Raw genomic sequence first — 115,343 nt, 5'->3', positions numbered from 1 at the left:
GGTGCCGGATGCGGCCGAGATCATGACTTCACCGCCCCGAACGACAGCCCCCGCACGAGATACCGCTGAATCGTGAGCGCCAGCAGCAGCGGCGGGATCACCGACACGAGCGCGGCGGCGGCCGTCAGGTTGTACTTGGGCCGGTCGCCGCCGAGGAACGACAGCGCGCCCACGGTCACGGTCTGCGCCTCGGACGAGGTCAGGATCAGCGGGAAGACGAAGTTGTTCCACGCGAAGATGAAGGCCAGCAGGGACACCGCGGCGATCCCCGGCTTCACCAGCGGCAGCGCGACCCGGAAGAACGCCTGCTTGCGGGTGTAGCCGTCGAGCAGCGCCGCCTGTTCCAGCTCCGGTGACAGATCGGCGAAGTACGAGCGCATGATCCACACGATCAGCGGCAGCGTGACCAGTTGCAGGACCCAGATCATGCCGAGATAGGTGTCGAAGAGACCGAGCTGCTGGTAGAGCACGAACAGCGGGATGATCACGGTCAGTTCGGGCGCGAAGCGGAACGACAGCAGCGTGAACATCAGATTCTCCGAGCCGCGGAACCGCCAGCGCGCGGCGGCGTACGCGGCGGGCAGCCCGATCACCAGGGAGAGCCCGACCGCCCCCAGCGACACCACCAGGGAGTTGAGGAAGAACCGCACGAACGGCACGCCCTCGTCCTCGCCCGCGCCGAGCACCGTGCGGTAGGAGTCCAGGGTCGGGGTGAACGAGAAGTAGGTGCTGAACAGCTCGTTCGCCGGCTTCAGCGAGAGGATCACCATCCACACGACGGGGAACAGCGCGAAGAGGAAGTAGAGGATCAGCGCGCCGTCGGCGGCGATCCCCAACACCCGCCGCTTCACGGCCCCCTTCGGCCTCGCCGCCGTCTGACGTGACGTCACTTCGGCACCTCCGCAGCCCGGTTCTGGACCCGGCCCAGATAGCGCACCAGCACCATCGCCGCCAGATAGACCACCGCCCACAGCACGATCATGTAGCTCAGCCCGAACGAGTAGCGCTGGAAGCGGATCGCCTCCAGATACGCGCGGATCTGGAGCACCACCGTGGAGTCGCCGGGGCCGCCCTCCGTCAGGGCGTAGATGATGTCGAAGACCTTCAGCGAGTCCATGAACCGGAAGATCACGGCGACCAGGACGTACGGCCACAGCATCGGCATCGTCAGCTTGCGGAAGGTGAACCACCAGCCCGCGCCGTCGACCGCCGCCGCCTCGAAGGGCGACGTGGGCAGCGAACGCAGCCCCGCCAGCGCCAGGATCGCGACGAACGGGGTGTAGACCCACACGTCCACGGCGATCGAGGAGAGCAGCGCGCCCGTCGGGGTGTCCGTCCACTGCACCCCGCCCAGACCGAACGGCCGCAGCAGGTGGTTGACGACCCCGACCGACGGCTGGAGCATCAGCTTCCAGATGATCGCGGCGATCACGGGCGCGATCATCAGCGGCAGGATGAGGACCTTCTCCAGCACCCGGCCGACCAGGGTCGAGCGGTGCAGGAGCAGCGCCACGGCGACGCCGAGCACCGTCTCGACGGCGGCGGCGCCGACCGCGTACAGCACCGTCACCCACGCCGAGTCCCAGAAGGAGGAGTCGGTGAAGATCCGCCGGTAGTTCTCCAGGCCCGTGAAGTCCGGCTGCGGCTTGCTCGCCGCGAAGTCGAACACCGTGTAGTACAGGCCGAGTCCGAAGGGATAGAGGATCCCGCCGGTCAGCAGCAGGGCGGGCACGATGAGCAGATACGGCCGCAGGGAGCGCCGCCACCGCGGAACGCTCCTCTCCGCGCCGGGGTCCGCGGGCGGGGGAGCGCCCGCGGCCGGGCCGGAGCCCGCCCCCGGATCCGCGGCCGACGCCTTGTCAGGGGCGCCGGCCACGGCCGCGTCGTCGGACGAGGCCGCCCCGTGATCGGCCTCCGTCGACGAGGACATGGGGCGTCACCCGACCTTCGAGGCCAGATCGTCCGCCAGGCCGTTCAGCACCGGCCCCGCGCTCTTGCCCCCGTAGATCTCCTGGAGCGCCGACGCCCAGCTCGTGGTCGCGTCGAAGAACTGCTCCTGCGGGGTGAACTGGATCCGCGTCTGGTCCTGGACGGCCTCGAACGTCTCGATGAAGCCGGGGAGTTCACTCATCTTGTCCCGGTACGCCGGGTCGTCACTCACCGACTTGCGCACCGGATCGATGTGGTTGTACTCGATCGCGCCCTTGCGCAGGTGCTCCTTGCCGGTGGCCCACTGGAGGAACAGCCAGGCGGCGCTCTTCTTCTTGCTCTTGGCGTTCATGCCGAGCGACCAGATCCACATGTTGGTCGCGAGCGACCCGTCCGGTCCCTTGGGTCCCGGATGGAACGCGATCTTCCCCGCGGCGGGCGAGGCGCCCTTCACCGCCTGGAAGTACGCGGCGGTGTCCGCGTCGAAGAGCATGCCCGCCTTCTTCGCGCCCAGGTCGCTCGAACACTGGTACCAGGTGTACGAGGTCCACGAGGGCGGCCCGCCCTTCTTGACCATGTCCGCCCAGTCACGGGTGAACGTGATGGCCTCGGGGGAGTTCATCGCGGGCTTCAGGCTCTCCCCGTCGACCGTGAAGTCCTTCAGCTTGTAGCGGGAGAACATCGTCATGAAGCCGGGATGGATCGTCGCCCAGCTCCGCGAGCCGCGCACCGCGACCCCGTACATCCCGTCGAAACCGGCCCCCGGCGCCTTGCGCTTGATGGTCCCCGCGAGTTCACGCAGCTCGTCGAAGGACTCGGCGGGCCGCAGCCCCAGCTTGTCGAAGACCTCCGTGTTGTACGCGACGACGTTGGCCTCCCAGCCCCACGGCAGCGCGTACTGCCCGCCCTGCCCCAGCGGCGTACCGGCCTTCAGGGACCACTGGGTGCCTTCGAGGAGACTCGGCAGGAAGTCGTCCTGGTCCCATTCGGCGCCGGTGGCCGACTCGTTGCGCATCCACGGGCCGAGGTCCTCCAGCCAGCCCGGCGGGCCGTACTGCCACACCATGTAGGCGCCGAGCATGAAGATGTCGTACGACGCCCGGCCGCTGGAGAGGTCGACGGTCAGCTTGTCGAAGTAGTTGTCCTCGGGGAACACGTCGTACTCGACCTTGATGCCGGTCTTCGCGGTGAACGCCTTCAGGTCGGCGATCAGCGCGTCCGTGTACGGGTGCTTGTTGAGCAGCGCCTTGACGGTGGTGCCCTTGTGCCGCTGCCAGTCGAAGGACCCGGTGACGTCGTCGGCCGCCGACCCGTCGCTCTTGCTGTCACCGCCGCCGAAACCTGCCCCACAGGCGCTCAGCAACGGGACGGATGACGCCGCCGCCGTGAGCGCGAGGAACCGCCGCCGGTCGTGCCCGAGCTGCCCGTGCATGTCCATCCGTGACCTCCACGGTCCGGCAGGAGACGTAGTTCCCACGTTCCCACCCGTAGATAACGCGTTCCTTCGAGTGGTTAACAGAGCTTGGAACACCGGTAGTTGCGCGTCAATCCCTCGCGCATCGCAAAATCTCGGTGCAGAGTGAGAACTTCACAGAGGGAGCCGATATGTGGATGGGTATCGATCTCGGTACACAGAGCGTCCGTGCGGTGCTCGTCGGGGACGACGGGACCGTGCTCGGCAGCGGTGCGGCCCCACTCGGCGGCAGACGCGACGGGGTACGCCACGAGCAGTCGCCGGACGACTGGTGGGAGGCGGCGCGCACGGCGATCGGCGAGGCCCTGAAGTCCGCGCCCGACGGCGGGTCACCCCCCGTCCGCGCGCTCGCCGTGTGCGGCACCTCCGGCACGGTCCTGCTCACCGACCGCGCGGGCCGCCCGCTCACGCCCGGCCTGATGTACGACGACGGGCGCGCCACGGCCGAGGCGGCGCTGGCGCGGGTGCAGCCGACGTGGGCGCTGCCGAAGGCGATGTGGCTGCTGAAGGAACAGCCGTCGACGGCGGGCGTACACCTCACCCACCAGCCGGATTTCATCGTCTCCCGCCTGGTCGGCCGCCGTACGGCCACGGACTCCAGCCACGCCCTGAAGACGGGTTACGACCTGGCGACGGACACCTGGCCGCACGAGAAGCTGCGCGCCCTGGGTCTGGACCCCGGCCTCTTCCCGGAGGTCGTACGGCCCGGCGCGCGGCTCGGCGAGGTCGGCGCCGACGGCGAGAGCGCCACCGGCATCCCCGCCGGCACCCCCGTGATCGCCGGAATGACCGACGGCTGCGCGGCCCAGATCGCCTCGGGCTCACTGGGCGTCGGGTCCTGGAACTCCGTCCTCGGCACCACACTCGTCCTCAAGGGCGTCACCGCCGCACCCGTCCACGACAGCACCGGCGTCGTCTACAACCACCGTGCCCCGGACGGCGGTTGGCTGCCCGGCGGCGCCTCCGGTGTCGGCGCCGGCGCGCTGGGCAGAGCCTTCCCCGGCGCGGACCCGGCGCGCCTCGACCAACTCGCCGCGAGCCACGAACCGTCGTCCGCCCTCGCCTACCCGCTGGTCTCGCGGGGCGAGCGGTTCCCCTTCCTCGCCCCCGACGCCACGCCCCTCCTGCTCGGCGAACCCCGCTCCGACGCCGACCACTGGGCTGCGCTCCTCCAGGGCGTCGGCCTCACCGAACGGCTCTGCCTGGACTATCTGGACCACCTCGGCGCCCCGCAGGACGGCCGGCTGACCTTCACCGGCGGCGCCTCGCGGAGCGCGTACTGGAACCAGCTGCGTACCGACATCCTCGGCCGCGGCGTGCACATCCCCCGGCACAGCGAACCGGCGCTCGGGATGGCGGTGCTCGCCGCGTACGGCGCGGGCGCCGCCCCCACCCTCGCGGACGCGGCCGAGCGGATGGTCGGTCTCAGCCATGTCCTGCGCCCAGACCCGGCGCGGACCGCGCGCTTCCTCCAGCCGTATCTGACCATGGTGGACGAACTGGAACGGCGCGGCTGGCTCCCCGCCCCGGTCGCCGCGCACGCGCGCGCCCGCGCCGACGACCTGGAGGTCTCGTGAGTACGACCCTGCTGCTGGCCCGCCACGGACAGACGCTCTGGCACGCCGAGAACCGCTACGCGGGAGTGAGCGACATCGGCCTCACCGACGAGGGGCGCGCCCAGGCGGTCCGGCTGGGGTGGTGGGCGGGACGCCAGGCGGCGGCGGGCGCCGGCATCGACGCCGTGTGGACGTCGACGGTGCCGCGCGCGATCGTCACGGCCGAGCCCGCCTGCCGGGCACTGGACCTCGTACCGACACGCGAACACGACCTGCGTGAATGCGACTTCGGGGTGGTGGAGGGCCGCACGCTCGCCGAGTTCGAGGCGGTGGACCCGACGGCGGCGGCGGCCTTCCGCGCCGACCCGGTGGTCAACCCCTTCCCGGCCGCGGAGGATCCCCGCTCGGCCGCGACCCGCGGCACGGACGCCCTGCGCCGGATCGCCTCGGCGCACGAGGGCGGCCGGGTACTTGTCGTCGCCCACAACACCCTGCTGCGGCTGGTGCTCTGCGAACTCCTGTCGATCCCGCTGAGCGAGTACCGCCGGGTGTTCCCGGGCCTGCGGAACGCGGCGGTGACCGAACTCCGCCTGACCGGCAAGGACACGGCACTGCTGTCGCTGAACGTGCCGTCCGGAACATAGCTCTAAGTGACGAGTTGATCGCTTTGGGTAGGATTCTCGGGTGATCTCCAAGGGGCGACATCAAGATGGGGACGTCGCGGCGGCCCTCGACCGCGCGAAGAGGGCCGGATGCAATGTGGTGCCGGACAAGAACGGTCATCGGTGGGGATGGGTGGTGTGCTGTTCTTGCGGGGTGCGCCACATCGTGTCCGGCACTCCCAAGAACCCTGGCAATGAGGCGAAGCGCATCGACCGCTTCGTCAGCGAACATCAGCACTGAAAGGAGCGCTCCGTGTCCGACTGGAGTTTCGTTCTCCGCCTCAATCAGCCTCTCACGCCTGAGCAGGCCGATGCTTTCGACCACTGTGATGCCTTCGCCGACGGATCCGTCTCGTACACCCTCGGTCCTGAGGATCCCCACCGATACGCGCACCATCCGGACCCCGCCAAACTGAGCGAACTTATCTGCGATGTCGAGGCTCCCTCGCTCTTGGACGCCATCGCCCAGGTGGCACGGAACATTCGGCTCATCCCTGGCCTGCACGCCACCGGCGTCCGCTTTGACGACGCGGTGACCGTTGCGGAGGCCGCGCAGCGCTCCGGCCGCAGCGTCCAGTCGCTGGCGGGACTCTCCCGAGGGCAGCAGGTACCCATCGGATTCCCGGATCCGGGATCCGATACGGAGGGAACGGTGTTCTACTCCTGGCGCGAGATCGCGGAGTTCCTTCGGAGCATCGGCGACGCCGTCCCCGAGACACCCCGCGAACTCGCTGTCGCGGACCAGGTGCTGCGCCTCGCCCACGAACTCGAAAGTCTTGAAGTGTCGCCCGGCATCCTGCGTGCTTTGGGCCTGCCGACTGCCTGAGAGGCCGCTGCTGTGGCTGGTGCTGAACGTGCCGCGCCACGCGTAGCCCTATGTGATGAACCGGGTGTTTCCGCTCCTGGGCAATGCGCGGCTGACTACGCTCGGGACGGGCCGCCCCGGCCCTGTCGCCGCAGGGGCTGGGGTCACCACAGGTGACAGCGGCGCTGGACGCGGTGTACGGGACGAAGGGCCAACTGCCACAACTGTGGGTGCTGGCCAGGGAGGAAGCGTTCGGGGATCGGTACCAGCGGTTCATGAAGCTGGAGCGGGAGGCGACGGTCCAGTACCAGTACGTGTGCAGCGTCATTCCCGGCCTGCTTCAGACGGAGGCTACGCCGAGGAGAGCCTGGCCAAGGGCCGCCCACGCGATGATGTGGAACCGGCCGAGCAGGTCGCGGCGCGGATGAGTCGTCAGGACATCCTGGAGGGCGACGACGCCCCTCACTTCAAGGCGTTGCTCGACGAGGCCGTGTTCCGCCGCGCGGCGGTGGATCCGAAGGTGTGGACGGACCAGTTGGAGGGGCTGCTCGAAGCGGGGCGGCGCTCTCGCGCCACCATCCAAGTGGTGCCGTTCTCCGCGGGGTTGCACGATCTGCTGGGTGGCTCGCTGACCGTCCTCTGGCTCGCGAACGGGAAGTCCGTGGCCTACCGGGAAGGTTCGAAGTCCGGTGAGTTGGTCGAGGAACCGGAGAAGGTCGAAGCGCTGCGCCTGTCCTACGATCTGCTACGAGACAAGACGCTCTTTCCGGAGAGCTCCGCAGATTTCATCAGGCAACTGATTGAGGAGATCCCGCGATGCGATCCGTCCGCCCCGACCTGACCCAGGCCGCTTGGCGTAAGTCGTCGTACAGCAATTTGGACGGCGGCCAGTGCTTCGAGGTGTCCGACGGCTTCCCCGGCGTCGTCCCCGTCCGCGATTCGAAGGCCCCGGCCGGTCCGGCGCTCGTCTTCCCCGCCTACGCGTGGCAGGCGTTCGTCCAGACGCTCCGCTGACCCCCGCTGCCACACGACGGTCCCGGCGCTTCCGCGCCGGGGCCGTCGTCATGCGTGCTCGTTGGGCGTTGTCGGGACTGTGCGGGCCGCGGTGGCGCTCCGTACGGGCCCGCAGCCCTCTCGCCCCGAACCCGCGCTCGGCCGACGCGCGTTCACCAACCGTCGTGTTGGCCTCATATCTCCTGTTCCGTAGAGCGATCGCTCCACGGATTTCAGGCCGCCGGCCCAGTCCCGCGCGCACGCCGCTGCCGTACGGCACCGACAGTCGCCAGCCCCAGCGTCAGCAGACCCGTCGCCAGCAACTGGTCACGCGTCTCCGGCTGACCGAGCATCAGGACGAAAATTGTTGCCATGCCCGCCAGCGCCACCCATGTGAGCACCGGGTACAGCCACATCCGCACCACCAGCGTCGAAGGCGCCTCGCGCTCCGTCTGGCGGCGCAGCACCAGTTGGGAGACCGCGATGAACGCCCAGACGACGAGGATCACCGCGCCCGTCATGTTCAGCAGCCAGGCGAAGATGTCGTCCGGACGCCAGTAACTGAGCAGTACGCAGAGGAAACCGAAGACCGACGAGGCGAGCACCGCGTTGCGCGGGACGCCGGACGACACCCTGCCCAGCACCTTCGGGCCCTGGCCGCGCGCCACCAGCGAGCGGGCCATGCGGGAGGCGCCGTAGATATTGGCGTTCATTGCCGACAGCAGCGCCACCAGCACGACCACGTTCATGATCTGGCCCGCACCCGAGATGTCGAGACGGTCGAGCATGGCGACGTACGGGCCGGAGCCCTTCTCGACGATCTTTGGGTCGTCCCACGGCACCAGCGTGACGATGACCGCCATCGAGCCGACGTAGAAGAGCGCGATACGCCACATCGCCGTCCGCACGGCCTTCGCGACACCCCGGACCGGATCCTCCGACTCGGCCGCCGCGATGGTGACCGTCTCCAGACCGCCGTACGCGAAGACCGAGGCCAGCAGACCGATCACCAGACCCTCGGAACCGTTCGGCAGGAAACCGCCGTCGCCGGTCAGGTTGGCGGTGCCCGGCGCGTCGGTGTCCGGCAGGACACCGAGGATCGCGAGCACACCGAGCACCAGGAACAGCGCGATCGCGCCCACCTTGAGCGAGGCGAACCAGAACTCGAACTCACCGAAGTTCTTCACGGCCGCGAGATTCGTGCCCAGGAAGACCAGCATGAACAGCGCCACCCAGGCCCACTCCGGGGTCCCGGGCAGCCAGCCGGAGACGATCTGCGCCGCGCCGATCCCCTCAAGTCCCACCGCCACGCAGAGCAGGACCCAGAAGGCCCAGCCCGCGGTGAAGCCGGCCCACGGTCCGATCGCCCGTTCGGCGTGGACGGAGAACGAACCGGACGCCGGGTTGGCCGCCGACATCTCGCCGAGCATGCGCATCACGAGCATGACGAGCAGTCCGGAGGCGCCGTACGCGACGACGATCGACGGACCGGCGGCGGCGATGCCCGCGCCCGAGCCGACGAACAGCCCGGCGCCGATCACGCCGCCGAGCGCGATCATCGACAGATGGCGCTGCTTGAGCCCGTGCGTGAGAGCGGAGTCGGCAGCGGGAGCGGTGGAGGTGCCGGGGCTCTCGGGGGCGGGGGGAGTCGCGGGCGCGTCGGCGGGGGTCCGAGGCGTGGGGGGTGACATGGGGATGCCCTGTTCGGTAGCGGATACGGGGAGGGGCCACAGTCTGGCCGCGCGTACCGCCTACCCGTAACCCGGTCCCGCTATACGGACACCGGGCTCACCCAAGGTGAAGAGGCACCCACCGACCGGTTCGGGCCGCCCTTTGGTGGGAAGTTACAGTCTGCTCGACTGCCGCCCCGCCACGCGAAACGATCTCCGTCGGGACCACACGACCCTCACCTGAGCGAATTCCGTGACGAGCGTCACGCCCATCGGCCGCATGGAGCGCCCCAGTTGTCGGAAGTCCACCATAAGCCGGGCCGCCGTCTTGTGCTCGGTCACCCGTGTCCGGGCCCGTACGGGTGGGCTACCGTCAGCCTGTTCCCCTGCCCACACGTCTGCCCTCACCTCGCGGAGTCCCGATGAGCACTGCTGCCGCCACCACCCGAACCGGAGCGGTCCTCGCCGATCTCCTCCCCGCCGCCCGGCACCGGTACGCCGTCGACACCGCGCTCGTACTCGGCGGCGCGGCGCTCACCGGCATCGCCGCGCAGATCGCCGTCCCGGTCCCCGGCTCCCCGGTCCCGGTCACCGGCCAGACCTTCGCCGCGCTGCTCGTCGGCACCGCGCTCGGCGCCCGCCGCGGCTTCCTCGCGCTCGCCGTCTACACCCTCGTCGGCATGGCCGGCATGCCGTGGTTCTCCGAGGGCTCCTCGGGCCCTGGCGGCGCCTCCTTCGGTTACGTACTCGGGATGCTGCTCGCCGCCACGGTCGTGGGCTCGCTCGCCCGGCGCGGCGGCGACCGCTCCGTCCCGCGCACCGCCGGGACGATGGTGGCCGGCTCCCTCATCATCTACGCGGTCGGCGTGCCGTATCTCGCGGTCGCCGCCGACCTGTCGCTGAGCGCGGCCCTGGCCGCCGGACTCACCCCCTTCCTGATCGGCGACGCCCTCAAGGCCGCGCTGGCGATGGGCCTGCTGCCCATCTCCTGGAAGCTCATCGGCCGCCAGGACTGACGCCGGATCCGGCCGATTCGGCGGGACGGATGTTGTAGTTGCGACGGAACAGGTTCGCCGGGTCGTAGTGGGCCTTGAGCCCGGTGAGCCGGCGCGCCGTCCCCGCGTCGTACAGGCCCTTGGTCCTGGCGCCGTCGGCGAAGACGAAGTTGAGCGAACGGCCCACGGTCACCGGGGCCAGCCGGTCGAAGAACCTCCCGTACAACTCCCGGACCGCCGGCAGATCCGGACCGGCCAGCGGTGAGAGGCCCCGGATCAGGAACGCCGCGTCGCGGTACGGGACGGCGTTGGGCACCTCCGGCCGACTCGCCAGCGCCCCGCCCAGCGGGTTGAGCTGGACGATGCACATCACCGGCGCGTCCGGACCCGTCAGCTCCAGCAGCTCCGTCAGCGTCCGCGCGTCCAGCCCGGACAGCATCGCGCTGTCCCCCCAGTACGCGTGCGGGAAATCCGGATCGCTGTGGATCGTGGCCGAGTCCGTGTACGGCATCTCCCGCAGCGAGTCCGTGATCGCCGGCCCGATCGCCCGCAGCGGCGCCACCAGCCGCTCGCCCTCCGCCTCGTCGCCGGTGAACGCGACCCGGATCGAGAGGGTGTAGCGGCCCCGCAGGAACGGCGGCAGTTGCTCCATGTCGGGGTACACCATCACGGCGAGGGACGACGTCAGTGTCTCGGGCACGGTGCCCCACCAGTCCAGATACGTGGCGACGACGTCGTCGCGCAGCTCACCGTCGAAGAGCAGCGCCCCGCCGTACAGCCGCGCCACCGGCACCAGATCCATCTCGAGCGCCGTCACCACACCGAAGTTGTGGCCGCCGCCCAGCAGCGCCCAGAACAGATCCGGGTCGCTGTCCGGGGTCACCTGCCGCAGCCGCGCGTCGGCGGTGACCACGTCCAGGGCGCGCACATGGTCCGCGGCGTAGCCGAACTCCCTTGCCAGCAGGCCCAGTCCACCGCCCAGGGTGTACGAGACGGCGCCGACGACCGGCGACGAACCGTTCAGCGGCGCGAGCCCGTGCGGACCGGCGGCCTCGATCACCTGCCGCCAGCGCACCCCCGCCTCGACCGTGGCCGTGCGCGCCCCGGGATCGATCCGTACGCCGTCCATCCGCCGCGTCGTGATCAGCAGCCCGCCCTCGGTCGCCGCCGGCACACCGTGGCCGGTGGCCTGCACGCCGACGGGCAGTCCGTGCGCGGCCGCGTGCGCGACGGCCGTCCGCACGTCGTCGACGCCGGTGGCCCCGACGATCACATCGGGGCGCGGGGAGAAACCGAGCTGGAAACCGGACAACTCCTCGTCGTAGCCGGGGTCCCCGGGCCGGAAGACATGGCGCAGCGCGGCGAGTGAGGAGTCGGGCAGGCCGGTCGGGTCGGACATGGGTCTCCATCCACAGGTGTATCCACTCGTACATACGCGCCGCCGGGCGCGTCCGGACGCGGACAGCCTCACGCCGATACCTGACATCCGCCGTCATGTATGGGTACGGCACTGCCGACCCCGGAGCGCTCCGCACCGCCCCCGACGTGCCACACTTCGCCCATGCGCGTGTATCTCGGCTCCGACCATGCCGGCTTCGAACTCAAGAACCACCTCGTCGAATGGCTCACGGCCCACGGCCACGAGCCCGTCGACTGCGGCCCGCACATCTACGACGCCCAGGACGACTATCCGCCCTTCTGCCTCCGCGCCGCGGAGAGGACAGCGGCCGACCCGGAGTCCCTCGGCATCGTGATCGGCGGCTCCGGCAACGGCGAGCAGATGGCCGCGAACAAGGTGAAGGGCGTGCGCGCCGCGCTCGTGTGGAACGAGCAGACCGCCGCGCTCAGCCGCGAGCACAACAACGCGAACGTGATCTCCGTCGGCGGCCGGATGCACACCCAGGACGAGTCGACCAAGTTCGTGGAGATCTTCCTCGCCACCGCGTACACGGGGGAGGAGCGCCACGCGCGCCGCATCGAGATGCTCGCGACGTACGAGAAGACCGGTGAGGTGCCGCCGATCCCGGCGCACCACCCGAAGCAGGACTGAACCCGGCCCGCAAACAGCGAACGGTGCCGCCGGGCGCGGGCCCGGCGGCACCGCCATGTCACCCTCCACGCACCGAGGAGACCCCGTGCCCGAGGGGCATACGATCCACCGCCTCGCCCAGGACCTCAACCACCGCTTCGCCGCGGAACCGGTCCGCGTCGCCAGCCCCCAGGGCCGGTTCACCGAGAGCGCCGCGCTCCTCGACGGCCAGGTGACGGACGGCGCGAGCGCCCACGGGAAGCATCTCTTCGCCGGCTTCGGCGACAGCGGCTGGATCCATGTCCACCTCGGCCTGTTCGGGAAGGTCGCACTCGGCGACACCCCCGCCCCGCCGCCCACCGACACCGTCCGGCTGCGGCTGCTCAGCGACACGTCGTACATGGAGCTGCGCGGCCCCACCACCTGCGCGCTGATCACCGAACCGGAGAAGCAGGCGATACACGACCGGCTCGGACCCGACCCGCTGCGCCCGCCGGACGCGCCGGGCAACGACCCGGAGCGCGCGTGGGCGCGGATCTCCCGCTCCCGTACCACCGTCGCCGCCCTGCTCATGGACCAGAAGATCATCGCGGGCGTCGGCAACGTCTACCGGGCCGAGATCCTCTTCCGGCACGGCATCGACCCCTACCGCCCGGGCCGTGAACTCACCCGCGCCGAGTGGGACGCGATCTGGGCGGACCTCGTCGCGCTGATGCGCGAGGGCGTACGGCACAACCGCATCGACACCGTACGGCCCGAGCACCTGCCCGAGGCGATGGGCCGCGCGCCGCGTGTGGACGACCACGGCGGCGAGGTGTACGTCTACCGTCGCGCGACGATGCCGTGCCACCTGTGCGGCAGCGAGATCCGCACGGCACCACTCGCCGCCCGCAACCTCTTCTGGTGCCCGGGCTGCCAGCGGGCCTAGGCCCTGTCCGGCGGATCTTCGGGGGCCCGGCGCCTCGCCGCGTCGCCGGAGTCGGTCGCGTACGGCCGGACGTCCACAAGCCCGGTCCTCCACCCGGCGACGCACCGCCCCGCGGGCGGACGGCGCTGGTCTCCGGACACGCCCTCGGGCCTGCCGAAGGCGGCGGCGTTCCCGGATCCGGACCGGTCCGACCCACGGGCCCAGTCGCCGCCGGTAGGCGTACCGCCCCCGGCTCCCCGTCCTCAGAAGCCGTGCGGGAGCCACGGCGCCACCGGCGAGGCGAAGGCGATCGACGCCTCCGTCAGCGCGCCGGGGCGCAGTTCGCGTACGAGACCTGCCCGCGCCAGCGCGGCCGGCGAGGTGTCGCCCAGATACATCGTGGCCAACTCCCGTACGGAGAGCGACAGATCAGCCGCGTCCGCCGTCCGCTCGCAGGACGCGCCCTTCTCGTCACCGGTCAGCCGCCAACGGCCCTCGTTCCAGGGGCAGAAGGCGTCGTCCACCTCGAACACCACGTCCACCGGCGCCTGATAGCCCCGCGCCGCGAGCGCCGCGCCCACCTCCACCAGCCGTACGTGGAGCGAGTCCCGCACCCCGATGCCGGCCCGGCGGACGTCGGACACCAGGAACTGGATCGGGTCGTCCACGGGCAGGTTCGACGCGCTCACCGTCGACGTCAGATCGATCTCGGAGAGGAAGCGCCACAGGGTGGCGTATGTCACGGGGTCCAGCGCCCCGACCTGATCGACCACGACAGTGCCCTTCGGGCCCGCCGAATCCCAGGTGGGCTTGATGCGGTAGAGCACGTAACCCACCGTCTCGGCGCCCTCGCCCTCACCGCGCCGCGCGAGCACGCACTGGAGCGCGGACGCGCCCTCGCGCGCCTCCGGCGGGTCGATCAGCAGCTTCCGGTCCCAGCCGGGCCGGCGCTCCAGCATTCCGGGGCGGCTCGCGACCAGGCGCGCGTACACCGACTCGATCGGCTCGCGCGCGTCGTCGGGCGCGACATAGCGCAGCCGTGGCCCGCCGTCGCCGCCGTCGCCCGGGGCGGTCGGCACCTTCACCGAGACGCGCGACGTGTCGATCTCCGCTCTCAACTGCCGGGCACCGACGCCGTATCCGAACCGGCCGTAGATCTCCGGCTCCGAGGCGGTCAGCAGCGCGACCGACTGGCCCCACCCACGGACGTCGTCCAACTGCCGCCGCATCATGGAGGTGAGGATCCCGCGCCGACGGTGCGTCGCCGCGACGCTCACCATCGTGACGCCGGCGGCGGACACCACGCCGCCGCCGGGCACCGAGAGCCCGAAGGTGTAGGCCCCCGCGGTCCCCACGCACTCGTCGCCGTCCCAGACCCCGATGGAGCGATCGCGCTCCGTCACGGAGCGCCACATCTCGCGCTGCTCGGGGGAGCTGACGAGCGCCCCGCCGAAAGCTCTCTCCAACGTCCCGAACCAGCGGTCCCAGTCGGAGGCTTCGAGTACTCGCAAGTCTGTGGTCATATGCCATCAGTACCAGGGAGTAGGCGGTCGAGGCGACCCGATATCGAACGCAATGTCACAGGGGTCCCCTGCACGGCGGGCCGACTGATGGATAGGGTCCAACCACAATGACCGGTGGAGCGAAGGCGGATTCGTACACGGCCCGGATGCGCAAGTCGCTGCACCGGGCACGCAATGCCGTGCGCAAATCCGGTGTCGACTACTTCAGGGGCGACGGCTCGGACTGGATCGCACTCGTCGGACTGATGCTGACCGTCCCGGGAATCGCCTTCGCCACCATGGCGATCCCCGTCTGGTTCGCGCCTTCCGCGCTGGTCCTGCCGATCGTCGCCGGGGGACTGCTGCTGCGGCCCTCCAGCCTGCTCAGCCTGTACGCGGTCGCCGCCACCGCCCTGATCGTCGAATCGCTCGTCCTCGGCCCGTACGACCAGGGGCCGGCCACGGTGACGCCGGGCACCGTCCTGGTGGTGGCGGCCTGCGGGCTCTTCGGACTTCTCATAGCCCAGTTCAGGGCCCGCGTCGGGGTGCCGTGGCGGCGCGGCGGCACGATGCTCTTCGACCTGCGCGAACGCATCCGCGTCCAGAGCGCGCTGCCGCCGCTGCCGAAGGGCTGGCACCGCGAGATGGCGCTGCGGCCGGCGGGCGGCCAGTCCTTCTCCGGCGACTTCGTCGTCGCGGCCCGCACCAACGGGGGGCGCACGCTCGAAGTCGTCCTGACGGACGTCTCCGGCAAGGGCATGGACGCGGGCTCCCGCGCGCTGCTGCTGTCCGGCGCGTTCGGCGGGCTCCTCGGCTCGCTCCCGCCCCACGACTTCCTGCCGGCCGCCAACGGCTATCTGCTCCGCCAGGACTGGGACGAGGGCTTCGCGACCTCCATCCACCTCGTCCTGGACCTCGAATCCGGCGAGTACGAACTGCTCTCCGCGGGCCATCTGCCCGCGCTCCAACTCCACGCGGGCAGCGGCCGCTGGGAGGAGATGGCGGGCGAGGGCCCGCTCCTCGGCGTCTACGACCGCGCGGAGTTCGACCCGGTGAAGGGGTCCCTGCTGCCGGGCGACGTGCTGATGCTGTTCACGGACGGCCTGGTCGAGGCGTCGGGCCGCGATCTGAGCGAGGGCATCGACCGCCTCTCGGGCGAGGCCGACCGCTATGTCGCGGCGGGCTTCGAGGGAGCGGCCTGGCACCTGATCGAGGCGGTGGCCAAACACGTGAACGACGACAGGGCGCTGCTGCTGATCTGCCGCGAGGGCTAGGTCCTGTCCGGCGGATCTTCGGGGGCCCGGGACGCCTGGCACGGCACCTCGCCGCGTTGTCGCATCATCCAAGTACGTCCAGTACGAGCATGATCCTCCGCCTTGCGATGTACCGCACCAGACGCCCCGGGCTGATCCCCGAAGATCCGCCGGACAGGACCTAGGCCCCGTCCGGGTGATCTCTGCCGGGCCCGAACGTTCGGTGTGCGTTCCGGGGGCGGTTCGCGGGGACGGCTGAGGGCCGGTACCTGTCGGCACCGGCCCCCCCGCCCCCCCCGTCACGTCACGCGTCAGGCGCCCGACGCCTTGGCGAGTGTCAGTTCATCGCCCGACGTGTCGTCGCCGGACGGAGAACCACCGTCGCCGCCACTCCCGTCATCGCCGCCGCGTCCGCCGCCCGGCAGCACCCGTGCCAGCCAGTGCGACTTGGCCGCCGCCAGGGGGCCGAGGACCGCGAGGATCAGGACGTAACCCGCGATGAACGGGGCCAGACGCGCGTCCAGCGCCGCGCCCGCCGCCATCGTCGCGAGGATCAGGGCGAACTCGCCTCGTGCGACCAGCGTCGTCGCGACGTTCGCCGCGGGACCTGACCCGAAGTGGTAGATACGGGCGGCCACCAGCCCGGCCACGATGTTCATCGTCAGCGTCAGGGCGACCGCGGCCAGGACCGGCCACAGCACCGCGGGCAGGTCGCCCGGATTGATGGACAGCCCGAAGGCGAAGAAGAAGATCGCGCCGAACGCGTCCCGCAGCGGATGCACGAGCGTGCGGATCCGGTCACCGGAGGTCGTACTGCCCAGCATCAGACCGACCATGAACGCACCGATCGCGTCCGCGACGCCGAACCACTCGGAGACCCCGGCCATGAAGACCGCCGCGCCCAGGAAGGAGATGACGAGCAGTTCGTCGTCCTTCGTATTGATGAGGCGGCCGATGACCTTCTTGCCGAAGCGCGCGGCGAGCGCCAGCAGCAGCAGGAACCCGAACGCCTTCCCGCCGTCGGCGAGCGCGGACGACAGACTGTCGGCGCCGGACAGGATCGGCTGGAGCGCGGCCAGGTAGAGCGCCAGGAAGATGTCCTCGACGACGATGATCCCGAGGATCGGCTTCGTCTCGGGATTCCCGATACGGCCCAGGTCGACCAGGATCTTCGTGACGATCGCTGACGAGGAGATACCGAGCACACCGGCGAGGACCAGCGCCTCGGAGGTGCCCCAGCCCAGTGCGAAACCGAAGCCGAGCCCGGCGCCCACGTTCAGCGCCAGATAGGCGCCGCCGGCGAGGGCCATCTTGCGGCCGCCCGCCTTGAGATCGTCCAGATGGAATTCGAGGCCGAGGTAGAAGAGCAGCAGTACGAGGCCGAGGGCCGAGAGCATCTCCAGCTCGTGCGGGTCGGAGACGAGCACGATGCCGGGTGTGTGCGGGCCGAGCAGGATTCCGGCCAGGATGAACAGCGGGATCGTCGGCAGCTCGATCCGGCTGCCGAGACGGGCGAGGAGAGCGGCAGCAAGGAAGGCGCCGCCCATGGCTATGAGCGTGTCTGCGTGTCCGATGGGACCGTTCCTCCATCAAGTCAAAGGCGCGTCAAGGAAGCGTCAGTAATTAGTTTACCAAACGATTTACCCTGCAAGTTTTGACCTACCTATGGAGTCCGCCACATGACGTATCTCAGCCTGGCCGAAGTGGAGTTGATCGCCCGCGAGGCGCACGCCGGCCAGACCGACAAGGCCGGCCGGCCGTACGCGGAGCACCTTCAGGCGGTCGCCGACGGAGTCAGGGCGCGGGGCGGCTCGGACGAGCAGATCGCGGCCGCGTGGCTGCACGACTCCGTCGAGGACGACGCGCTGTCCCGTGAATGGCTCGACGCCGCGGCGCTGCCGCCATCGGTCAAGGAGATGGTCCTGGCGGTGACGAAGGTCAGGGGCGAGGACACCGCCACGTACACCCGCCGGATCCTCGACACCCCGGGCGCGCCGCTCGTCAAGGAGTCGGACCTGGCGCACAACGCGGATCCGGGCCGCCTCGCCGTACTGGACGAGGCGACCCGGATCAGGCTCACCGAGAAGTACGCGGAGGTACGGCGGCTACTTGGTCTGCCCCGCCCGTGACGCCGGGTCGCGTGCGGAATCCCGCGCCGGGTCCCGCCTGAACGCCCACTTCATCTCCGGCTCCGTCGCGAAGCGGAAGAGACGGCGTACCGGCGGGGTGCACAGCAGCGTCATCGCGACGCCCGCGAGCAGTGTGAGGAAGACGCGCCCGGCCGGCTCGGTCAGCCAGACGTTCGTGTCGAAGATCCCGCTGTACACCGCGCCCTTGACCAGGAAGCCGTGCAGCAGATAGCCGCAGATCGTGCCCGCGCCGAGCGCCGTGAACCACATCTTGCGGCGCGGCACCCAGGCCAGGAACGCGGCCGTCAGCACCACCGAACTGCCGAACAGCGCGAAGGTCATCACGACGCCGATCCACCACGGCGCCCCCTGATCCTGCGCCGCGCTGTTGTGGTAGAACCACGCGTTCTCCATCCGGACGGCCGCCCAGTACGCGAAGACGAGCGCACCCGCGAAGACCGGCACGGCCAGCAGCCTGACCTCACGCCGGCGGACCAGTTGGAAGTGCTCGGGCTTGAGGATGAGCCCCAGCACGAAGAGCGGCAGGAACTGCAGTACGCGCTGGAGGTTGAGGTCCTCACCGATGTTCGGCGTGAAGGAGGCGAGCGCGGCGATACCGAGGGCGACCGGCAGGGGATGGCGCAGCGACAGCCAGATCGGGGTGGTCAGCCGCCAGACGAACAGCGCGGCCAGGAACCAGGTGAGATACCAGGGGTCGAGCAGACTGATCGGGTGGCCGGGGTCGTTCGTGACCCGCTTGAAGAGCGAGTACGCCACCTCGAAGACGATGTACGGGACGGCGATCCCCGTCAGCAGACGTCTGATCTGGTGTGGGCGGCCGGTGTAACTTCGGGAGAAGTAGCCGGAGATGATGATGAAGGCCGGCATGTGGAACGAGTAGACGACCATGTAGAGCGCCTTGGTCGCCCGGCTGCCGTCCATCACCGGCTCCCAGGCGTGGCCGATGGCCACCAGCACGATGGCCAGGTACTTCGCGTTGTCGAAGAACGCGTCTCGCTTCGTGGACGTCTTGGCCGTGGGGGGCGTCGACTTCGCGGAATCCTGAGGGGTCCGTACAGGGGTTTCGGCCACAGCGGCCGATGCGGTCTGCGCTGTTGGGGGGACGGGATCCAACTCCCGCGTGCGGGGGAGCTGGGCCCTCTCATATCCGTGCGGAGCGTGGGACATCTGATTAAGCCTAGCTCCGCACAATGCGATGAGTAAAACCTCCTGCGTAAGTGGGGTGTTCGGCACCGAAAGAGTCGCCCACCGGTAGATATGCCCCCGTTAATCCCCCTTAAATGGGGCATATCATCAGGGTTTTGGCCTCGATGTGACTCCGAGTGAATTCGATGGGTGAGGTGCCCGGGGGTCGCCTCGCGATTTCCTGTGAAGGAGCTGTGCGCGCCAGGGAAATGATCGCGCCGCATTATCGAATTGGCGTCCGCATTTATCCGCCCGCCTCGGGCGGATCCGGCCGCCCACCGGGCGCACCCGCCGGTCGATTGGCGTGATCCTTACGTCGATGATTCGTCACGGACCAACACCTGGGGGGAGGTTGGTGGCACGATGGAGGCAGCGGGATGAGTGCGAGGCCGTGAGCTCCCGCGGCCGGCAAGGCGGACCGACCGAGGGTGTGATCAGTTGTGGCCATTTCACTGTCTGTGGTGCTGCTGTTGGCGATCGTTCTCGTGGTTCTGATCCGCGGCGGCTCCCTGAAGGGCGGCCCCGCCGTGGTTGCGATCCTGTTCGGCTTCTTCCTGGCGTCCACGGACATGGCGCCGTCGGTGAACAGGTTCATGGACTCGATAGCCGACACGATCAACCAGATCAACTTCTAGCGACCCGGCCGGACTTGACCCCATGCACGCGTTGGGCTTCGTCTTCGTCACCCTGCCGTGCCTGGCGATCCTCAGCTTCACGGCCTTCGCGGCCTGCCGCGCCCAGCGTCCCAAGGTGTTCAAGACACTGGCTCATGTGTTCCTGGCCTTCGGCCTGATCTGCGGTCTCACCCCGGTGGGCGTCATGGCCTGGATCGCCGTGATCGCCTGACGGCCACGCCGTGGCCGGGACCATCCGGCAACGCGTCAGGGCCAGTGCCGGAGAATCGCTCTCCGACCTGGCCCTGAGTCGTGTGGAGCGGGCGACGGGAATCGAACCCGCGTAGCTAGTTTGGAAGACTAGGGCTCTACCATTGAGCTACGCCCGCACGCGCCGCAGGTCACAGGGACCGTGGCACGGGAAACATCGTAGCGGGTCGGTGGGCCTCGGCGCACACCGCTTCCCCCTCGTCGCCGCTCCACTTAATACGTCCGACGTACCGGTCGCGGGCATGTACCCTACGTGTCGCACCGACGGGGTGTGGCGCAGCTTGGTAGCGCGTCCGCTTTGGGAGCGGAAGGTCGTCGGTTCGAATCCGGCCACCCCGACCATCTGTACACGCGACTGTTCGTGATCGCGTTGTGGGCGTCATCCTGCTTGCGGCTACTATGCAAGCTGCGTGCCCGTGTGTCTGAAGAGACCGTGAAGAACCGGGCCGAATCCGCTGGTCCGCCGGAGTCACGGCGGGCGTAGCAGAACCCCAGAATCAGCCACCAAGGAGACCGAACCGTGAAGAGCGCCGTGGAGACCCTGAACCCGACCCGGGTTCGGCTCACTGTCGAGGTGCCCTTCGAGGAGCTCAAGGACAGCCTCGACGCGGCGTACAAGAAGATCAACGAGCAGGTCACGGTGAAGGGCTTCCGTAAGGGCAAGATCCCGGCCCGCGTCATCGACCAGCGGTTCGGCCGTGGAGCTGTGCTGGAGGAGGCCGTCAACGACGCCCTTCCGAAGTTCTACACGGAGGCCGTCAACGAGGGTGAGCTCAATGTCCTCGGGCAGCCCGAGGTCGACATCAAGGAGCTGAAGGACGGCGAGCTGCTGTCCTTCACCGCCGAGGTCGACATCCGTCCCGTCATCGAGATCCCGGACTACTCCGGTATCGAGGTCACCGTCGACGCGGTCGACGTGTCCGACGAGGACGTCGACAAGTCCGTCGACGAGCTGCGTGAGCGCTTCGCCTCCACCAACCCCGTGGAGCGCGCCGCCGCCGAGGGCGACGTCGTGACGATCGACCTGGAGGCCAAGGTCGACGGCGAGGTCCTGGAGGACGGCGTCGCGAGCGACGTGCAGTACACCATCGGCTCCGGCGAGCTGCTCGAAGGCATCGACGAGGCCGTGACCGGCCTGGAGGCCGGTGGCGAGGCCACCTTCACCTCCCAGCTCAAGGGCGGCACCGCCGAGGGCAAGGACGCCGAGGTCTCCGTCAAGGTCACCCAGGTCGCCTCCCGCGAGCTGCCCGACCTGGACGACGAGTTCGCGCAGATGGCGAGCGAGTTCGACACCCTCGACGAGCTGAAGGCGGACAGCCGCAAGCGCCTCGGCAGCATGAAGCAGTACGACCAGGCCACCCAGGCCCAGGAGCGCGTCCTCGACGAGCTGCTGAAGCTGGCCGAGGTGCCGATCCCCGAGAAGCTCCTCGAGGACGAGATCAAGACCCGCAAGCACAACCTGGAGCACCACCAGCTCGGTCAGATGGGCCTCGACCTTCCGAAGTACCTGGAGATCCAGGGCAAGACGGAGGAGGAGTTCGACGAGGAGACCAAGGAGCAGGCGGTCAAGGGCATCAAGACCCAGTTCATCCTCGACGAGCTGGTCAACAAGGAGAAGCTGAACGTGAACCAGGAGGAGCTCACCGAGCACCTCATGCGTCGCGCGCAGTCCTCCGGCATGTCGCCCGACCAGTTCGCCCAGGCCGTCGTCGAAGGCGGCCAGGTGCCGATGCTCGTCGGCGAGGTCGCCCGCGGCAAGGCGCTCGCCGTGGTGGTCGAGGCCGCCAAGGTGCTCGACACCAACGGTGAGGTCGTCGACCTCGAGGACGACGAGGAGGAGGACACGACCGCCGAGACGGTCGAGGCGTCCTCCGACGAGGCCGACGCCCCCGCGGAAGCCGCGGCGGACGAGAAGGCCGACGACAAGGCCGAGGCGAAGAACGAGGGCTGAGCGCCCCCGCTCGACGGATCTCCGGGCCCCGGGACGCGACTCGCGCCCGGGGCCCGCTCCCGTAGGGGGTGTCGTCTGGGTCAGGCCGGGCCCTGCGACGACCCAACTACCTTGCGCTGCCAGCGAACAGTCCAGGAAGCGGGATGGCGCCCGCCGACCAGCGCGTTAGGGTCCATGAATACGAGGGCTGGGGTCTACCCCCGTCCCCCGGAACGAAAGACGCTGAGACGGCCGGAGCCGTCAGAGACGAGCAGGTGGATACGTGACGAATCTGATGCCTTACGCCGCCGGTGAGCCGTCCCTCGGTGGTGGCCTCGGCGACCAGGTCTACAGCCGACTGCTCGGTGAGCGGATCATCTTCCTCGGCCAGCAGGTCGACGACGACATCGCCAACAAGATCACCGCGCAGCTCCTTCTCCTCGCGGCAGAGCCCGAGAAGGACATCTACCTCTACATCAACAGCCCCGGTGGTTCCGTCACGGCGGGCATGGCGGTCTACGACACCATGCAGTACATCCCGAACGACGTGGTGACCATCGGTATGGGCATGGCGGCCTCCATGGGCCAGTTCCTGCTGACCGGCGGCACCGCCGGCAAGCGCTTCGCGCTGCCCAACACCGACATCCTCATGCACCAGGGCTCCGCGGGCCTCGGCGGCACCGCCTCCGACATCAAGATCCAGGCCGAGCAGCTGCTCCGTACGAAGAAGCGCATGGCCGAGATCACCGCGCGCCACACGGGCCAGACCGAGGAGACCATCATCCGCGACGGTGACCGCGACCGCTGGTTCACCGCCGAGGAAGCCGTGTCCTACGGCATCATCGACGAGATCATCTCCGCTGCTTCGGGTGTTCCGGGCGGCGGCGGCACCGGCGCCTGAGGGCGAGAGTCACGCCCCGGACCGGCCACGTCAGCCCATCGAACGCCACCAGGATGGTGAACACCCATATGAACAACTACCCCGGCGCCTCTGCGAGCGGCCTCTACACCGGCCCTCAGGTGGACAACCGCTATGTCGTCCCGCGCTTCGTGGAGCGCACGTCGCAGGGCGTGCGCGAGTACGACCCGTACGCGAAGCTGTTCGAGGAGCGCGTCATCTTCCTCGGTGTCCAGATCGACGACGCGTCGGCCAACGACGTCATGGCGCAGCTCCTGTGCCTGGAGTCCATGGACCCCGACCGTGACATCTCGATCTACATCAACAGCCCCGGCGGCTCGATGACGGCCCTCACGGCCATCTACGACACGATGCAGTTCGTGAAGCCGGACATCCAGACGGTCTGCATGGGACAGGCCGCCTCCGCGGCGGCGGTCCTGCTCGCGGCCGGCACGGCGGGCAAGCGCCTGGCCCTGCCGAACGCGCGCGTCCTGATCCACCAGCCGTCCAGCCAGACCGGCCGCGAGCAGCTCTCCGACCTGGAGATCGCGGCCAACGAGATCCTGCGCATGCGCGCGCAGCTCGAGGACATGCTGGCCAAGCACTCCACGACGCCGATCGAGAAGGTCCGCGACGACATCGAGCGTGACAAGATCCTGACCGCCGAGGACGCTCTGGCGTACGGTCTGGTCGACCAGATCGTCTCGACCCGTAAGACCACGGCGGCGGCAGCGGCCTGACCCGTCCGGTGCCCTTGGCGCGGCCCTCGTGGTCGCACACACACCTGAACCGCGCCAAGGGGGGCCCGAACGGGGGGCCAGGCAAGGTACCGTCGGGTATGAGGCACAGGAGCCGCTGAACCAGGCTGCTCCCAGGCGAAGGGGAAGCACCTCGTGGCACGCATCGGTGATGGCGGCGACTTGCTCAAGTGCTCGTTCTGCGGGAAGAGCCAGAAGCAGGTGAAGAAGCTCATCGCAGGTCCCGGGGTCTATATCTGCGACGAGTGCATCGACCTCTGCAATGAGATCATCGAGGAGGAGCTCGCCGAGACCTCCGAGGTGCGGTGGGAGGAACTGCCCAAGCCGCGGGAGATCTACGAGTTCCTCGAGGGGTACGTCGTCGGGCAGGCGCCCGCGAAGAAGGCCCTCTCGGTAGCGGTGTACAACCACTACAAGCGCGTGCAGGCCGGCGAGAACGGCGGAGCCGGCAGCCGTGACGACGCGATCGAGCTCGCGAAGTCCAACATCCTGCTGCTGGGCCCCACGGGCTCCGGCAAGACGCTCCTTGCCCAGACGCTGGCCCGGATGCTGAACGTACCGTTCGCGATCGCGGACGCGACGGCGCTGACGGAGGCCGGCTATGTCGGCGAGGACGTCGAGAACATTCTGCTGAAGCTGATCCAGGCGGCCGACTACGACGTCAAGAAGGCCGAGACCGGGATCATCTACATCGACGAGATCGACAAGGTCGCCCGCAAGAGCGAGAACCCGTCGATCACCCGCGATGTCTCCGGCGAGGGCGTCCAGCAGGCCCTGCTGAAGATCCTGGAGGGCACGACGGCCTCGGTCCCGCCGCAGGGCGGCCGTAAGCACCCGCACCAGGAGTTCATCCAGATCGACACGACGAACGTGCTGTTCATCGTGGGCGGCGCCTTCGCGGGCCTGGAGAAGATCATCGAGTCACGGGCCGGCGCCAAGGGCATCGGCTTCGGCGCGACGATCCGCTCCAAGCGCGAGATCGAGGAGAGCGACCAGTTCCAGGAGGTCATGCCGGAGGACCTGGTGAAGTTCGGGATGATCCCCGAGTTCATCGGCCGGCTGCCGGTCCTGACCTCGGTGCACAACCTGGACCGCGAGGCGCTCCTCAAGATCCTGGTCGAGCCGCGCAACGCGCTGGTGAAGCAGTACCAGCGCCTCTTCGAACTCGACGGCGTGGAGCTGGACTTCGACCTCCCGGCGCTCGAAGCCATCGCCGACCAGGCGATCCTGCGCGGCACGGGCGCGCGCGGTCTGCGCGCGATCCTCGAAGAGGTCCTCCAGTCGGTGATGTACGAGGTCCCGTCCCGCAAGGACGTGGCCCGTGTGGTCATCACGGCGGACGTCGTCCGCAACAACGTGAACCCGACGCTGGTCCCGCGCGAGCCGCGGATCGTGAAGAACGACGGCCGCCACGAGAAGTCGGCGTAGCGGCGCTCGCATACGAAGAGGGGCGCCCCGACCGGTTCGACCGGCCGGGGCGCCCCTTGTCGTTTCGGACGGGTCCGTCAGAGCTTGACGCGAACGTCCTTGCGCAGCTTGGCGGTCGTGGCCGCGGCCTCTTCGAGCGAGCCGCCCTTGCCGGCCATCGCCGACGCCATGTCCACCGGCATCGCGAAGCCCAGCGTGCTGTAGTCACCCCAGATGCAGACGGAGAACTTCATCTCCTTGGGGCCCGCGGACGCGTCCGCGTTCTTCAGCGACATCTCCTGGCACTTGAGAACCGCGCCGTCCAGGCCCTCCGGCTCGAACGCCTTCGGGCTCCCGACGAGCGCGGGCACGTCGCTGCCGCTGTCCTTCTCGGACTCCGACTTCAGGTAGCCGAACATGCCGTCGACGGCCTTCTCCGGGTCCTCGATCTCGCCCCAGACACCGGCGAACGGCAGGATCTTCGCGCCGAACGGGTTCTCCTCGACGGATCCCGACTCGTACTGGGCGCTCACGTCCTTGGGGTTCTTGACACCCCACTTCTGTGCGTCCTTCAGGTCGTCCTTGCTCATGCCGCCGCTGTCCGAGCCGTCGGAGCTCTCGCTCTTCTTGTACTCGCCGCCGATCACCGTCGCGGGCGTTGTCAGCTTGTGCGGACCGTCGTCGGCGACATCGCTGCTGCCTCCGCCCACCAGGAAGTACGCCCCACCACCGATCACCGCGAGTGCCACGACCACCGAGCCTATGATCAGGCCCGTCTTCTTCTTCGGCTGGCCACCCTGCGGCGGCGGGAACCCGGGGGCTCCGCCGTACGGAGGCTGCTGCGGCTGGCCGTACGGGCCCGGCTGCTGGGGCTGGCCGTAGCCCTGCTGGGGGACTCCCTGCGGCGCCTGCTGCGGGTAGCCGTACCCCGGCTGCTCACCCTGCGGCGGCTGCTGCGGGTACCCGTAGCCGGGCTGGCCCTGCGGCGGCTGCTGTCCGTACGGTCCGGGCTGGCCCTGCGGCTGCTGCCCACCGTACGGGCCCGGCTGGTTGTAACTCATGTGCTCTGTCCCCTCCAGATATTTATGCGTTCCCGACATCCTGACTGAAGGACCGGGGACATGGACCATCGGGGGGCGCACCGTTACCGAACTATCCCGTTTCAGTGCGGAGCTGTGACGGCTCTAAACTGTCCAGCGTGACCGAGAACTCTCAAGCGCAGCCCGCAGCCAACCCTGAACTGCCGACCCAGTACGCGCCGGCCGAGGTGGAGGGGAAGCTGTACGAGCGCTGGGTAGAACGCGGCTACTTCGAGGCTGACGAGAAGAGTGGCAAGCCCCCGTACACGATCGTCATCCCGCCGCCGAACGTCACCGGCAGCCTGCACCTCGGGCACGCCTTCGAGCACACGATCATCGACGCCCTGACGCGCCGTAAGCGCATGCAGGGCTACGAGACGCTGTGGCAGCCCGGCATGGACCACGCCGGTATCGCCACGCAGAACGTCGTCGAGCGCGAGCTGGCCAAGGAGGGCAAGTCCCGGCACGACCTGGGGCGTGAGGCGTTCGTCGAGCGCGTCTGGCAGTGGAAGGAAGAGTCCGGCGGCCAGATCTCCGGGCAGATGCGGCGCCTCGGCGACGGCGTCGCCTGGTCCCGTGAGCGGTTCACGATGGACGACGGGCTGTCCGACGCCGTCCAGACCATCTTCAAGCGGCTCTTCGACGACGGGCTGATCTACCGCGCCGAGCGCATCATCAACTGGTGCCCGCGCTGTCTCACCGCCATCTCCGACATCGAGGTCGAGTACCAGGACGACGACGGCGAGTTGGTCTCCATCAAGTACGGGGACGGGGACGAGACGCTCGTCGTCGCCACCACCCGCGCCGAGACGATGCTGGGTGACACCGCCGTCGCCGTCCACCCGGACGACGAGCGTTACGCGCACCTGGTCGGCAGGCGGATCAAACTGCCGCTGACCGACCGCACGATCCCGGTCGTCGCGGACACGCACGTCGACCCCGAGTTCGGCACGGGCGCCGTCAAGGTCACGCCCGCGCACGACCCGAACGACTTCGAGATCGGCCGTCGCCACGACCTGCCGAACGTCACGGTCATGGACGAGCGGGCCGTGATCACGACCCCCGGCCCCTTCCAGGGACTCGACCGCTACGAGGCCCGCTCCGCCATCGTCGCCGCGCTCCGCGCGGACGGCCGGATCGTCGCCGAGAAGCGGCCGTACGTCCACTCCGTGGGCCACTGCTCGCGCTGCAAGACGACCGTCGAGCCCCGCCTCTCGCTCCAGTGGTGGGTCAAGGTCGAAACGCTCGCCAAGGAGGCCGGCGACGCCGTCCGCGACGGCCGCGTCACGATCCACCCCAAGGAGATGGAGTCCCGCTACTTCGCGTGGATCGACAACCTCAACGACTGGAACATCTCACGGCAGTTGTGGTGGGGCCACCGGATCCCGGTCTGGCACGGCCCGAACGGTGAGACCGTCTGTGTCGGCCCGAACGACGAGCCGCCGACCGGTGAGGGCTGGCACCAGGACACGGACGTCCTGGACACCTGGTTCTCGTCCGGGCTGTGGCCGTTCTCCACGCTCGGCTGGCCCGAACAGACCCCGAGCCTGGAGAAGTTCTATCCGAACTCGGTCCTGGTCACGGGATACGACATCCTCTTCTTCTGGGTCGCCCGGATGATGATGTTCGGTCTGTACGCGATGGACGGCACACCGCCGTTCCACACGATCGCGCTGCACGGCATGGTCCGCGACCAGTTCGGCAAGAAGATGTCGAAGTCCTTCGGCAACGCGGTCGATCCGCTGGACTGGATGGACAAGTACGGCGCCGACGCGGTCCGCTTCACGCTCGCGCGGGGTGCCAACCCCGGTGTCGACGTGCCCATCGGCGAGGACTGGGTCCAGGGCTCACGCAACTTCGCCAACAAGATCTGGAACGCGACGCGTTTCGCGATGATGAACGGCGCGACGGTCGAGGGCCCGCTGCCCGACGCCTCGGAGATGTCCGCCACGGACCGCTGGATCCTCTCGCGGCTGAACGAGACCGTCGCCCAGGTCGACGCCCTCTACGAGGACTACCAGTTCGCGAAGCTCAGCGACGCCCTCTTCCACTTCGCGTGGGACGAGGTCTTCGACTGGTACGTCGAGCTGTCCAAGACGACGTTCTTCGCGGGCGGCGAGCAGGCGAAGGTCTCCGGGCGCGTCCTCGGCGAGGTCCTGGACGTCACCCTGCGTCTGCTGCACCCGATCGTGCCCTTCGTCACCGAGACGCTGTGGACGACGCTGACCGGCAAGGAGTCGGTGGTCGTCGCCGACTGGCCGGCCGACTCCGGCTTCCGCGACCAGGCCGCCGAGCGTGAGATCGAGCACCTCCAGCAGGTCGTCACCGAGGTCCGCCGGTTCCGCGCCGACCAGGGCCTCCAGTCGGGACAGAAGGTCCCGGGGCGGCTCGACCTGTCCGCCACGCCGCTCGCCGCGCACGAGGCGGCCATCCGGCAGGTGCTGCGTCTCCAGGCGGCGGGCGACGACTTCCACGCCACCGCGACCCTGCCGGTCGCGGGTGCGACGGTCGCGCTCGACCTGTCCGGCACGATCGACGTCGCGGCGGAGCGCAAGCGGCTGACGAAGGACCGGGACGCCGCCGAGAAGGAGAAGCAGCAGGCCGTGGCCAAGCTCGGCAACGAGGCGTTCCTGGCGAAGGCACCGGACAACGTGGTCGACAAGATCCGCGGCCGGCTGTCCAAGGCGGACGCGGACATCGAGCGGATCACGGCGCAGCTCGCGGCTCTCCCGGAGAGCTGAGACCGGGGCCCGTACCGGTCGACGGGGCGGGGCGGCGAACGTGTCGTACCCGCTCCGTAGACTGGTCGTGTGAGCGAGCAGCAGCCCGACCAGCCAGACCAGCCCGGCGAGTACGACGACGATTTCGACGACATCGTCCACGCCGAGACAACCCGCGACCCCGACCTCGCCGTCATCGAGGCCGGGAGCCGTACGCTGCGCACCCAGGCGGGCCCCCCGCAGGGTGACGGCGTCCCGGCCCGGCCCACCGACCCGGAGGTCGACAGGGCGCTGCGCGCCGTCGAGCAGGAGCTGGCCGGCCGCTGGGGCGAGACGAAGCTCGAGCCGTCGGTCAGGCGCATCGAGGCACTGATGGACGTGCTCGGTGACCCCCAGCGGGCGTATCCCTCGATCCACCTCACCGGCACCAACGGCAAGACGTCCACGGCCCGCATGATCGAGGCGCTGCTCGGCGCGTTCGATCTGCGCACCGGCCGCTACACCAGCCCGCACGTCTCCTCGGTCACCGAGCGGATCAGTCTCGACGGCGAACCGATCTCCCCGGAGCGGTTCATCGAGACGTACGAGGACATCAAGCCGTACGTCGACATGGTGGACGGCGCGCAGGAGTACCGGCTCTCGTTCTTCGAGGTGCTCACCGGCATGGCGTACGCGGCCTTCGCGGACGCGCCGGTGGACGCCGCGGTGGTCGAGGTGGGCATGGGCGGCACCTGGGACGCGACGAACGTGATCGACGCCACCGTCGCCGTCGTCACCCCCATCGACCTGGACCACACCGACCGGCTCGGCTCCACGCCGGGCGAGATCGCCGTGGAGAAGGCCGGGATCATCAAGCAGGGCGCGACGGTCGTCCTGGCGCAGCAGCCGGTGGACGCGGCGCAGGTGATGCTGAAGAAGGCCGTCGACGTGGACGCGACGGTGGCGCGCGAGGGCATGGAGTTCGGCATCGTCTCCCGCGAGGTGGCGGTCGGCGGGCAGATGCTGACGCTGCGCGGCCTCGGTGGTGAGTACGAGCAGATCTTCCTCCCGCTGCACGGCGCCCATCAGGCGCACAACGCGGTGGTGGCGCTGGCGGCGGTCGAGGCGTTCTTCGGGGTCGGCGCCGAACACGCCCGCCCCATGGACCTGGAAACGGTGCGCGCGGCGTTCGCCTCCGTGGTCTCGCCGGGCCGTCTGGAGGTCGTACGGCGCTCGCCGACGGTCGTCCTGGACGCGGCGCACAATCCGGCGGGGGCGCGGGCCGCCGCCGCGGCGGTCGGTGAGGCGTTCGGCTTCAGCAGACTGATCGGGGTGGTCGGCGCGAGCGCGGGCAAGGACGTCCGCGGGCTGCTCGAAGCCCTGGAGCCGGTCTTCGCGGAGATCGTCGTCACGGAGAACTCGAGCGACCGGGCGATGAGCGCGGACGAACTGGCGGCCGTGGCCGTCGAGCTGTTCGGCGACGACCGCGTACAGGTCGAGCCCCGGCTCGACGACGCGCTGGAGGCGGCGATCACGCTCGCCGAGGAGGACGACGAGTACGCGGGCGCCGGGGTGCTGGTGACCGGTTCGGTGATCACGGTCGGCGAGGCCCGGCTGCTTCTGGGAAAGGGCTGATTCCGCATGCGTACGCTCTGCGCGTCGACGCTGATCGGTGAGTTCTTCGTGATCGGCTTCGCCGGGCTCGTCGCCATGAAGTCGGACGACCTCTCGATGACGACCGTGTGGACGGTCTGCGGTGTCGCGATGCTGCTGTCCCTGCTGCTGTGCGGCATGATCACCAGGCCGGGCGGGGTCCAGCTCGGCTGGGCGTTCCAGATCGCGCTGATCGCGGGCGGTTTCGTGGTGCCGGCGATGTTCTTCCTGGGAGTGCTCTTCGGCGCGCTGTGGTGGGCCTCGGTCCACTTCGGGCGCAAGATCGACGCGGCGAAGGCGCGATGGGCCGAGCAGGCCGGTGCGCAGGCGTCGGCGGACACGCCCTAAGCCCCCGCCCCTACCTGTACCGGGTACGGCACGGCCCGCGCGCACCTGTAGCCTCACACCACTTCACCCGTTTGCCCGCAGCGAATGCCCGCAAGGAGCCGCACACCATGACCCAGCGCACTCTCGTCCTCCTCAAGCCGGACGCCGTCCGCCGCGCTTTGGTGGGAGAGATCATCGGCCGTATCGAGCGCAAGGCCGGCTGGAGCATCACCGCGCTGGAGCTGCGTACGCTCGACGACAGCACGCTGGAGCAGCACTACGGCGAGCACAAGGGCCGCCCCTTCTACGAGCCGCTGATCGAGTTCATGGCGTCGGGCCCGGTCGTCGCGCTGGTCGTCGAGGGCGAGCGCGTCATCGAGGGCGTACGCGCCCTGGCGGGCCCCACTGACCCGATCGCCGCGGCGCCGGGGTCCATTCGGGGGGACTTCGGGACGATTGTCCGGGAGAACCTGATCCACGCGTCGGACTCCGAGGAGTCCGCCATTCGGGAACTGAAACTTTTCTTTCCCGAGCACTGAAAGACACCCCTTAAGCTGGTCTTTCCTGACCACACGTCAGCCATACAGCGCTGAGCGCGCCTGCGGCGACCGACGGAATTCGGCCACCCCCGGCATATGCGGAGCCAGATCGGGAACGCATGGCTTCGACACATCGTCACCTTTATAAGAGGTGGATCTACCGCGCCGCGTCAGTACGGGCGGCACTACGATGGAAGCCTCCTCGCCACAGCATCCACCTCGCCATCCTGAAAAGCCGTCAATGCTCGATTTGGGAAGGCCAGACGCATCCTCATGGGGAACAAGATGTCGTTCATCGGCCGTGACATGGCTGTCGACCTCGGGACCGCCAACACGCTGGTGTACGTCAGGGGTCGAGGGATCGTGCTCAACGAGCCGTCCGTCGTCGCCATCAACACCAACACGGGCGGCATTCTCGCGGTCGGCGCCGAAGCGAAGAAGATGATCGGCCGGACACCGGGCAACATCGTTGCCGTCCGGCCACTGAAGGACGGCGTGATCGCCGACTTCGAGATCACCGAACGCATGTTGCGCTACTTCATTCTCAAGATCCACAAGCGTCGCTATCTGGCCCGTCCGCGGGTCGTCGTCTGTGTGCCCTCGGGCATCACGGGAGTCGAGCGACGCGCCGTCATCGAGGCGTCCACCCAGGCGGGCGCCCGTCAGGTGCACATCATCGAAGAGCCCATGGCCGCCGCCATCGGCTCGGGACTCCCCGTCCACGAGGCGACCGGCAACATGGTCGTGGACATCGGCGGCGGCACCACCGAGGTCGCGGTGATCTCGCTCGGCGGGATCGTCACCGCCCAGTCGATCCGGGTCGCCGGTGACGAGCTGGACAACGCGATCATCCAGCACATCAAGAAGGAGTACTCGCTCCTCCTCGGCGAGCGGACCGCCGAACAGATCAAGATCACCATCGGTTCGGCCTACGACCTCGACAAGGACGAACACACCGAGATCCGCGGCCGCGACCTGGTGTCGGGGCTGCCGAAGACCGTCGTCATCTCGGCCGCCGAGGTCCGCAAGGCCATCGAGGAGCCGGTCAACGCCATCGTCGACGCCGTGAAGACCACGCTCGACAAGTGTCCGCCGGAGCTCTCCGGCGACGTGATGGACCGCGGCATCGTCCTCACCGGCGGCGGCGCCCTGCTGCGCGGCCTCGACGAGCGGCTGCGCCGTGAGACCGGCATGCCCATCCACATCGCCGAGGACCCGCTCGATTCGGTGGCTCTCGGCTCCGGCAAGTGCGTCGAGGAGTTCGAGGCACTCCAGCAGGTGCTGGACGCCTCACCGCGCAGGTGACCGACCGCCGCCCGGCCTGATCCGCGGATCATGAGGCAGATCATGCAGCAGATCACGAAAAGGGTGAATATCCCCCGGGCCCCAACAGGCCCGGGGGACACCCCATATGGAACGCTGACGTCCCCGCCGGTGGATCGTTGATATACAGACAAGACCAATCCGATGCGCCAATTGCGACGAATCCCTTCCGGGGGATTCCCGCGATTCGCGTGAAATTTTCCGACGAGGCATTCCAACGAGGAAGGCACGGCCGCCGCACGTGAGGGACACACGAGAGAGCCGGCTGCTCCTGGTGCTGCTGATCGCCATCGCGTTCGCACTGATCACGGTGGATATCCGCGGGGGAGAGGCGTCACCCGTCGACGGTGCCCGACAGGCCGCGGCCACGGTCTTCGGACCCGTGCAGAACGGTGTCGCGAAAGCCGTCGACCCGGTCGGCAACGCCATCGGGGCCGTACGGGACTCCGGTGGGCGGCACGACCGCGTGACCCTCCTGGAGCGGGAGAACGCGGCGCTCAAGCAGCGGCTCGGCAGCGACGACCGCAACCGGAGCCGGGTCAAGGAGCTGGACAAGCTCCTCAAGACCGCGGGCGCGGGCCAGTACGGCATAAAGGCCGCCGAGGTCATCGCCATCGGAGCGGCCCAGGGCTTCTCCTGGACCGTGACCATCGACGCGGGCGCCAACGACGGCCTCAAGCGCGACATGACCGTACTGAACGGGGACGGGCTCGTCGGCCGCGTCACCACCGTGGGACCGAACACCGCGACCGTACTGCTCGCCAACGACCCGGACTTCACGGTCGGCACCCGGATGGAGAAGTCCGACGAACTGGGCTTCGCCACCGGCCAGGGCGACCAGCCGCTCAACGTCCAACTCCTCAACGGCAAGGCCAAGGTGAAGAACGGCGACCGGCTGGTCACGTTCGGCTCCAGCAAGGACCGGCCGTTCGTACCCGGAGTGCCGGTCGGCCAGGTCGTACGCGTCGACCCCGCCGGCGGTGACCTCACGCGCGACATCTTCGTCCGCCCGTACGTCGGCTTCAGCAAGCTCGACATCGTCGGCGTCGTCGTCCAGGCACCCCGCGAGGACCCGCGCGACATGGTCCTGCCGAAGAAGCCCGCCAAGCCCAAGCCCACACCGACCGTCACCGTCACGGTGACCCCGTCGCCAGGCGGCCAGGCCGCCCCGGGCGACGGCCAGGTCAACGAGCAGGAGTAGAGCTGATCCCCATGCGCTTCAACCGGACGCTGCTCTCCATCACCCTGGTCGTGGTCGCGCTGGTCGTCCAGGTGTCCGTACTCGCCCGCCTCCAACTCCCCGGAGCCGTACCCGATCTGCTGCTCCTCGTCGTCGTCGCGCTCGCCCTCGTCTACGGGCACACCAGCGGCGCGGTCATCGGCTTCGGCGCCGGGCTCCTCGCCGACCTCGCCCCGCCCGCCGACCACGCCGCCGGCCGGTACGCGCTGGTGCTCTGTCTGATCGGTTATCTCGCCGGACTCGCCAAGCCCGACAATGGCCAACTGCGCACGGCGCTGGGCCCGATGGTCGTGGTGGTCGGCGCGGCCGTCACCACCACCCTGCTGTACGCGGGAGTCGGCGCTCTCGTCGGCGACACCGCCGCACGCCACGTAGGCCTGGCCAACCTGGTCGTCACGGCGGCCATCTACGACCTGCTGCTCGCCCCGTTCACCGTGCCGCTGATCATGGCCCTGGCCAGACGCGCCGAGAACGATCCGCTCGCCGAGAAGTCGAGCGGTGGCAGCGACGTCGCCTCCGGCTGGCTGTCGGCGGGGACCGGACTGAAGATCGGGAACCAGCGCGGTGGACTGCGGATGAAGACGGCCCGCTCCCGCGCGGCACGGGCCGGACGGATCAAGGGGGTCAAACGACTGTGAGCAACATTCCGGAGACCGGACGGACGCCGCGGGTCCAGATCCGGCTCGTCGTCATCCAGGTCCTGGTCTTCTCGCTCCTGCTCACGCTCGGCGGACGGCTCTGGTACCTCCAGGTCCGCAACGGCGCGGAGTACACGGACGAGGCCAAGAACAACCATGTGCAGCAGGTCGTCCAGCCCGCGGTCCGGGGCTCGATCCTCGACTCGCAGGGTGTGCCGCTCGCCGACAACGAGACCCGTCTCGTCGTCTCCGCCAGCCGCACCGAGCTGATGAAGATGAAGGACGGCGGGGAAGCCGTCCTCACGCGCCTCTCCGACGTCCTCGGCATGAAGCCCAAGGACGTCCACGACAAGGTCAGGCTCTGCGACAACGAGACGCCGCAGCCCTGCTGGAACGGTTCGCCCTACCAGCCGATCCCCGTCACCGACGAGGCCACCACCCAGCAGGCGCTTCAGATCCGCGAGCGCGCCGAGGACTTCCCCGGCATCACCGCCGAACCGACCGCCGTGCGCCGCTACGCCGCGCCCGCCAAGGCCAACACCGCCCAGGTGCTCGGTTATCTCTCGCCGGTCACCGACGAGGAGATCACCAAGGCGCAGGACACCGACTCGCCGTTCCTCCGCTCCGACCAGGTCGGCCGCTCCGGCCTGGAGCGCACGTACGACAAATACCTGCGCGGTGACGCGGGCGTCACCCGCTACGAGGTCGACAACCTCGGCCGGGTCATCGGCCAGGCCAAGAGCGACCAGGCGGAGCCGGGCTCCAACATCATCACCTCCATCGACGCGCGCGTGCAGGCTGTTGCCGAGTACGAGCTCAACGAGGCGATGAAGGCGGCGCGCAAGGAGATGGACCGCAACACCAACGAGAACTACAAGGCCGACGCCGGGGCCGTGGTCGTCCTGGAGTCCAAGACCGGCCGCGTCGTCTCGATGGCCTCCCAGCCGACGTACGACCCCAACGCCTGGGTCGGCGGGATCTCCGCGAAGGACTACTCCAAGCTCACCAGCAAGAAGTCCAACTTCCCGCTGCTGAACCGGGGGATCCAGTCGCAGGCCGCCCCCGGCTCGATCTTCAAGGTCATCTCGTCGACCGCGGCGGTCAAGGCCGGATACGACTTCAACGGCAGCTACCCGTGCCCCAGTTCGTACTCCATCGGCAACCAGGTCTTCAAGAACTTCGAGTCCCAGGGCTACGGCAGCATCGACCTCGGCCGCGCCCTGGAGGTCTCCTGCGACACCGTCTTCTACGGGCTCGCGCACAAGGAGTGGCAGAAGGACGGCGGCAACAAGCCCAGGAAGGGCGCCAACGACTGGTTCTACAAGACCGCCAAGCAGTTCGGTCTCGCCAAGGAGACCGGTATCGACCTCCCCAACGAGACCGCGGGCCGGATCCCGGACCGCAAGTGGAAGCAGGACTTCTGGGAGGCCAACAAGGTCGGCTGGTGCAAGCAGGGCAAGAAGGGCGGCACGTACGTCGAGCAACTCGCGTACGAGGGCTGCCTCGAAGGCAACCGGATGCGCGCCGGTGACGCGGTCAACTACTCGATCGGCCAGGGCGACACGCTCGTCACCCCGATCCAGATGGCCACGATCTACTCGGCGATCGCCAACGGCGGCACGATGTACACCCCGAGCGTCGGCAAGGCGATCGTCAGCCCCGACGGCAAGAGCGTCGAGGAGATCAAGCCCCAGTCGCACGGCAAGCTGCCGGTCGACAGAAAGCTGCGCGACCAGCTGAACAAGGCCCTCGCGGGAGTGGCGACGACGGGTTCGGCCGCCTGGCGGTTCGGCGGCTGGCCGCAGGACAAGATCCCGATGCACGCCAAGACGGGTACGGCCGAGGTCTACGGCAAGCAGACGACCTCCTGGTTCGCCTCGTACACCGAGGACTACACGATCGTCATGACGATCTCCCAGGGTGGTACGGGCTCCGGAGCCTCGGGCCCCGCCGTGCGCAAGATCTACGAGGCGATGTACGGCCTCGACACGAAGGGCGGGCAGAACCTCAAGAAGGCCCTGCTGCCCGAGCCGCGAAAGTCGCTGCCCAAGATCGAGCCCGACGGCTCGATCGACGCGCCGCCCGTCAAGCCGTATGTGCCGGACAAGACGCCGCTGGACGGCAACGAGCTCGCACCGGCCGGTGACAACACCGGACAGGTGCCGCAGGCACCCGGCGACGCGGGCCAGGCACCCGACGCGGGCCAGGCACCGGACAACGCCGGGCAGGCACCGGACAACGCCGGGCAGGCCCCGGACGATCCGGGCCAGGCACCGAACGACAACGGACCACTCGCGGGCCCACCCGCGCGGAGGGACTGACCCATGGCCGGCACAGGCGGCTTCTCCGTCTCCGGATACGGTCCCGAGCGCGGGCTCTGGGCGACGCTCGCCGCCCGTGACTCGATGGCGCGCAGGCTGGACTGGCCGCTGATGTTCTCCGCGGTCGCGCTCTCGGCGGTCGGGTCGGTGCTGGTCTGGTCGGCGACCCGGAACCGTACGGATCTCAACCAGGGCGATCCGTACCACTTCTTCTTCCGCCACATACTGAACACCGGTATCGGGCTGGCCCTGATGATCGGCACGATCTGGCTCGGTCACCGCACCCTGCGCGGCGCGGTGCCCGTCCTCTACGGCATCTCCGTCGTGCTCGTGCTGCTGGTCCTCACCCCGCTCGGCGCCACCATCAACGGCGCGCACGCCTGGATCGTGCTCGGCGGCGGCTTCACCCTCCAGCCCTCGGAGTTCGTGAAGATCACGATCATCCTGGGCATGGCGATGCTGCTCGCGGCCAGAGTCGACGCGGGTGATCAGGTCCATCCGGACCATCGGACGGTCGCCAAGTCCCTGGGCCTGGCGGTCGTCCCGATCGTGATCGTCATGATGATGCCGGACCTCGGCTCGGTCATGGTCATGGCGGTGATCGTGCTCGGCGTCCTGCTCTCCTCCGGGGCGTCCAACCGGTGGATCTTCGGGCTCGTCGGCGCCGGTGTCGTGGGCGCCGTCGCGGTCGCCGCGCTCGGGGTGCTCGACGAGTACCAGATCAACCGCTTCGCCGCCTTCGCCAACCCGGAACTCGACCCGGCGGGCGTCGGCTACAACACCAACCAGGCGCGGATCGCGATCGGTTCGGGCGGGCTCACCGGCACCGGACTCTTCAAGGGCTCCCAGACCACCGGTCAGTTCGTCCCCGAGCAGCAGACCGACTTCGTCTTCACCGTCGCGGGCGAGGAACTGGGCTTCCTCGGCGCCGGGCTGATCCTGCTGCTGCTCGGCGTGGTGCTGTGGCGCGCCTGCCGGATCGCCCGTGAGACGACGGAGCTGTACGGGACGATCGTGGCGGCCGGGATCATCGCCTGGTTCGCCTTCCAGTCCTTCGAGAACGTCGGGATGACGCTCGGGATCATGCCCGTGGCGGGGCTGCCACTGCCGTTCGTCTCCTACGGAGGCACGTCGATGTTCGCGGTCTGGATCGCGGTCGGACTGCTCCAGTCGATCAGGGTGCAGCGGCCGATGTCGGCGTGATCCGCCCGTTCGGCGTCGCGGGGGCTGCCACTCGGCGGCCCCTGCGACTACGTTTGTGAAGATGGCGGACACGAAGCGCGAGATCGAACGCAAGTACGAACTCCCGGTACGGCCGGAGGGCGGCGACAACTCGCGGCCCGGTGGCCCTTCCCCACTGCCCGACCTCACCAAGGTCCGCTCGGTCTCGGCCGTCACGGCGCGCGGCGTCACCGAACTGGACGCCGTCTACCACGACACACCGGACCTCCGGCTGACCGCCGACTCCCTCACGCTGCGCCGCCGGACCGGCGGCGCCGACGAGGGCTGGCATCTCAAGTTCCCCGTCGGCGACGGCGTCCGTGACGAGATCCAGGCCCCGCTCTCCGACACCCTCCCGGGCGAACTCGCGGCGCTGGTGCGCTCACGGGTCCGGGGCGCGGCGTTGACCCCCGTCGTACGGCTGCGGACCTCCCGCGACACCAGCCTGCTGGTCGACGAGGCGGGCCGGACACTCGCCGAGGTGGCCGTCGACACCGTCCGCGCCGAACGCCGGCCGGCCGGGAGCGGGACCGGGACCGGAACCGCCGAGTGGACCGAGATCGAGGTCGAGCTGGCCGACGGCGGCGACCCGGCGCTGCTCGACGCCGTGGAGAAGGTGCTCCGCAAGGCGGGAGTGCGTCCGGCGTCCGCCAAGTCCAAGCTCGCCAGGGCCCTCGCCGAGACGGCGCCCGCCACGAAGGGGGCCGGGCCCGGGAAGCGCGCCGGGGCCGCCTCGAAGGGCGCGCCGGTCACCGCCGGGGACCATGTGCTGGCCTATCTGCGCGAGCAGGCCGACGCGATCGTCTCCTACGACCCCGCCGTCCGCCGCGACCTGCCCGACTCGGTGCACCAACTGCGCGTCGCCACACGCCGGATGCGGTCCCTGTTCCGTACGTACAAGAAGGTGCTCGACCGCGACGCCACCCGGCCCATCGGCGCCGAGCTGAAGTGGCTCGCCGGGGAGCTGGGCGTCGACCGGGACCAGGAGGTCCTCGCCGAGCGGCTCACGGCCGGCATCGAAGCGCACGACACGACCCTGCTGCTCGGGCCCGTGCACGCCCGGCTCCGGATCTGGGACGCGGCGGGCCGTACCGACGCGCGGACCAGGACCCTCGCCGTCCTCGACAGCGCTCGCTATCTGCGCCTGCTGGACTCGGTGGCGGCGCTGCTCGCCGATCCTCCCCTGCTGGACGGCGCCGGCCGGAAACCGGCCAAGGTGCTGCCCCGGGCGATCGTCAAGGACTACGACCGCCTTGCGGGCCGCGTCGAGCACGCGCTGGGACTCGCGCCGGGCGAGGAGCGCGACCTGGCGCTGCACGACGCTCGCAAGGCCGCCAAGCGTGCCCGTTACGCCGCCGACGCGGCCGAGCCCGCCCTCGGGAAGTCCGCGAAGCGCTTCTCGAAGCGGATGAAGGCCGTGCAGACCGTGCTCGGCGACCACCAGGACAGCGTGGTGGCCCGCGACGCCCTGCGCGATCTCGCGGTCCAGGCCCACGCGGCCGGCGAGTCCGCCTTCACCTGGGGGCTGCTGTACGGCGAGGAGGAGTCGCGGGCGGCGGACCGCGAGCGCGAACTCCCGCGAATCTGGCGGAAGTCGGCGAAGCGGAAGCTGCGGACGGCGCTGGCCGGCTGAGCGCGGGCGTACGCCCGGCGAGAGGCACCGTTCGCGCGGTGAAGGGCGGGTGGCCGTCGGGGTAGCCTGGATGGTCACCCCGTCAGCCCACGAAAGTCGCCGTGATGTCTGCTGTTGAATCGGTCTTCCCACAGCTCGAAGCTCTGCTCCCGCATGTGCAGAAGCCGATCCAATACGTCGGCGGTGAACTCAACTCCACCGTCAAGGACTGGGACGAGTGCGACGTCCGCTGGGCGCTGATGTACCCGGACGCGTACGAGGTCGGGCTGCCCAACCAGGGCGTCATGATCCTCTACGAGGTGCTCAACGAGCGCGAGGGCGTCCTCGCGGAGCGCACGTACAGCGTCTGGCCCGACCTCGAGGCGCTGATGCGCGAGCACCGGGTCCCGCAGTTCACGGTGGACGCGCACCGCCCCGTCTCGGCCTTCGACGTCTTCGGGCTCTCCTTCTCCACCGAACTCGGCTACACCAACATGCTCACGGCCCTCGACCTGGCCGGGATCCCGCTCAACGCGGCGGACCGCACCGTCGACCACCCGATCGTGCTCGCGGGCGGTCACGCGGCGTTCAACCCCGAGCCGATCGCCGAGTTCATCGACTGCGCCGTCATCGGCGACGGCGAGCAGGCCGTCCTGAAGATCACCGAGATCGTCCGGGCCTGGAAGGCCGAGGGCAGGACCGGTGGCCGCGAGGAACTGCTGCTGCGGCTCGCGAAGACCGGCGGGGTGTACGTCCCCGGCTTCTACGACGTGGAGTACCTGCCGGACGGCCGTATCGCCCGCACCGTCCCCAACCGCTCCGGCGTCCCGTGGCGGATCTCCAAGCACACCGTCATGGACCTGGACGAGTGGCCGTACCCGAAGCAGCCGCTCGTACCGCTGGCCGAGACCGTGCACGAGCGGATGTCCGTCGAGATCTTCCGCGGCTGCACGCGTGGCTGCCGCTTCTGCCAGGCCGGCATGATCACGCGGCCCGTCCGGGAGCGCAGCATCACCGGCATCGGCGAGATGGTCGAGAAGGGGCTCAAGGCGACCGGCTTCGAGGAGGTCGGCCTGCTGTCGCTGTCCTCCGCCGACCACAGTGAGATCGCCGATGTCGCCAAGGGCCTCGCCGACCGGTACGAGGAGGAGAAGATCGGCCTCTCCCTCCCGTCCACCCGCGTCGACGCCTTCAACGTCGACCTCGCCAACGAGCTGACGCGCAACGGCCGGCGCTCCGGTCTCACCTTCGCCCCCGAGGGCGGCTCCGAGCGGCTGCGCAAGGTCATCAACAAGATGGTCTCCGAGGACGACCTGATCCGTACGGTCTCCACCGCGTACGGCAACGGCTGGCGCCAGGTGAAGCTCTACTTCATGTGCGGGCTGCCGACGGAGACCGACGACGACGTCCTCCAGATCGGCGACATGGCCGTCAAGGTCATCGCCGAGGGCCGCAAGGTCTCCGGCCAGAACGACATCCGCTGCACCGTCTCCATCGGCGGGTTCGTGCCCAAGCCGCACACCCCGTTCCAGTGGGCGCCGCAGCTGAGCGTCGAGGAGACCGACGCGCGCCTGCTGAAGCTCCGCGACAAGATCCGCGCGGACAAGAAGTACGGCCGCTCGATCGGCTTCCGCTACCACGACGGCAAGCCCGGCATCGTCGAGGGCCTGCTCTCGCGCGGCGACCGCCGGGTGGGCGCGGTCATCCGCGCGGTCTACGAGGACGGCGGCCGGTTCGACGGCTGGCGTGAGCACTTCAGCTACGACCGCTGGATGGCGAGCGCGGAGAAGACGCTGCCGGAGTTCGGCCTGGACGTCGACTGGTACACCACGCGTGAGCGCACGTACGAGGAGGTCCTGCCCTGGGACCATCTGGACTCCGGTCTCGACAAGGACTGGCTCTGGGAGGACTGGCAGGACGCCCTCGACGAGACCGAGGTCGAGGACTGCCGCTGGACACCGTGCTTCGACTGCGGCGTCTGCCCGCAGCTGGACCTCGACATCCAGATCGGCCCGACGGGCAAGAAGCTGCTGCCGCTGACGGTCGTGAAGTAGGGCTCCGAAGCGAGGCGCGGCGGGGGTGCCCGGTCTCGAATCGGGCACGAACGCCGTCCCGTTGGCGGATCCGGGATCCGGGCGGGCGCCGGGGGCGTCATGTGGGGCATGGATCTGGACAAGAGGCCGGCCCCGCCGGCACCCGAGCGGTACGAGCCGGGCGACGGCTGTCTGACCACCGCCATCCGGATTCCGGTGCGGATCGTCGTCCTGGTCCTCGTCGTTCCGGTGCGCCTGGTGTGGGACCTGCTCGCCGCCGGGGCGCGGGCGCTGCACCGCTCCGTGTTCCGGCCGTTCGGACGGGGCATCGCCTTCGTCTGCTCGTGGGTGTACGAGACGCTGCTCGCCCCGCTCGGGCGTGCGCTGGGCGTTGCGCTGGGGTGGCTGGGCAAGGCGTTGTTCGTGTGGCCGTGGGTGGCGCTGTGGCGGTACGTGCTGGTGCCGGTGGCGTACTACGGGCTCCTGGTACCGCTGGTGTGGCTGTACGCGAGCGTCCTCACCCCGATCGGTCACGGCATCGCCTTCGTCTGCTCCTGGGTGTACGAGACGTTGCTCACGCCGACCGGACATGTGCTGGGCGTGGCGCTGGGGTGGCTGGGCAAGGCGTTGTTCGTGTGGCAGTGGGTGGCGCTGTGGCGCTATGTGCTGGTGCCGGTGGTGCACTACGGGCTCGTGGTGCCGGTGGTGTGGCTGTACCGACAGGTGCTCACCCCGATCGGCCACGGCACTCTCTGGTCGCTCACCTGGCTCGGCAGAGGCATCGCACTGATCGCCGTCGGTATCTGGACGGCGCTCGTATGGCTCGTCGTCACCCTGCTGATCACCCCGCTCGGCTGGTTCCACCGCGCGGTCCTCAGCCCGGTCGGCCGGGAGATCGCCGCCGCCTTCGGCGTCGCCTGGCGGATCGCCGGACAGATCTCCCGGGCCGTGGGCCGGGCGCTGAAATGGCTGGCCTGGATTCTGATCGGGCAGCCGGTGAGCTGGTTCTACCGCTCCGTCTGCACCCCGGTCGGCCACGTCCTGCGCGACAGCGTCTGGGCTCCGGCCAGGAAGGCCGCCGTCGAGGCCGGCGGGGCCGTCCGGAGCGCGCTGCGCTCCGCCGGGGAAACGGTCCGGCAGGCCCGCCGCGACGCGTGGCGCGCCCTGGTCGGCGCTCCCCGCCCGGCCGAGCCTGTGGCGGCGCCGGTCGACGGGGCGCGTACGCTGGGTAGTACAACAACCGTCCCCGGCGCGGTACCCGCACCCGAGATCTCCCTGCGCAAGCAGGTGTGAGCCGGGTTTCCGGGGCCGACCGCCCGGTCGGCCGCGCGTTTTCGAGGGTGTGCGCCACCACGCGCACCCCGCACCGAGGAGAAGAACCACTGGGCAAGCGACAGCCCGAAGGCCCACCGCCCGCGCCGGCGGTGCAGCGCATCCGACTGCGTTACACCAAGCGTGGCCGCCTCCGGTTCACCAGCCACCGCGATTTCCAGCGCGCCTTCGAGCGGGCACTGCGCCGCGCCGACGTCCCCATGGCGTACTCGGCCGGCTTCACGCCGCACCCGAAGGTGAGTTACGCCAATGCCGCACCCACCGGCACGGGCAGCGAGGCCGAGTACCTGGAGATCGCCCTCGCGGCGCCACGCGACCCGGACACACTGCGCGAGCTGCTCGACGAGTCGCTGCCCACCGGGCTCGACATCATCGACGCCGTCGAGGTCCGTACATCGGGACTCGCCGACCGGCTGACCGCCTCGGAGTGGGAGCTGCGGCTCGACGGGGTGGAACACGAAGAGGCCGAGCGCGCCGTGGCCGCCTTCCTCGCCGCGGAGGTGGTGGAGGTCGAACGGCGCGCGAAGAACGGCATGCGGACCTTCGACGCCCGGGAAGCCGTCGTCGACCTGCGGACGCTTCCTCCACAGGCCGATAGGCCGCGGGGCGAGCGCTGTGCGATACTGCGGCTGGTTGTTCGGCACGTGACACCCGCCGTACGACCCGACGACGTCCTTTCCGGTCTCCGAGCTGTGGCCGACCTGGCGCCGCCGGTCCCCGCAGCGGTGACCAGGCTGGCGCAGGGGCTCTTCGACGAGGAGTCCGGAACGGTGACCGACCCGCTCGCGCCCGACCGCGAGGCAGTCACGGCAGGCCTGTCCATGGCCGCCGGACCCGCCGCCGCGAAGGCGCCGGAAGGTGCAGGTTCCGCGTAGGGACGGTTGTTGTAGCGCTGCCCTCGAAACCGCCTCGGGAGCCACCTGGGCCGGGCGGCGCGCTGACCACGAAGACTTTCGCCAGGCCGTACGCACAAACGCGTACGTACGGAACCGGCGACCCAGACATAACAGCTCCTGTGCGGCGCCCGCGCCCCGGACGGCGGCATTCGCGCACTGGCGCGGGCCGCGGCCGGACCGGATCAAGGCGTGGCGCCCGGGAGCGTGACGGGAGAACCGCCCGCATGTCCCAGAACGAGCCCGGTACGAACCGGGAGACCGAAGAAGAACTGAGCAGCCCCAGCGACACGCTGCCGCCGCGCCGCAGGCGCCGCGCCGCGTCGCGCCCGGCGGGGCCGCCGTCCGCGGCGGCCGAGGCCGCCGACGTGACGCAGGACGCCGCCTCCGAGCCTTCCGCCGAGCCGGTGGCCGAGGAGGCCGCTCCGCCGCGTGCGCGCCGTCGTGCCACCCGTAAGGCCACCGCTCCCGTGGAGATCGTGGCCGAGCCCGCACCCGAGGTCGCCGCGGCCGAGACGCTCGCCGAGCCGGCGGCCGAGGAAGCCGCTCCGCCGCGTGCCCGGCGCCGCGCCACCCGTAAGGTCGCCGCGCCCGCCGAGACGGTCGCCGAACCGGTCGTCGAGCCCGTGGTCGAGCCCGCCGCTCCCGCGGCCGTCGCCGCCCCGGAGCCCGCGGCCGAGCCCGTCGCCGACGAGGCCGCTCCGCCGCGTGCGCGCCGTCGTGCCACCCGTAAGGTCGCCGCGCCCGCCGAGAGCGTGCCGGAGCCGGTCGTCGAGACCGCTACCGAGCCCGTCGCCGAGCCGGTGGCCGAGGAGGCCGCGCCCCCGCGCGCCCGCCGCCGGGCGACCCGGAAGGTGACCGCACCGGCCACCACCCCCGCCACCGCCGATGCGGACGAGGACAGCGGGACCACGCAGGGCGAGACGCTGCCCGCGACCGCAGTCACGCAGATCACCGCCGACGAGGAGCGGGTCGAGGCCGCCGAGAAGGCCGCGACCCGTGGCCGTACGCGCCGCAGGGCGGGCTCGCAGGAGCCCACCACCGAGCCGAAGGCAGAGTCGAGGACGGAGCCGAAGGCCGAGCCCAAGGCCGAGTCGAAGTCCGAGCCCAGGAGCAGGAAGGCCGAGCAGCGCAACGGCTCCGGCCCTGCCGCCGCGAAGGACAGCGAGACCGAAGCGCCCGAGCGGTCGCGTCGGCGCGCCAACCGGCCCGCCGTCGCCGTCTTCCAGGCGCCCGTCTTCGCCGAGCCGATGTTCCAGACCCCCGAGTCGGCCGCCGCGATGGCCGCCGCCGGTGATGTCGAGGACGACGAGGATCTGGACGTCGAGGACGAGACGACGGCCGAGGCCGCGCCCGCCCCCGAGCCCGCGGGTCGCCGCCGGCGCCGTCGCCGCGGTGAGTCCGCCGAGGCGGCCGAGCCCGCGCCCGCACCGGCCCCCGCCGAGCGGGACGCCGACGACGAGGCCGACACCGAGCAGTCCGCCGAGGGCGACGAGTCCGATGCGGACGAGTCCGACGACTACGACCGTCCGTCGCGCCGTCGCCGCAGGGGCGGCCGTCGCCGTCGCCGCGGCGAGTTGGCCGAGGCCGACGAGCAGTCGGACGAGCAGTCCGACGACGCGCCCGAGGAGCGGAGCCGGGAGCGCGGCAAGAAGCAGGTGTCGCAGGACGGTGGCGACGCCGACGGCGACACCGCTGTCGAAGGCGACTCCGACGAGCAGGACGACGACGACTCCGCCGGCCAGTCGGGCGGTGGAAGCAGCAGCAGCCGTCGGCGCCGCCGCAGGCGCCGTCGCAGCGGTGACGGTGGCTCCGACACCGAGAACAACGGCGTGGACGACCCGGAGCGTACGGTCGTCAAGGTCCGCGAGCCGCGTGAACGCCGTGCGAAGGACACCGAGCCCGGCACCGGCGTGGACGAGGTCCAGTCCATCAAGGGCTCGACCCGTCTCGAGGCGAAGAAGCAGCGCCGCCGCGAGGGACGCGAGCAGGGCCGCCGCCGCGTGCCGATCATCACCGAGGCGGAGTTCCTGGCGCGCCGCGAGGCCGTCGAGCGTGTGATGGTCGTGCGGCAGAGCGGCGAGCGCACCCAGATCGGTGTCCTCGAGGACGACGTGCTCGTCGAGCACTACGTCAACAAGGAGCAGGCCACCAGCTACGTCGGCAACGTCTACCTGGGCAAGGTGCAGAACGTACTGCCGTCCATGGAGGCCGCCTTCGTGGACATCGGCAAGGGACGCAACGCCGTCCTGTACGCCGGTGAGGTCAACTTCGAGGCGCTGGGCATGGCCAACGGCCCGCGCCGTATCGAGACCGCGCTCAAGTCCGGCCAGTCGGTCCTCGTCCAGGTGACGAAGGACCCGATCGGCCACAAGGGCGCGCGTCTCACCAGCCAGGTCTCGCTCCCCGGTCGTTACCTCGTGTACGTCCCCGAGGGTTCGATGACCGGTATCAGCCGCAAGCTCCCGGACACCGAGCGGGCGCGGCTGAAGACCATCCTGAAGAAGATCGTCCCCGAGGACGCGGGCGTCATCGTCCGTACGGCCGCCGAGGGCGCGAGCGAGGACGAGCTGCGCCGCGACGTCGAGCGCCTCCAGTCGCAGTGGGAGGACATCCAGAAGAAGGCGAAGAGCGGCAACGCCCCGACCCTTCTCTACGGTGAGCCGGACATGACCGTCCGGGTCGTGCGCGACATCTTCAACGAGGACTTCACCAAGGTCATCGTCAGCGGTGACGAGGCGTGGCAGACCATCCACGGTTATGTGGCGCACGTGGCGCCCGACCTGTCCGACCGGCTGAACCGCTGGACGAGCGAGGTCGACGTCTTCGCCTCGTACCGGATCGACGAGCAGCTGATGAAGGCGCTGGACCGCAAGGTCTGGCTGCCGAGCGGTGGCTCGCTGGTGATCGACAAGACCGAGGCCATGATCGTGGTCGACGTCAACACCGGGAAGTTCACCGGTCAGGGCGGCAACCTCGAGGAGACCGTCACCAGGAACAACCTGGAGGCGGCCGAGGAGATCGTGCGTCAGCTGCGGCTGCGCGACCTCGGCGGCATCGTCGTCATCGACTTCATCGACATGGTCCTCGAATCGAACCGGGATCTGGTGCTGCGGCGACTGCTGGAGTGCCTGGGCCGGGACCGTACGAAGCATCAGGTCGCCGAAGTGACGTCGCTGGGCCTGGTCCAGATGACCCGTAAGCGGGTCGGCCAGGGTCTGCTGGAGTCGTTCTCCGAGACCTGTGTCCACTGCAACGGGCGTGGCGTGATCGTCCACATGGAGCAGCCGACCAGCTCCGGCGGTGGCGGTGGCGGCGGTAACGGCAAGCGCGCGAAGAAGCGCCGCGGCGGGTCCGGCACGGACCACGACCACAGCCATGACCACGAGACGGTCGACGGCCAGATGGACTCCGAGACCGAGTCCGAGGCCGAGGTGGCCGCGGAGGTCGCCGCCCCGGTGGCGCTGCCCGCGCCGGAGTTCGTGCCCGACGAGGAGCTGTACAGCAGCGTCGCGGAGGCCGAGACGGCCGCCCGCGGCGGGCGTTCGCGCCGCCGGGCCTCGCGCAAGGCGTCGGCTCCGGCCGGTTCGCCGCGTTCGGCGGAGCCGGAGCAGAAGGTCCGGGCCGACGAGCGGGCGGAGGTGCCCGTCCCGGTCGCCTCGTCCGTGCCGGTGGCCGAGCCCGAGGAAGTCGTGGAGGAGGCGGCCCCGCAGGGCCGTACCCGCCGCCGGGCCACCCGTAAGGCGTCGGCTCCGGCCGGTTCGCCGAAGGCGGCCGGGTCCGACGAGGTCTCCGAGCAGGCCGAGGTCGTCGTCGAGCAGTCGGCGGCGCCCGTCGCGGCGGAGCCGGAGGCCGTACCGGCCGAGCCCGCCGGCGAGACGCCGTCCGACACGCCCGAGGCGGCACCGCCGCGGGCGCGCCGCAGGGCGACCCGTAAGGCGTCTGCCCCGGCCGGTTCGCCGGCGGGTGGCGAGGAGGCTGCGGTCCTCGTGGTGGATTCGGCGCCGGAGTCGGTGTCGAGCTCCGCGGAATCGGCCGAATCCGAGGGACACGCCGAAGGCTCCGACGGCGACGACAATGCGGAATCTTCTGCTCCGGCCAAGAAGACGGCTCGAAAGACCGCCAAGAAGGCCACGGCGAAGAAGGCGGCGACGAAGAAGACGGCCGCCAAGAAGACCGCTGCGAAGAAGACCACAACCAAGAAGGCGGCCACGAAGTCCGCGGCCAAGAAGACATCGGCGGCCGAGCAGCAGACGGCCCCGACCGTGTCGGTCCCCACGGATGGCTGAGCTGTTGAGCTGAACGTTTGGTGACAGCCGGTTGAACGGCCCGTGCCCGTCCCTGGGAATCCAGTGACGGGCACGGGCTCTTTTGTTTCGGAATTGATGCGATTGGCGGTTAACAGGGCCGAAATTCGGTCGGAAATCCCTGATAATGTGACTGGCGGTCCCCGCCGTCGACAGTCTCCGCCCGGAACCTGCGGTCGGAGACCGGCCCGTCCAGGGACAGCGGTCCCACATTCCTCGGCAGGGCGTCGGCCAATCGCGCCGTAGGAGTACACGCGGCCTCGTGAGACGCCCGCTGCACTCCTGGCCTCTGCCACAGAGAGCTTTCGCGGTGTTCAAGGAGGACGACGTCCATGTCGAGCAGTGAAGTGCAGCCCATCCCCGCTGCCCGCCCGGTCATCGGGGAAGAGGAGATCGAGGCCGCCGTACGCGTACTGCGCACCGGCCGGGTCGTTCAGGGCCCCGAGGTGGCCGCGTTCGAAGAAGGCTTCGCCGAGCTCGTCGCCGGCCGCCACTGCGTGGCTGTGAACTCCGGCACTTCGGCGCTCCATCTCCTGCTGCTCGCCCTCGGCATCGGCCCGGGCGACGAGGTGATCGTGCCGTCGTTCTCGTTCGCCGCGTCGGCCAACGCCGTCCGCCTCGTCGGCGCCGACGTCGTCTTCGCCGACATCGAGCCCGGCAACTTCGGTCTCGACCCGGCGGCCGTCGAGGCCGCGATCACCCCGCGCACCGCCGCGATCATGCCGGTACACCTCTACGGCAACCCGGCGTCGATGGACAAGCTGATGCCCATCGCCGACAAGCACAAGCTCGCCGTCGTGGAGGACGCCTGCCAGGCGCACGCCGCGTCGCTGAACGGCACACCGGTCGGCGCCTTCGGCTCCGGCGGCACCTTCAGCTTCTACCCGACGAAGAACATGCACTCCCTCGAAGGTGGCATGATCTCCACCGGTGACGCCGAGGTCGCCCGCACCCTGCGCCTGCTGCGCAACCAGGGCATGGAGCAGCGGTACGCGAACGAGATCGTCGGCGCCAACATGCGCCTCACCGACGTGGCCGCGGCCATCGGCCGGGTGCAGCTCACCAAGCTCCCCGGCTGGACCGAGCAGCGCCGCGCCAACGCCGCGTACCTGAACGAGCACATCACCGCGCCCGGTGTGGTGACGCCGCCGGTCGCCGAAGGCGCGTACCACGTCTACCACCAGTACACCGTCCGGATCACCGGTGACCGCGACGCCGCGATGGCGAAGCTCACCGAGGCCGGCGTCGGCAACGCCGTGTACTACCCGACACCCATCCACCGGCTGCGGCCGTTCTGGGAGCCGGACCAGAAGGCCGGCCGGAACTGGGATCTGCCGGAGACCGAGCGGGCGGCCGCCGAGGTCGTCTCGCTCCCGGTGCACCCCTCGCTGTCCGAGTCGGACCTGGAGCGAATCGTTTCCGCCGTGAATGAGCTGGGAGAGAACCTGTGACCACCGGGGGACTGCGCGCCGGCCTGATCGGCCTGGGCTCGATGGGGCGCCACCACGCACGCGTACTCGCCGGTCTCGACGGCGTCACGCTCGTCGGTGTCGTCGACCCGCTCGGCGACAAGAACGGACTGGCGCAGGGCGCGCCCGTCCTCGCCACCGTCGAGGAACTGCTCGCGATCGGCGTCGACTACGCCGTCATCGCCTGCCCGACCGCCCTGCACGAGGAGGTCGGCCTCCAGCTCGCCGAGGCCGGGGTCGGCGCGCTCATCGAGAAGCCGCTGGCCGACACCGTCGACGGCGCGCGCCGTCTGGTCGAGGCCTTCGAATCGCGCGACCTCGTCGCGGGCGTCGGCCACATCGAGCGCTGCAACCCGGCGCTGCGCAGCCTGCGCACCCGGCTGGAGGCCGGTGAACTCGGCGACGTGTACCAGGTGGTGACGCGCCGTCAGGGACCGTTCCCGCACCGGATCGCCGATGTCGGCGTGGTCAAGGACCTCGCCACCCACGACATCGACCTGACCGGCTGGGTGACCGGTCAGACGTACACCTCGATCTCCGCCCACACGGTCTCCAAGAGCGGTCGTCCGCACGAGGACATGGTGTCCGCCGTGGGCCGGCTCTCCGACGGCACGATGGTCAACCACCTGGTGAACTGGCTGAGCCCGCTCAAGGAGCGCTTCACCTCCGTCACCGGCGAGCGCGGCTGCTTCATCGCCGACACGCTGACCGCCGACCTGACCTTCTACTCCAACGCGGCGGTGACCACCGAGTGGGAGGCGCTGCGCGCGTTCCGTGGTGTGGCCGAGGGCGACATGATCCGCTACGCCATCCCCAAGCGCGAGCCGCTGCTGGTGGAGCACGAGCTGTTCCGCGACGCCGTACTCGGTGAGTCGCACGACATCTGCACACTGCGGCAAGGTCTGCGCACGGTCGAGGTGGCAGCGTCCCTGCTGGAGTCGGCCGCGAACGGCACGACCGTGCGGCTCGACTCGGAGTACAGCCCCGGCTGAGACCTCGGCGCCGTCGGTTTTCTCCCACCGGCCCCCGCCGCTTCTCCCGACGCCGATACCGGCGGGGCGGGGACCGAGGGGCCGCACCGGACCTCAGGTCCGCACCAGCTTCCTCAAGTGACCGGTTCAGAAAGGCAGTTGATGGATACGCAGAGCGTCGGTGGTGACATGACCGGCAAGGGGCGCGTCGTCATGCTCGTCGACAACAAGGTCGACGGGGACTCGCGGGTGCAGAAGGCCGCCGAGTCCGCGGCGGCGGCCGGCTGGGACGTCACCCTGCTCGGGCTGGTCCGTACCGGCAAGGGCCGCAGCTGGAAGCTCGGCGACGCGGAGGTACGGCTGCTGCCGCTGAAGGCCCCGCTCGCCAAGCGCCACGCCGAACGTCACCGCTCCCTGCTGCGCCGCCCGCTCGCCTACCCGCCCGGCCCGGTCGCCGCGTACCGGCGGCAGTGGGCCAAGGCGTGGCGGGCGGACGTCGCGACGCGCCGGGCCGCGCTCAAGGTGGCACCGAAGGCGGTCGGTACCCCGCTGTTCCGCCGCGTCGAAGGCGTCCGTCTCACCGTGGCGGGCCCGGTCTCCAACATCGTGCAGCGCTGGGTGGGCCTGCGCTCACGGCACAGCACGGCGGCCCAGCAGGCCGGCCGCCGGCTGCGCGGTCCGCTGGACCGGCTGTTCACCGCGACCTGGACCGCCGTCAAGGGCAGGCGTGCCTGGCGCAGACTCGAACCCGCCCTGTGGGACTACGAGTTGACGTACGGCCCGGAGATCGACGCGCTCCAGCCCGACCTCATCCACGCCAACGACTTCCGCATGCTCGGCGTCGGCGCGCGGGCCACGGTCCGCGCCAGGGCGGCGGGCCGGTCGGTCAAGCTGGTCTGGGACGCGCACGAGTTCCTGCCCGGGGTACGCCCCTGGGAGGACAACGCCCACTGGATCCCGGGCAACACGGCGCACGAGAGCGAGTACGCGCCGTACGCCGACGCGGTGGTCACGGTCTCGGAAGGGCTGTCCGACCTGCTGATCGAGCGGCACGGGCTGACGGAGCGGCCGACGGTCGTCCTGAACGCGCCGGACCGCCCGGCCGACGCCGAGGCGCACGCGATCACCCGCGTCACCGTGGACGCCGACGGCGAGCCGGAGCCGACGCCGGACCTGCGTGAGCTGTGCGGCATCGGCCCCGACGTCCCGCTGATCGTCTACAGCGGCTCGCCCGGACCGCAGCGCGGCCTCGGCGACCTGGTCGAGACGCTGCCGAAGCTCGACGGCGTCCACATCGCGTTCGTGGTGCCCAACCCCACGTCCGCCTACATGGAGACCCTGCTGGCGCGCGCCGCGGAGCTGGGCGCGGGCGACCGTCTGCACACGGTGCCGTACGTGCCGCACTGGCAGGTCGTGCGCTTCCTGTCGGCCGCGGACGCGGGCTGCATCCCGATCCACCACTGGCCGAACCACGAGATCGCGCTGATCACCAAGTTCTTCGAGTACTCGCACGCGCGGCTGCCGCTGGTGGTCAGCGACGTGAAAACGATGTCGGAGGTCACCCGGTCCACCGGCCAGGGCGAGGTCTTCACCGCCGAGGACACCGACGACCTGGCCCGCGCGATCAAGCAGGTCCTCGCCGACCCGGAACCGTACCGGGCGGTCTACGACAAGCCGGGGCTGCTGGACGCGTGGACGTGGGAAGCGCAGGCCGAAGTGCTCGACGAGCTGTACTCGACGCTGGTCACGGACCGGAAGAAGTCGGAGCCCAGACCATGACGACGACCACTCCCGATGTCACGGTCGTGGTGGCCGTGTACAACACGATGCCCTACCTGACCCAGTGCCTGAACTCGCTCGTCGGCCAGTCCATCGGCCTGGAGCGGCTCCAGGTCGTGGCTGTCGACGACGGCTCGACGGATGACAGCGGCGCCGAGCTCGACCGGTTCGCCAAGGAGTACCCGGACACCGTCAAGGTGATCCACCAGGAGAACAGCGGCGGCCCGGCGGCGCCGAGCAACCGCGCCCTGGAGATCGCCACCGGCCGTTTCGTCTACTTCGTCGGCTCCGACGACTACCTCGGCGAAGAGGCCCTGGAGCGCATGGTCGCCTGCGCCGACAAGCACGGGTCGGACGTGGTGATCGGCAAGATGGTCGGCACCAACGGCCGCTACGTGCGCCAGGCGATGTACAAGAAGGACGATCCCGACGTCAGTCTGTACGGCTCCGACCTGCCGTTCACCCTCGCCAACACCAAGCTCTTCCGGCGTGAGCTGGTGGAGAAGTACAAGCTCCGCTTCCCCGAGGACCTGCCGGTCGGCAGCGACCAGCCGTTCACCATCGAGGCGTGTGTCCGGGCCGGCCGGATCTCCGTCCTCGGCGACTACACGTACTACTACGCGGTCAAGCGCGGCGACGCGAGCAACATCACCTACCGGGCCGACCATCTGGCCAGGCTGCGCTGCACCACCCGCATCATGCGGCACGCGGCCGGTCTGATCGAGGCGGGCCCCAAGCGCGACGCCGTCCTCAAGCGGCACTTCACCTGGGAGCTGGCCAAGCTCGTCCAGGACGACTTCCCGACGCTCGCCCCCGCGACACAGCGCGAGCTGTGCGCAGGGATCGCCGAACTCGCCGACGACTATCTGACGGACGAGCTGCGTGACTCGCTCGACGTCAAACGACGGGTACGGATAATGCTGGCCCAGCGTGGCGCTGTGGCCGAACTCACCAAGGCCATCGCCGACGAGACCGAGCACGGCGCGCCGCCGTTCCTGCTCGACGACGGGCGGGCGTTCGCCGCCTACCCCGGTCTGCGCGACCCGATCGTCCAACTGCCCGACCGTGGCTACGAGTTGGTGGGAGAGGCCGTTCCCGGCCGGCTCGCCAACGGCACCCGGCTGATCTCCGCCGGGTGGGAGCGGACCGGCGACACGCTGTTCGCGGTGTTCGTCGTACGGATCGGTGTCACCGGACAGACCGGCTCGGCCGTGATCCGGCTGGCCCGTACCGCGATGCCGAACAGCGCGGACAAGGCGGCGGCCCGCCGACTGCCTGCCGGGCACCAACTCCCCGACGCGGTCGGCGAGTTCACCCGTGTGCCGGAGCCCGACGGCGGTGGCGGCACCATCCTGACCGCCAGGATCCCGCTCACTGCGGCCCGGATCAAGGCGGGCGCCCGCGTCTACGTCGACGTCGCCGGATCGACCTACGAGATCCCGATCCGTACCCGGGGTCTGCCGATGCCGCTGGCCCGCCGGTGGGGCGACACCGTCCCCTACCGGGCGTCGGCCAATGTGAATCCCAAGGGGCGACTGGTGATCACCACGGCTCCGCTGTGGGAGCCGACACCGTCCTTCCGCGCGCGGGTACGAAGCCTGCTGCCCCGGTTCAAGAGGAAAGTAATCCGATGAATATCTGTGTAGTCGCGCTCGGCAAGATCGGTCTGCCGCTCGCCGTGCAGTTCGCCGCCAAGGGCCACCGCGTCTTCGGCGCCGACGTCAACGAGAAGGTCGTCGAGCTGGTCAACGCCGGTACGGAGCCCTTCCCCGGCGAGCACGACCTCGACGTCAAGCTCAAGCGATGCGTCGACGCCGGGCTGCTGACGGCCACGACCGACACCGCCGCCGCCGTCGCGCAGGCCGACGCCGTCGTGGTCGTCGTCCCGCTCTTCGTGGACGCCGAGGGCGTGCCGGACTTCGGCTGGATGGACTCGGCGACGAAGGCGATCGCCAAGGGCCTCAAGCCCGGCACCCTCGTCAGCTACGAGACCACCCTGCCCGTCGGCACCACCCGCACCCGCTGGGCACCGATGCTCCAGGAGGGCTCCGGGCTCACCCCCGGCGAGGACTTCCACCTCGTCTTCTCGCCCGAACGCGTCCTGACCGGCCGGGTCTTCGCGGACCTGCGCCGCTACCCCAAGCTCGTCGGCGGCATCGACGAGGCGTCGGCCAAGCACGGCGTCGACTTCTACGAGGCCGTACTCGACTTCGACGTACGCGAGGACCTGCCGCGCGAGAACGGCGTGTGGGACCTCGGCACCGCCGAGGCCTCCGAGCTGGCGAAGCTCGCCGAGACCACGTACCGCGACGTCAACATCGGCCTGGCCAACCAGTTCGCGCGCTTCGCCGACCAGAACGACATCGACGTCAAGAAGGTCATCGAGGCCTGCAACAGCCAGCCGTACAGCCACATCCACCAGCCCGGCATCGCCGTCGGCGGCCACTGCATCCCGATCTACCCGCGGATGTACCTGTGGAACGACCCGGCTGCGACCGTCGTGCGCTCGGCGCGCGAGGCGAACGCGGCGATGCCCGAGTACGCGGTTGACCTGCTGGCCGCGGCGTACGGCGACCTCACCGGCGTGAACGTGCTCGTGCTCGGCGCGGCCTACCGCGGCGGCGTGAAGGAAACGGCGTTCTCCGGTGTCTTCCCGACCGTCGACGCGCTGCGGGCGCGCGGCGCCGTGCCGTACGTCTCCGACCCGATGTACACCTCCGAGGAGCTGACCGCGCACGGTCTGCCGCCGCACGAGGGCGAGAAGGTCACGGCGGCGGTGCTCCAGGCGGACCACGCCGAGTACCGCGACCTGAAGCCGGCCGACCTGCCGGACGTCACGGTGCTCGTCGACGGCCGTCGTACCACCGACCCGGACGCCTGGCGTGGCGTCCGCCGCGTCGTCATCGGCGGCTGAGCGGTGAGCAGAGGAACGAGTCAGATGCCAGAGCGTCGCCCCGGACGAGTCGTGATGCTCGTCGACAACACCATCGACGGTGACTCACGGGTCCAGAAGCACGCACGGTCGATGGCGGACGAGGGGTGGGAGGTCCACCTCATAGGCCGCGCGCCGGCGACCGGCGCGGACAGCTACGAACTCGGTGGCGCCCAGATCCACCGGCTGATGCTCCGGCGCTTGCCTCCGCGCAAGTCGCTGCGCCGCCGGGTCACGGGCATCCGCTACCCGCTGGCGTACGAGAACCAGGACAAGGCGCTCCTCAAGAGCCGCCGTATCAAGGTCGACTGGGCGGAACTGGAGGTGCGCGCCGGAGGCGCCGCCGCCCGTACCGGTATCGCCAAGGCGCCCAGCACCAAGCAACTGCCGCTCATCGCGGCGCGGTTGGCGGGCAAGGTCCGGCGCAGCACGATCCAGGCCAGGACCCGCCAGACGAAGGCGGCGGCAGCCGCCTGGGGTGACAAGAACGGTGCGCTGGAGGGCCTGGAGACGGCCTTCTGGGGCGCCACGATGGGGGACAGGGCGTGGCGGCGGCTGGATCCGCTGCCGCTGCGCTACGAGCTCAGCTACCGCGACAAGATCGAGGAGCTCCAGCCCGACCTCATCCACGCGCACGACTACCGCATGATCGGTGTAGCGGCGCGCGCGGGCGTGCGCGCCCGCGCGGCGGGCCGTGACGTACGGGTCGTCTACGACGCGCACGAGTTCGTGCCGGGACTCGCGCAGGCCATCCCCTCGAAGAAGTGGCTCGCCTCGCAGGTCGCCTACGAGCGCGAGCACATCCCCTACGTCGACGCGGTGGTCACCGTGTCGCCGGCACTGGCGGAGATGCTCCAGACCTCGCACGGTCTGACCGAGCTGCCGGTCGTCACCCTCAACGCGCCGCCGAAACTGGTACCCGGCGAGGACGAGTCCTCGGACTGGACCACGGAGGACGGCGCCAGGGACGTACGCGAGGCGTGCGGGCTCGGGCCGGACACCCCGCTCGCCGTGTACTGCGGCGGGGCGGCGCCGCAGCGCTGTCTGCACACGATCGTGGAGTCGCTGGCGTTCTCGGACGACCTGCACGCCGCCTTCATGATCAACAACCTGGACGGCGACTACGTGGGCTCGCTGCGGGAGCTGGCGCAGAGCATCGGCGCCGCGGACCGCGTCCACTTCATGCCGTACGTGCCGTACGACGTGCTGGTGCGGTTCCTGTCGACGGCGGATGTCGGCATCCACCCGCTGCGCAAGGGGCCGGTGAACCACGAAGTCGCCCTCAGTACGAAGTTCTTCGAGTTCATGCAGGCTCGGCTGCCCGTCGTGGTCAGCGATGTGAAGGCCATGTCGGACGAGGTCAACCGGGTCGGCAACGGCGAGGTCTTCCGGTCCGAGGACGGCAAGGACCTGGCGCGGGCCGTGGGCGCCGTGCTCAGCGACCGCGACCGGTACACCGCGCCGTACGACCGGCCGGGGATGCTCGACGAGTGGAGCTGGGAAGCGCAGACGGAGAAGTATGTGGCGCTGTACGAGCGGCTGTTGAAGCATCTCGGCTGACGATCGCCGTATGTGAGTGAGGGCCCACCCGCGCCGCGCGGGTGGGCCCTTGTCGTACGACCAGGTCCTGTCCGCCGGACAGGGCCTAACTCATCAGGCGGGGACGGGGTCCGCTGCCCGCTGCATGGCCTGCTCCATCAGCTCGACGACGCGCCGCGCGGCCGTGCCGTCGCCGTACGGGGCGCCGTGCGGGGCCGTCGGGGCCGACCGTACGGCCAGCGCCGCCCACTTCTCGGGGGTCAACTCGTGCGGGTCCGGGACCAGATGGTTCCAGCCGTCCTCAAGGGTCTCGACCCACTCCGTCTCCGGGCGGATGGTGGTGCAGACCCGGTCCAGGAGGTACGCCTCCTTCTGGAGGCCGCCCGAGTCGGTCACCACACCGGCGGACGCCAGGACGCCGGCGATGAGACCCGCGTACGGCAGCGGCCGGCCCACGCGCACCGCGCCCTGGTTCAGCTCGATACCGTGGAGCTGCGCCTTGGCCACCAGCCGCGGGTGCGCCAACAGCGCCACCGGAAGCGGCAGTTCGGCCAGCGACTTGATGATCGCGGCGAGCCTGGCGGGGTCGTCCGTGTTGTCCGGACGGTGCAGGGTGGCGAGCAGGAACGGCGCGGCGGGATCGATCCCCTCGGGCAGCGCCGGGGCGGGGTGCTCACCGGCGAGCACGGCGTCGCGGATCCGCAGGCAGATGTCGACCATCACATCGCCGGCCAGCTCAGCTCGCTTGGCGAGTCCTTCGTTGGCGAGGTGACGCATGGCCTCGGCGGTCGGGGCCAGCAGCAGATCGGCGCAGTGGTCGGTGAGGACGCGGTTGTGCTCCTCGGGCATCCGGCGGTTGAACGACCGCAGGCCCGCCTCCAGATGGGCGACCGGCAGATGCTGCTTCACCGCGGAGAGCGCGCCGGCGACGGTGGAGTTGGTGTCGCCGTAGACCAGGACCCAGTCGGGCTGTTCGGCTTCGAGGACCGGGTCGAGGGCGGAGAGGACGGCCCCGGTCTGGACGCCGTGGCTGCCGGACCCGACGCCCAGGTGGACGTCGGGGTCGGGTATCCCGAGGCCGGAGAAGAAGACGTCCGAGAGGTCGGCGTCGTAGTGCTGTCCGGTGTGGACGATGACGTGCTGGTGCTCGGTCCGCGCGAACGCCGCGGCGACGGGCGCGAGCTTGACCAGCTGTGGACGGGCACCGACGATGCTGATGACTTTCATCGAACACTTTTCTGCAAGGCCACGGGTGGTGGCGGTCTGATGTGTGACGGGTTCTGCGTACGCGTGCGGTTCAGACGGTGCTCGTGAGCCGCTCCGTCAGGACGCCGTCCTTCTCGTCGTGCAGCGCGCCGGTCCTGGGGCACTCCCACACTCCGGGCTCCCCGTCCCGCGCGACGAGCTTCACGCCGGTCCGCCCGACCCAGCCGATCCGGCGGGCCGGAACCCCCACGACCAGCCCGAAGTCCGGCACGTCCTGCGTGACGACGGCCCCGGCGGCGATCATCGCCCAGCGGCCGATCCGCACGGGCGCGACACAGACCGACCGGGCGCCCAGCGAGGCACCCTCCGCGATCTTCACACCGACGGCCTCCCAGTCGGAGCCGCGCTTGAGCTTGCCGTCGGGGTCCACGGAGCGGGGGTTCAGATCATTGGTGAGGACGACGGCGGGCCCGATGAAGACACCGTCGGCCAGCTCGGCGGGCTCGTACACCAGCGCGTAGTTCTGGATCTTGACGTTGTCACCGATCCGCACCCCGGTCCCGACGTAGGCGCCACGCCCCACGACACAGTTCACACCCAGGCGCGCGTTCTCCCGGATCTGCGCGAGCTCCCAGACGCTGCTGCCGTCACCGACCACCGCGGTCTCGTCGACCTGGGCGGTTGGCTGGACCCTGTAGTTCACGCTGTCGCCTTTCGGATTTCCGAGCAAGTTTCCGACGGTTGAGCATACGTCGCGGCGCACGTCCGCCGACGGCGAGCACAGGCCTCGCGACGGGGGGCGGGACGGGGGAGCGGGGGCGCCTACGCCTTGCTGTCGCTCCGGCGCAGCGCCCATCGCATCCTCGGCTCCACGACGCACCGGAACACCCGGCGTACCGGAGGTGTGCACAGCGCCGTCACCAGCAGCGCGGCGGCCAGGGTCACCGCGATCCGGCCCGACGGGGTTTCGAGGAAGGGGTCGTCGTAACCGCCGAGATAGCGCGCGCCGCGGATGAAGAAACCGTGCAGCAGGTAGCCGTAGAGCGTGCCGGCGCCCAGCGCGGTCATCCACAGGCGGCGGCGCGGGACCCAGGCCAGGAAGCACGCGCCCAGCACGAGCGCCGCGGCGAACAGCAGCAGGGTCATCACCGCGCCCGTCCAGACCGGCTCGTCGAGCTCGCGGGCGCTGTAGCTCCTGAAGAGCCACGAGGTGGTGGCGCGCGGGACCGACCAGTACGCCGCCAGCAGGGCGACCACACTGACGGGCAGCGCGGCGACCCGCACCCAGGTGCGGCGCAGATACGCGAAGTGTTCGGGGCGCAGCCGCAGTCCGAGGACGAAGAACGGCAGGAACTGAAGGACGCGCATGAGCTGGAGGTCGTCGCCGATCCCGGTCGACATGGACGCCAGCGCGGCCACGGCCAGGGACAGGGGCACCGGCCACCGGACCAGCTGCCAGAACGGTGTCGTGATCCGCCACAGGAACAGGGCGGGCAGGAACCAGAGGATCCAGTACGGGTCCGCGGGCGTCAGCGGAAAGCCCGGGGCTTCCACCGCGCGGTGGAAGAGCGTGTACGCCACCTCGAAGACGGCGTATGGCACCAGGACCCCGGTGACCAGCCGCCACACCCGCTTCGGGCTCATGTCGAAGCCGCGCGAGAAGTAGCCCGCGATCACGATGAAGACGGGCATGTGGAACGCGTACACGAAGGTGTAGAGGGCCTCGACCACCCGCCCACTGCCCGGCATCGGCTCCCACGAGTGCCCGACGGCGACCAGGACGATGGCCAGGTACTTCGCGTTGTCGAAGAACGGATCCCTCTCGACGCCGCCGGCACCGCCACCGGCGGGAGCGGAGTCGGATGCCGGGGTCCCGGTCCGGGCCGGCGACAGGGGGGAGACCATCACGACACCCTAGGGGGTGTCCTGGCCCCCACCTGGTTTGACCCCCCACCCGGCCGCCCCGTACTCTTGACCGTCGGCGTGTTTCTGTGCGCGCCAACCCTCCTGAGCACCTCACCTTCCGGTGGCTGTCCTCGACGCCGTCGGCGGAGGCCGCTCGTCCAATCCGGATGCAGCGGGGCCCCCGGGTCCCGTGAGCGGCTGGCTTCAGGAGTTCCGTTCCGAGCGAGAGTGAGATCCGCGTGTACGCCATCGTGCGCAGCGGTGGTCGTCAGCACAAGGTTGCTGTTGACGACATCGTTGAGGTTGACAAGATTCCCACTGCCAAGGTTGGCGACACGGTCGAGCTCTCGACCCTGCTCGTGGTCGACGGCGACGCCGTGACCAGCGACCCGTGGGTCCTGGACGGCATCAAGGTCACCGCCGAGGTCGTGGACCACCACAAGGGCGCGAAGATCGACATCCTTCGCTACAAGAACAAGACCGGTTACCGCCGTCGCCAGGGTCACCGCCAGCAGTACACGGCGATCAAGGTCACCGCTATTCCCGCGGCCGCGAAGAAGTAAGGGACTGAGGAGACATGGCACACAAGAAGGGCGCATCGTCCACCCGTAACGGGCGCGACTCGAACGCTCAGCGGCTCGGCGTGAAGCGCTTCGGCGGTCAGGTCGTGCTCGCCGGTGAGATCCTCGTCCGCCAGCGTGGCACCCACTTCCACCCCGGTTCGGGTGTGGGCCGTGGTGGCGACGACACGCTGTTCGCGCTCGCCGCCGGTGCGGTCGAGTTCGGCACCCACCGTGGCCGCAAGGTCGTGAACATCGTTCCGGTCGCCGAGTAAATTCGGTACCCGTAGAGCGATTTCGATCGGTTTCTCGCGAGGGCGGACCTCACTTCCCGTAGGGGAAGCGGGTCCGCCCTTCGCTTGTTGTAACCCGTGTACGCGCGAACGCGTGTTCACAAGGCTTTTTCGTATGTACTGGAGGCACCACCATGACCACCTTCGTGGACCGCGTCGAGCTGCATGTCGCCGCGGGTAGCGGAGGCCACGGCTGCGCCTCCGTGCACCGGGAGAAGTTCAAGCCCCTCGGCGGCCCCGACGGCGGCACCGGCGGCCGTGGCGGCGACGTCATCCTGGTCGTCGACCAGTCGGTGACCACGCTGCTCGAGTACCACCACTCGCCGCACCGCAAGGCCACCAACGGCAGGCCCGGCGAGGGCGCCAACCGTTCCGGCAAGGACGGCCAGGACCTCGTCCTGCCCGTCCCGGACGGCACGGTCATCCTCGACAAGAAGGGCAACGTGCTCGCCGACCTCGTCGGCCAGGGCACCACCTTCGTCGCCGCCGAAGGCGGCCGCGGCGGTCTCGGCAACGCCGCTCTCGCCTCCGCCCGCCGCAAGGCCCCCGGCTTCGCGCTCCTCGGTGAGCCCGGCCGCTCCGGCGACATCGTCCTGGAGCTCAAGACCGTCGCCGACATCGCGCTCGTCGGCTATCCGAGCGCCGGCAAGTCGTCGCTGATCTCCGTGCTCTCCGCCGCCAAGCCCAAGATCGCCGACTACCCGTTCACGACGCTCGTCCCCAACCTGGGCGTCGTCACCGCGGGCTCGACCGTCTACACCATCGCGGACGTCCCCGGTCTGATCCCGGGCGCCAGCCAGGGCCGCGGCCTCGGCCTGGAGTTCCTGCGCCATGTGGAGCGCTGCTCGGTACTCGTACACATCCTGGACACCGCCACGCTGGAGTCCGATCGCGACCCCATCTCCGACCTCGACATGATCGAGGAGGAGCTGAAGCAGTACGGCGGTCTCGACGACCGCCCGCGCATCGCGGTCCTCAACAAGATCGACATCCCGGACGGCCTGGATCTGGCCGAGATGATCCGTCCCGAGCTGGAGGCGCGCGGCCTGCGCGTGTACGAGGTGTCCGCGGTGGCCCGTACCGGCCTCAAGGAGCTCTCCTTCGCGCTCGCCGAGATCATCGCCGCCCAGCGCGCGGCGAAGCCCGTGGAGGAGGCGACCAGGGTCGTCATCCGGCCGAAGGCGGTCGACGACTCGGGCTTCACCGTCTCACTGGAGGAGGACGGCCTGTACCGCGTACGCGGCGAGAAGCCCGAACGCTGGGTCAGGCAGACCGACTTCAGCAACGACGAGGCGGTCGGCTATCTCGCGGACCGGCTCAGCCGGCTCGGTGTCGAGAGCGAGCTGGTGAAGGCCGGGGCCCGCTCCGGCGACGGCGTGGCGATCGGCCCCGAGGAGGACGCGGTCGTCTTCGACTGGGAGCCGACCGTGATGGCCGGCGCCGAGATGCTCGGGCGGCGCGGCGAGGACCACCGGCTCGAAGTGCCGCGGCCGGCCGCCGTACGGCGCAGGGACCGGGACGCGGAGCGGGACGAATCGGACAAGGAGTACGACGACTTCAAGCCGTTCTAGCGGTTCCGGGGTGGATTTCTTTCGACTCGGACCCCGTTCCGTAAGGGTCGTTTTCGAGCAGTGACCGGCGTGTCACGCGCTGTCGCGCCCCCGGTTCACCCCCGTCCGCCTTCGCCGGCCAGTCCGGCGCCGCACGTAACAGAGCCGCGGTCCGCTCCATCCGGAGCGGGCCGCGGCTTTCGTCGCGTGCGGCAGCGCGCGACGCGCGGGTTGGCCGAAAGCGATCTACGGGTATTGCGTGATATGGGCGGAATAATGAGTCATGCGGTTTCTTTTCAAGTGCTCGCACAACCGTCGGTCGGCTTCGCCCGTCTTGCATGTGGGGGCGGCCAGGGGGCCGCGTGAACCCGTCCGGACCTGAAGGGGAACTTGGGAATGACCGCCCGGGATTCCGAACACCGAACGGAGCGTTGATGAAGATCTCCTTCCTCATCCACACCATCTATGGCATCGGCGGCACCATCCGCACCACGCTGAACCTCGCGGAGGAGTTCGCCGAGCAGCATGAGGTGGAGATCGTCTCGGTCTTCCGGCACCGGCCCGTCCCGCTCTTCGACGTCGACCCCCGCATCACCCTCGTGCCGCTCATCCACACCTGGAAGGAGTCCCCGGCGTACGAGAAGGACCATCCGCTCCATCTCCAGCCCGCCGAGTACTTCCCGCGCAACGAGGCGCGCTACCGCGAGTACAGCAAGCTGACCGACGAGCGGGTCAGGGACCACTACGCGGACTCGGACGCCGACGTCGTCATCGGGACCAGACCCGGACTCGCCGCGTACGTCGCCCAGTTCGCCCCTTCGAGCGCGGTGCTCATCGGCCAGGAGCACATGACGTACAACCACCACAAGCCCGCGCTGCGCAACGAGATGTACCAGCACATCGACGCGCTCGACGCCTACGTCACCGTCTCCGAGGGCGACGCCGCCGTCTACCGCGCGCAGATGCCACTGCCCGCGACCCGGGTGCTCGCCATCTCCAACAGCGTGCCCGAGCCGTCGATCGAGCCCTCCACGGGCTCCGGCACCACGATCGTCGCCGCCGGCCGGCTGTCCTCCGAGAAGCAGTACAGCGTGCTCGTCGACGCCTTCGCCAAGGTCGTCGCCGAGCGCCCGGAGTGGGACCTGAGGATCTACGGCGGGGGCCCGGAGAAGGAGAACCTCCGTAAGCAGATCGACAAGCTCGGCCTCTACAACAGCGTGCGTCTGATGGGCTCGGTCTCGCCCATCGAGCCGGAGTGGGCGAAGGGCGCCATCGCCGCGTCCACCTCGCGCCACGAGTCGTTCGGCATGACCCTCGTGGAGGCCATGCGCTGCGGCCTGCCCGTCGTCAGCAGCGACTGCGACTACGGCCCCCGGGAGATCCTCCAGCCCGGTGTGGACGGCCTGTTGGTGCCCGTCTCGGACCCAGACGCCGTCGCGCGCGCCCTGCTCACCCTCATCGACGACGAGCCGCTGCGCCGCCGGATGAGCGCGGCGGCCGTGAAGAACGCCTCACGGTTCGACCCCGGCCAGGTCGCCAAGAAGTACGAGGAGCTCTTCGGCGAGCTGCGGACCGTCTCCGCCCAGCGCGCGGCCGTGGGCGACTTCGCGCCGGTCGCCGACTGCGTGGTCGAGTCCGGTGGCGCGGTGGCCTTCTCCCTCGTCGCCCCGCAGGCCGCGGCGGTCGTCCACGAGGGCCTGAAGCTGGTCTGTGTGCGCTCCGACATCCGTACCCAGGAGCGTGTCTTCCCGATGTCCGGCAACGGCACGGTCACGATTCCGGCGGACGCCGCGTTCACCGAGGGTGTCTGGGAGTGCTTCGCCGAACTCCCGGAATCCGGACGGCGGGTGCGGATCGCCGCCCGCTCCATCGACCAGCGCGGCGCGATGAGCGCCTGCGAACGCGCGCGGGGCGGCGAGCCCGTCCACAACCTCGTCCCGTACGCGACCCGCCCCCAGAAGCAGCTCGCGCTCCGCTCATGGGTCCGGCCGATCCACGCGGAGGCCGGTGACATCCGGGTCGACGGCAAGCGCATCACGGTCGCGGGTGAGCTGTTCGGCGCCGGCGTGATGGCCCAGGATCCGTCACTGGTGGTACGCAGACGGGGCAAGCCCACCGAGGAGTTGACGTACGCGGGCAGCCGGCAGGGGGAGCGCGGATTCCGCTTCACCTTCCCCGTCTCGGGGCCGGCCGGGCGGCAGATCGCCAGGTCGGAGTCGTGGGACCTGCTGCTGAAGTACGCCCCGGACGCGGCGCCGGTGAAGGTCGCGCGGGTGCTCGACGACGTCGTGGAGAAGCGGCCGATCTACGAGTACCCGGTCACGGAAGTACGCAAGAGCAGGCCCTGGGGACCGTTGCGCAGAGTGGTCCGTAAACTGAGGAGCCGGCCGGCCCAGTGGGTCCGGGTGCGGATCATGTACATGGGGACCAACGACCTCATCGTCAACGTGGCGGACGCACCGCGGAAATAGCGCGGAAACAGCGGTAACAGCGGAAACAGCCGACGAGCAGGGGATTTCCCTTACGTAGTACTTACACCGCGATCGCGAAATAGCGGACGCGAAGTAGAGGTCCCGTGGAGGTACATACCGGTTCGGCGTGCCGATGTGGTGTCGGTCACGCCGCACTTGGCCGGATGCCGACCCAATGTGGCTGGCCAGAGGGTGAACAGATGGTTTCCTGTGGGTGAGGGGTATCCGGCGTCCGCCTTGCGAGACGGTCACGGAGAGTGCGACCATCACAGCGTCCCCCACTCATCTCAAGGTAGGTCGTTCTGTGTCTGTGCCGCATGCAGCCCATCCCCGCACCACGGCAGTCGTGCTCGCCGGTGGTACCGGCCAGCGCGTGGGCCTGTCGATCCCCAAGCAGCTGCTGAAGATCGCGGGGAAGGCTGTCATCGAGCACACGCTGTCGATCTTCGAGCAGTCCGACTCGATCGACGACGTGATCGTGCTGATGGCACCGGGTTTCGTGCCCGACGTGGAGAAGATCGTCGCCAAGGCCGGTCTCACCAAGGTCACGAAGGTCATCGAGGGCGGCCAGACCCGGAACGAGACCACCGAGCGTGCCATCTCGGCCCTCGGCGAGGGCCTCGCCGAGGGTGAGGACCGCAACGTCCTGTTCCATGACGCGGTCCGTCCGCTTCTGTCACAGCGTGTCATCAAGGACTGTGTGGACGCGCTCGACCGCTACGAGGCGGTCGACGTCGCGATCCCCTCCGCCGACACCATCATCGTGACCCGCACCCACGGCGGCGACGGCGAGTTCATCACCGAGGTTCCCGACCGCTCACGGCTGCGGCGCGGCCAGACGCCCCAGGCGTTCAAGCTGTCCACGATCCGCAAGGCGTACGAGATCGCCGCGGGCGACCCCAACTTCCAGGCCACCGACGACTGTTCGGTGGTCCTGCGCTACCTGCCCGACGTGCCGATCTATGTGGTCGCGGGCGACGAGTACAACATGAAGGTGACGCAGCCGGTCGACGTCTTCATCGCCGACAAGCTGTTCCAGCTCGCCTCCACCGCCGCCCCCGTCCAGGCGGACGAGGCGGCCTACCGCGAACTGCTCTCCGGCAAGACGCTGGTGGTCTTCGGTGGTTCGTACGGCATCGGCGCCGACATCGCCGCCCTCGCCGAGCAGTACGGCGCGAAGGTCTACGCGCTGGGCCGCTCCACCACCGGCACCCATGTCGAGAACCCGGAGCACGTCGACGACGCGCTGTCGAAGGCGTACTCGGCGACCGGCCGGATCGACTACGTGATCAACACGGCGGGCGTACTGCGTATCGGCAAGCTGGCCGAGACGGACAACACGACGATTCAGGAAGCACTGAACGTCAATTACCTGGCGCCCGTCCAGATCGCCCGCGCCTCCTACAAGTATCTGGCCGAGACCAAGGGCCAGCTGCTCCTGTACACATCGAGCAGCTACACCCGCGGCCGCGCCGAATACAGCCTTTATTCATCGACCAAGGCGGCCATGGTGAATCTCACCCAGGCCCTCTCGGACGAATGGGCCGGGGACGGCATCCGGGTGAATTGCGTCAATCCGGAACGCACCGCGACCCCGATGCGCACCAAGGCGTTCGGCACCGAGCCCGCGGGCTCGCTGCTCTCCTCCGAGGCCGTGGCCCGCACGTCGCTCGACGTTCTGCTCTCCGAACTCACCGGCCATGTGATCGACGTGCGCCAGCAGGACCCGACACGGGAGGCCTCCGCCGCCGGCTCGGGATTCGAGCAGGCGCTGGCCTCGGTCCTTGACCGTCAGGAAGATGTGTAATAATTCTCGACAAGTTTGCATTTACGGGCCTTTGCGTTCACCTATTCGGTGAATTGCAGAGGCCCGTGTGCGTGAAGCCCCGGCTTCACAATTCCCGCCAACTGTGAAATAACCGGCACCCTCTCCTGGAGCAGGTTCTTCGTGATTTCGACCGCCATCCGCCTGGCCCGCGTGGGCAGCCGAGCCGAGCTGGCCGCGGCCGCCCTGCTGGGGCTGGGATACCCGTGCGTCATGCTCGCAGCGCTGATCCCGAACCTCTGGTTCTTCGCGGCGGCCTGTGCCGTGACCTACGGCGCGGACCGATTCCTGCATCAGCGGAACAGCTATCTCATCAACCGGCTCAACAAGGTCCGGGCCGGGCTGTCGATCCGCTTCCTGGTGCGCCAGTTGCTGCTCGTGCTGCTCCTGGCCCGGATGGACCTGGCCGAACAGCCCCTGTTCTACGCGGCGGTCGCCGGCTTCCTGCTCTTCTACGGCCTCCAGGCCCCCCAGGGCGCGCTGGCGACGCTGATCCGGCTGCGCCGCGGCATGCCGGTCGTCGCCCGCAACGTGGACCTGCACGCCCTGCGCATCCCGGACGCCCCGCCGAACTACCTGGTGAACCGCTCCGCCGAGAAGATGCTCCACCTCGACGTGTTCGCGATCGCCGGACTGCTCGCCGCCGCCGAGACCGGCACCGACGCCTACGGCTACGCGGGACTCGGCATCACCCTCGTCCTCGGCCTCGTCTACATCCTGCTGCTCGTGCCGTACCTGCGCCGCAGCCGCCGCGTGCCCACGCCGCCCGCGGTCCTCGGCGCCGTCGACAACTGGCTGCGGGAGTACCAGCCTTCGGTGGTCCTGTACTTCTCCGGCTCCAAGGAGTCCGCCTACCAGGTCAACATGTGGCTGGAGACCCTGGAGCAGTCCGAGGGCCGGCCGCTGGTCGTGCTGCGCGAGCGGGCCATCATGACCCAACTCGCCCCGACCTGGCTGCCGGTGCTCTGCGTCCCCGGCGGCACGCACCTGATGAACCTCGACCTGTCGTCGGTCCAGGTCGCGCTCTACGCGGCCAACGTCGGCAAGAACATCCACCTGCTGCGCGTGCCGACCATGAAGCACGTCTTCATCGGCCACGGCGACAGCGACAAGATCGCCAGCGTCAACCCGTTCAGCAAGGTGTACGACGAGGTGTGGACCGCGGGCCGGGCCGGCCGCGACCGGTACGCGCTCGCCGACGTCGGCGTCCGTGACGACGACATCGTCGAGGTCGGCCGCCCGCAGCTCGCACCGATCCAGACCGGCTCGGGCACGCCCGGACAGCCCGTACCGACGATCCTGTACGCCCCCACCTGGGAGGGCTGGGACGACAACCCCGGCAACACCTCGCTCCTGCTGGCCGGCGAGAACATCGTCAAGCGGCTGCTGAAGGCCGAGAAGCCCGTCCGGGTCATCTACAAGCCGCACCCCTTCACCGGCATCCGCGACAAGAAGGCCAAGGCCGTCCACGACCGGATCACCGCGATGGTGAACGCCGCGAACGTGGCCCGCGCCGCCGAACCCCGCTGGACGAAGGAGTCCGCCGACGCGCAGGCCGGACAGGCCGCCGCCCGCGCCGAGTTGACCCGTATCGAGGGTCAACTGGCCGCGCTCACCGCACCCGGCCGCTCCGGCGGCGACGAGTCGGAGGAGTCGCGCGTCTCGCTCGCCGACCCGGAGCGCCTGGACCGGGCGAAGGCGCTGCGGGCCGAGTGGAACGACGCGTACTGGCGCACGTTCGGCTGGTGGGAGCACAAGGTCGTCACGGGCGCCGAGCCCAAGCTGTACGACTGCTTCAACCAGTCCGACGGCATGGTTTCGGACATCTCCAGCGTCGTGTCGGACTTCATCGCGAGCGGCAAGCCGTACGCCGTGACCGACTCCGCGCAGCTCGGTGTGGAGGAGTTCAAGCGGCAGAACACCGCCGTACGGGCCGCCGTCGTCCTGTCCAACAGCGCGGCGGAACTGGACGAGCTGCTGAAGGCGGTCGCCGATCCGGCGGCCGACCGGCTGGCGACGGCCAGGCGTGAGCTGAAGACGTATCTGCTCGGGCCCGACGAGCCGACGTCGATCCAGCAGTTCAACGCCGCCGTGGCCGCCCTGGGCGCCAAGGCCGTGGCCCGTAACGTCGGCGTGCAGCAGCGGCTGAGCGCCCAGGAGCAGCCCGGCACGGAGCCGGAGCGCGAGCCCGCCGCCGACCCCGAGGCGGCGAAGGTCGCGGCCGACGCCACGGAGCCGAACGGCGCGCAGGCCCCGGTCGCGCGCTGACGCGGCCGTCCTCGATCCCCCGGACGCGCTGTGCGTCCTTCAACCGCCGGACGGGCTTGCACAAGCCCGTCCGGCGCGCTGTCCGGCGCTGTCCAGCGCGTGAAACGACCGCGCGCCGACGAGGCCCGCTGGCATAGATTCGGCCCGTGACAGTGGCAAGGCAGTACGTAACGCAAGCCCGCAGGATCGTCGTCAAGGTCGGCTCCTCCTCGCTCACCACCGCCTCCGGCGGGCTCGACGCCGACCGCGTCGACGCCCTCGTCGACGTACTCGCCAAGGCCCGCGGCGGCGGCGAGAAGGAGATCGTGCTCGTCTCCAGCGGCGCCATCGCCGCCGGCCTCGCCCCACTCGGCCTCGCCCGCCGCCCCCGCGACCTCGCCCGCCAGCAGGCGGCGGCCAGCGTCGGACAGGGGCTGCTCGTCGCCCGCTACGCCTCGTCCTTCTCGCGCTACGGGCTGCGCGTCGGCCAGGTCCTGCTCACCACCGACGACACCAGCCGCCGCTCCCACTACCGCAACGCCTACCGCACCCTCGACCAGTTGCTCACCATGGGCACCGTCCCGGTCGTCAACGAGAACGACACCGTCGCCACCGAGGAGATCCGCTTCGGCGACAACGACCGGCTGGCCGCGCTCGTCGCCCATCTCGTCCGCGCCGACCTGCTCGTCCTGCTCTCGGACGTCGACGGTCTCTACGACGGCGACCCCGCCAAGCCGGGCGCCGCACGGATCGCACGCGTCGACGGCCCCGCCGACCTGGTCGGCGTCTCCATGGGCAGCGCGGGCAAGGCCGGACTCGGCACCGGCGGCATGGTCACCAAGGTCGAGGCGGCCAGGATCGCCGCCGCCGCGGGCATCCCCGTCGTACTGACGTCGGCCGGGCGCGCGGGCGACGCCCTCGCCGGCCGCGACACGGGTACGTACTTCGGCCGAACCGGGCGCCGGTCGGCCGACCGGCTGCTCTGGCTCGCCCACGCGTCCACGCCGCAGGGCGCGCTGACCCTCGACGAAGGCGCCGTACGGGCCGTCGTGGAGCGCCGTACGTCGCTGCTGCCGGCCGGGATCGCCTCGGTCGAGGGCGAGTTCAGCGCGGGTGACCCGGTCGAACTGCGCGACACGGCGGGCCGGGCCGTGGCCCGTGGCCTGGTCAACTTCGACGCCAAGGAGATTCCCCAGCTCCTCGGCCGCTCCACCCGGGATCTCGCGCGGGATCTGGGGCCCGCCTACGAGCGGGAGGTCGTACACAGGGACGATCTGGTCATCCTGCATCCGTGACCCTCCCCTGAAACGGCTGAAAGTCCGGTTTTTTGGAAGGGACCTTTACCGAAAGCACCCCATGCCCCGTCCCGGGCTGGTCAACTTTGTCTCAGGGGTACGAGGCGGGGTAGCAGTAGGACGACGCAGCAACAGGAGGCCGCCGGTGAGACGAACGCGCCCGGGGGCGGGGTCCCTCGGGTCAGGAGGAGGCACCTTGCACGCCCGGAGGGCCGCGGGGGAAGAGCGGACGCTGACCAGCGTCGGAGCGGGGCCGGACTTCGACGACTTCGACGACGTACAGGATCCGGGCACGTCCCGCAGGACACAGGCGCGCGGCGAGGACCGCGCGGTGTCGAAGCTCTGGCACATCACGCTCAGCGTGTCGGGTTCCGAGGCGCCGCTCACCGAGGTCAGACGGGGCCTCGAACAGCTCGCCCACGACCATCCGTTCCTGCTGACCAGCAGATACGCGAACGATCACGCGGAGATCCGCTACTGGGAAGAGGCCAGGGATCTGCACGACGCGGCGGCGGTCGCGCTGCGGCTCTGGGGCGAGCACCGGTCGAGCGCCAGGCTGCCTCCCTGGGAGATCGTCGGTCTCGAAGTCATCGACCGGGAGACCTACCATCTGCGCATCGCGGAGGGCTACGGCCCGCCGCCCGCCGCGCCGGTGGGCGTCCACCCGTTCTGACCCGAAGGGCCGCGCCCTACACCGGAGAGGTCGCGGCCGTCTCGCAGTACGGGATACGGGGGAAGTGCCCGCGGCGCGCGCATTACTCTGCGGGCATGACCTCGCTCTCGCCGTACGACAACCTGACACCGGTCACCAGGACCGCCTACCGCGCCCGCTCCGCTGCCGCGGACCTCGCCCCACTGCCGCGCGCGGTCAAGGACGACGCGCTGCTGGCGATCGCCGACGCCCTGGAAGTCCGTACGCAGGAGATCATCAAGGCGAACGGCGAGGACGTCGAGCGTGCCAGGGAAGCGGGCACCAGCGAGGCGATCATCGACCGGCTGACGCTGACACCCGAGCGGGTGCGGGCGATCGCCGCCGACGTACGGGACGTGGCCGCGCTGCCCGATCCGGTCGGCGAGGTCGTGCGCGGATCGACGCTCCCCAACGGGATCGACCTGCGCCAGGTGCGCGTCCCGCTCGGCGTGGTCGGGATCATCTACGAGGCCCGGCCCAATGTCACCGTGGACGCGGCGGCGCTCTGCCTGAAGTCCGGCAACGCCGTACTGCTGCGCGGCTCGTCCTCCGCGTACTCCTCCAACACCGCGCTCGTGCGCGTGCTGCGCGACGCCGTCGGCGGGGCCGGGCTGCCGGCCGACGCCGTCCAGCTGGTACCCGGCGAGAACCGCGACTCCGTACGTGAACTGATGCGTGCCCGCGGGCTGGTCGACGTGCTGATCCCGCGCGGCGGCGCCTCGCTGATCCGCACCGTCGTGGAGGAGTCCACCGTCCCCGTCATCGAGACCGGCACCGGTAACTGCCACGTCTACGTGGACGCCGAGACCGACCTCGACATGGCCGTCGAGATCCTCATCAACTCCAAGGCGCAGCGCCCCAGCGTCTGCAACGCCGCCGAGACGCTCCTCGTCCACCACGACATCGCCGCCGCGTTCCTGCCGCGCGCGCTGGACGCGCTCGCCGAGGCCGGAGTCACCGTGCACGCCGACGAGCGGGTGCTGGAGTTCGCGGAGGCGGCCGGCGGTACGAAGGCCACCGTCGTGGCGGCCACCGCCGAGGACTGGGAGACCGAGTACCTGTCGTACGACATCGCCGCCGCCGTGGTCGACTCGCTCGACGCGGCCGTCGCCCACATCCGGCTCTGGTCCTCCGGTCACACCGAGGCCATCGTCACCACCTCGCAGGCGGCGGCCCGCCGATTCACCCAGTTGGTCGACTCCACGACGGTCGCGGTCAATGTGTCGACGCGGTTCACGGACGGCGGCCAGTTCGGCTTCGGCGCCGAGATCGGCATCTCGACCCAGAAACTGCACGCGCGGGGACCGATGGGACTGCCGGAGCTGACCTCGACCAAGTACATCGTGACGGGTGACGGTCACACACGGTAGCCGTGCGGCGGAATTCGGGGGAATCTCCGCTGTCTCTGCCGAAAACGGCCTCCCCGGTCTACTCTGAGAAGGTGCCGGACGACGTGGGGGGCAAGCCGTTCCCGGACGGCTGGGAGCCCGACGACGACCGCGGAGGCGCGGACGAGGACTTCGCCTCCGTGGTGTTCGACGAGGACTTCATCCGGTCCGCACCCATTCATGAACCGACCGCCGTCGAGCGGCTGCTGGCCGCCGCGCAGGCGCGCGCCGACGCCGAGGCGGCCCGCGCGCGCTCCTACGGCGGCTCGTCCGACGACGACCGCTACGAGGACGGCTTCGGCCCGGCGGGCGAGTACGGCGACCGACGGCCCTACGACGCCGCGTACGACCCGGACGACCCGCACGGCGACTTCGGCCCGTACGGACGCCACGGCGGCGCTCTGCGCCCCTACCGGGGCAGCGCCCGCTGGCACCGGCCCGTCGCCTGGATCCTCGCGGTGGTGATGGGCATCGGGATGGTCGCCCTCGCGTTCACCGCCGTCTACCGGGGCGCCTCGGGCAACCGCCAGGACCGGGTGCCACCGCCCGCCACGACCGGCCTGGACAGCTCGCGCGACGGAGGCGGATCCGCGTCCTCGACGGAGTACTCGGTCCCCGAGGTCTCGGCCGTGCCACGCAGCAGTCCGTGAGCCCCGTGCCCCCGCCGTCGAGTGCTGTGACGCTCCGTGGCGGGGGTCGCTCTTGAGGACGCCGCCCGCGTTTATGTTCGGCCCGGCCGACCTAACCTGAAGGTATGGCAGCGCGCGGAGACCCACCCGAGGGCACGCCTGAGGGAACACCCGGCGGTGGCGATGACGAGTACCGGTCCGTCGTCTTCGACGAATCGTTCGTCCGTGCTGCCCGGCTCCAGGAGTTCTCCGCCAAGGAACGCATGGGCGACCACTCCCACGCCGTACGCCGCCGTGACCCCGCCGAGAAGCCCGGCGCGGGCTCGCTGACTCCCCGGAGGGGATCCCTCCAGGTACTGCTGCTGGTGCTGGTGATCGCCGTGGCCTTCGGCACCGCCGTATACGTCGGTGTCCGGCCCCCCTACCGGCCCGCGGTCACCCGATCGGCGGAACCGCTGCGTATGACGGTCATTCCGCTCGCCCCGGCCGGCGCGGTGCCGGGCGACGACCCCGAGAGACTGCTGAGACAGAGCCCCGCGGCGAAATTCCCCACGGGAGCCTCGGGGATCCCACTGCCCCTGGCCCGGCGGACACCGCACTTCACGGAGAACGAGGTGATGACCGCGCTGACCACCGCGAAGGACTACCTCGTCGCCTCGTCCGTCGACCCGGACGTCCTCACCGGCGCCGAGCGGCGCTCGGTGCGGACGCTGCTGGACCCCGAACAGCGCGCACAGTTCGACGCGAGCTTCGCCGATCCCGCCGACGACGGCAGACACGCGCCCGCAGGCTGGCTGGTGCGCTTCGACCCGGCGAAGGTGGCGCTCGCCGACTCGGCCGTACACGTCCAGGGCACGCTCCGCTTCGCGGAGTCGACGCCCGGCACGATCGACGTGATGTCGGACCACACCTTCGTCTACGCGCTGCGCCCGGCAGGGCAGTCGGCGGGGGAGACGGCGAAGCAGGGCGCCTCGCTGTTCACCGTCCGCCGGACACTGCACTTCCGCTTCGACCGCGACGATCTGCCCGGACACCGGGCCGAGCTGCTGACCAGCCAGGTCCAGGCGGGACCGCAGGCGTGCTCGACGGAGGCGTCGAGCACGCTGACGCCGCTGCTGGCGGGTGCCAGGGCGAAGCCGGCGGGTCCGGCGGGAACCGATCCGTACGCGACGGGACCGCCGACCGCCGGACTGTGCGGCGTGCTGGACAGCCGCGCGCAGCCCGGCGGTTAGAGAGCGTCCTTCTCGACGCCTCGGCCGTGCGGTGGCTACTTGCCGTCGTCGTCCGCCGACCTGCCGCCGTTGCCCTCGGAGCCTGCGCCGTTGGCCCCGCCGCCGCCGTTTCCGCCGCTGTTGCCGCCGCTGTTGCCGCCGCCACCACCGTTGCCCGTGAACCGGTCCCGGAGCTTGCCGCCCAGATCGCCCGCGCCGCCCGCGATGTCGCCGACCAGCTTCATCAGCGGGTCCTTGCTCGTGCGGACCGTGTCCGCGTAGTGCGAGGCGGAGTCACGGATCGAGTCGCTGACCGACGTGTCCTTGTCCTCCGTACGACGCGGGTAGTGCCCGTCCATGATCCGCTGGAAGTCCCGGCTCTCGCCCCACTTCTTCAGCTCGGCGGCGCGCACCGTCGTGAACGGGTGCGTACGCGGCAGGACGTTGAGGATCTTGAGCACGGAGTCGCGCAGATCGCCCCCCGCCTCGTACTCCGCCGCCTGCTCCAGGAACGCGTCGACGTTCATCTCGTGCAGATGATTGCCGCCCGCGATCTTCATCAGACCGCGCATCGACGCCTGGGGGTCCTGGCCGACGAGCAGCCCCGCCCGGTCCGCCGACAGCTCCGACTTGCGGAACCACTCGCGCAGGGCCGAGACGATCGCCATGATCGCGACATTGCCGAGCGGGATCCAGGCGACCTTGAGCGCGAGATTCGTGAGGAACAGCAGGATCGTGCGGTAGACGGAGTGCCCGGACAGCGCGTGGCCCACCTCGTGACCGACGACCGCCCGCATCTCCTCCTCGTCCAGCAGCTCGACGAGACCCGTGTTGACCACGATGATCGGCTCGTCGAGACCGATGCACATCGCGTTGGGCATCGGGTTCTGCGCGACGTACATCGTGGGGACCTTCTCCAGGTCCAGGATGTAACAGGCGTCGAGCAGCATCGTGTGCAGATGCGCGAACTGCACGTCGCTGACCCGCACCGAGTCGGAGAGGAAGAGAAGGCGCAGGCTGCGCTCCGGCAGCAGGGCGCTCATCGCCTTGAAGACCGTGTCGAAACCGCTCAGCTTGCGCAGCGCGACCAGGGCCGAGCGGTCCGCGGGATGTTCGTACGCCCGGGAGGAGATACCGGGGAAGCGCTTGCGCTGCCGGCTCGGCACATTCTCGTGACTGGCTGCCTCGTGGCTGTCTTCGGTCATGGAAATCCCCTGTTCGTACGAGTCGTCGGCTCGTCCCCCTGACAGGCCCCACCGTATGTGCTGCGGATACGGTTGTGAGTGGGCCGCGGTGCGCCGTCGTCGACAACAACGTCCGAGTCGGCGTGAGGGTGCCCGAAGGGCCCGCATACGATGTGCGCGAAGTCTCCGCCCCCGATCGAATAGGTCCTGCCGAAGATGAGCCTCTACAGCACCGCAGCCAACCTGGTCACCGTCGCCGCCGAGGGCGGCGAGCACGGCGGCAACCACGAGAGCCTCAACGCGTACCTCACGGGCGGTGGCGCCCTGTTCGCGCTGCTTCTGGCACTGTGGATCACCACCCGCTTCAACCGCGATCGCTGAGACGGAGCCGTAACGCCGTGCCGGTAGGCTCCGCAGGCATGGGAGAGCAGGAAGTGCCGTCCGTCGGCGCGAAGGGCGGCGCCAGGCGCCGTCTCGGCGTGATGGGCGGGACGTTCGACCCGATCCACCACGGGCACCTGGTGGCGGCCAGCGAGGTGGCCGCGCTGTTCGACCTCGACGAGGTGGTGTTCGTACCGACGGGACAGCCGTGGCAGAAGAGCCAGTCGGCGGTCTCTCCGGCGGAGGACCGCTATCTGATGACGGTCATCGCGACGGCTTCCAACCCGCAGTTCTCGGTCAGCCGTATCGACATCGACCGTGGCGGCAAGACCTACACCACCGATACGCTGCGGGATCTGCACTCCCTGCACGGCGACGCGGATCTCTTCTTCATCACCGGGGCGGACGCGCTGTCCCAGATCCTCAGCTGGCGGGACGCCGAAGAGCTGTTCGCGCTGGCCCACTTCATCGGTGTCACCCGGCCCGGACACGATCTGACGGACGACGGACTGCCCAAGGGCGGCGTCTCGTTGGTGGAGGTGCCCGCGCTCGCGATCTCGTCGACCGACTGCCGGGGAAGGGTCGCGCAGGGCGATCCGGTCTGGTATCTGGTGCCGGACGGTGTGGTGCGCTACATCGACAAGCGCCAGTTGTACCGCGGCGAATGAGCCGCGGAGAGGGGCACCGGTGAACGACCAGCAGCCGTACGACCCGTACGACCCGTATTACCAGCAGCCGCAGATCGTGGGCTACGACGAGTACGGGCAGCCGGTGTACCAGCAGCAGCAACAGCAGCAGGAGCCACAGCAACAACAGCAGCCCCAGGCGCAGCAGTACGACCCGTACACGCAGCAACAGGGTTACGGCTACGACCCGTACGGCCAGCAGCAGGCTCCGTACGACCCGTACGCGCAGCAGCAACATCAGCAACAGCAGCAGGGTTACGGCTACGACACCGGGCAGCAGCCGGCGGCCGTCGACACGACGCAGTGGAACATTCCGCAGCAGCAGCAGCAGCAGCAGCAGCAGCAACAACACCAGCAGCAGCAGTCCGCGCCGGTCGAAGAGCCCGTGGCCGCTCCCGCCGCCCCACCCGCCCCGGCTCCCGAGCCCGCCGTGCCCGGGCAGCGGCGGTCCGCGCCCGACGGCGAGTACAAGACCGAGCAGTTCTCCTTCATAGAAGAGCCGGACGCCGACTCCGAAGACGTCATCGACTGGCTCAAGTTCACCGAAAGCCGCTCCGAGCGCCGCGAGGAGGCCCGCCGCCGCGGCCGTAGCCGTGTCGTCGCCCTGGTCGTCGTCATGGCGCTGGTGGTCGCCGGCGGCGTCGGCTACCTCTGGTACGCGGGCAAGCTCCCCGGCCTCTCGGCGGACGAGAAGAAGCAGAACACCGCCACCGGGCCGCAGAAGCGCGACGTGATCATGGTGAATCTGCACAACACCAAGAACAAGGACACCTCCACGGCGCTGCTCGTCAACAACGCGACGACCAAGCAGGGCACCACCGTCCTGCTGCCCAACTCCCTCGCCGTGGCCGACGGGGAGACCGGCACCACCGGCACCCTCGCCAAGTCCATCGCCGACAGCGGCTCCCAGTCCACCCGCGAGTCCGTCGACACCCTGCTCGGCACCAAGATCTCCGGCACCTGGCGGCTCGACACCCCGTATCTGGAGAACCTGGTCGAGCTGGTCGGCAACATCGACATCACCACGAACGCCGAGGTCCCGGCCGCCAAGAAGGGCGAGGACCCGCTGGTGACGAAGGGCGAGGAACAGTCGCTGAACGGCCAGGCGGCCGTCGCGTACGCCACGTACCTCGGCACCGGTGAGTCCGAGGTCAAGCAGTTGGAGCGCTTCGGCGCGGTCATGCAGGGCGTCCTGCGGAAGATCTCCGAGGACCCGAAGGGCGCGACGATCACCGTCGAGACCCTGGCGCAGATCCTCGAACCGCCGATGACCGAGCAGGATCTGGGCGCGGCCCTGGCGAGCCTCGCGGCGCACGCCAAGGTCGGCGACTACAAGACGACGGTCCTGCCCGTCGCCGAGGACGGCAGCCTCGGTGAGAAGGCGACCGAGACTGTCGTCAAGGACATCCTCGGCGGCACCGTCAGCGCACCCGAGCAGGGCGCCGCCCTGCGGGTCGGTGTGAAGAACGCCACGGGCGACAAGGCGGACAGGGACGCCGCGCGGGTCTCGATCATCAACGGCGGCTACACCTTCGTCGACGGCGGTACGGCCGATCCGGCCGCGTCGTCGCAGGTCACCTATGGTGACGCCAAGAACAAGGCGCAGGCGGAAGAGGTCGCCAAGACCCTCGGGCTGCCGGTGAGCGCGGTCAAGAAGGGCAAGGCCGCGCCCAACGCCGATGTCTCGGTCACCCTCGGTGGAGACTACGAAAGCGGCTGATCAAAAGGCTGCGTCGGCTTGTCGGCGGTCCGTGAGACCCTTGGGGTCTCCAGACCGCCGACGAAAGCATCGCCTGTGACCGCCACGGACCGCTCCATCGAGCTCATCAACGCCGCCGCTCAGGCGGCAGCAGACCGGCTCGCGCACGACATCATCGCGTACGACGTCAGTGACGTGCTGTCGATCACCGACGCGTTCCTGCTCGCCTCCGCTCCCAACGACCGCCAGGTCAAGTCGATCGTGGACGAGATCGAGGAGCGTCTCAACAAGGAGCTCGGCGCCAAGCCGGTGCGCCGTGAGGGCGACCGTGACGCCCGCTGGATCCTCCTGGACTACGTCGACATCGTGGTCCACGTCCAGCACAGCGAGGAGCGGGTCTTCTACGCGCTCGAGCGCCTCTGGAAGGACTGCCCGGAGCTGCCGCTGCCGGAGGACGCGGTCAAGACCCGTGGCAAGGGCGCCGAGCACGCCGAGGTGAACGGTTCCATGGACGGTGAGCTGAGCTGAACGGCAGCAAAGGCGGCAGAGGCCGCCGCGTCATTCTGTGGAGGCACGGCCAGACGTCCTGGAACCTGGAGCGCCGCTTCCAGGGCACGACGGACATCGAGCTGACGGCGGACGGCGTCGCGCAGGCGCGTCGCTCCGCCCGGCTGCTGGCCTCGCTCCGGCCGGACGCGATCGTCGCCTCAGACCTCCAGCGGGTCGTGGCCACGGCCAACGAGCTGGCCTCGCTGACCGGGGTCGCCGTCAGTTACGACTCCGCGCTCCGCGAGACCTACGCGGGCGCCTGGCAGGGCCTGACCCACGAGGAGATCGTGGAGCGGTTCGGCGAGCAGTATCTGGCGTGGAAGCGCGGTGAGCCCGTACGGCGCGGGGGCGGCGAGCTGGAGACCGAGGTCGCCGACCGGGCCGCGCCCGTCGTGCTCCACCACGCGGACAAACTCCCCGACGGTGGCACGCTCGTCGTGGTCAGCCACGGCGGCACGATCCGCACGACGATCGGCCGGCTGCTCGGTCTCGAGGCGCATCACTGGGAAGGTCTCGGCGGGCTCTCCAACTGCTGCTGGTCCGTCCTGGGCGAGGGCGCGCGCGGCTGGCGTCTTCAGGAGCACAACGCGGGGACGCTCCCCGAGCCGGTGCTCGGCGACGACGACTGAGCGACGACGGAGCGGCGGTTGAACGACGGCTGTGCGGCGGCGGCCGGGGGCTGCCGGACCTTGTCGGAGAGGATTTCACTTTCCGGCTGATCGCAGGCTAAAGTTCTTCTTGTTCAGAGCGCGGAGCGCCAGGAACACGAGGGGCTATAGCTCAGTTGGTAGAGCGCCTGCATGGCATGCAGGAGGTCAGGAGTTCAATTCTCCTTAGCTCCACAAATCTCCACACTACGAATCCCGTCCTCGTCAAGAGGGCGGGATTTCTCGTTGTGGGCGCAGCTCCCGCAGGGCGGCCGTCCGCCGCGCGCTCTCCGGGTCGTCCGGCGTGTAGACGACGATCCGGCATCCCGTCGATCGACAGTGACACCGACGTCATCCGTATCTCGCCGACGGCCGCGTGCCGGAAGGTCTTCACCCGGGGGCCGGGCGGCACCACGTCGCCGCTCGACCACAGCTCGGCGAAGTAGGGGCTGGCCGCCGAGAGGCGCCGTACGAACGACTCCCACGCGGGCTCGCCCACATGCCGTCCGTACGCGCCGCGCAGCGTGGCCACCATCACCGGCAGCTCCACGTCCCGGAAGACCAGCGGACAGTCGGGCTCCGGCACGGCGAAGAGCATCCACAGCACATTGCGCACCCCGATGTCCCGCAGCACCTCGAGGTCGAAGAGATCGCGGTAGGCGGCGTTGGCGGTCAGGATGTCGTAGCGCGCGTTGTAGACGACGGCCGGATGCGGGTCGAGCGCGTCGACGATGCCTTGGACCTCGGCGTCGACGGTGTGCGCGTCGGCCTCCCGGTCCGGTGCGTACGGCACCTCCGCCAGTTGGTAGAGATGCGCGCGCTCGGTCTGGTCGAGCCGGAGCGTGCGCGCCACCGCGTCGAGCACCTGCGCCGACGCGTTGATGGGACGGCCCTGCTCCAGCCAGGTGTACCAGGTCACCCCGACACCGGAGAGCTGGGCGACCTCCTCGCGCCGCAGACCGGGAGTGCGGCGGCGCAGCCCCGGCGGCATCCCGACGTCCGCCGGTGTCACGCGCGCCCGCCGGCTGCGGAGGAACGCGGCCAGCTGGGGTCTGCGCCGTCGACCCGTCGCGGGTGCCACCGTCATCGTCGTCACGCCCCCATCGTGCGTTGCCCGCCCGGCTGTTGCCAGGTGCTGCCGGTACCCGTATCAGGAGGCTCTCGGCACCGGTGTCCGAACCGGGTGAGGCTCCCGGTCATGACGACCACCTCATCCCACGCCCCGACACCCAGTAAAGCCGGTGGCACCGACAGACGGCCTGGCCCGCTGCTCGGCGTCGTGCTCGCCGCACAGTTCATGGCCCTGCTCGACACCTTCATCGTCAATGTGGCCGCGCCCACGATCCGTACCGAACTCGGCGCCTCCGGGGCCGGGTTGCAGCTGGTCATCGCCGGCTACACCATCACGTACGCGGTCCTGCTGATCACCGGCTCGCGGGTCGGCGCACTGCTGGGTCACCGCCACGCGTATCTCGGTGGGCTGGCCCTGTTCACCGCGGCCTCGCTCGCCTGTGGACTGGCCGCGGGCACCGGCCAGTTGATCGCCTTCCGGCTGGTGCAGGGCGCCGGCGCGGCTCTGATGATCCCGCAGGTGCTCAGTCTCATCCAGCGTGAATTCGCGGACGAGCGGCGGATGCGGGCGCTGGGCGCGTACGCGGCGGTGCTGGCCACCGGCGCGGCGACCGGCCAGGTCGTCGGCGGACTGCTGGTGAGCGCCGACCTCCTTGGGATGGGCTGGCGGCCGGTGTTCCTGGTGAACGTCCCCGTCGGTCTGGCGCTGCTCGTCATCGGCGCGCGAGTCCTGCCTGACGACCGTCCCGCGTCGGGCGGGCGGACCCGCGCCCTGGACCTGCCGGGTCTCGTGCTGCTGGCCGCCGCCGTCTCGCTGTTCACCGTCCCGCTGGTCCTCGGGCAGGAGCAGGACTGGCCGCTGTGGACCGGGCTGTCGCTCGGGGCCTGCGCCCTGTCCTTCGGCGCCTTCCTCAACCACGAGTCCCGGCTCGCCCGACGCGGCGGCGCCCCGCTCATCGCGCCGCGGGTGCTGCGTATCCCCGGAATGGGCCGCGCGGCCCTGCGGATCACCATGGCGATGGCGGTCAACTCCGGCTTCCTGTTCGTCCTCACCCTGCACCTCCAGGGCGGCCTCGGTCACAGCGCGCTGCGCACCGGGCTCACCTTCGCGCCGACGGCCGTCGTCTTCGGAGCTGTCGGCCTGACCTGGCGCAAATGGCCCGCCCGCCTCCAAAGGAGGCTGATACCGGGCGGGTTCGTCCTCACCGCGCTGTCCGCGCCGGCCGTCGGACAGGTGCTGCGCGACGGCGGCGACGGCGGGGTGTGGATGTATGCGGCGCTCCTGGGCATGGGCGTCGGTCTGTCGCTCGGCTTCAGCCCCACGCTGACCGGCGCGCTCGCCCACGTACGTAAGGAGGACGCGGCGGACGCCAGCGGGCTGCTGGTGACCGTGGCCCAGCTCGGTCAGGTGATCGGCGTCGCGATCTTCGGCACGCTCTTCCTCGCCGGGCTGGACGGGCCCGGTCCTGTCGCCTCGGGCGAGGCCCTGTGGGCCTGCACGCCGGCCCTGGCCGCCGCCGCGGTTCTCGGCGCGGTGGCCGGTCCCGGTCTCGGGCGCCGGCGCCGTACGCCGGAAGGTAACGGCCCGGCCTGATCATGCTGCCCTCCTTGCCATGCCATGACAGAATCGGACGGCCGGAGGGGGACGACGGCCCGGACGGGGAGGAGAGAGCGCGATGCCCGCCAGCAGCATCGACCAGGTCGGTGATCTGCTCGCGGCGGCGGAGTCGGCCACCGGCCTGAGCTGTCCGTCGTGCGGTTCGTTCCATGTGGCCCAAGTACTCGGCGACAACGGCGGAGTTTCCTACGTGTGCACGGCCTGCGGCCACAGCTGGAGCTGAGTGATGGGTGCGCACAGGAGAAAATGCGACTGGTGCGGCAGCGGCACGCCCATCGTCCGTGACATGGATCCGCTCAACGTCTCGTTCCAGTACTGGTGCGAGGAGTGCGCCCGCGCGCTCATCATAAAAGGCGATCCCATCGAGACCTACCGGGAGCTGGAGGGCGAGCCCATCTACGGCCGCCTCCTGGACGAGCACTGCACGCTCAAGCGCTTCTACTCCTTCGCCACCGCGTAACCCCCGGGCGCCCGCTCCTTCCGGTCGGCGACCGCCAGATACACCAGCACCCCCAGCGCCATCGTCGGATAGATCGCCGTGAGCACCATCTGCGGTCGGCTCTGGGCGAGTTCAAGCCGTTCGACGGCGCCGTGCGGTACCCGCCACAGGGCGTACGACCAGAAGCCCACCCCGACCGCCACCGCCCACTCCGTCCTGCCGTGCGCCACCAGGAGCAGCACCGTCGGCACGCACCACACCCAGTGGTGCGACCAGGAGATCGGGCTGATCAGCAGCGCCGTGGCCGCGCAGGCGACGGTGGCCTCCGCCGTCCTCCCTCGACGGGCCGCGGTCACCGCGACGGCCAGCCCGGCCACGGCCACCACCGTGGCCACGGGGAGCCACCAGTGCGAGGGATCGACGGTGTGCAGGACCCGTGCGAACACGCCCCGCAGCGACTGGTTCGCGGCGCCCTCCACGCGCCCCACCCGGTCCGCGCGGAAGACGATCTCGGTCCAGAAGCGGTAGGAGTCCGCCGGCAGGACGACCGCCGACGCCACGGTCGCGGCGAGGAACGTGCCCACCGACACGGCGGCCTGCCGCAGCCAGGGGTTCCAGCCGGCCTCGCGGAACCGCAGCAGACCGGTGATCAGCAGCATGACGGCGAAGAGTGCCGGCGTGAGTTTGATCGCCGCGGCGAGACCGATGCCGACGCCCGCCCAGCGGTGGCCACCACGGCGGGTGAGGTCCCACAGGACGGCCACACCGATCAGCAGATTGATCTGCCCGTAGCGCAGGGTCGTCCACACCGGCTCGCACCAGACGGCGACCGCGGCCACCCACAGGGCGGCGCCGGGCCGTACCGCGTCCCGGAACGTCAGCCTCAGTGAGAGGTGGACGAACGCCACGAGGAGCAGAAGATTGCCCGCCGTGGCGAGGGTGCGCATCTCGGGGACGGGCAGCAGGGTCAGCGGCGTGAACAGCAGCGCCGCGAACGGCGGATACGTCGTCGGGAGACCCGCCCGGGTCGCGCGCATCGCGTAGAGGTCGAGCCCGTCGAGCACCGTACGGCCCTCGGCCCGGTAGACCATCAGGTCGATCATCGAGACCGCGGCGAGGCGCTGCGCGATCCAGAATCCCGCGAAGGACAACAGACAGACACCGGCGCCTGCGAGGACGGACCGCCTGACGGCGGTCACTCGCGTGAGCACGGGAGTGGATACGGTCACGAAGGGTGACAGTAGCAGTCCTATCGGTGCATAACGGAAACGATTTGGCGGTGGGCCCGAGGGACCGTGTAATGTTGGCACCGCCGCCGAGGGGATGCCCGGAGTGCGGCACATCGCAAGGGGCTATAGCTCAGTTGGTAGAGCGCCTGCATGGCATGCAGGAGGTCAGGAGTTCAATTCTCCTTAGCTCCACATCTCGAAGTTCCCGTCCGGACGCCACGTCCGGGCGGGTTCTTCTCGTTGACAGCCCGTCGCGGAGGAACGCCGTGTCCAACTCGCCCACCGCGCCCGACCTTTGGCACCGGCTGCTCGACGTACTGAGGTGCCCCCTGTGCGACGGGCCGCTCGCACCGCCGCACGGTGTCCCGGCATCCTTCGAGACCCTCCGGGGCGTCAAGTCCCTCGGCTGCGCGGCGGGCCACTCGTTCGACGTCGCCCGCCAGGGCTATCTCAGCCTGCTGACCGGCGGCGCGAACGCGGCCAACGCCGACAACGCGGCCATGGTGACGGCCCGGACGCTGTTCCTGGAGGCCGGCCACTACGAACCGCTCGCCCGCGCGCTGGCCGATACCGTCGCGGAGCTGTGCCCGCCGGACGGCACCGTCCTGGACGCCGGGGCGGGCACCGGGTACTACCTGGCGACCGTTCTCGACGCCCTGCCCGACGCCGTGGGACTGGGCCTCGACGCGTCCAAGTTCGCGCTGCGCCGGGCCGCCGGCGCCCATCCGCGGGCCGGTGCGGCGACCGGCGACATCTGGAAGCCGCTGCCCGTCGTGAGCGGCGCGGCCGACGTCGTGATCAACGTCTTCGCGCCCCGCAACGGCCCGGAGTTCCAGCGCGTCCTGCGGCCGGACGGCGCCCTCGTCGTCGTCACCCCGACCCCGCGCCACCTCATGGAACTCCCCGCGAGCCTGGGCATGTTGTCCGTCGACGCCGCCAAGGAGGACCGGCTGCACCGCACACTCTCCGGTCACTTCCGGCAGGAGAGCACGGACGTCGTGGAGCGCGAGGCCACCATGACCGACGCGGACGTGCGCAATCTGATCCTGATGGGTCCGAGTGCCCACCACCTCGGCCTCGAAGACGTGCACCGGAGCGTCGCGTCGCTGGACACGCCGCTCCCGGTGACCGTCTCCTTCCTCGTCTCGGTCTACCGGCCGCACTGACGTCTGTGCCGCACTGGCACCCATGCCGCACTGACACCCGTGTCGGCGCGCCCGGACCGGCCTCCTTACGAAGGACGTGTCAGCGCCCCATGCCGAGGGCCTTCCTGGCACCGCCCGGCGGCAGGGCCGCCGGACCTCCCTGCCGCGCGGGACGCTGCGGCGCCGGCTGCTCGATACGGAGCGCGAGCGCCGGGCAGCGCCGTACGGCGCGCTGGGCGCGGCCCCGCAGATGCATCGGTACGGAGGCGTCGGCGAGCGCGGGGTAGCCGTCGGGGCCGAGCCGGATCAGCTCGGGCACGATGTCCGCGCAGAGTCCGTGGCCCTGGCAGAGCGTCCAGTCCACGGCCAGCTTCTCGCCGCTCGGGATGGACTCCTCCGCGGTCTGGTAGCCGGGGCCCGGCAGCGGCAGCACACCCGTGGTGTCGCGGCCGCAGCCGCCGTCCAGCACATGGGCGGCGAGGTCGTCGGTGAAGGCGGAGAGGGTGGACATGAAGAACCGCGCGGACCCGTCGGGGTGCTTGCACGCTCCCCGCCCCCGTACCGCCTGGGTGACCTCGCGCAGGGCCTCCAGGGCCGCGGGGCCGCCGCCGTTCAGTACGTCGCTCAGGCCGCCCGCCGCGGCCGGCAGGCCGAGCTTGCAGGGCCCGCACTGACCGGCCGTCTCGGCGGCGAGCCAGTTGGCCACGCGCAGCGCCTCACCCAGCGGGCAGGTCTCCGGGCCGATCGGCAGGATCGCGCCCGCGCCGAGCGAACCCCCCACCGCCGCGAGGGACTCACGCGAGACGACCGCGTCGTGCGCGGCCACGGAGTCGATCCAGTTGCCGTGGTACCCACCGGTCAGCACACCCTGGGGGAGCGGCGGCGCCCCGGCGAGCTGGAGCACGTAACGCAGTGGCACCCCCGTGGGCACCTCCACGACCATCGGGCGCGCGACGGCGCCGGAGATGGTGAGCATGACGGTGCCGGGCTCCGCGTCGAGCCCCGTGTGCCCGTAGCGGCGCGCGCCGATCCTGGCCCCGATGGCCAGTTGCGCGTACGTCTCGGCGTTGGACAGCAGCGTCGGGGCGCCCCCGATGCCCGACTCGGCGGCCCGCTCGCGGCGGCCGGGCGGCAGGGCGGGCCCGCCGTTCGCCGCGCGGATGACCGACGAGGCCTCGCCGGAGACCATGCGCTCGGGCGTACGGACCACCCGCGCCCGCAGTTGCTGCCCGCGCCGGTCGGACAGGCCGCGTTCGGCGAGCGCGGCCCGCATGGATATCTCGGTGGAGTTGCGGGTCACGGCGACGACCAGGGTGCGCGCGCCCAGCGCCTCGGCCGCCAACAGGGCGCCGTCGAGGATGAGATGGGGTGCGCGGTTGAGCAGCACCGTGTCCTTGCGGCAGGCCGGTTCGCCCTCGCTGCCGTTGATGACGACGACGGGGCGCACCCCGCGCCGGATCGACGCCTTGGCGACGGCGCGGAGCTTCTTGCCGAAGGGGAAACCGGCGCCCCCGCGTCCGCGCAGGGTGATGTTCTCGGCGAGCTGTGCGAGCAGTTCCCCGGTCAGCGGCTCCAGCGGCCCGTGCACCTTCAGGTGCATGGAGAGGTCGAGTCGCTCGACGAGGTCGAATCCCTGTGTCAGCTGGGGAAGGCCGACGACACGGACTTCGGGGACATCGGGGAGAGGGGCGTTCACTGTCGGTCTCCTGCGGGTGGGTACCAGGGTTCACCGGCACTCGGGGTTCCCCCGCCGTTCGCGGGAGGTTGCTGGAACGTGTCGTCCGACTGCCGGTACAGGTCGGCTTGTTGGTACAGGTCGGGCCCCGGGGCGGCGTCGGCCTGTTGGTAAGGGGACGACTGTAGGTACGTGTCGGACCGCTGGTTTGTCTCAGCCCGTTGGTATGTCTCCTGCCGCTGGTACTCCTGCGGGTACGGCGACGCCTGCTGGTACGGGTCGGTCACGGGCGTCGGCGCGGCGTCGGCGCCCGTCTCGTGGGCACGGGCCTGGACGGGAAGCGGGGGCGACGGCGTGGGCCACAGACCGGCCCCGGCGGCCGACGGCTCGCTGATGACCGGTATCTCCTCGGTCATGGGGATGCGTTCGGCGTACGGGATCTCGGCCGACGTCAGCGGGTCGGGACGGCCGCCGAAGGGCGGGGGCGCGGGTGCGGGGGCCGGGGGATCGGCGCCGAGCGAGACGGCCCGGTAGCCGGCCGACAGGCCCGTACCGGGACCCGTACCGCCGCCGGCGCCCGGACCCGGACCGGCACCGCGTCCCGGGTCGACGAACGTGTCCGCCAGCGGGTCCGGGTAGGGAGCCGCGGGCGGCGTCGGCGGGGCGGCGGCGTACGGCGCGGCCGACGGCGGCGTGAAGGAGTCGGGGACGAAGGTGTCCGCGAACGGGTCCGCGCTCGGCGGGCGCCCGGCCTCGTAAAGAGGAGGCGACGGCGGGGCGATGCGCGGCGGCACACGCGTCGAGCCCAGTGGCGGACCGAGCGGCAGCGCCGACGCCGGGGGAGAGGCCGGATCGGACGCGGACCGCTGGCGCGGGAACCGCTGCTCGAACTCCACCCGCGGCAGACCCGCCGTACCCGGCAGCGGTTCGCGGGTCAGGTCGCGGCGCTCCGACTGCTCCGGCTCGGGAGTCTCGCGCACGCCGCCGGTCAGTGTGAGGATCCTGTCGGCGATACGGCGCTGGACCGGTCGCGGCAGCAGCCGTACGGAGACGGCGCCGATGACGCCCACGAGCGCCAGGCAGTACAGGGTCATCACCCAGGTCGCGGCGGCACGCCCCGCGTACAGCCCGTGCATCAGCGCGAAGCACCAGGCCGGGTACGCCAGCATGTGCAGCGCGCGCCAGCGGCCGGCGACCTTGCCGGGGACGGCGAAGGCGCTGCGCAGCGCGCCCGTCGAGGCGGCGACGACCATCAGCAACCCGGCGAGCGAGCCGAGGCCGATGAGGCCGCTCGTGCCGGTGATCCCGAGGCCGAAGGGCAGCACGGCGCCGATCAGCGCCACATGCCCGAGGGAGACCTTCACCGTGGCGTGCAGCAGCAGGAAGCCGAGGGAGGCCATCGCCGTGAATCGGTGGATGCCCTGGGCGAGCAGCCGGTGGCGCGGTGAGAGCAGCAGCCGGTCGGTGGCCATCAGCCCCCAGGCGACGGCGGCCGTCAGGGACACCAGCGACAGGACGCCGGTGGTGAAGTCGAGCATCGCGCGGAACCCGTCACTCCCCGCGACGGCGAGGAGAGGGACGAGTACGAGTGCGGCGACCGACAGCCCTCCCTGGACCGAGCGGCTCATGCCGTGGCTCGGGGGAAGTGATGAACGGATCTTGTGAAAGTTCATAGGGGCAACTCCGAATGGCTCGGCAAAGCGGTCCCGTTGCCGCATGCTAAGTCGCTCCATACTGGGCAGTACGCCGTTTGCAGGTTTACCGGGCGGACGATGCGTCAACTGCCCCTGGGGATGCCCCGGATAGGGTCGATACGCGGGGTAACTCGGGCATCGAAGGTTCGATGAATCACATAGGGGTCAATGGCCTGTTCCCGACTCGAACGATCCTGTATGGCCGTCGAACGTCCCGTCGCTGTCGCGAATCGCAGTCACCGCCGCCGGGCGACCCTCCGCGTACCGCCTCGAATGCGGCATGCGGGCCCTGTGTCCGCTGCGGTACCCTGCTCGCATGCGTGCCGTACGCCTTCTGCTTAGCGAGCCGCGCTGATCAGTACCGACGGATGACAGATCCGGTCGGAATCAGCGTGGCTGCCCCCTCCTGTGTGAGGGGTTTTTTCATTCCCGCGGCAGAGACGATCGATGGAGCTTCAGAGGACATGAGCGAGACGAATCCGGCCGCCGCCGGCGCGGAGACGACCGCACCGACCGCGCCGCACCGCTACACGGCTGCCATGGCCGCCGACATCGAGGCACGCTGGCAGGACTTCTGGGACACGGACGGCACCTACGAGGCGCCGAACCCGACGGGTGACCTGGCCGGCGACCCGGCGGTCGTCGAGCGCCCCAAGAAGTACGTCATGGACATGTTCCCGTACCCCTCCGGGACCGGACTGCACGTCGGGCACCCGCTCGGCTACATCGCCACCGACGTCTACGCCCGCCACCAGCGCATGAGCGGGTACAACGTGCTGCACACGCTGGGCTTCGACGCCTTCGGCCTGCCCGCCGAGCAGTACGCGATCAGCACCGGCACCCACCCCCGGGAGTCGACCGAGGCCGCCATGGAGAACATGACGCGGCAGTTGCGCCGGCTGGGCCTGGGGCACGACAAGCGGCGCTCGATCGCCACGATCGACCCCGAGTTCTACCGCTGGACGCAGTGGATCTTCGTACAGATCTTCAACTCCTGGTACGACCCCGAGGCCGGCGGGGCCCGCCCGATCACCGAGCTGGTGGCCCGGTTCGAGAGCGGCGAGCGCGCGACGCCGGACGGCCGCGGCTGGAGCGAGCTGACCGAGAACGAGCGCGCCGACATCCTGGGCGAGTACCGCCTGGCGTACGCCTCCGACGCCCCCGTCAACTGGTGTCCCGGCCTCGGCACCGTCCTGGCCAACGAGGAGGTCACCGCCGACGGACGCTCCGAGCGCGGTAACTTCCCCGTCTTCAAGTCCAAGCTCCGCCAGTGGAACATGCGCATCACGGCCTACGCCGACCGGCTGCTGGACGACCTGGACGCGCTGGACTGGCCCGACGCCATCAAGCAGCAGCAGCGCAACTGGATCGGGCGCAGCGAGGGCGCGCGCGTCGACTTCCCGGTCGGCGACGCCGGTGCCATCACCGTCTTCACGACGCGTCAGGACACGCTGTTCGGCGCCACGTACATGGTCCTGGCGCCGGAGCACGAGCTGGTCGAGAAGATCGTCCCGGCCGCCTGGCCCGAGGGCACGCACGACGTGTGGACGGGCGGCCACGCGACGCCCGCCGACGCCGTCGACGCGTACCGCAAGCAGGCCGCGTCGAAGTCCGACGTCGAGCGGCAGGCCGAGGCCAAGGACAAGACGGGCGTCTTCACCGGTGGCTATGCCACCAATCCGGCCAACGGCGAGCGGATCCCGGTCTTCATCGCGGACTACGTGCTGATGGGATACGGCACCGGCGCGATCATGGCCGTCCCGGCGCACGACAGTCGTGACTTTGCGTTTGCACGCGCTTTCGAACTGTCGATGCGCTGCGTCGTGGAGCCGAAGGACGGCCGGGGCACCGATCCCGCGGAGTGGGACGACGCGTTCGTCGCGAACGACGCGAAGATCGTCAACTCGTCGGCCCCCGCCGTCACACTGGACGGTCTGGGCGTCGTCGATGCCAAGGCGAAGATCACCGAATGGCTGGTCGCCGAGGGTATCGGCCGGGGAACCGTCAACTTCCGGCTGCGGGACTGGCTGTTCAGCCGGCAGCGCTACTGGGGCGAGCCCTTCCCCGTCGTCTACGACGAGGACGGCATCGCGCACGCGCTGCCCGAGTCGATGCTGCCGCTGGCACTGCCCGAGGTCGACGACTACTCGCCGCGCACGTTCGACCCGGACGACGCGGACACCCGGCCCGAGACGCCGCTGTCGCGCAACGAGGACTGGGTCTCCGTCGAGCTGGACCTGGGCGACGGCAAGGGCGTACGGCGCTACCGCCGCGAGACCAACACCATGCCGAACTGGGCCGGTTCGTGCTGGTACGAGATGCGCTACCTGGACCCGCACAACACGCGGAAGCTGGTCGACCCCACCGTCGAGCAGTACTGGATGGGCCCCCGCGAGGGCATGCCGCACGGCGGTGTCGACCTGTACGTGGGCGGCGCCGAGCACGCCGTACTGCACCTGCTGTACGCGCGCTTCTGGTCCAAGGTGCTGTTCGACCTGGGTCACGTCTCGTCGGTGGAGCCGTTCCACAAGCTGTACAACCAGGGCATGATCCAGGCGTTCGTCTACCGCGACAGCCGCGGCATCGCGGTCGAGGCGGCCGAGGTCGAGGAGCGCGAGGACGGCCACTGGTACCGCGGCGAGAAGGTCAGCAAGCTGCTGGGCAAGATGGGCAAGTCCCTGAAGAACGCGGTCACTCCGGACGAGATCTTCGCGGAGTACGGCGCCGACACCCTGCGGCTGTACGAGATGGCCATGGGTCCGCTGGACGTCTCACGGCCGTGGGACACCCGCGCGGTGGTGGGCCAGTACCGGCTGCTGCAGCGGCTGTGGCGCAACGTCGTGGACGAGGCGACCGGAGAGGTCACGGTCCTCGACGTCCCGGACGACGACATCGACATGGCGACCCTGCGTGCCCTGCACAAGGCGATCGACGGCGTCGGCCAGGACCTGGCCGCGCTGCGCTTCAACACCGCCATCGCCAAGATCACCGAGCTGAACAACCATCTGACCAAGACCGGCGCGCCGATCGCCCGCTCGGTCGCGGAGCGGCTGGTGCTGCTGGTGGCGCCGCTGGCGCCGCACGTCGCCGAGGAGCTGTGGCGCAAGCTGGGGCACACCGGCTCGGTCGTGCACGAGGCCTTCCCGGCCGCAGATCCGGCGTATGTGGTGGACGAGTCCGTCACCTGCGTCGTCCAGGTCAAGGGCAAGGTCAGGGCGAGGCTGGAAGTCTCCCCGTCGATCTCGGACGAGGATCTCGAAGCGCTGGCGCTGGGTGACGCCGCGGTGGTCGCGGCGCTGGGCGGCGCGGGCATCCGCAAGGTGATCGTGCGGGCACCGAAGCTGGTCAACATCGTGCCCGCGTGATCGTGCGGGGGTAGTCGTGTCCGCGTAGGTGCCGACGGGGCTTCGGGGGGCTCTACGGGGCTTCCCGGGCCCCGGACGGGCGCCGGCGGGCTCGCGCACGCCCTGGTGCGGGCACAGGGCTTTCCCTTACGGGCAGTTTGGGGGTTCGGGCGGAACCCTCAGGCTGCCCGTTCCGTTTACGGTGGAGGTACCGACGTCGACACCGGAGAGGCATCCACCATGGAGGCCGTGCTTTTGATCGTGGCGCTGCTCTTTGTCGCATTCGTGGCCTTGGGCGTGTTCGTGAGCGTCAAGGCGGTCCGCGCGGCGAAGCGAGGCGTGGACCGTACGATCACGCAGGCCCGCCGGACGGTCGAGGACACCACCCTGAGAGCCAAGAGCCTCGGGCAGACCGGGGTCACCGCCGAGCTGGCCCAGCTCCGGCTCTCGCTGCGCACGTCCATGCGCGCCACCCAGGAGGCGCTCCGGGCGAACGAGGCGGAGGACGCCTCGCTGTCGGAGTCGCTGAACCTCTTCCAGCGGCTGAGTGTGTACGGGCGCGAGCTGGACGACGAGCTCAGGCGGCTGGAGCGGGACCCGGACCGGGCGACGCTCTCGCAGCGCCTCCCCGAGCTGCGGGACCGTACGGAACGGATCACGAAGTCCGCCGACTCGCTGCGGTGGGCGGCCAGGGACCGGGCGCGGAAGTTCTCCGAGGACGAGCTGACGCTCCTGAGCGAACAGATCGACGTCGAGTCGGGCGCGCTGCGGCACTGGACCGCGGTGGAACCGGATTCGCGGCCGAACGCCCAGACGGGCCAGGCGCGACCGCAGCCGATGGAGTGGCCGGAGCCGGAGGCGTCCGCCCCGGAGTCCGCGAGCGGGCCGGAGCGGGCGGGACAGCGCGGCGGGCGTACGGCGCGACCGGAGGGCGTGGAGCCCACGCTCGCCGACCAGACATGGCCCGAGCCGCCCCCGGCCGCCGAAGGGCCGCAGGCGATCGATCCGCCGGACCCCCGGCAGACGACCTATCCATGGCAGGAGAAGTCGGCGCGGCCGGAGACGACCAACTGACCGCTCCGTGTCGGTCCTGCGCCGACGGACGGTGATTGCCGGTGTTCCGACGGGGCACACGCATGGCGGGTGGCGGGCCGTCAGAGGTATGGACCCGCCGAGATCAAGAACGTGGAAGCAAGGAAGAGGGCGGAAGCCGATGGGGACCTCTTCGAATTCGCTCGGCGAGGCGGGGCCGGGCTCCCGACCGGTGGTCGCGGCGGGTAACCTCCCGCTCATGTCCCGCCATGTCGCGATCGTCACCGATTCAACGGCCTACCTGCCGCCGCAGGCGATGGAACGCCATGGCATCACCGCGGTGCCGCTGACCGTGGTGCTGGGCGACCGGGCACTCGAAGAGGGCACCGAGATCTCCGCCAGATCGCTCGCCCTCGCGCTCCAGAAACGGCGCTCCGTGACCACCTCGCGGCCGAGCCCCGAGGTATTCGCCGCCGCCTACCGGGCCGCCGCAGAGGCCGGTGCGACGGGCATCGTCTCGCTGCATCTGTCGGCGGAGTTCTCCGGCACGTACGACGCCGCGGTCCTCGCCGCACGCGAGGCGCCCGTGCCGGTACGGGTCGTGGACACCGGCATGGTGGCGATGGCCCTCGGCTTCTGCGCCCTGGCGGCGGCCGAGACGGCGGAGTCGGACGGCTCGCTGGACGAGGCGGTGGCTGCGGCCGAGAAGCGGGCCGCGGGGACGTACGCGTACTTCTACGTCGACACGCTCGACTACCTGCGGCGCGGCGGTCGTATCGGCGCCGCGCAGGCGCTGTTCGGCTCGGCGCTCGCCGTGAAGCCGCTGCTCCAACTGGACGGCGGCCGGATCGAGTTGCTGGAGAAGGTACGTACGGCGTCGAAGGCGATCGCGCGCCTTGAGGAGATCGTCGCGGACCGGGCCGGTACCGGTCAGGTCGATATCGCGGTCCACCATCTCGCGGCGCCCGAACGGGCCGCGGCCCTCGCCGACCGGCTGCGGGAGCGGGTGCCGGGCCTCGCCGAGCTGCATGTGAGCGAGGTGGGCGCGGTGATCGGGGCGCACACCGGGCCGGGGCTGTTGGGGGCTGTGGTCTCACCGCGCTGAGGTGGGGCGGTTGTGGTGGGCGTGGCCGGGGTGGTTGCGGTGGGGGCGCGGAAGCACTCGTTCGAGTGGCCGAGTTATCCACAACTGGTGAGTTATCCACGGTAATTCGACCTCTTCGGCGGGATCGGGCGGGAGTGCCTACCGTCTGGGACATGACTCTCCGATCACACACCGTGACCAGCGGCCCAGGCCGGTCCTCGACGTCCGACGGCCGCGTTCGCCGTTCCTCCTCCGCGCCGCGCCCGCGCCATCGGCGCGCGGGGACGGCTGCGGCGCCCGCCGCGTTGCGCCGCCGCGCCGATGCCCTGTTCGCCGTCACATCGGGCACTGCGACGCCCGCAGCCGGTGGGCTCGCCGACGCGGGTGCGGCGCGCACTGCCGCGACGGTGGGCGCGAGCCCACCACCAACTCCGCTGCCGGCCCCGCCATTGGCTCCGGCTCCGGTACCGGCCCCGGCATCGGCCGCAGTTTCGGCTCCGCCGCCAACTCCGGCCGGGGCGGCGGTCGGTGGCGCCGGCGGTGGCACGTCGCCGCCGGGGGTGGGGGAGCCGCCGGGCGGGCGGCGTGAGCGGGCATGGCTCGCCGTGCGGGACCGGCTGCCGGTGTGGGTGCAGCTCAGATGCGGGCTGGAGCCCAAGACCCTGGCCGCGCTCACGGTGGTGCTGGTGGTCGCCGCAGTCCTGGCGGCCCAGCACTTCTGGTCCGGCAGGCCCCAGCCGGTCAGCGCGCCGGAGACGGTCCGCGAAGAGGTGGCCGCGACCGGCTCCGCGCGCGAGCCGGAACCGTCGCCAGGGGCACCGCCACCCGCCGCCGAGGCGTCACCGGCCAAGCGTGTGGTGATCGATGTCAGTGGCAAGGTGCGCAGTCCCGGCGTCCACCGGCTGCCCGCCGGGTCGCGGGTCACCGACGCGCTCCGGGCCGCCGGGGGAGTCAAGCCCGGCGCCGATCTGACCGGGCTCAACCGGGCGCGTGTGCTGGTGGACGGCGAACAGGTGGTCGTGGGCGGCCCCGCGCCACCCGGACAGGTCGCGCCGGGCGGGGGAGCCGCCGGGCCGGGCGTCGGCGGCGCGGGTCCCGGCGGGGCGCCGGTGAGTCTCAGCACGGCCACCGTGGAACAGCTCGACACACTGCCCGGCGTCGGGCCGGTGCTCGCGCAGCACATCATCGACTACCGCACCCAGCACGGCGGATACCGGTCCGTGGACGAGCTGCGCGAGGTGAACGGGATCGGCGAACGCCGGTTCGCCGACATCGAGCCCCGTGTACGGCCGTGACCCGCGCGGCCGTACACGCCGCCGCGGGGCATCTGGGTGCCGCGGACCCCCGCCAGGAGGGCCCGGCCGATCTGCGGCTGGTTCCGCCCGCGCTGGCCGCCTGGGCCGCCGCGGCCCTGGCGACGGGCGCGCCGGGTGACCTGACCGCCGGCGCGGTGCTGGCCGGGCTGGCCCTGGCGGGCCTGCTGCTGGTGCGGGCGGCCCTCGTGCCGACGCGGCGGGGGCGCCGGGCGCGTGCCGGGCCGAGGGGCCCGCGGCGGCGGGTGAACGGTGTCGCGGTCGCCGCCGTGCTGCTCTGCGCCTCGGCGGGGGCGGGATCCGCCTGGCTGCACGGCGCCGACCGGCACCGAGGCCCGGTTCCGGGACTGGCCGAGCGGTACGCGCACGTCACCGTGGACCTGACGGTCACCTCCGACCCGCGCCCCACCAGACCGAGGGTCCGGGGCGACACTCTCTCGGCGGCCGGTCTCGTCCTGGACGCGGACCTCACGCGCGTGACATCAACGGACGGAGCCGTCACCACCCTCCGTACGCCTGTGCTCGTCTTCGCCCAGGCCGGGGCCGGGGGAGGAGCCGATGCGTGGCAGCGGCTGCTGCCGTCCACCGGGCTCAGGCTGGCCGGGCGGCTCGCGCCGCCGACGGAGGGGGACGAGCGGTACGCGGCGGTGCTGCGGGTGGAGGGGAGCGGGCCGCCGCGGGTCGTACGCCCGCCGACCGGTCCGCAACGCACGGCCGGGGATCTGCGCGCGGGGCTGCGGGAGGCGACGGAAGGGCTTCCGCCGGACGCCCGGGCCCTGCTGCCCGGACTGGTCGTCGGGGACACCTCCCGTATCCCGCCCGAGCTGCACGACGCGTTCACGGCGACCGACCTCTCCCATCTGCTCGCCGTCTCCGGAAGCAATCTGACGATCGTCCTCGCCCTGCTCATCGGGCCTCCGGGGCTCGCCCTGAGGGCCGAGCGGCGCGGACTCGCCCCACGGCTGGGAATCTCGCTACGGTCGACCGCCGTCTTCGGCGGGGCGCTCACGCTCGCCTTCGTGGTGGTCTGCCGGCCGGAGCCGAGCGTGCTGCGGGCGGCGGCCTGCGGAGTGATCACCCTGCTCGCCATCGGCACCGGCCGGCGCAGAACGCTGATCCCGGCGCTGGCCGCCGCCGTACTGCTCCTCGTGCTCTGGGACCCGGCCCTGGCACGCAGTTTCGGCTTCGTGCTGTCCGTGTTCGCCACGGGCGCGCTGCTCACCATCGGGCCGCGCTGGAGCGCTGCGATGCAGCGGCGCGGCGTGCCGCCCCGGCTCGCCGAGGTCCTGGCGGCGGCCGCGTCGGCGCAGGCCGTGTGCGCACCGGTGGTGGCGGTGTTCGCCGCGCGGGTCAGCCTCGTCGCGATCCCCTGCAACCTGTTCGCCGAACTGGCCGTGGCGCCCGCGACGGTGCTCGGATTCGCGGCGCTCGCCACGGCGCCGGTGGCGATGCCGGTGGCCGAGCTGCTGGCCCGGTGCGCGGGCTGGCCCGTCGGATGGATCGCCTCCGTCGCCCGCACCGGGGCGGCGCTGCCGGGAGCCGAGGCCGAGTGGCCCGGCGGCTGGCGGGGCGGGGCGCTGCTCGCGGTCATCACCGTCCTCGTCGTGTGCGCGGTACGGCGGATACGCGGCCCATGGGTCGCCGCCGGCTGCGCGGTGCTCCTGCTGCTGGCGGTCCTGCGGCCGGCTCCCTTCACCCGGATGGTCACCGGCTGGCCGCCGCCGGGCTGGGCGGTGGCGATGTGCGACGTCGGCCAGGGCGACACGATGGTGCTCGCGGCCGGTGAGGGCGCCGGTGTGGTCGTGGACGCAGGTCCCGATCCCAAGCTGGCCGACCGCTGTCTGCGGGACCTCGGGATCACCCGCGTACCGCTGCTCGTGGTCAGCCACTTCCATGCCGACCATGTCACCGGGCTGCCCGGGGTGCTGCGTGGCAGGACGGTCGGTGCCATCCAGACGACGACCCTTCAGGAGCCATGGGAACAGAGCGCGTTCGTGCGGCGGACGGCGGAGGCCGCGGACATTCCGCTGGTGCGTGCGACACCGGGGGAGCGGCGCCGGGTCGGGCCGCTCGACTGGCGGGTGCTGTGGCCGAGGGCGGGGCCGGGGCTCGGCGCGGGCGGGCCGAACGACGCCAGCGTCACCCTGTTCGTCCGGACGGCGGGCGGTACGACGCTGCTGCTGCTCGGCGATCTCGAACCGCCCGCCCAGCAGGGCCTGTCGAGGGACCATCCGACGCTGCCGCCGGTGGATGTGCTGAAGGTCGCCCACCACGGTTCGGCCTTCCAGGACCCCGGACTGCTGCGTACGGTGCGGCCCCGGCTGGCCCTGATCTCCTGCGGCAGGGACAACCCGTACGGCCATCCGTCGCCGCACACGGTGGGTGCGCTGCGGGCCGGGGGAGCGGTGGTGATGCGTACCGACACCGACGGCGCCGTCGCGGTGACGGGTACGGGGAAGGGGCTGCGGGCCGTGGCACGCGGGCCGGGGTGACCGGGCCGAGATCAGTGCCGGTCGCACCGTCCCGGGCGTTCGGACCAGGACGAACGACGCATGGTGGGAAGGGGGCCGCCGGGCCAGACTGAGGACATGGACACGTCTCGGACCATCTCCGACTATCTGCGCCGGATCGGCGCCGACCGGCCCGCCGAACCGGACGCCGTGGCACTGCGGGATCTACAGGTACGGCATCTGCGGACCGTGCCGTTCGAGAATCTGTCCGTGCATCTGGGCGAGGAGATCCTCCTTGAGGATGCGGCGCTGGCCGCCAAGGTCGTGGACAGGAGGAGGGGAGGTTTCTGCTACGAACTCAACGGCGCCTTCGCGGTGTTGCTGCGTGGGCTCGGCTTCCGGGTGACGCTCCTTCAGGCCCGCGTCTTCACGGCGGACGGGAGTCTGGGGATCCCGTACGACCACATGACGCTCCTTGTCGAGACGCCCGCTCCGACCGGATCGGGACGCGAGGTGGACCGGTGGTTCGCCGACGTGGGCTTCGGGAATCACAGCGCCCACCCGCTGGCTCTCGACGAGCGCGGTGACCAGGAGGACCCGGCCGGTACGTTCCGGATCGTGGCGGGCCCGGACGGGGACCTCGACGTCGTGCGGGACGGCAAGCCGCAGTTCCGGGTCGACCAACGGCCACGCGCGCTGGCCGACTTCACCGCCGGTGCCTGGTACCACCGGACGTCGCCGGACTCCCATTTCACCAGGTCGCTGGTCTGCTCCCGGAACACCGACGACGGCCGGATCACGCTCACCGGCAGCACGCTCATCACCACCGTGGCCGGCGAGCGGAACGAGCGGCCGCTGGAAGGGGACGCCGAGATCCTGGCCGCCTACCGGGAGCACTTCGGGCTGGAGCTCGACCGGGTGCCGCGGGTCAGGACAGGCGAGAGAAGGGAGGGACGTAGCTGGACGTCCGGTACCTGCGGGTAGCTGACCGACCAAGCCCCTGTCCGGAACAGGACGCGCTCCAGGCCGGCGTCTGGTTGTCGAGCAACCGGTGGCCGAGCGCGTGGGCGATGTCCTCGAGACGGCGCCGCTTCGCGGCTGTGACATGGCCCTCGGGGATCAGCTCGACGCGCGCTCGGCCGTCGAACCGTGCGCGTATCTCGTCGTCCTTCACCTGACTCCACTTCCGGGAAGTTCCGCGTGGGCGACCGGCCGCCGCGCGCCGCGATCGTCGCACGCGCCCGGGTCTCCTCCTGGGCCTCTCACCCCTGGGCCGGAGCTTCGAGCCACCCCTCGTACTCGGCGGCGAAGGCGTCCAGTGCCGTGGGATCGAGGCGGGCCCGCGCGTCCTCGATCACGACCAGCCACTGCGCGTCCTCGGCGTCGTCCTCGCCGGCCAGGGCGTCCCGTACGAGCTGGGGCTCCTCCAGCACGCCGAAGCGGTCGGCGAGTTCGCCCGCGACCTCCTCGGCGGCGTCGCGGTCGGGCAGCACCAGTACATGTCGAACATCGCTCACCCGGCCATTCTCCCGTACGACGGGCGGTGGTCCGGGCGGTGTCGGTGGGCCGTGCGATGCTGGACCGCGATGGCCACCAGGAAGACTTCCCCCGACGATCCGCTCGCCCCTCTCACGCTCGCCGTGGGCCAGGAGGACCTGCTGCTGGACCGCGCCGTCCAGCAGGTCGTGGCGGCAGCCCGCGCCGCCGACCCGGACACGGACGTGCGCGACCTCCCCTCCGACCAGCTCCATCCGGGCACCCTCGCCGAGCTGACGAGCCCGTCGCTGTTCGCGGAGCGCAAGGTCGTCGTCGTACGGAACGCGCACGATCTCTCGGCGGACACGATCAAGGACGTCAAGGCGTACCTCGACGCACCGGCCGAGGAGATCACGCTCGTCCTGCTGCACGCGGGCGGGCCCAAGGGCAAGGCGCTCCTGGACGCGGCCCGCAAGGCCGGCGCCCGTGAGGTCCTCTGCGCGAAGACGACCAAGCCCGCCGAGCGGCTGGGCTTCGTGCGGTCGGAGTTCCGCGCGCTGGGGCGCTCGGCCACGCCCGAGGCGTGCCAGGCGCTGGTCGACTCGATCGGCAGCGATCTGCGGGAGCTGGCGAGCGCGGTGTCCCAGCTCGTCGCCGATGTCGAAGGCCCGATCGACGACGCCGTCGTCGCCCGCTACTACACGGGCCGCGCCGAGGCCTCCAGCTTCACCGTCGCCGACCGGGCCGTGGAGGGCCGCGCGGCCGACGCGCTCGAAGCGCTGCGCTGGTCGCTGTCGACCGGTGTCGCGCCCGTACTGATCACCAGCGCCCTCGCGCAGGGCGTGCGCGCCATCGGGAAGCTGTCGTCGGCGCGGGGCGGCCGGCCCGCGGACCTCGCCCGTGAGCTGGGCATGCCGCCGTGGAAGATCGACAGGGTGCGCCAGCAGATGCGGGGCTGGACCCCGGACGCGGTGGCGACGGCGCTGCGCGCGGTCGCGGAGGCCGACGAAGGCGTCAAGGGCGGCGGCGCCGACCCCGAGTACGCGCTGGAGAAGGCGGTCGTCACCATCGCCCGCGCGGCCCGCGCCGGCCGCTAGCGGCTCTCCGGTCGGCAACGGCGACCGAGGACGGACCCGCATGCCGAAGGCCCCGGTACGCCGTACCGGGGCCTTCGTCGTCAAACCTGGTTGGATCCGCACCCGCGTGGCGAACGCAGTCGTGTGCGAATCCGAAAGACACCGGTCAGGAGCGGTAGAGAGGGCCCGCTGAGTCCGTTCCGGCGGTTGGAATCAAGAGTGAGCAGACAGTCGCTCAGCCCTGCAGGGCGGCAACCTTGGACGCCAGCGCCGACTTCTTGTTGGCGGCGGCGTTCTTGTGGATGACACCCTTCGAGGCAGCCTTGTCGAGCTTGCGCGACGCCTCGCGGACGGCCACGTTGGCCGCCTCGACGTCACCGGCGACGACGGCCTCGCGGGCCTTGCGGATCGCGGTCTTGAGCGACGACTTGACGGCCTTGTTGCGCAGGCGCGCCTTCTCGTTGGTCTTGTTCCGCTTGATCTGGGACTTGATGTTCGCCACGAAATGCCTTTTCAGGTTCGATGATCTTTGAATGAGCGCCCGTGCCGAGACGGCAGCAGACACAGCCGCCCACGCTACCAGTCACCGTCCGACCGGCCCAAACCGGGCGCAGCCCCGTACCCGTGGGACGATGGAGCCTACGTATCGATCCGATGTCGACCCGAGACGAGACGCCGCGCGTCTCAAGAATCAGGACCCTGCGTGCCCGCGACCCCTACCCACGTGCCCGAGCCGAGCCGTACGGACCCGGCGCTGCTCCGTAATTTCTGCATCATCGCGCACATCGACCACGGCAAGTCGACGCTCGCCGACCGGATGCTCCAGCTGACCGGAGTGGTCGACCAGCGGCAGATGCGCGCTCAGTATCTCGACCGGATGGACATCGAGCGCGAGCGCGGCATCACGATCAAGTCCCAGGCGGTCCGGCTGCCGTGGGCCCCCAACGAGGGTCCGGACCAGGGAACGACCCATGTCCTGAACATGATCGACACTCCGGGCCACGTGGACTTCACCTACGAGGTCTCCCGCTCGCTCGCCGCCTGCGAGGGCACGGTCCTGCTGGTGGACGCCGCCCAGGGCATCGAGGCGCAGACCCTCGCCAACCTCTATCTGGCGATGGAGAACGACCTCACCATCGTCCCGGTGCTCAACAAGATCGACCTGCCGGCCGCCCAGCCCGAGAAGTTCTCGGAGGAGCTGGCGAACCTGATCGGCTGCCAGCCCGAGGACGTCCTCAAGGTCTCCGCGAAGACCGGCGTCGGCGTGGACGTGCTGCTCGACCGGGTGGTCAAGGACGTGCCCCCGCCGGTCGGCGTCGCGGACGCCCCGGCGCGCGCGATGATCTTCGACTCGGTGTACGACTCCTACCGGGGCGTCGTCACCTACGTACGTGTCATCGACGGCCAGCTCAACAAGCGCGAGCGCATCCGGATGATGTCGACCGGCGCCACGCACGAGCTGCTGGAGATCGGTGTCTCGTCACCCGAGATGACCCCGGCCGACGGCATCGGGGTCGGCGAGGTCGGCTACCTCATCACCGGCGTGAAGGACGTACGGCAGTCCAAGGTCGGTGACACGATCACGTCCCTCAACAAGGGCGCGACCGAGGCGCTGGGCGGCTACAAGGACCCCAAGCCGATGGTGTTCTCCGGCCTCTATCCGCTGGACGGCTCGGACTACCCCGAGTTGCGCGACGCCCTCGACAAGCTCCAGCTCAACGACGCGGCGCTGGTCTACGAGCCGGAGACCTCCGCGGCTCTCGGCTTCGGCTTCCGCGTCGGCTTCCTCGGGCTGCTGCACCTCGACGTGATCCGGGAGCGGCTGGAGCGTGAGTTCAACCTCGACCTGATCGCGACCGCGCCGAACGTGGTCTACCGGGTGGAGATGGAGGACGGCAAGGAGCACATCGTCACCAACCCGAGCGAGTTCCCCGAGGGGAAGATCGACTCGGTGCACGAGCCCGTCGTGCGGGCCACGATCCTGGCGCCGAGCGAGTTCATCGGCTCGATCATGGAGCTGTGCCAGACCCGCCGCGGCACGCTCCTCGGCATGGACTACCTCTCCGCCGACCGGGTCGAGATCCGCTACACCCTCCCGCTCGCCGAGATCGTCTTCGACTTCTTCGATCAGTTGAAGTCCAAGACCCGCGGTTACGCGTCGCTGGACTACGAGCCCACCGGCGAGCAGAGCGCCCAGCTCGTCAAGGTCGACATCCTGCTGCACGGCGACAAGGTCGACGCCTTCTCCGCCATCACGCACCGGGACCAGGCGTACGCGTACGGCGTACGGCTCGTCGCCAAGCTCAGGGAACTCATCCCGCGCCAGGCCTTCGAGGTGCCCATCCAGGCGGCCATCGGCTCCCGGGTCATCGCCCGCGAGACGATCCGCGCCATCCGTAAGGACGTTCTCGCCAAGTGCTACGGCGGTGACATCTCCCGGAAGCGCAAGCTGCTGGAGAAGCAGAAGGAGGGCAAGAAGCGGATGAAGATGGTCGGCAGTGTGGAGGTCCCGCAGGAGGCCTTCATCGCGGTGCTCTCCAGCGACGAGTCGTCGAGCAAGAAGAAGTGACCGAAGGTGTGACCCGAAAGCAGTGACCGGGAAGCGACGACCGGAAGTGACTCGCGAGTAGGACCGGTCGGGCCCGTGCGCTCAGGCGCCCGGGCCCGACCGGCGTTCACAGGTCCGGTTCGTTATGAAGCGGCTGCACGCGTCCTCTTACGCACCGGGCGGGTGCACTCTAGTCTGATCACTGCTCGATGGTTACTCACCAGTTAAACAACAAACCAGTCGCGCAAGCTTTGCGGGGCCCGGAGGACGTCGTGAGCGACACAAAGACCTTGATCGAGAACAGGCCGCCGTCGGTGGCGGCCCTTTTCATTGAGCGCGTGGCGGCAACGCCGGACGCCGAGGCCTACCGCTATCCCGTTCCCCCCGTCTCGGGCCAGGGTCCCGACGACTGGAAATCCCTGAGCTGGGGCCAGGCCGCGGTGCGCGTGTACGCGATGGCGGCCGGTCTGATCGCGCTCGGTGTACGGGCCGAGGAGCGCGTCGCGCTCGCCGCCGCCACGCGGGTCGAGTGGATCCTCGCCGACCTCGGGGTGATGTGCGCGGGCGCCGCGACCACGACGGTCTACCCCTCGACGAACGCCGAGGAGTGCGCGTACATCCTCGCCGACTCCGAGAGTCGCGTCCTCATCGCCGAGGACGCCGCCCAGCTCGCCAAGGCGCGCGAGCGCATGGCCGAGCTGCCGAACCTCGCGCATGTCGTGGTGATCGAGACGGCCGACGCGAAGCCCGCCGAGGGTGACCCGGACGGCTGGGTGATCTCGCTCGCCGAGCTGGAGGAGCGCGGCACGAAGTACCTGGAGCAGCACCCCGAGGTCGTCAAGGAGCGGGTCGGCGCGATCACGGCCGAGCAGCTCGCCACCCTCATCTACACCTCGGGCACCACGGGCCGACCCAAGGGCGTGCGGCTGCCGCACGACAACTGGTCGTACATGGCGAAGGCCATCGCGGCCACCGGGCTCGTCACCAAGGACGACGTGCAGTACCTCTGGCTGCCGCTCGCGCACGTCTTCGGCAAGGTGCTCACCTCCGGCCAGATCGAGGTCGGTCATGTCACCGCCGTCGACGGGCGCGTCGACAAGATCATCGAGAATCTGCCGGTGGTGCGGCCGACCTACATGGCGGCGGTGCCCCGCATCTTCGAGAAGGTCTACAACGGGGTCGCGGCCAAGGCACGCGCGGGCGGCGCCGCGAAGTACAAGATCTTCCAGTGGGCCGCGGGTGTCTCGCGCGAGTACGCGAAGGTCAGCCAGGACAACTTCCGCCACACCGGCACCGCTTCGGTGCCCTTCGCGCTCGGCGCCAAGCACACCGTCGCCGACAAGCTCGTCTTCTCCAAGCTCCGCGAGGCGTTCGGCGGACAGCTGCGCGCCGCGGTCTCCGGATCCGCCGCGCTCGCGCCCGACATCGGCTTCTTCTTCGCCGGCGCCGGGATCCACATCCTGGAGGGCTACGGCCTGACGGAGTCGAGCGCCGCGAGCTTCGTCAACCCGGGCGAGGCCTACCGCACCGGCACCGTCGGCAAGCCGCTGCCCGGCACCGAGGTCCGCATCGCCGACGACGGCGAGATCATGCTGCGCGGCCCCGGCATCATGGACGGCTACCACGGGCTGCCCGAGAAGACCGCCGAAGTCCTCGAATCCGACGGCTGGTTCCACACCGGCGACATCGGCGAGCTGTCGGTCGACGGCTATCTGCGGATCACCGACCGCAAGAAGGACCTGATCAAGACCTCCGGCGGCAAGTACATCGCGCCGGCCGAGGTCGAGGGCCAGTTCAAGGCGGTGTGCCCGTACGTCTCCAACATCCTGGTGCACGGCGCCGACCGTAACTTCTGCACCGCGCTCATCTCGCTGGACGAGGCCGCTCTGCTCGGCTGGGCGGCCTCGAACGGCATGGAGGGCGCGTCGTACGCCGACGTCGTCGCCTCACCGCGGACCCAGGAGCTCGTCGAGGGCTATGTGAAGGAGCTCAACGAGGGGCTTCAGCGCTGGCAGACGATCAGGAAGTTCCGGCTGCTGCCGCGCGACCTGGACATCGAGCACGGCGAGCTGACGCCGAGCCTGAAGCTCAAGCGGCCCGTCGTGGAGCGGGAGTACAAGCACCTGCTGGACGAGATGTACGCGGGAGCGCGGGAGGCGTAGAGGCGTCTACGCGTCGTACATGAGTACGTGGGCGGGGCTGTCGGCCGGGAACTACGGCTGAGAGCTCCGTCCGCGTCGTAATTCCCGCAGTATGTTGTCCAGCCCGGCCACATGGCCGCGCAGCGCCGTCAGCTCACCGGGGCCGCGCAGGGTGGTCGCGTCGCCGTCACCGTCGTCCGTACCGATGTCGCCGGGGCCCGCATCGCCGAGCATGGACCCGATCGCGGAGAGCCGGTGGGCCATCTCGGCGAGCTGTACGTGATCCCGTGCGAGCAGGGCCTCCAACTGCCGGTTCTTACTGTGCAGTTCGAGGAAGACGTTCACCTTGGCGCGCAGCACCCACGGGTCGAACGGCTTCGGGATGAAGTCGGCGGCCCCCGTCGAGTAGCCTCGGAACGTGAACCCGCTGTCGGGATCGCTCCCGGTCAGAAAGATGATCGGGACGTCCTTGGCCTGATCGAGGCGCTTGATGCCGGCGGCGGTGTCGAAACCGTCCATGCCCGGCATCCGGACGTCCAGCAGGACCAGGGCGAACCGCTCGCGGCGCAGGGCCCGTATCGCCTCCTCGCCCGAACGGGCTCGTACCAGCGGCACGTTGAGCGATGCCAGCACCGCTTCGAGGGCGAGAAGATTCTCCTCCATGTCGTCGACGAGGAGGATGCCCGCGCGGTCGGTGACCGGTGTGTCGGCGGGCGGTTCGGTGGGTATCGGGTTGCTCATCGTGGGTGGCGTCCGAGTAGGTGATGGCCGGGTGCGGGGAATCCGGGTGCGTGGTGTGTCGAGGGTACGGCGATCGAGAAGTGGCGTCCGAGCTCCGTTCTTCGTTCACTTCTTCGCCCATTTTCGATGACTCGACGCTTATGGGCACGCTCAGTCTGTCACTCTGTCCGGGTGGTAAGCGGCGCAACGAAAGAAACAACCAGGAGCCGCACGTGGGGCCTATAGGGGACTGTTGGAACGTGGACGATCCGGAAGTACTGAATCCGGCTCGGAGCCGGGCGTTCCGGAACGACGAGCGACGCACGGCACGCACCAGCCTGCCGGGGAACCCGCTCGCCCCGTCCGCCGCGCGCCGTTTCGTGCGCGCGGCGCTCGCCGAGTGGACCAGCCTCGGGCTGCTCACCACCTGTGCCCTGTGCCAGGGCGACGAGGCGTGCCCACCGGGCCGGCACAGCACCGACGGGCTGGCCGACGACGCGGTGCTGATCGTCGACGAACTGGTCACCAACGCCGTCGTCCACGCGGGCACCAACGTGGAACTGCTCTGCCGTCTCGAAGCACCGGGGGAGCCGGACGGCGAAAGACCCGACGACGGTTCCGAGACCGGGGCCGAGTCCGGCGACGACACGGCGGCCGAGCCGGAGCCCGCCGCGCTCGTCATCGAGGTGTCCGACCACCACCCCGCCCGCTCCGTACGCAGCGACGCGCACGGCCCGGCGGGCGGCGGCTCCCCCGAGTACGGCCGGGGCCTCCAGCTCATCGCCGCCCTCGCGGAACGCTGGGGCATCACCTACCGCACCGGCCTCAAGACCGTCTGGGCCCGCCTCCCGCTCGACGGGCCGACCGCCGAAGCCCCGGCGGGTAGCGGCGCCGACGGAGCCGCGGGAGTCAACGGAGTCGTCGGCGAACCCGCCCTCCGGCGCGGCCTGCGCGCCGCCGAGATCCTCGCCCCCGCACCGCGCGGAACGGCGCGCGAGGACCCGGACTGGATCAGCCGGGGCGCCCTCTCCTTCCTCGCCGAAGCCTCCGACCTGCTGGCCGGACAGCTCGACGAGGACCTGGTCGCCGCCCTCGCCGGACAACTGCTCGTGCCCCGCCTCGCCGACTGGTGCGCCATCTGGCTCGACGGCGAGGGCGAAGGCCACGGCAGGGCGGGCGCCGCACCGCGACTCGCCCGTGTCTGGCACGCCGACGAGTCCCGCATCGAGACCCTGCGCGCCCTCCTGGAGAAGGAGCCGCCACGGCTGCTCGACTCCCCGCGAGTCCAGGACGCAACGGACTCGGGCCCCGGGCGGAACGTTCCTGTACCCGTCCCCTGGCCCGGCTCGGGCCAGACCGGCGCGCACGACGGCGCCGCCGTCTCCTGCCGGCTCGTCGCCAACGGCCGCCCCCTCGGCACCCTGGTCCTCGGACGGCGCCGCCTCGCCCGGATGCCCGACGAAGTGATCGCGCTCATCGAGGACTTCGCCCGCCGGGTCGGCCTCGCGATCGGCGCCGCCCGCCGCTACACCCGGCAGGCCACCATCAGCCGGATCCTGCAACGCGGTCTGCTGCCCACCCAGGTCGCCCGGATCCCGGGCGTCGAGAGCCACCTCGTCTACGAGCCCGCCGACGACGGTGTGGTCGGCGGCGACTTCTACGACGTCTTCCCCGCGCCGCCCGGCGGACGCTGGTGCTTCATGCTCGGCGATGTCCAGGGCAGCGGCCCCGAGGCCGCCGTCGTCACCGGCCTGGCCCGGCCCTGGCTGCGGCTCCTCGCCCGCGAGGGGTACGGCGTCGGCGAAGTCCTCGACCGGCTCAACCGGCTCCTGCTGGACGACGCCATGGAAGCCGCCGAGGCCGCAGCCCTGATGGTCGCCGTCGCCGGCGGACAGGACCTCTCCGGCGGCGAGAGCGGTCTCCCCGGCCTCAGCGACCTGGGCCCGCTCGAAGACATCCGCGACATCGGCAAGAGCCTCGACGACGGCCGGGGCGGCGGACTCGCCGACGGCGGCCAGTCCCGCTTCCTGTCCCTCCTCTACGGCCAGCTGGAGCCGCTCCCCGGCACCGGCGGCGGCGCCCGCTGCACCCTCGCGAGCGCCGGCCACCCCCTGCCGCTGCTGCTGCGGCCCGACGGGACGGTACGGGTGGCGGCCGAGCCGCAACTGCTCCTCGGGGTCGACGAGCACGTCGCCTACGAGAGCCTCAGCTTCGACCTGGAGTCCGGGGACACGCTCCTGTGCGTCACCGACGGCGTCACCGAGCGCCGCTCGGGGCGGCTGCTCCTGGACGATGACGACGGCCTCGCCGCGATCCTGGCGGGCTGTACGGGACTGAGCGCGCAGGGCGTTGCCGAGCGGATCAGACGCGCGGTGCACGACTTCGACCCGAGCCCGCCCTCGGACGACCTGGCGATGCTGGTGCTGCGCGCGGTGTAGGGCGCGCCGGCGCACCTGCGACATGCGGGACACTGGGGGCATGCCTTCCGCCCTGCCCGACGGTGACCCCATGCCCGAGTCCGGCGCGCTGCCCCCGCACGCCCTCCAGGGCGCGGCGGACCGGCCGCTCGGGTTCTACCTGCACGTGCCGTACTGCGCCACCCGCTGCGGCTACTGCGACTTCAACACCTACACGGCGACCGAGCTGCGAGGCTCGGGCGGCGTACTGGCCTCCCGCGACAACTACGCCGACACCCTGACCGACGAGGTCCGGCTCGCCCGGAAGGTACTCGGCGACGACCCCAGGCCCGTCCGTACGGTCTTCGTCGGCGGCGGTACGCCCACGCTGCTGGCCGCGTCCGACCTCGTACGGATGCTGGGCGTCGTACGCGAGGAGTTCGGCCTCGCCGACGACGCCGAGATCACCACCGAGGCGAACCCGGAGTCCGTCGACCCGGCGTACCTCGCGGAGCTGCGCGAAGGCGGCTTCAACCGGATCTCCTTCGGCATGCAGAGCGCCAGGCAGCACGTCCTGAAGGTCCTCGACCGCACCCACACCCCCGGGCGGCCCGAGGCGTGCGTGGCAGAGGCCCGCGCGGCCGGGTTCGACCATGTGAACCTCGACCTGATCTACGGCACCCCCGGCGAGAGCGACGACGACTGGCGCGCCTCGCTCGCGGCGGCGGTGGGCGCCGGGCCGGACCACATCTCGGCGTACGCGCTGATCGTCGAGGAGGGCACGGGGCTCGCCCGGCGCATCCGGCGCGGCGAGATTCCCATGACCGACGACGACGAGCACGCCGACCGCTATCTGATCGCGGACGAGACGCTGGGGGCGGCCGGGTTCTCCTGGTACGAGGTGTCCAACTGGGCCACCACCGACGCCGGGCGCTGCCTGCACAACGAGCTGTACTGGCGCGGCGCGGACTGGTGGGGCGCGGGGCCGGGCGCCCACAGCCATGTCGGCGGGGTGCGGTGGTGGAACGTGAAGCACCCCGGCGCGTACGCGGCGGCGCTGGCGGAGGGGCGGTCGCCGGGCGCGGGCCGGGAGGTCCTCACGGCGGAGGACCGGCGCGTCGAGCGGATCCTGCTGGAGCTGCGGCTGTCGGACGGCGTGGAACTGTCACTGCTGCGGCCTGCCGGGCTGGCGGCGGCGGGGCGGGCGCTGTCCGAGGGTCTGCTGGAGGCGGGGCCGTACGGGGAGGGGCGCGCGGTGCTGACGCTGCGGGGGCGGTTGCTGGCGGATGCGGTGGTGCGGGGGCTGGTGGATTGAGGGTGCCCCTGCGGGCCGTTGTGGCCTCAATCGCCGGCCGGGCTGGGGGTGGTGCGGTTGTCGGTCGTGGGCGGGGTTCGGGGTCTCCGGAGGGGTGTGTCCGGACGGCGTGATTTACGGCGCGTGCAAGGTTCGTTGGACCCGCTGACCCGGCTTGTTCACGCGCCACAAATCAGCCTGAGTGTCCGAACACACCCCTCCTGCGACCCCGCCCCCCTCACGCCGGCGACCGCAACGGTCGGCGACCGCCGTCCCCCTCCCGCGGGATGGAAGGGGACGCGCAGGGGGCGTGGCCGGACACTTGGGCTGATTTGTGGCGCGTGGGAAACCTGGTCTCCCTCGGTCCAACGAGCCTTGGACGCGGCGTAAATCACGCCGTCCGGGCATGACCCCGGAGCGGCCCACGGCCACAACCGCACCAAACAAGCCCGTCCGGCGATTGAGGACAACCCGGCCACCGGGCGGAACCGGTCAATCGAGCCCCGGCTCCGTGACGAAGTCGATCAGCTCCTCCACGCGCCCCAGCAACTCCGGCTCCAGGTCCCTGTACGACCGCACCGAGCCCAGGATCCGCTGCCACGCCGCACCGGTGTTTTCCGGCCAGCCCAGCTCGCGGCACACCCCCGTCTTCCAGTCCTGGCCCCGAGGGATCGTCGGCCACGCCGGGATGCCGACCGACGACGGCTTCACCGCCTGCCAGACGTCGATGTACGGGTGGCCCACGATCAGGACGTCGTCCCCCGTGACCTGCTCGGCCAGGCGGGACTCCTTGGAGCCCGGCACCAGATGGTCGACCAGTACACCGAGGCGCGCGTCCGCCGCCGGGGCGAACTCCGCGACGATCGCCGGGAGATCGTCGATGCCCTCCAGGTACTCCACGACCACGCCCTCGATCCGCAGGTCGTCGCCCCAGACCCGCTCGACCAGCTCCGCGTCGTGCCGCCCCTCGACGTAGATGCGCCCCGCACGGGCCACACGGGCGCGCGCGCCCGGGACGGCGACCGAGCCGGAGGCCGTTCGGGTGGGGCGGACGGGACCGCCGGCGGTGGGGCGGACCAGGGTGACGACCCGGCCTTCGAGCATGAACCCCCGCTCCACCAGCGGGAACACCCGGTGTTTGCCGAATCGGTCCTCCAGCGTGACCGTCGGCCCCTCGGCGGTCTTCTCGCAGCGGATCACCGCGCCGCAGAAGCCCGTCGACACCTCCTCGACCACCAGATCCGGTTCGGCGGGCACCTCGGGCGCCAGCTTCGAACGCTTCCAGGGCGGGGTCAGATCGGGGCTGTAGCTGCGCATCCGCCGACGATATCGGGGCCCGCGCCACGCCGTGAAGGAACGCGCGGCCGGCCGGCTACGTCGTGCCGAAACGCGCCGCCAGTGCGTCCCGCTGCGCTCGTACGAACGCCGCGTCGACGGTCGCGCCGTGGCCGGGAACGTACAGCGCGTCCTCGCCGCCCAGTGCCAGCAGCCGGTCCAGCGCGGCCGGCCAGCGTGCCGGGATCGCGTCGTGGCCGGCCTGCGGTTCGCCCGATTCCTCGACCAGGTCGCCGCAGAAGACGACCTCGCGGTCGCCGGGGACGAGCAGCGCGAGATCGTGCCCGGAGTGCCCCGGCCCGACATTGGCGAGAAGTACCTGCCGCCCTCCGAGATCGAGCGTCGACTCGCCGGACACCGCGTGCTGCGGCGCGACCAGTACGTCCACGGCCTCGGTGGCGTCGGCGACGGACACCCCGTGCCGTACGGCGGAGCCGCGCAGGCTCTCGCGGTCGCGCAGCAGCAGCTCCGCCAGGCCGACCGCGCCGTACACCCGCGCACCGGAGAAGGCCGCGGTCCCGAGGACATGGTCGAAGTGGGGATGGCTGAGCACGATGTGCGTGACGCGCCGGCCGCTCAGCGCCTGCGCCTGCGCGCGGATCTCGGCGCCCTCACGGAGCGTCGAGCCCGTGTCGTACAGAAGTACGGCGTCCTCACCCACGACGAGGCCGACCGTCGCATCCCAGCCAGGGAGTCTGCGTCTGCCGACTCCCTCGGAGATCCGTTCCCAGCCGTGCTCTTCCCAACGGACGTTCATACGGCGACGCTATCGGTGGGGACGGCGGTGCCGCGCGCGGTAGCGTGACCGGCCGGCCTTGCTAGGGGCGTACCTCACGGCCGTACACTGGCCCGGGGAATGCTGGCACTCCAATGCGCCGAGTGCCAAGCCGGATCCGAGGAACCAGAGCTGGAGGTGTGCGCGATGCTGAGCGAACGCAGGCTTGAGGTGCTGCGCGCCATCGTCCAGGACTATGTCGGCACCGAGGAGCCCGTCGGCTCCAAGGCGCTGACCGAGCGGCACAAGCTCGGTGTCTCCCCGGCCACTGTCCGTAACGACATGGCCGTCCTGGAGGACGAGGGCTTCATCGCCCAGCCCCACACGAGTGCGGGGCGTATTCCGACGGACAAGGGCTACCGGCTCTTCGTCGACCGGCTGGCGGGCGTCAAGCCCCTGTCGGCGCCGGAGCGCAGGGCCATCCAGAACTTTCTCGACAGCGCCGTCGATCTGGACGACGTGGTGGGCCGTACGGTGCGGCTGCTCGCGCAGCTGACCCGGCAGGTCGCGGTCGTGCAGTACCCCTCGCTGACCCGCTCGACGGTGCGGCACGTGGAACTGCTCTCGCTGGCCCCCGCGCGGCTGATGCTCGTCCTGATCACCGACACCGGCCGGGTCGAGCAGCGCATGATCGACTGCCCGGTGCCGTTCGGCGACACGTCGCTGGCGGACCTGCGGGCCCGGCTCAACGCCCGGGTCGTCGGCCGCCGGTTCTCGGACGTGCCGCTGCTGGTGCAGGAGCTGCCCGAGTCCTTCGACCTGGAGGACCGGGGCACGGTGACCACGGTCCTGGCGACGCTGCTGGAGACGCTGGTCGAGGAGACGGAGGAGCGGCTGGTGATCGGCGGCACCGCCAATCTGACCCGCTTCGGGCACGACTTCCCCCTGACGATCCGGCCGGTGCTGGAAGCACTTGAGGAGCAGGTCGTGCTCCTCAGGCTGCTCGGCGAGGCCGAGGACTCGGGCATGACCGTACGAATCGGGCACGAGAACGCCTACGAGGGCCTCAACTCCACGTCCGTCGTCGCGGTCGGCTACGGTTCGGGCGACGAGGCAGTCGCCAAACTCGGCGTGGTCGGACCGACCCGCATGGACTACCCCGGAACGATGGGAGCGGTACGCGCAGTGGCACGTTACGTCGGACAGATCCTGGCGGAGTCGTAAGTGGCCACGGACTACTACGCCGTACTCGGCGTACGCCGCGACGCATCACAGGACGAGATCAAGAAGGCATTCCGCAGGCTCGCCCGCGAGCTGCACCCGGATGTCAATCCCGATCCCAAGACGCAGGAGCGCTTCAAGGAGATCAACGCCGCCTACGAGGTGTTGTCGGACCCGCAGAAGAAGCAGGTCTACGACCTCGGCGGCGACCCGCTCTCGCAGGCGGGCGGTGGCGCGGGCGGATTCGGGGCCGGTGGCTTCGGCAACTTCTCCGACATCATGGACGCGTTCTTCGGGACGTCGCAGCAGCGTGGCCCGAGGTCGCGGACGCGGCGCGGCCAGGACGCGATGATCCGGCTGGAGATCGACCTCAACGAGGCGGCCTTCGGCACCACCAAGGACATCCAGGTCGACACGGCGGTCGTCTGTACGACCTGCTCGGGCGAGGGCGCCGCACCGGGCACCTCCGCGCAGACCTGTGACATGTGCCGCGGTCGCGGCGAGGTCTCGCAGGTCACGCGGTCCTTCCTGGGCCAGGTCATGACATCGCGGCCGTGCCCGCAGTGCCAGGGCTTCGGCACGGTCGTGCCGACCCCCTGCCCCGAGTGCGCCGGCGACGGCCGCATCCGCTCGCGCCGCACGCTCACGGTCAAGATCCCGGCGGGCGTCGACAACGGCACCCGCATCCAGCTCTCCGGTGAGGGCGAGGTCGGACCCGGCGGTGGCCCGGCGGGCGATCTGTACGTCGAGATCCACGAGTCGCCGCACGCGGTGTTCCAGCGCCGCGGTGACGATCTGCACTGCACGGTGACCATCCCGATGACGGCGGCGGCGCTGGGCACGCAGTGTCCGCTGGAGACACTGGACGGCGTCGAGGACATCGACGTCCGGCCGGGCACCCAGTCGGGCCAGTCGATCCCGCTCCACGGCCGCGGCATCACGCATCTGCGTGGCGGCGGCCGGGGCGACCTGATCGTCCATGTCGAGGTCATGACCCCGTCGAAACTCGACCCGGAGCAGGAGCGTTTGCTGCGAGAGCTGTCGAAGCTCAGGGGCGAGGAACGGCCCACCGGCCAGTTTCAACCGGGTCAACAGGGGCTTTTCTCAAGGCTGAAGGACGCGTTCAACGGCCGTTAGGGCCCGGTCCGGGCGAATCGGCGGGCGTTCTGTACTCGATCGCCGGACGGGCCGCGTATGCGGTCCGTCCGGCGATCGGCTTCAGGCGCGACCCGAGGGCCGCGCGCCGTCACGACGATCGCGGTCCCCATTCGGCACCTCACCGGGGACATGGCACGATGCGTGCATGTCCTCCGTGTTGACCGACATCTGCCGGTATCCGATCGTGCAGGCCCCCATGGCCGGCGGCGCGTCCTGCCCGCAGTTGGTCGCGGCCGTCGGTGACGCCGGAGGGCTCGGCTTCCTCGCCGCCGGGTACAAGACCGCCGACGGTATGTACCAGGAGGTCAAACAGCTCCGGGGACTCAGCGGCAGCGCGTTCGGGATCAACCTGTTCATGCCGCAGCCGCACCACGACGACCACGCCGCCGTGGAGGTCTACCGCGATCAGCTCGCCGGTGAGGCGACCTGGTACGAGACCCCCCTCGGCGATCCCGAGGCGGGCCGTGACGACGGGTACGAGGCCAAGCTCGCGATACTGCTCGACGATCCCGTCCCGGTCGTGTCGTTCACCTTCGGCTGCCCCACGCCCACCACGCTCGACGCCTTCACCCGCGTCGGCACCCTCACCGTCGTCACGGTGACCACGCCCGAGGAGGCCCAGACCGCCGAGTGGTCCGGCGCCGACGTCGTCTGCGTCCAGGGCATCGAGGCCGGCGGCCACCAGGGCACGCACCGCGACGACCCCGCCACCGACGGCGCGGGCATCGGACTGCTGTCGCTCGTCACGCAGGTACGGAACTCCGTACGGCTGCCGGTCATCGCGGCCGGCGGGCTCATGCGTGGCGGCCAGATCGCCGCCGTACTCGCCGCCGGCGCCGACGCCGCCCAGTTCGGCACCGCCTTCCTCGTCTGCCCGGAGTCCGGCGCCCACGCCCTCCACAAGCGGGCCATGACCGACCCGCTGTTCACGCGGACCGAACTCACCCGCGCCTTCTCCGGCCGGCCCGCGCGCGGCCTCGTCAACCGCTTCATGCGCGAGCACGGCCCCTACGCCCCGCCCGCGTACCCCGCGGTGCACCACCTCACCGCCGGGCTGCGCAAGGCCGCCGCCAAGGTCGGCGACCCCCAGGGCATGGCCCTGTGGGCCGGCCAGGGCCACCGGATGGCCCGCGATCTGCCCGCCGGGCAGCTCGTCGAGGTCCTCGCCGACGAACTCGAGTCCGTCCGCGCCTCGTTGACCCCGGGAAACCCTTCATGACCGCACCTGTCTTCGTCGTCGACACCGCCGGGACCCTGCGGCCCGGCACCGTCACGCTGGACGGCCCCGAGGGCCGCCACGCGGTCTCCGTGAGGAGGCTGCGCGTCGGGGAGGAGGTCGTCCTGACCGACGGCGCCGGCACCGGCGCCCACGGGACGGTCGCGGCCGTCCACGGCAAGGACCGGCTGGACGTGGCCGTCACCGGCGTACGGACCGAGGACGAGCCCGTACCGCGCATCACCGTCGTACAGGCCCTGCCCAAGGGCGACCGCGGCGAACTGTCCGTCGAGACGATGACCGAGACCGGCGTCGACGCGATCGTGCCCTGGCAGGCCGCGCGCTGCATCACCCAGTGGAAGGGCGAGCGGGGCGCCAAGGCCCTGGCCAAGTGGCGCGCCACCGCCCGCGAGGCGGGCAAGCAGTCCCGCAGGCTGCGCTTCCCCGAGGTCGCGGAGGCGATGTCCTCCAAAGAGGTCGCGGCGCTCCTGCGGACCGCCGACTTCGCCGCCGTCCTGCACGAGGACGGCAGCGAACCGCTGGCCACCGCCGAACTCCCGGACGCCGGAAGCATCGTGCTGGTCGTCGGACCCGAGGGCGGCGTCTCCCCGGACGAGTTGGCGCTGTTCGCGAACGCCGGGG

At 70.4% G+C, this 115,343-nt stretch carries 93 protein-coding genes, 4 tRNA genes and 2 pseudogenes (2 of these 99 only partly in view); 75 read left to right on the top strand and 24 right to left on the bottom strand.

Translation table 11 applies throughout. From position 1 onward, the window contains the following. The 4 genes in view from ACFWHU_RS08845 to ACFWHU_RS08830 are tightly spaced (at most 6 nt apart) and all read right to left on the bottom strand, a layout consistent with a single transcriptional unit that may run on beyond the window. A protein-coding gene (locus ACFWHU_RS08845) for an ABC transporter ATP-binding protein (RefSeq protein ID WP_387224434.1) crosses the window boundary here: on the bottom strand, positions 1-24 show its 5' end (the start). The gene continues 1,128 nt to the left of window position 1, outside the view; 24 of the gene's 1,152 nt are visible here — the first part of the coding sequence; it begins with the start codon at positions 22-24; the stop codon falls past the left edge of the window. Next, the gene (locus ACFWHU_RS08840; RefSeq protein ID WP_385802556.1) at positions 21-890 is read right to left on the bottom strand and encodes a carbohydrate ABC transporter permease; all 870 of its coding nucleotides are present in this window, start codon (positions 888-890) and stop codon (positions 21-23) included. The genes ACFWHU_RS08845 and ACFWHU_RS08840 overlap by 4 nt, the downstream gene beginning before the upstream one ends. Beyond that, the gene (locus ACFWHU_RS08835) at positions 887-1,930 is read right to left on the bottom strand and encodes a carbohydrate ABC transporter permease (protein ID WP_387224433.1); all 1,044 of its coding nucleotides are present in this window, start codon (positions 1,928-1,930) and stop codon (positions 887-889) included. The genes ACFWHU_RS08840 and ACFWHU_RS08835 overlap by 4 nt, the downstream gene beginning before the upstream one ends. Before the next feature lie 6 nt (positions 1,931-1,936). Continuing rightward, a complete protein-coding gene (locus tag ACFWHU_RS08830; protein WP_381798502.1) occupies positions 1,937-3,367 on the bottom strand; it encodes an ABC transporter substrate-binding protein in 1,431 nt (476 codons plus the stop codon). Between the two features lie 173 nt (positions 3,368-3,540). Here ACFWHU_RS08830 and ACFWHU_RS08825 point away from each other — a divergent pair, with 173 nt between their 5' ends. From ACFWHU_RS08825 to ACFWHU_RS08800, 6 genes and pseudogenes are all read left to right on the top strand, one after another. Next, entirely contained in the window at positions 3,541-4,980 is a 1,440-nt protein-coding gene (locus ACFWHU_RS08825) for an FGGY-family carbohydrate kinase (protein WP_387224432.1), read from the top strand. Next, entirely contained in the window at positions 4,977-5,603 is a 627-nt protein-coding gene (locus ACFWHU_RS08820) for a histidine phosphatase family protein (RefSeq protein WP_387224431.1), read from the top strand. The genes ACFWHU_RS08825 and ACFWHU_RS08820 overlap by 4 nt, the downstream gene beginning before the upstream one ends. A gap of 40 nt (positions 5,604-5,643) precedes the next feature. Next, positions 5,644-5,862 carry a hypothetical protein gene (locus tag ACFWHU_RS08815; protein WP_381905852.1) on the top strand — a complete coding sequence of 73 codons (219 nt, stop codon included), beginning with the start codon at positions 5,644-5,646 and terminating at the stop codon, positions 5,860-5,862. A 12-nt stretch (positions 5,863-5,874) separates the two neighbouring features. Continuing rightward, positions 5,875-6,447, top strand: coding sequence for a hypothetical protein (locus ACFWHU_RS08810; protein ID WP_385802564.1), 573 nt, complete (start codon positions 5,875-5,877; stop codon positions 6,445-6,447). 254 nt (positions 6,448-6,701) lie between these two features. Continuing rightward, a pseudogene (locus tag ACFWHU_RS08805) lies at positions 6,702-7,267 on the top strand (DUF5753 domain-containing protein). Continuing rightward, positions 7,243-7,440: a DUF397 domain-containing protein gene (locus tag ACFWHU_RS08800; RefSeq protein WP_385802566.1), complete on the top strand. Its 198-nt coding sequence runs from the start codon at positions 7,243-7,245 to the stop codon at positions 7,438-7,440. The pseudogene ACFWHU_RS08805 and the gene ACFWHU_RS08800 overlap by 25 nt, the downstream one beginning before the upstream one ends. A gap of 212 nt (positions 7,441-7,652) precedes the next feature. On the opposite strand, the gene ACFWHU_RS08795 is transcribed toward ACFWHU_RS08800, so the two are convergent. Then, positions 7,653-9,110, bottom strand: coding sequence for an amino acid permease (locus ACFWHU_RS08795; protein WP_387224430.1), 1,458 nt, complete (start codon positions 9,108-9,110; stop codon positions 7,653-7,655). A gap of 401 nt (positions 9,111-9,511) precedes the next feature. Here ACFWHU_RS08795 and ACFWHU_RS08790 point away from each other — a divergent pair, with 401 nt between their 5' ends. Continuing rightward, complete coding sequence (locus ACFWHU_RS08790; RefSeq protein WP_385802570.1) at positions 9,512-10,105, top strand: biotin transporter BioY; 594 nt, start codon at positions 9,512-9,514, stop codon at positions 10,103-10,105. Here ACFWHU_RS08790 and ACFWHU_RS08785 read toward each other — a convergent pair. Further along, on the bottom strand, positions 10,086-11,483 hold the full coding sequence (locus ACFWHU_RS08785; RefSeq protein ID WP_387224429.1) for an FAD-binding oxidoreductase: 1,398 nt from the start codon (positions 11,481-11,483) through the stop codon (positions 10,086-10,088). The genes ACFWHU_RS08790 and ACFWHU_RS08785 overlap by 20 nt on opposite strands. Positions 11,484-11,645: 162 nt before the next feature. Between ACFWHU_RS08785 and ACFWHU_RS08780 the strand changes: the two genes are divergently transcribed. Next, positions 11,646-12,134: a ribose-5-phosphate isomerase gene (locus ACFWHU_RS08780; RefSeq protein WP_385802574.1), complete on the top strand. Its 489-nt coding sequence runs from the start codon at positions 11,646-11,648 to the stop codon at positions 12,132-12,134. 85 nt (positions 12,135-12,219) lie between these two features. Next, positions 12,220-13,041 (top strand): Fpg/Nei family DNA glycosylase, encoded by an 822-nt coding sequence (locus ACFWHU_RS08775; RefSeq protein ID WP_387224428.1) that lies wholly within the window; start codon positions 12,220-12,222, stop codon positions 13,039-13,041. A gap of 242 nt (positions 13,042-13,283) precedes the next feature. Here the strand turns inward: ACFWHU_RS08775 and ACFWHU_RS08770 are convergent, their stop codons facing one another. Then, positions 13,284-14,543 carry a GNAT family N-acetyltransferase gene (locus ACFWHU_RS08770; protein WP_387224427.1) on the bottom strand — a complete coding sequence of 420 codons (1,260 nt, stop codon included), beginning with the start codon at positions 14,541-14,543 and terminating at the stop codon, positions 13,284-13,286. A gap of 107 nt (positions 14,544-14,650) precedes the next feature. On the opposite strand from ACFWHU_RS08770, the gene ACFWHU_RS08765 reads away from it, so the two are divergent. Beyond that, positions 14,651-15,796, top strand: coding sequence for a PP2C family protein-serine/threonine phosphatase (locus ACFWHU_RS08765; protein WP_147875295.1), 1,146 nt, complete (start codon positions 14,651-14,653; stop codon positions 15,794-15,796). A 290-nt stretch (positions 15,797-16,086) separates the two neighbouring features. Here ACFWHU_RS08765 and ACFWHU_RS08760 read toward each other — a convergent pair whose 3' ends face one another. Then, positions 16,087-17,322: a cation:proton antiporter gene (locus ACFWHU_RS08760; protein ID WP_387224426.1), complete on the bottom strand. Its 1,236-nt coding sequence runs from the start codon at positions 17,320-17,322 to the stop codon at positions 16,087-16,089. 132 nt (positions 17,323-17,454) lie between these two features. Between ACFWHU_RS08760 and ACFWHU_RS08755 the strand changes: the two genes are divergently transcribed. Continuing rightward, positions 17,455-17,904: an HD domain-containing protein gene (locus ACFWHU_RS08755; RefSeq protein WP_387224425.1), complete on the top strand. Its 450-nt coding sequence runs from the start codon at positions 17,455-17,457 to the stop codon at positions 17,902-17,904. On the opposite strand, the gene ACFWHU_RS08750 is transcribed toward ACFWHU_RS08755, so the two are convergent. Further along, entirely contained in the window at positions 17,881-19,092 is a 1,212-nt protein-coding gene (locus ACFWHU_RS08750; RefSeq protein ID WP_387224424.1) for an acyltransferase family protein, read from the bottom strand. The genes ACFWHU_RS08755 and ACFWHU_RS08750 overlap by 24 nt on opposite strands. A gap of 458 nt (positions 19,093-19,550) precedes the next feature. Between ACFWHU_RS08750 and ACFWHU_RS08745 the strand changes: the two genes are divergently transcribed. Next, positions 19,551-19,745, top strand: coding sequence for a hypothetical protein (locus ACFWHU_RS08745; RefSeq protein WP_387224423.1), 195 nt, complete (start codon positions 19,551-19,553; stop codon positions 19,743-19,745). Between the two features lie 22 nt (positions 19,746-19,767). After that, on the top strand, positions 19,768-19,956 hold the full coding sequence (locus ACFWHU_RS08740) for a hypothetical protein (protein WP_385802583.1): 189 nt from the start codon (positions 19,768-19,770) through the stop codon (positions 19,954-19,956). A gap of 83 nt (positions 19,957-20,039) precedes the next feature. Here the strand turns inward: ACFWHU_RS08740 and ACFWHU_RS08735 are convergent. Next, positions 20,040-20,113, bottom strand: a tRNA-Gly gene (locus tag ACFWHU_RS08735). A 146-nt stretch (positions 20,114-20,259) separates the two neighbouring features. Between ACFWHU_RS08735 and ACFWHU_RS08730 the strand changes: the two genes are divergently transcribed. The 5 genes from ACFWHU_RS08730 to clpX all read left to right on the top strand — a co-directional run bounded on the left by ACFWHU_RS08730 (position 20,260) and on the right by clpX (position 25,008). Then, positions 20,260-20,336 (top strand) — tRNA-Pro (locus tag ACFWHU_RS08730). A gap of 178 nt (positions 20,337-20,514) precedes the next feature. Further along, positions 20,515-21,945, top strand: coding sequence for a trigger factor (gene tig, locus ACFWHU_RS08725; protein ID WP_385795311.1), 1,431 nt, complete (start codon positions 20,515-20,517; stop codon positions 21,943-21,945). A gap of 274 nt (positions 21,946-22,219) precedes the next feature. Next, on the top strand, positions 22,220-22,825 hold the full coding sequence (locus tag ACFWHU_RS08720; RefSeq protein WP_031231653.1) for an ATP-dependent Clp protease proteolytic subunit: 606 nt from the start codon (positions 22,220-22,222) through the stop codon (positions 22,823-22,825). 53 nt (positions 22,826-22,878) lie between these two features. Further along, positions 22,879-23,562 carry an ATP-dependent Clp protease proteolytic subunit gene (locus ACFWHU_RS08715; protein ID WP_329033063.1) on the top strand — a complete coding sequence of 228 codons (684 nt, stop codon included), beginning with the start codon at positions 22,879-22,881 and terminating at the stop codon, positions 23,560-23,562. A 153-nt stretch (positions 23,563-23,715) separates the two neighbouring features. After that, on the top strand, positions 23,716-25,008 hold the full coding sequence (gene clpX / locus ACFWHU_RS08710; protein ID WP_078077342.1) for an ATP-dependent Clp protease ATP-binding subunit ClpX: 1,293 nt from the start codon (positions 23,716-23,718) through the stop codon (positions 25,006-25,008). A 77-nt stretch (positions 25,009-25,085) separates the two neighbouring features. On the opposite strand, the gene ACFWHU_RS08705 is transcribed toward clpX, so the two are convergent. Further along, positions 25,086-26,048 carry a hypothetical protein gene (locus tag ACFWHU_RS08705; RefSeq protein ID WP_385795307.1) on the bottom strand — a complete coding sequence of 321 codons (963 nt, stop codon included), beginning with the start codon at positions 26,046-26,048 and terminating at the stop codon, positions 25,086-25,088. Positions 26,049-26,185: 137 nt separating this feature from the next. Here ACFWHU_RS08705 and ACFWHU_RS08700 point away from each other — a divergent pair, with 137 nt between their 5' ends. The 20 genes from ACFWHU_RS08700 (at position 26,186) to ACFWHU_RS08605 (ending at position 56,915) form a co-directional block, all read left to right on the top strand. Continuing rightward, complete coding sequence (locus tag ACFWHU_RS08700) at positions 26,186-28,807, top strand: valine--tRNA ligase (protein WP_387224422.1); 2,622 nt, start codon at positions 26,186-26,188, stop codon at positions 28,805-28,807. A gap of 69 nt (positions 28,808-28,876) precedes the next feature. After that, positions 28,877-30,400 carry a bifunctional folylpolyglutamate synthase/dihydrofolate synthase gene (locus tag ACFWHU_RS08695; RefSeq protein WP_385795301.1) on the top strand — a complete coding sequence of 508 codons (1,524 nt, stop codon included), beginning with the start codon at positions 28,877-28,879 and terminating at the stop codon, positions 30,398-30,400. Between the two features lie 6 nt (positions 30,401-30,406). Next, positions 30,407-30,766 (top strand): DUF4233 domain-containing protein, encoded by a 360-nt coding sequence (locus ACFWHU_RS08690; RefSeq protein WP_387224421.1) that lies wholly within the window; start codon positions 30,407-30,409, stop codon positions 30,764-30,766. 107 nt (positions 30,767-30,873) lie between these two features. Continuing rightward, a complete protein-coding gene (gene ndk / locus ACFWHU_RS08685) occupies positions 30,874-31,284 on the top strand; it encodes a nucleoside-diphosphate kinase (protein ID WP_385795296.1) in 411 nt (136 codons plus the stop codon). Positions 31,285-31,569: 285 nt separating this feature from the next. After that, positions 31,570-32,589, top strand: coding sequence for a rod shape-determining protein (locus tag ACFWHU_RS08680; RefSeq protein ID WP_031231655.1), 1,020 nt, complete (start codon positions 31,570-31,572; stop codon positions 32,587-32,589). A gap of 259 nt (positions 32,590-32,848) precedes the next feature. Then, positions 32,849-33,808: a rod shape-determining protein MreC gene (gene mreC, locus ACFWHU_RS08675; protein WP_385795293.1), complete on the top strand. Its 960-nt coding sequence runs from the start codon at positions 32,849-32,851 to the stop codon at positions 33,806-33,808. An 11-nt stretch (positions 33,809-33,819) separates the two neighbouring features. Then, positions 33,820-34,485 (top strand): rod shape-determining protein MreD, encoded by a 666-nt coding sequence (gene mreD, locus ACFWHU_RS08670; protein WP_387224420.1) that lies wholly within the window; start codon positions 33,820-33,822, stop codon positions 34,483-34,485. Then, positions 34,482-36,806 (top strand): penicillin-binding protein 2, encoded by a 2,325-nt coding sequence (gene mrdA / locus ACFWHU_RS08665; RefSeq protein ID WP_387224419.1) that lies wholly within the window; start codon positions 34,482-34,484, stop codon positions 36,804-36,806. The genes mreD and mrdA overlap by 4 nt, the downstream gene beginning before the upstream one ends. Before the next feature lie 3 nt (positions 36,807-36,809). Further along, complete coding sequence (gene rodA / locus ACFWHU_RS08660) at positions 36,810-38,009, top strand: rod shape-determining protein RodA (protein ID WP_385795285.1); 1,200 nt, start codon at positions 36,810-36,812, stop codon at positions 38,007-38,009. A 61-nt stretch (positions 38,010-38,070) separates the two neighbouring features. Further along, the gene (locus tag ACFWHU_RS08655) at positions 38,071-39,660 is read left to right on the top strand and encodes a CHAD domain-containing protein (RefSeq protein WP_387224418.1); all 1,590 of its coding nucleotides are present in this window, start codon (positions 38,071-38,073) and stop codon (positions 39,658-39,660) included. A gap of 104 nt (positions 39,661-39,764) precedes the next feature. Beyond that, positions 39,765-41,693, top strand: a complete 1,929-nt coding sequence (locus ACFWHU_RS08650) for a TIGR03960 family B12-binding radical SAM protein (RefSeq protein WP_385795272.1) — start codon at positions 39,765-39,767, stop codon at positions 41,691-41,693. 108 nt (positions 41,694-41,801) lie between these two features. Further along, the gene (locus tag ACFWHU_RS08645; RefSeq protein WP_387224417.1) at positions 41,802-42,965 is read left to right on the top strand and encodes a hypothetical protein; all 1,164 of its coding nucleotides are present in this window, start codon (positions 41,802-41,804) and stop codon (positions 42,963-42,965) included. Between the two features lie 131 nt (positions 42,966-43,096). Then, positions 43,097-43,879, top strand: a complete 783-nt coding sequence (locus ACFWHU_RS08640) for a TIGR03936 family radical SAM-associated protein (protein ID WP_385795267.1) — start codon at positions 43,097-43,099, stop codon at positions 43,877-43,879. A 245-nt stretch (positions 43,880-44,124) separates the two neighbouring features. Further along, positions 44,125-48,186, top strand: a complete 4,062-nt coding sequence (locus ACFWHU_RS08635; protein ID WP_387224416.1) for a ribonuclease E/G — start codon at positions 44,125-44,127, stop codon at positions 48,184-48,186. A 350-nt stretch (positions 48,187-48,536) separates the two neighbouring features. After that, complete coding sequence (locus tag ACFWHU_RS08630; RefSeq protein ID WP_385795262.1) at positions 48,537-49,655, top strand: DegT/DnrJ/EryC1/StrS family aminotransferase; 1,119 nt, start codon at positions 48,537-48,539, stop codon at positions 49,653-49,655. After that, positions 49,652-50,665: a Gfo/Idh/MocA family protein gene (locus ACFWHU_RS08625; RefSeq protein ID WP_385795259.1), complete on the top strand. Its 1,014-nt coding sequence runs from the start codon at positions 49,652-49,654 to the stop codon at positions 50,663-50,665. Before ACFWHU_RS08630 ends, ACFWHU_RS08625 begins: the two co-directional genes overlap by 4 nt. A 141-nt stretch (positions 50,666-50,806) precedes the next feature. After that, on the top strand, positions 50,807-52,423 hold the full coding sequence (locus tag ACFWHU_RS08620) for a glycosyltransferase family 4 protein (RefSeq protein ID WP_387224415.1): 1,617 nt from the start codon (positions 50,807-50,809) through the stop codon (positions 52,421-52,423). Next, positions 52,420-54,057 carry a glycosyltransferase family 2 protein gene (locus ACFWHU_RS08615; protein WP_387224414.1) on the top strand — a complete coding sequence of 546 codons (1,638 nt, stop codon included), beginning with the start codon at positions 52,420-52,422 and terminating at the stop codon, positions 54,055-54,057. The genes ACFWHU_RS08620 and ACFWHU_RS08615 overlap by 4 nt, the downstream gene beginning before the upstream one ends. Continuing rightward, positions 54,054-55,337 carry a nucleotide sugar dehydrogenase gene (locus ACFWHU_RS08610; RefSeq protein ID WP_387224413.1) on the top strand — a complete coding sequence of 428 codons (1,284 nt, stop codon included), beginning with the start codon at positions 54,054-54,056 and terminating at the stop codon, positions 55,335-55,337. Before ACFWHU_RS08615 ends, ACFWHU_RS08610 begins: the two co-directional genes overlap by 4 nt. Positions 55,338-55,361: 24 nt before the next feature. Next, complete coding sequence (locus ACFWHU_RS08605; protein WP_387224412.1) at positions 55,362-56,915, top strand: glycosyltransferase family 4 protein; 1,554 nt, start codon at positions 55,362-55,364, stop codon at positions 56,913-56,915. A 93-nt stretch (positions 56,916-57,008) separates the two neighbouring features. Here ACFWHU_RS08605 and wecB read toward each other — a convergent pair whose 3' ends face one another. The 3 genes from wecB to ACFWHU_RS08590 all read right to left on the bottom strand — a co-directional run bounded on the left by wecB (position 57,009) and on the right by ACFWHU_RS08590 (position 60,005). Then, a complete protein-coding gene (gene wecB / locus ACFWHU_RS08600) occupies positions 57,009-58,121 on the bottom strand; it encodes a non-hydrolyzing UDP-N-acetylglucosamine 2-epimerase (protein ID WP_387224411.1) in 1,113 nt (370 codons plus the stop codon). Between the two features lie 70 nt (positions 58,122-58,191). Beyond that, positions 58,192-58,803, bottom strand: coding sequence for an acyltransferase (locus tag ACFWHU_RS08595; RefSeq protein WP_385795242.1), 612 nt, complete (start codon positions 58,801-58,803; stop codon positions 58,192-58,194). Positions 58,804-58,922: 119 nt separating this feature from the next. Beyond that, positions 58,923-60,005, bottom strand: a complete 1,083-nt coding sequence (locus ACFWHU_RS08590) for an acyltransferase family protein (protein ID WP_387224410.1) — start codon at positions 60,003-60,005, stop codon at positions 58,923-58,925. A 239-nt stretch (positions 60,006-60,244) separates the two neighbouring features. Here ACFWHU_RS08590 and rplU point away from each other — a divergent pair, with 239 nt between their 5' ends. From rplU to ACFWHU_RS08535, 11 genes are all read left to right on the top strand, one after another. Next, positions 60,245-60,568: a 50S ribosomal protein L21 gene (gene rplU / locus ACFWHU_RS08585; protein ID WP_147873018.1), complete on the top strand. Its 324-nt coding sequence runs from the start codon at positions 60,245-60,247 to the stop codon at positions 60,566-60,568. Between the two features lie 14 nt (positions 60,569-60,582). Continuing rightward, complete coding sequence (rpmA, locus tag ACFWHU_RS08580) at positions 60,583-60,840, top strand: 50S ribosomal protein L27 (protein WP_385795239.1); 258 nt, start codon at positions 60,583-60,585, stop codon at positions 60,838-60,840. Between the two features lie 152 nt (positions 60,841-60,992). Then, complete coding sequence (gene obgE / locus ACFWHU_RS08575) at positions 60,993-62,429, top strand: GTPase ObgE (protein WP_385795236.1); 1,437 nt, start codon at positions 60,993-60,995, stop codon at positions 62,427-62,429. Between the two features lie 413 nt (positions 62,430-62,842). Next, entirely contained in the window at positions 62,843-64,879 is a 2,037-nt protein-coding gene (locus ACFWHU_RS08570) for a glycosyltransferase family 4 protein (RefSeq protein WP_385795232.1), read from the top strand. A gap of 304 nt (positions 64,880-65,183) precedes the next feature. Then, complete coding sequence (locus ACFWHU_RS08565; protein WP_355178405.1) at positions 65,184-66,686, top strand: bifunctional cytidylyltransferase/SDR family oxidoreductase; 1,503 nt, start codon at positions 65,184-65,186, stop codon at positions 66,684-66,686. 141 nt (positions 66,687-66,827) lie between these two features. Then, positions 66,828-68,972 carry a hypothetical protein gene (locus tag ACFWHU_RS08560; protein WP_385795229.1) on the top strand — a complete coding sequence of 715 codons (2,145 nt, stop codon included), beginning with the start codon at positions 66,828-66,830 and terminating at the stop codon, positions 68,970-68,972. A gap of 146 nt (positions 68,973-69,118) precedes the next feature. Further along, a complete protein-coding gene (gene proB, locus ACFWHU_RS08555; protein WP_078077381.1) occupies positions 69,119-70,246 on the top strand; it encodes a glutamate 5-kinase in 1,128 nt (375 codons plus the stop codon). Positions 70,247-70,391: 145 nt separating this feature from the next. Next, positions 70,392-70,919 carry a hypothetical protein gene (locus tag ACFWHU_RS08550; protein ID WP_355178399.1) on the top strand — a complete coding sequence of 176 codons (528 nt, stop codon included), beginning with the start codon at positions 70,392-70,394 and terminating at the stop codon, positions 70,917-70,919. A gap of 95 nt (positions 70,920-71,014) precedes the next feature. Beyond that, positions 71,015-72,307, top strand: a complete 1,293-nt coding sequence (locus tag ACFWHU_RS08545; protein ID WP_385795225.1) for a glutamate-5-semialdehyde dehydrogenase — start codon at positions 71,015-71,017, stop codon at positions 72,305-72,307. A 71-nt stretch (positions 72,308-72,378) separates the two neighbouring features. Next, positions 72,379-72,975, top strand: coding sequence for a hypothetical protein (locus tag ACFWHU_RS08540; RefSeq protein ID WP_387224409.1), 597 nt, complete (start codon positions 72,379-72,381; stop codon positions 72,973-72,975). Positions 72,976-73,079: 104 nt separating this feature from the next. After that, positions 73,080-74,186 (top strand): hypothetical protein, encoded by a 1,107-nt coding sequence (locus ACFWHU_RS08535; protein WP_385795220.1) that lies wholly within the window; start codon positions 73,080-73,082, stop codon positions 74,184-74,186. A 35-nt stretch (positions 74,187-74,221) separates the two neighbouring features. On the opposite strand, the gene ACFWHU_RS08530 is transcribed toward ACFWHU_RS08535, so the two are convergent. Further along, positions 74,222-75,370, bottom strand: coding sequence for a M48 family metallopeptidase (locus tag ACFWHU_RS08530; RefSeq protein ID WP_387224408.1), 1,149 nt, complete (start codon positions 75,368-75,370; stop codon positions 74,222-74,224). A gap of 195 nt (positions 75,371-75,565) precedes the next feature. Between ACFWHU_RS08530 and ACFWHU_RS08525 the strand changes: the two genes are divergently transcribed. The 6 genes from ACFWHU_RS08525 (at position 75,566) to ACFWHU_RS08500 (ending at position 79,506) form a co-directional block, all read left to right on the top strand. Continuing rightward, positions 75,566-75,730: a hypothetical protein gene (locus tag ACFWHU_RS08525; protein WP_385795214.1), complete on the top strand. Its 165-nt coding sequence runs from the start codon at positions 75,566-75,568 to the stop codon at positions 75,728-75,730. A 38-nt stretch (positions 75,731-75,768) separates the two neighbouring features. Then, positions 75,769-76,398: a nicotinate-nucleotide adenylyltransferase gene (gene nadD, locus ACFWHU_RS08520; protein ID WP_387224407.1), complete on the top strand. Its 630-nt coding sequence runs from the start codon at positions 75,769-75,771 to the stop codon at positions 76,396-76,398. 19 nt (positions 76,399-76,417) lie between these two features. Further along, positions 76,418-78,136, top strand: a complete 1,719-nt coding sequence (locus ACFWHU_RS08515; RefSeq protein WP_387224406.1) for an LCP family protein — start codon at positions 76,418-76,420, stop codon at positions 78,134-78,136. Positions 78,137-78,211: 75 nt separating this feature from the next. Beyond that, complete coding sequence (rsfS, locus tag ACFWHU_RS08510; protein ID WP_385795205.1) at positions 78,212-78,643, top strand: ribosome silencing factor; 432 nt, start codon at positions 78,212-78,214, stop codon at positions 78,641-78,643. After that, a complete protein-coding gene (locus ACFWHU_RS08505; protein WP_385795345.1) occupies positions 78,640-79,293 on the top strand; it encodes a histidine phosphatase family protein in 654 nt (217 codons plus the stop codon). Before rsfS ends, ACFWHU_RS08505 begins: the two co-directional genes overlap by 4 nt. Before the next feature lie 140 nt (positions 79,294-79,433). Beyond that, positions 79,434-79,506: transfer RNA gene (locus ACFWHU_RS08500), tRNA-Ala, on the top strand. Between the two features lie 30 nt (positions 79,507-79,536). Here the strand turns inward: ACFWHU_RS08500 and ACFWHU_RS08495 are convergent. Further along, positions 79,537-80,398, bottom strand: a pseudogene (locus ACFWHU_RS08495) (helix-turn-helix transcriptional regulator). Between the two features lie 111 nt (positions 80,399-80,509). On the opposite strand from ACFWHU_RS08495, the gene ACFWHU_RS08490 reads away from it, so the two are divergent. The 3 genes from ACFWHU_RS08490 (at position 80,510) to ACFWHU_RS08480 (ending at position 82,460) form a co-directional block, all read left to right on the top strand. Then, positions 80,510-81,976, top strand: coding sequence for an MFS transporter (locus ACFWHU_RS08490; RefSeq protein WP_387224405.1), 1,467 nt, complete (start codon positions 80,510-80,512; stop codon positions 81,974-81,976). Positions 81,977-82,058: 82 nt separating this feature from the next. Then, complete coding sequence (locus tag ACFWHU_RS08485) at positions 82,059-82,223, top strand: hypothetical protein (protein WP_355178390.1); 165 nt, start codon at positions 82,059-82,061, stop codon at positions 82,221-82,223. A gap of 3 nt (positions 82,224-82,226) precedes the next feature. Then, a complete protein-coding gene (locus ACFWHU_RS08480; protein WP_385795198.1) occupies positions 82,227-82,460 on the top strand; it encodes a hypothetical protein in 234 nt (77 codons plus the stop codon). Here the strand turns inward: ACFWHU_RS08480 and ACFWHU_RS08475 are convergent. Beyond that, positions 82,439-83,668, bottom strand: a complete 1,230-nt coding sequence (locus ACFWHU_RS08475) for a glycosyltransferase 87 family protein (protein WP_387224404.1) — start codon at positions 83,666-83,668, stop codon at positions 82,439-82,441. The two genes, ACFWHU_RS08480 and ACFWHU_RS08475, sit on opposite strands and share 22 nt — an antisense overlap. A 119-nt stretch (positions 83,669-83,787) precedes the next feature. On the opposite strand from ACFWHU_RS08475, the gene ACFWHU_RS08470 reads away from it, so the two are divergent. Further along, positions 83,788-83,860: transfer RNA gene (locus tag ACFWHU_RS08470), tRNA-Ala, on the top strand. A gap of 74 nt (positions 83,861-83,934) precedes the next feature. Then, positions 83,935-84,834, top strand: a complete 900-nt coding sequence (locus tag ACFWHU_RS08465) for a putative RNA methyltransferase (protein WP_387224403.1) — start codon at positions 83,935-83,937, stop codon at positions 84,832-84,834. A 79-nt stretch (positions 84,835-84,913) separates the two neighbouring features. Here ACFWHU_RS08465 and ACFWHU_RS08460 read toward each other — a convergent pair whose 3' ends face one another. Beyond that, complete coding sequence (locus ACFWHU_RS08460; protein WP_385795189.1) at positions 84,914-86,509, bottom strand: NADH-ubiquinone oxidoreductase-F iron-sulfur binding region domain-containing protein; 1,596 nt, start codon at positions 86,507-86,509, stop codon at positions 84,914-84,916. After that, positions 86,506-88,161 carry a hypothetical protein gene (locus ACFWHU_RS08455; RefSeq protein WP_385795186.1) on the bottom strand — a complete coding sequence of 552 codons (1,656 nt, stop codon included), beginning with the start codon at positions 88,159-88,161 and terminating at the stop codon, positions 86,506-86,508. The genes ACFWHU_RS08460 and ACFWHU_RS08455 overlap by 4 nt, the downstream gene beginning before the upstream one ends. A gap of 485 nt (positions 88,162-88,646) precedes the next feature. On the opposite strand from ACFWHU_RS08455, the gene leuS reads away from it, so the two are divergent. From leuS to ACFWHU_RS08425, 6 genes are all read left to right on the top strand, one after another. Further along, a complete protein-coding gene (gene leuS, locus ACFWHU_RS08450; RefSeq protein ID WP_387224402.1) occupies positions 88,647-91,547 on the top strand; it encodes a leucine--tRNA ligase in 2,901 nt (966 codons plus the stop codon). A 219-nt stretch (positions 91,548-91,766) separates the two neighbouring features. Beyond that, positions 91,767-92,600 (top strand): hypothetical protein, encoded by an 834-nt coding sequence (locus ACFWHU_RS08445; protein WP_387224401.1) that lies wholly within the window; start codon positions 91,767-91,769, stop codon positions 92,598-92,600. A gap of 217 nt (positions 92,601-92,817) precedes the next feature. Beyond that, entirely contained in the window at positions 92,818-93,663 is an 846-nt protein-coding gene (locus tag ACFWHU_RS08440; RefSeq protein ID WP_385795177.1) for a DegV family protein, read from the top strand. Positions 93,664-94,202: 539 nt separating this feature from the next. Continuing rightward, positions 94,203-94,937: a helix-hairpin-helix domain-containing protein gene (locus ACFWHU_RS08435; RefSeq protein ID WP_385795174.1), complete on the top strand. Its 735-nt coding sequence runs from the start codon at positions 94,203-94,205 to the stop codon at positions 94,935-94,937. Next, complete coding sequence (locus ACFWHU_RS08430) at positions 94,934-97,447, top strand: ComEC/Rec2 family competence protein (RefSeq protein ID WP_387224400.1); 2,514 nt, start codon at positions 94,934-94,936, stop codon at positions 97,445-97,447. The genes ACFWHU_RS08435 and ACFWHU_RS08430 overlap by 4 nt, the downstream gene beginning before the upstream one ends. Before the next feature lie 96 nt (positions 97,448-97,543). Then, positions 97,544-98,389: an arylamine N-acetyltransferase gene (locus ACFWHU_RS08425; RefSeq protein WP_387224399.1), complete on the top strand. Its 846-nt coding sequence runs from the start codon at positions 97,544-97,546 to the stop codon at positions 98,387-98,389. 278 nt (positions 98,390-98,667) lie between these two features. On the opposite strand, the gene ACFWHU_RS08420 is transcribed toward ACFWHU_RS08425, so the two are convergent. Next, positions 98,668-98,922, bottom strand: coding sequence for a hypothetical protein (locus ACFWHU_RS08420; protein ID WP_385795165.1), 255 nt, complete (start codon positions 98,920-98,922; stop codon positions 98,668-98,670). Positions 98,923-98,991: 69 nt separating this feature from the next. Here ACFWHU_RS08420 and holA point away from each other — a divergent pair, with 69 nt between their 5' ends. After that, positions 98,992-99,978: a DNA polymerase III subunit delta gene (gene holA, locus ACFWHU_RS08415; RefSeq protein WP_385795162.1), complete on the top strand. Its 987-nt coding sequence runs from the start codon at positions 98,992-98,994 to the stop codon at positions 99,976-99,978. 214 nt (positions 99,979-100,192) lie between these two features. Here holA and rpsT read toward each other — a convergent pair whose 3' ends face one another. Continuing rightward, complete coding sequence (rpsT, locus tag ACFWHU_RS08410; RefSeq protein WP_078077403.1) at positions 100,193-100,459, bottom strand: 30S ribosomal protein S20; 267 nt, start codon at positions 100,457-100,459, stop codon at positions 100,193-100,195. Between the two features lie 201 nt (positions 100,460-100,660). Here rpsT and lepA point away from each other — a divergent pair, with 201 nt between their 5' ends. Both lepA and ACFWHU_RS08400 read left to right on the top strand, forming a co-directional pair. Continuing rightward, entirely contained in the window at positions 100,661-102,526 is a 1,866-nt protein-coding gene (lepA, locus tag ACFWHU_RS08405; RefSeq protein ID WP_078077404.1) for a translation elongation factor 4, read from the top strand. A 251-nt stretch (positions 102,527-102,777) separates the two neighbouring features. Continuing rightward, positions 102,778-104,667 (top strand): AMP-dependent synthetase/ligase, encoded by a 1,890-nt coding sequence (locus ACFWHU_RS08400; protein WP_387224398.1) that lies wholly within the window; start codon positions 102,778-102,780, stop codon positions 104,665-104,667. A gap of 51 nt (positions 104,668-104,718) precedes the next feature. Here ACFWHU_RS08400 and ACFWHU_RS08395 read toward each other — a convergent pair whose 3' ends face one another. After that, positions 104,719-105,387: a two-component system response regulator gene (locus ACFWHU_RS08395; RefSeq protein WP_385795154.1), complete on the bottom strand. Its 669-nt coding sequence runs from the start codon at positions 105,385-105,387 to the stop codon at positions 104,719-104,721. Between the two features lie 239 nt (positions 105,388-105,626). Here ACFWHU_RS08395 and ACFWHU_RS08390 point away from each other — a divergent pair, with 239 nt between their 5' ends. Beyond that, positions 105,627-107,804 (top strand): SpoIIE family protein phosphatase, encoded by a 2,178-nt coding sequence (locus tag ACFWHU_RS08390; protein ID WP_385795151.1) that lies wholly within the window; start codon positions 105,627-105,629, stop codon positions 107,802-107,804. A 40-nt stretch (positions 107,805-107,844) separates the two neighbouring features. Beyond that, on the top strand, positions 107,845-109,077 hold the full coding sequence (hemW, locus tag ACFWHU_RS08385) for a radical SAM family heme chaperone HemW (RefSeq protein WP_387224397.1): 1,233 nt from the start codon (positions 107,845-107,847) through the stop codon (positions 109,075-109,077). A 471-nt stretch (positions 109,078-109,548) separates the two neighbouring features. On the opposite strand, the gene ACFWHU_RS08380 is transcribed toward hemW, so the two are convergent. Beyond that, positions 109,549-110,373, bottom strand: a complete 825-nt coding sequence (locus tag ACFWHU_RS08380; RefSeq protein WP_387224396.1) for a DUF3097 domain-containing protein — start codon at positions 110,371-110,373, stop codon at positions 109,549-109,551. Positions 110,374-110,428: 55 nt separating this feature from the next. After that, complete coding sequence (locus tag ACFWHU_RS08375; RefSeq protein ID WP_387224395.1) at positions 110,429-111,148, bottom strand: MBL fold metallo-hydrolase; 720 nt, start codon at positions 111,146-111,148, stop codon at positions 110,429-110,431. A gap of 165 nt (positions 111,149-111,313) precedes the next feature. Here ACFWHU_RS08375 and hrcA point away from each other — a divergent pair, with 165 nt between their 5' ends. The 4 genes from hrcA to ACFWHU_RS08355 all read left to right on the top strand — a co-directional run. Continuing rightward, the gene (gene hrcA, locus ACFWHU_RS08370) at positions 111,314-112,330 is read left to right on the top strand and encodes a heat-inducible transcriptional repressor HrcA (protein WP_385795340.1); all 1,017 of its coding nucleotides are present in this window, start codon (positions 111,314-111,316) and stop codon (positions 112,328-112,330) included. Then, positions 112,331-113,464, top strand: coding sequence for a molecular chaperone DnaJ (gene dnaJ, locus ACFWHU_RS08365; protein WP_078077411.1), 1,134 nt, complete (start codon positions 112,331-112,333; stop codon positions 113,462-113,464). It abuts the gene before it with no gap. 166 nt (positions 113,465-113,630) lie between these two features. Next, on the top strand, positions 113,631-114,704 hold the full coding sequence (locus ACFWHU_RS08360) for a nitronate monooxygenase (RefSeq protein WP_387224394.1): 1,074 nt from the start codon (positions 113,631-113,633) through the stop codon (positions 114,702-114,704). Then, on the top strand, positions 114,701-115,343 hold the 5' portion of the coding sequence (locus ACFWHU_RS08355; RefSeq protein ID WP_387224393.1) for a 16S rRNA (uracil(1498)-N(3))-methyltransferase. It continues 98 nt past the right edge of the window; the window shows 643 of its 741 coding nt (coding positions 1-643); it begins with the start codon at positions 114,701-114,703; its stop codon lies off the right edge, out of view. Before ACFWHU_RS08360 ends, ACFWHU_RS08355 begins: the two co-directional genes overlap by 4 nt.

It is taken from the genome of Streptomyces sp. NPDC060366 (assembly GCF_042725135.1).
GTDB lineage: Bacteria > Actinomycetota > Actinomycetes > Streptomycetales > Streptomycetaceae > Streptomyces.
This window is presented reverse-complemented; position numbering and strand designations above follow the sequence as displayed.

Excerpts from the sequence above, each read along its gene's own strand:
- ACFWHU_RS08835 (WP_387224433.1), bottom strand. The coding sequence starts at position 1,930 with ATGTCCTCGTCGACGGAGGCCGATCACGGGGCGGCCTCGTCCGACGAC.
- ACFWHU_RS08830 (WP_381798502.1), bottom strand. The coding sequence starts at position 3,367 with ATGGACATGCACGGGCAGCTCGGGCACGACCGGCGGCGGTTCCTCGCG.
- ACFWHU_RS08825 (WP_387224432.1), top strand. The coding sequence starts at position 3,541 with ATGGGTATCGATCTCGGTACACAGAGCGTCCGTGCGGTGCTCGTCGGG.
- ACFWHU_RS08800 (WP_385802566.1), top strand. The coding sequence starts at position 7,243 with ATGCGATCCGTCCGCCCCGACCTGACCCAGGCCGCTTGGCGTAAGTCG.
- ACFWHU_RS08795 (WP_387224430.1), bottom strand. The coding sequence starts at position 9,110 with ATGTCACCCCCCACGCCTCGGACCCCCGCCGACGCGCCCGCGACTCCC.
- ACFWHU_RS08790 (WP_385802570.1), top strand. The coding sequence starts at position 9,512 with ATGAGCACTGCTGCCGCCACCACCCGAACCGGAGCGGTCCTCGCCGAT.
- ACFWHU_RS08785 (WP_387224429.1), bottom strand. The coding sequence starts at position 11,483 with ATGTCCGACCCGACCGGCCTGCCCGACTCCTCACTCGCCGCGCTGCGC.
- ACFWHU_RS08780 (WP_385802574.1), top strand. The coding sequence starts at position 11,646 with ATGCGCGTGTATCTCGGCTCCGACCATGCCGGCTTCGAACTCAAGAAC.
- ACFWHU_RS08770 (WP_387224427.1), bottom strand. The coding sequence starts at position 14,543 with ATGACCACAGACTTGCGAGTACTCGAAGCCTCCGACTGGGACCGCTGG.
- ACFWHU_RS08765 (WP_147875295.1), top strand. The coding sequence starts at position 14,651 with ATGACCGGTGGAGCGAAGGCGGATTCGTACACGGCCCGGATGCGCAAG.
- ACFWHU_RS08760 (WP_387224426.1), bottom strand. The coding sequence starts at position 17,322 with ATGGGCGGCGCCTTCCTTGCTGCCGCTCTCCTCGCCCGTCTCGGCAGC.
- ACFWHU_RS08755 (WP_387224425.1), top strand. The coding sequence starts at position 17,455 with ATGACGTATCTCAGCCTGGCCGAAGTGGAGTTGATCGCCCGCGAGGCG.
- ACFWHU_RS08750 (WP_387224424.1), bottom strand. The coding sequence starts at position 19,092 with ATGTCCCACGCTCCGCACGGATATGAGAGGGCCCAGCTCCCCCGCACG.
- ACFWHU_RS08740 (WP_385802583.1), top strand. The coding sequence starts at position 19,768 with ATGCACGCGTTGGGCTTCGTCTTCGTCACCCTGCCGTGCCTGGCGATC.
- ACFWHU_RS08720 (WP_031231653.1), top strand. The coding sequence starts at position 22,220 with ATGCCTTACGCCGCCGGTGAGCCGTCCCTCGGTGGTGGCCTCGGCGAC.
- ACFWHU_RS08715 (WP_329033063.1), top strand. The coding sequence starts at position 22,879 with ATGGTGAACACCCATATGAACAACTACCCCGGCGCCTCTGCGAGCGGC.
- ACFWHU_RS08705 (WP_385795307.1), bottom strand. The coding sequence starts at position 26,048 with ATGAGTTACAACCAGCCGGGCCCGTACGGTGGGCAGCAGCCGCAGGGC.
- ACFWHU_RS08690 (WP_387224421.1), top strand. The coding sequence starts at position 30,407 with ATGCGTACGCTCTGCGCGTCGACGCTGATCGGTGAGTTCTTCGTGATC.
- ndk (WP_385795296.1), top strand. The coding sequence starts at position 30,874 with ATGACCCAGCGCACTCTCGTCCTCCTCAAGCCGGACGCCGTCCGCCGC.
- ACFWHU_RS08680 (WP_031231655.1), top strand. The coding sequence starts at position 31,570 with ATGTCGTTCATCGGCCGTGACATGGCTGTCGACCTCGGGACCGCCAAC.
- mreD (WP_387224420.1), top strand. The coding sequence starts at position 33,820 with ATGCGCTTCAACCGGACGCTGCTCTCCATCACCCTGGTCGTGGTCGCG.
- rodA (WP_385795285.1), top strand. The coding sequence starts at position 36,810 with ATGGCCGGCACAGGCGGCTTCTCCGTCTCCGGATACGGTCCCGAGCGC.
- ACFWHU_RS08655 (WP_387224418.1), top strand. The coding sequence starts at position 38,071 with ATGGCGGACACGAAGCGCGAGATCGAACGCAAGTACGAACTCCCGGTA.
- ACFWHU_RS08650 (WP_385795272.1), top strand. The coding sequence starts at position 39,765 with ATGTCTGCTGTTGAATCGGTCTTCCCACAGCTCGAAGCTCTGCTCCCG.
- ACFWHU_RS08645 (WP_387224417.1), top strand. The coding sequence starts at position 41,802 with ATGGATCTGGACAAGAGGCCGGCCCCGCCGGCACCCGAGCGGTACGAG.
- ACFWHU_RS08635 (WP_387224416.1), top strand. The coding sequence starts at position 44,125 with ATGTCCCAGAACGAGCCCGGTACGAACCGGGAGACCGAAGAAGAACTG.
- ACFWHU_RS08630 (WP_385795262.1), top strand. The coding sequence starts at position 48,537 with ATGTCGAGCAGTGAAGTGCAGCCCATCCCCGCTGCCCGCCCGGTCATC.
- ACFWHU_RS08620 (WP_387224415.1), top strand. The coding sequence starts at position 50,807 with ATGGATACGCAGAGCGTCGGTGGTGACATGACCGGCAAGGGGCGCGTC.
- ACFWHU_RS08615 (WP_387224414.1), top strand. The coding sequence starts at position 52,420 with ATGACGACGACCACTCCCGATGTCACGGTCGTGGTGGCCGTGTACAAC.
- ACFWHU_RS08610 (WP_387224413.1), top strand. The coding sequence starts at position 54,054 with ATGAATATCTGTGTAGTCGCGCTCGGCAAGATCGGTCTGCCGCTCGCC.
- ACFWHU_RS08605 (WP_387224412.1), top strand. The coding sequence starts at position 55,362 with ATGCCAGAGCGTCGCCCCGGACGAGTCGTGATGCTCGTCGACAACACC.
- wecB (WP_387224411.1), bottom strand. The coding sequence starts at position 58,121 with ATGAAAGTCATCAGCATCGTCGGTGCCCGTCCACAGCTGGTCAAGCTC.
- ACFWHU_RS08590 (WP_387224410.1), bottom strand. The coding sequence starts at position 60,005 with ATGGTCTCCCCCCTGTCGCCGGCCCGGACCGGGACCCCGGCATCCGAC.
- rpmA (WP_385795239.1), top strand. The coding sequence starts at position 60,583 with ATGGCACACAAGAAGGGCGCATCGTCCACCCGTAACGGGCGCGACTCG.
- obgE (WP_385795236.1), top strand. The coding sequence starts at position 60,993 with ATGACCACCTTCGTGGACCGCGTCGAGCTGCATGTCGCCGCGGGTAGC.
- ACFWHU_RS08570 (WP_385795232.1), top strand. The coding sequence starts at position 62,843 with ATGAAGATCTCCTTCCTCATCCACACCATCTATGGCATCGGCGGCACC.
- ACFWHU_RS08545 (WP_385795225.1), top strand. The coding sequence starts at position 71,015 with ATGACCTCGCTCTCGCCGTACGACAACCTGACACCGGTCACCAGGACC.
- ACFWHU_RS08535 (WP_385795220.1), top strand. The coding sequence starts at position 73,080 with ATGGCAGCGCGCGGAGACCCACCCGAGGGCACGCCTGAGGGAACACCC.
- ACFWHU_RS08530 (WP_387224408.1), bottom strand. The coding sequence starts at position 75,370 with ATGACCGAAGACAGCCACGAGGCAGCCAGTCACGAGAATGTGCCGAGC.
- ACFWHU_RS08525 (WP_385795214.1), top strand. The coding sequence starts at position 75,566 with ATGAGCCTCTACAGCACCGCAGCCAACCTGGTCACCGTCGCCGCCGAG.
- nadD (WP_387224407.1), top strand. The coding sequence starts at position 75,769 with ATGGGAGAGCAGGAAGTGCCGTCCGTCGGCGCGAAGGGCGGCGCCAGG.
- ACFWHU_RS08490 (WP_387224405.1), top strand. The coding sequence starts at position 80,510 with ATGACGACCACCTCATCCCACGCCCCGACACCCAGTAAAGCCGGTGGC.
- ACFWHU_RS08485 (WP_355178390.1), top strand. The coding sequence starts at position 82,059 with ATGCCCGCCAGCAGCATCGACCAGGTCGGTGATCTGCTCGCGGCGGCG.
- ACFWHU_RS08480 (WP_385795198.1), top strand. The coding sequence starts at position 82,227 with ATGGGTGCGCACAGGAGAAAATGCGACTGGTGCGGCAGCGGCACGCCC.
- ACFWHU_RS08455 (WP_385795186.1), bottom strand. The coding sequence starts at position 88,161 with ATGAACTTTCACAAGATCCGTTCATCACTTCCCCCGAGCCACGGCATG.
- leuS (WP_387224402.1), top strand. The coding sequence starts at position 88,647 with ATGAGCGAGACGAATCCGGCCGCCGCCGGCGCGGAGACGACCGCACCG.
- ACFWHU_RS08445 (WP_387224401.1), top strand. The coding sequence starts at position 91,767 with ATGGAGGCCGTGCTTTTGATCGTGGCGCTGCTCTTTGTCGCATTCGTG.
- ACFWHU_RS08440 (WP_385795177.1), top strand. The coding sequence starts at position 92,818 with ATGTCCCGCCATGTCGCGATCGTCACCGATTCAACGGCCTACCTGCCG.
- ACFWHU_RS08425 (WP_387224399.1), top strand. The coding sequence starts at position 97,544 with ATGGACACGTCTCGGACCATCTCCGACTATCTGCGCCGGATCGGCGCC.
- holA (WP_385795162.1), top strand. The coding sequence starts at position 98,992 with ATGGCCACCAGGAAGACTTCCCCCGACGATCCGCTCGCCCCTCTCACG.
- ACFWHU_RS08395 (WP_385795154.1), bottom strand. The coding sequence starts at position 105,387 with ATGAGCAACCCGATACCCACCGAACCGCCCGCCGACACACCGGTCACC.
- hemW (WP_387224397.1), top strand. The coding sequence starts at position 107,845 with ATGCCTTCCGCCCTGCCCGACGGTGACCCCATGCCCGAGTCCGGCGCG.
- ACFWHU_RS08380 (WP_387224396.1), bottom strand. The coding sequence starts at position 110,373 with ATGCGCAGCTACAGCCCCGATCTGACCCCGCCCTGGAAGCGTTCGAAG.
- ACFWHU_RS08375 (WP_387224395.1), bottom strand. The coding sequence starts at position 111,148 with ATGAACGTCCGTTGGGAAGAGCACGGCTGGGAACGGATCTCCGAGGGA.
- hrcA (WP_385795340.1), top strand. The coding sequence starts at position 111,314 with ATGCTGAGCGAACGCAGGCTTGAGGTGCTGCGCGCCATCGTCCAGGAC.
- ACFWHU_RS08360 (WP_387224394.1), top strand. The coding sequence starts at position 113,631 with ATGTCCTCCGTGTTGACCGACATCTGCCGGTATCCGATCGTGCAGGCC.